The sequence below is a fragment of the Pseudomonas sp. GW-45 genome, from assembly GCF_056896675.1.
Genome location: NZ_CM167674.1, coordinates 803979 through 917939, shown reverse-complemented (window position 1 = coordinate 917939; position 113961 = coordinate 803979). Strand labels below are relative to the sequence as shown.

The 113961-nt window shown below is 55.8% G+C and carries 113 protein-coding genes (2 of these 113 running past the window's edge); 43 read left to right on the top strand and 70 right to left on the bottom strand.

What is annotated here, in order from left to right; translation table 11 throughout:
* Positions 1-752 carry the 5' portion of a formyltetrahydrofolate deformylase gene (gene purU, locus AC1XYH_RS04155; RefSeq protein WP_483325405.1) on the bottom strand. It extends 100 nt beyond the left edge of the window, so the window shows 752 of its 852 coding nt (coding positions 1-752); the start codon lies at positions 750-752; the stop codon falls past the left edge of the window.
* A 343-nt stretch (positions 753-1095) separates the two neighbouring features.
* On the opposite strand from purU, the gene mvaT reads away from it, so the two are divergent.
* On the top strand, positions 1096-1464 hold the full coding sequence (gene mvaT, locus AC1XYH_RS04150; protein ID WP_483325404.1) for a histone-like nucleoid-structuring protein MvaT: 369 nt from the start codon (positions 1096-1098) through the stop codon (positions 1462-1464).
* 71 nt (positions 1465-1535) lie between these two features.
* Here mvaT and sbcB read toward each other — a convergent pair whose 3' ends face one another.
* From sbcB to AC1XYH_RS04130, 4 genes are all read right to left on the bottom strand, one after another.
* A complete protein-coding gene (sbcB, locus tag AC1XYH_RS04145) occupies positions 1536-2984 on the bottom strand; it encodes an exodeoxyribonuclease I (protein WP_483325403.1) in 1449 nt (482 codons plus the stop codon).
* Between the two features lie 90 nt (positions 2985-3074).
* Entirely contained in the window at positions 3075-3452 is a 378-nt protein-coding gene (locus AC1XYH_RS04140; protein ID WP_483325402.1) for a PilZ domain-containing protein, read from the bottom strand.
* A gap of 1 nt (position 3453) precedes the next feature.
* Positions 3454-3885 carry a DUF4124 domain-containing protein gene (locus AC1XYH_RS04135; RefSeq protein WP_483325401.1) on the bottom strand — a complete coding sequence of 144 codons (432 nt, stop codon included), beginning with the start codon at positions 3883-3885 and terminating at the stop codon, positions 3454-3456.
* Between the two features lie 87 nt (positions 3886-3972).
* Positions 3973-4347: a tetratricopeptide repeat protein gene (locus tag AC1XYH_RS04130; protein WP_483325400.1), complete on the bottom strand. Its 375-nt coding sequence runs from the start codon at positions 4345-4347 to the stop codon at positions 3973-3975.
* 209 nt (positions 4348-4556) lie between these two features.
* Here AC1XYH_RS04130 and AC1XYH_RS04125 point away from each other — a divergent pair, with 209 nt between their 5' ends.
* Complete coding sequence (locus AC1XYH_RS04125; RefSeq protein ID WP_483325399.1) at positions 4557-5495, top strand: universal stress protein; 939 nt, start codon at positions 4557-4559, stop codon at positions 5493-5495.
* Positions 5496-5504: 9 nt separating this feature from the next.
* Here the strand turns inward: AC1XYH_RS04125 and AC1XYH_RS04120 are convergent, their stop codons facing one another.
* Genes AC1XYH_RS04120 through edd form a run of 3 tightly spaced genes read right to left on the bottom strand, consistent with a single transcriptional unit; the run spans position 5505 to position 8690 of the window.
* The gene (locus AC1XYH_RS04120; protein WP_483325398.1) at positions 5505-6158 is read right to left on the bottom strand and encodes a bifunctional 4-hydroxy-2-oxoglutarate aldolase/2-dehydro-3-deoxy-phosphogluconate aldolase; all 654 of its coding nucleotides are present in this window, start codon (positions 6156-6158) and stop codon (positions 5505-5507) included.
* A gap of 3 nt (positions 6159-6161) precedes the next feature.
* Positions 6162-6875 carry a 6-phosphogluconolactonase gene (gene pgl, locus AC1XYH_RS04115; protein ID WP_483325397.1) on the bottom strand — a complete coding sequence of 238 codons (714 nt, stop codon included), beginning with the start codon at positions 6873-6875 and terminating at the stop codon, positions 6162-6164.
* Positions 6876-8690 carry a phosphogluconate dehydratase gene (gene edd / locus AC1XYH_RS04110; RefSeq protein WP_483325396.1) on the bottom strand — a complete coding sequence of 605 codons (1815 nt, stop codon included), beginning with the start codon at positions 8688-8690 and terminating at the stop codon, positions 6876-6878.
* Positions 8691-8788: 98 nt separating this feature from the next.
* Between edd and pyk the strand changes: the two genes are divergently transcribed.
* Positions 8789-10240: a pyruvate kinase gene (gene pyk / locus AC1XYH_RS04105; protein ID WP_483325395.1), complete on the top strand. Its 1452-nt coding sequence runs from the start codon at positions 8789-8791 to the stop codon at positions 10238-10240.
* Between the two features lie 141 nt (positions 10241-10381).
* On the opposite strand, the gene AC1XYH_RS04100 is transcribed toward pyk, so the two are convergent.
* Positions 10382-11905, bottom strand: coding sequence for a fumarate hydratase (locus AC1XYH_RS04100; protein WP_483325394.1), 1524 nt, complete (start codon positions 11903-11905; stop codon positions 10382-10384).
* Between the two features lie 344 nt (positions 11906-12249).
* Here AC1XYH_RS04100 and AC1XYH_RS04095 point away from each other — a divergent pair, with 344 nt between their 5' ends.
* From AC1XYH_RS04095 to AC1XYH_RS04085, 3 genes are all read left to right on the top strand, one after another.
* Positions 12250-13392 carry a GGDEF domain-containing protein gene (locus AC1XYH_RS04095; RefSeq protein ID WP_483325393.1) on the top strand — a complete coding sequence of 381 codons (1143 nt, stop codon included), beginning with the start codon at positions 12250-12252 and terminating at the stop codon, positions 13390-13392.
* A gap of 8 nt (positions 13393-13400) precedes the next feature.
* Positions 13401-14333, top strand: coding sequence for a 2Fe-2S iron-sulfur cluster-binding protein (locus AC1XYH_RS04090; protein ID WP_483325392.1), 933 nt, complete (start codon positions 13401-13403; stop codon positions 14331-14333).
* A gap of 182 nt (positions 14334-14515) precedes the next feature.
* Entirely contained in the window at positions 14516-15286 is a 771-nt protein-coding gene (locus tag AC1XYH_RS04085; protein ID WP_483325391.1) for an enoyl-CoA hydratase, read from the top strand.
* Positions 15287-15321: 35 nt separating this feature from the next.
* On the opposite strand, the gene AC1XYH_RS04080 is transcribed toward AC1XYH_RS04085, so the two are convergent.
* Positions 15322-16482: a phospholipase D-like domain-containing protein gene (locus AC1XYH_RS04080; protein WP_483325390.1), complete on the bottom strand. Its 1161-nt coding sequence runs from the start codon at positions 16480-16482 to the stop codon at positions 15322-15324.
* Positions 16483-16928: 446 nt separating this feature from the next.
* On the opposite strand from AC1XYH_RS04080, the gene AC1XYH_RS04075 reads away from it, so the two are divergent.
* Entirely contained in the window at positions 16929-17681 is a 753-nt protein-coding gene (locus tag AC1XYH_RS04075; RefSeq protein WP_483325389.1) for a GNAT family N-acetyltransferase, read from the top strand.
* 2 nt (positions 17682-17683) lie between these two features.
* On the top strand, positions 17684-18472 hold the full coding sequence (locus tag AC1XYH_RS04070; RefSeq protein WP_483325388.1) for a lysophospholipid acyltransferase family protein: 789 nt from the start codon (positions 17684-17686) through the stop codon (positions 18470-18472).
* Here the strand turns inward: AC1XYH_RS04070 and AC1XYH_RS04065 are convergent.
* Entirely contained in the window at positions 18406-19041 is a 636-nt protein-coding gene (locus AC1XYH_RS04065) for an acyl carrier protein phosphodiesterase (RefSeq protein ID WP_483325387.1), read from the bottom strand. The two genes, AC1XYH_RS04070 and AC1XYH_RS04065, sit on opposite strands and share 67 nt — an antisense overlap.
* A complete protein-coding gene (locus AC1XYH_RS04060; RefSeq protein WP_483325386.1) occupies positions 19041-19934 on the bottom strand; it encodes a hypothetical protein in 894 nt (297 codons plus the stop codon). The genes AC1XYH_RS04065 and AC1XYH_RS04060 overlap by 1 nt, the downstream gene beginning before the upstream one ends.
* Positions 19935-20155: 221 nt before the next feature.
* Between AC1XYH_RS04060 and AC1XYH_RS04055 the strand changes: the two genes are divergently transcribed.
* The gene (locus AC1XYH_RS04055; RefSeq protein ID WP_483325385.1) at positions 20156-20512 is read left to right on the top strand and encodes a hypothetical protein; all 357 of its coding nucleotides are present in this window, start codon (positions 20156-20158) and stop codon (positions 20510-20512) included.
* Between the two features lie 128 nt (positions 20513-20640).
* Positions 20641-21693, top strand: coding sequence for a saccharopine dehydrogenase family protein (locus AC1XYH_RS04050; RefSeq protein ID WP_483325384.1), 1053 nt, complete (start codon positions 20641-20643; stop codon positions 21691-21693).
* On the opposite strand, the gene AC1XYH_RS04045 is transcribed toward AC1XYH_RS04050, so the two are convergent.
* On the bottom strand, positions 21694-22578 hold the full coding sequence (locus AC1XYH_RS04045; RefSeq protein WP_483325383.1) for a LysR family transcriptional regulator ArgP: 885 nt from the start codon (positions 22576-22578) through the stop codon (positions 21694-21696).
* Between the two features lie 98 nt (positions 22579-22676).
* Between AC1XYH_RS04045 and AC1XYH_RS04040 the strand changes: the two genes are divergently transcribed.
* From AC1XYH_RS04040 to AC1XYH_RS04030, 3 genes are all read left to right on the top strand, one after another.
* Positions 22677-23297, top strand: coding sequence for a LysE/ArgO family amino acid transporter (locus AC1XYH_RS04040; protein WP_483325382.1), 621 nt, complete (start codon positions 22677-22679; stop codon positions 23295-23297).
* A 252-nt stretch (positions 23298-23549) separates the two neighbouring features.
* Positions 23550-24131 (top strand): superoxide dismutase [Fe], encoded by a 582-nt coding sequence (sodB, locus tag AC1XYH_RS04035; protein WP_483325381.1) that lies wholly within the window; start codon positions 23550-23552, stop codon positions 24129-24131.
* A 219-nt stretch (positions 24132-24350) separates the two neighbouring features.
* Entirely contained in the window at positions 24351-26426 is a 2076-nt protein-coding gene (locus AC1XYH_RS04030; protein ID WP_483325380.1) for a putative bifunctional diguanylate cyclase/phosphodiesterase, read from the top strand.
* 30 nt (positions 26427-26456) lie between these two features.
* On the opposite strand, the gene AC1XYH_RS04025 is transcribed toward AC1XYH_RS04030, so the two are convergent.
* The 11 genes from AC1XYH_RS04025 to AC1XYH_RS03975 all read right to left on the bottom strand — a co-directional run bounded on the left by AC1XYH_RS04025 (position 26457) and on the right by AC1XYH_RS03975 (position 36303).
* Positions 26457-27377: a GIDE domain-containing protein gene (locus tag AC1XYH_RS04025; RefSeq protein ID WP_483325379.1), complete on the bottom strand. Its 921-nt coding sequence runs from the start codon at positions 27375-27377 to the stop codon at positions 26457-26459.
* Positions 27374-27946, bottom strand: coding sequence for a LemA family protein (locus AC1XYH_RS04020; RefSeq protein ID WP_483325378.1), 573 nt, complete (start codon positions 27944-27946; stop codon positions 27374-27376). The genes AC1XYH_RS04025 and AC1XYH_RS04020 overlap by 4 nt, the downstream gene beginning before the upstream one ends.
* 215 nt (positions 27947-28161) lie before the next feature.
* The gene (gene rpoS, locus AC1XYH_RS04015) at positions 28162-29070 is read right to left on the bottom strand and encodes an RNA polymerase sigma factor RpoS (protein ID WP_483325377.1); all 909 of its coding nucleotides are present in this window, start codon (positions 29068-29070) and stop codon (positions 28162-28164) included.
* A 275-nt stretch (positions 29071-29345) separates the two neighbouring features.
* Positions 29346-30233, bottom strand: a complete 888-nt coding sequence (locus tag AC1XYH_RS04010; RefSeq protein WP_483325376.1) for a peptidoglycan DD-metalloendopeptidase family protein — start codon at positions 30231-30233, stop codon at positions 29346-29348.
* Between the two features lie 85 nt (positions 30234-30318).
* Positions 30319-31242: a polyprenyl-phosphate transporter gene (locus AC1XYH_RS04005; protein ID WP_483325375.1), complete on the bottom strand. Its 924-nt coding sequence runs from the start codon at positions 31240-31242 to the stop codon at positions 30319-30321.
* A 22-nt stretch (positions 31243-31264) separates the two neighbouring features.
* Positions 31265-31936: a protein-L-isoaspartate(D-aspartate) O-methyltransferase gene (locus AC1XYH_RS04000; protein ID WP_483325374.1), complete on the bottom strand. Its 672-nt coding sequence runs from the start codon at positions 31934-31936 to the stop codon at positions 31265-31267.
* A 2-nt stretch (positions 31937-31938) separates the two neighbouring features.
* Positions 31939-32688, bottom strand: a complete 750-nt coding sequence (gene surE, locus AC1XYH_RS03995; protein WP_483325373.1) for a 5'/3'-nucleotidase SurE — start codon at positions 32686-32688, stop codon at positions 31939-31941.
* Positions 32688-33746: a tRNA pseudouridine(13) synthase TruD gene (gene truD, locus AC1XYH_RS03990; RefSeq protein WP_483325372.1), complete on the bottom strand. Its 1059-nt coding sequence runs from the start codon at positions 33744-33746 to the stop codon at positions 32688-32690. The genes surE and truD overlap by 1 nt, the downstream gene beginning before the upstream one ends.
* On the bottom strand, positions 33739-34215 hold the full coding sequence (gene ispF / locus AC1XYH_RS03985) for a 2-C-methyl-D-erythritol 2,4-cyclodiphosphate synthase (protein ID WP_483325371.1): 477 nt from the start codon (positions 34213-34215) through the stop codon (positions 33739-33741). The genes truD and ispF overlap by 8 nt, the downstream gene beginning before the upstream one ends.
* A 63-nt stretch (positions 34216-34278) precedes the next feature.
* Positions 34279-35133, bottom strand: a complete 855-nt coding sequence (gene fghA / locus AC1XYH_RS03980; RefSeq protein WP_483325370.1) for an S-formylglutathione hydrolase — start codon at positions 35131-35133, stop codon at positions 34279-34281.
* A 57-nt stretch (positions 35134-35190) separates the two neighbouring features.
* Positions 35191-36303, bottom strand: coding sequence for an S-(hydroxymethyl)glutathione dehydrogenase/class III alcohol dehydrogenase (locus tag AC1XYH_RS03975; protein ID WP_483325369.1), 1113 nt, complete (start codon positions 36301-36303; stop codon positions 35191-35193).
* Between the two features lie 106 nt (positions 36304-36409).
* Between AC1XYH_RS03975 and AC1XYH_RS03970 the strand changes: the two genes are divergently transcribed.
* Entirely contained in the window at positions 36410-37315 is a 906-nt protein-coding gene (locus AC1XYH_RS03970) for a LysR substrate-binding domain-containing protein (protein ID WP_483325368.1), read from the top strand.
* 67 nt (positions 37316-37382) lie between these two features.
* Here AC1XYH_RS03970 and AC1XYH_RS03965 read toward each other — a convergent pair whose 3' ends face one another.
* Positions 37383-37775 (bottom strand): DUF4168 domain-containing protein, encoded by a 393-nt coding sequence (locus AC1XYH_RS03965; protein WP_483325367.1) that lies wholly within the window; start codon positions 37773-37775, stop codon positions 37383-37385.
* 165 nt (positions 37776-37940) lie between these two features.
* Between AC1XYH_RS03965 and AC1XYH_RS03960 the strand changes: the two genes are divergently transcribed.
* From AC1XYH_RS03960 to AC1XYH_RS03950, 3 genes are all read left to right on the top strand, one after another.
* On the top strand, positions 37941-39449 hold the full coding sequence (locus AC1XYH_RS03960; RefSeq protein ID WP_483325366.1) for an ATP-binding protein: 1509 nt from the start codon (positions 37941-37943) through the stop codon (positions 39447-39449).
* Complete coding sequence (locus tag AC1XYH_RS03955) at positions 39446-40822, top strand: sigma-54-dependent transcriptional regulator (RefSeq protein ID WP_483325365.1); 1377 nt, start codon at positions 39446-39448, stop codon at positions 40820-40822. Before AC1XYH_RS03960 ends, AC1XYH_RS03955 begins: the two co-directional genes overlap by 4 nt.
* A gap of 75 nt (positions 40823-40897) precedes the next feature.
* On the top strand, positions 40898-41341 hold the full coding sequence (locus AC1XYH_RS03950; protein ID WP_483325364.1) for a hypothetical protein: 444 nt from the start codon (positions 40898-40900) through the stop codon (positions 41339-41341).
* 42 nt (positions 41342-41383) lie between these two features.
* Here AC1XYH_RS03950 and AC1XYH_RS03945 read toward each other — a convergent pair whose 3' ends face one another.
* Complete coding sequence (locus tag AC1XYH_RS03945; protein ID WP_483325363.1) at positions 41384-44260, bottom strand: HD domain-containing phosphohydrolase; 2877 nt, start codon at positions 44258-44260, stop codon at positions 41384-41386.
* A 212-nt stretch (positions 44261-44472) separates the two neighbouring features.
* On the opposite strand from AC1XYH_RS03945, the gene AC1XYH_RS03940 reads away from it, so the two are divergent.
* The 3 genes from AC1XYH_RS03940 to AC1XYH_RS03930 are packed head-to-tail and all read left to right on the top strand — an operon-like array spanning position 44473 to position 46900.
* A complete protein-coding gene (locus AC1XYH_RS03940; protein ID WP_483325362.1) occupies positions 44473-45444 on the top strand; it encodes an alpha/beta fold hydrolase in 972 nt (323 codons plus the stop codon).
* A gap of 29 nt (positions 45445-45473) precedes the next feature.
* Positions 45474-46154, top strand: coding sequence for an SDR family NAD(P)-dependent oxidoreductase (locus tag AC1XYH_RS03935; protein WP_483325361.1), 681 nt, complete (start codon positions 45474-45476; stop codon positions 46152-46154).
* Between the two features lie 26 nt (positions 46155-46180).
* The gene (locus tag AC1XYH_RS03930) at positions 46181-46900 is read left to right on the top strand and encodes a hypothetical protein (RefSeq protein WP_483325360.1); all 720 of its coding nucleotides are present in this window, start codon (positions 46181-46183) and stop codon (positions 46898-46900) included.
* 3 nt (positions 46901-46903) lie between these two features.
* On the opposite strand, the gene speA is transcribed toward AC1XYH_RS03930, so the two are convergent.
* Positions 46904-48823, bottom strand: a complete 1920-nt coding sequence (gene speA, locus AC1XYH_RS03925; protein WP_483325359.1) for an arginine decarboxylase — start codon at positions 48821-48823, stop codon at positions 46904-46906.
* Positions 48824-49080: 257 nt separating this feature from the next.
* Between speA and AC1XYH_RS03920 the strand changes: the two genes are divergently transcribed.
* The 4 genes from AC1XYH_RS03920 to AC1XYH_RS03905 all read left to right on the top strand — a co-directional run bounded on the left by AC1XYH_RS03920 (position 49081) and on the right by AC1XYH_RS03905 (position 52571).
* Entirely contained in the window at positions 49081-49851 is a 771-nt protein-coding gene (locus AC1XYH_RS03920) for an SDR family oxidoreductase (RefSeq protein ID WP_483325358.1), read from the top strand.
* Positions 49852-50280: 429 nt separating this feature from the next.
* Positions 50281-50802 (top strand): diaminobutyrate acetyltransferase, encoded by a 522-nt coding sequence (gene ectA, locus AC1XYH_RS03915; RefSeq protein WP_483325357.1) that lies wholly within the window; start codon positions 50281-50283, stop codon positions 50800-50802.
* Positions 50803-50816: 14 nt separating this feature from the next.
* Positions 50817-52103, top strand: a complete 1287-nt coding sequence (ectB, locus tag AC1XYH_RS03910) for a diaminobutyrate--2-oxoglutarate transaminase (RefSeq protein WP_483325356.1) — start codon at positions 50817-50819, stop codon at positions 52101-52103.
* Between the two features lie 78 nt (positions 52104-52181).
* Complete coding sequence (locus AC1XYH_RS03905) at positions 52182-52571, top strand: ectoine synthase (protein ID WP_483325355.1); 390 nt, start codon at positions 52182-52184, stop codon at positions 52569-52571.
* 82 nt (positions 52572-52653) lie between these two features.
* Here the strand turns inward: AC1XYH_RS03905 and AC1XYH_RS03900 are convergent, their stop codons facing one another.
* Positions 52654-52803 (bottom strand): hypothetical protein, encoded by a 150-nt coding sequence (locus tag AC1XYH_RS03900; protein ID WP_483325354.1) that lies wholly within the window; start codon positions 52801-52803, stop codon positions 52654-52656.
* 57 nt (positions 52804-52860) lie between these two features.
* Between AC1XYH_RS03900 and AC1XYH_RS03895 the strand changes: the two genes are divergently transcribed.
* Positions 52861-54291 (top strand): aspartate kinase, encoded by a 1431-nt coding sequence (locus tag AC1XYH_RS03895; RefSeq protein ID WP_483325353.1) that lies wholly within the window; start codon positions 52861-52863, stop codon positions 54289-54291.
* Between the two features lie 213 nt (positions 54292-54504).
* Positions 54505-56106, top strand: coding sequence for a cation:proton antiporter domain-containing protein (locus AC1XYH_RS03890; protein ID WP_483325352.1), 1602 nt, complete (start codon positions 54505-54507; stop codon positions 56104-56106).
* Here AC1XYH_RS03890 and AC1XYH_RS03885 read toward each other — a convergent pair.
* Complete coding sequence (locus tag AC1XYH_RS03885) at positions 56103-56975, bottom strand: alpha/beta fold hydrolase (RefSeq protein WP_483325351.1); 873 nt, start codon at positions 56973-56975, stop codon at positions 56103-56105. The genes AC1XYH_RS03890 and AC1XYH_RS03885 overlap by 4 nt on opposite strands.
* Positions 56976-57079: 104 nt before the next feature.
* On the opposite strand from AC1XYH_RS03885, the gene AC1XYH_RS03880 reads away from it, so the two are divergent.
* Positions 57080-57844 carry an alpha/beta fold hydrolase gene (locus AC1XYH_RS03880; protein WP_483325350.1) on the top strand — a complete coding sequence of 255 codons (765 nt, stop codon included), beginning with the start codon at positions 57080-57082 and terminating at the stop codon, positions 57842-57844.
* 17 nt (positions 57845-57861) lie between these two features.
* Here AC1XYH_RS03880 and AC1XYH_RS03875 read toward each other — a convergent pair whose 3' ends face one another.
* Positions 57862-58578, bottom strand: a complete 717-nt coding sequence (locus AC1XYH_RS03875; protein WP_483325349.1) for an SIMPL domain-containing protein — start codon at positions 58576-58578, stop codon at positions 57862-57864.
* 156 nt (positions 58579-58734) lie between these two features.
* On the opposite strand from AC1XYH_RS03875, the gene pomA reads away from it, so the two are divergent.
* Positions 58735-59508, top strand: a complete 774-nt coding sequence (pomA, locus tag AC1XYH_RS03870; protein ID WP_483325348.1) for a flagellar motor protein PomA — start codon at positions 58735-58737, stop codon at positions 59506-59508.
* Positions 59508-60419, top strand: coding sequence for a flagellar motor protein MotB (locus AC1XYH_RS03865; RefSeq protein ID WP_483325347.1), 912 nt, complete (start codon positions 59508-59510; stop codon positions 60417-60419). The genes pomA and AC1XYH_RS03865 overlap by 1 nt, the downstream gene beginning before the upstream one ends.
* 7 nt (positions 60420-60426) lie before the next feature.
* On the opposite strand, the gene flhB is transcribed toward AC1XYH_RS03865, so the two are convergent.
* The 31 genes from flhB to AC1XYH_RS03710 form a co-directional block, all read right to left on the bottom strand.
* The gene (gene flhB, locus AC1XYH_RS03860) at positions 60427-61557 is read right to left on the bottom strand and encodes a flagellar biosynthesis protein FlhB (protein WP_483325346.1); all 1131 of its coding nucleotides are present in this window, start codon (positions 61555-61557) and stop codon (positions 60427-60429) included.
* Positions 61557-62333: a flagellar biosynthetic protein FliR gene (gene fliR, locus AC1XYH_RS03855; protein ID WP_483325345.1), complete on the bottom strand. Its 777-nt coding sequence runs from the start codon at positions 62331-62333 to the stop codon at positions 61557-61559. The genes flhB and fliR overlap by 1 nt, the downstream gene beginning before the upstream one ends.
* Positions 62333-62602: a flagellar biosynthesis protein FliQ gene (gene fliQ / locus AC1XYH_RS03850; RefSeq protein ID WP_483325344.1), complete on the bottom strand. Its 270-nt coding sequence runs from the start codon at positions 62600-62602 to the stop codon at positions 62333-62335. Before fliQ ends, fliR begins: the two co-directional genes overlap by 1 nt.
* 13 nt (positions 62603-62615) lie before the next feature.
* Positions 62616-63368 (bottom strand): flagellar type III secretion system pore protein FliP, encoded by a 753-nt coding sequence (fliP, locus tag AC1XYH_RS03845; RefSeq protein ID WP_483325343.1) that lies wholly within the window; start codon positions 63366-63368, stop codon positions 62616-62618.
* A complete protein-coding gene (fliO, locus tag AC1XYH_RS03840; RefSeq protein ID WP_483325342.1) occupies positions 63365-63799 on the bottom strand; it encodes a flagellar biosynthetic protein FliO in 435 nt (144 codons plus the stop codon). The genes fliP and fliO overlap by 4 nt, the downstream gene beginning before the upstream one ends.
* 8 nt (positions 63800-63807) lie before the next feature.
* Positions 63808-64278, bottom strand: coding sequence for a flagellar motor switch protein FliN (gene fliN, locus AC1XYH_RS03835; protein WP_483325341.1), 471 nt, complete (start codon positions 64276-64278; stop codon positions 63808-63810).
* A 56-nt stretch (positions 64279-64334) separates the two neighbouring features.
* A complete protein-coding gene (gene fliM / locus AC1XYH_RS03830; RefSeq protein ID WP_483325340.1) occupies positions 64335-65306 on the bottom strand; it encodes a flagellar motor switch protein FliM in 972 nt (323 codons plus the stop codon).
* Positions 65307-65315: 9 nt separating this feature from the next.
* Positions 65316-65828, bottom strand: a complete 513-nt coding sequence (locus AC1XYH_RS03825; RefSeq protein WP_483325339.1) for a flagellar basal body-associated FliL family protein — start codon at positions 65826-65828, stop codon at positions 65316-65318.
* Positions 65829-66107: 279 nt separating this feature from the next.
* Positions 66108-67547, bottom strand: a complete 1440-nt coding sequence (locus AC1XYH_RS03820; RefSeq protein WP_483325338.1) for a flagellar hook-length control protein FliK — start codon at positions 67545-67547, stop codon at positions 66108-66110.
* A gap of 82 nt (positions 67548-67629) precedes the next feature.
* A complete protein-coding gene (locus AC1XYH_RS03815; protein ID WP_483325337.1) occupies positions 67630-67965 on the bottom strand; it encodes an Hpt domain-containing protein in 336 nt (111 codons plus the stop codon).
* Between the two features lie 110 nt (positions 67966-68075).
* Positions 68076-69716 carry an ATP-binding SpoIIE family protein phosphatase gene (locus tag AC1XYH_RS03810; RefSeq protein ID WP_483325336.1) on the bottom strand — a complete coding sequence of 547 codons (1641 nt, stop codon included), beginning with the start codon at positions 69714-69716 and terminating at the stop codon, positions 68076-68078.
* 123 nt (positions 69717-69839) lie between these two features.
* Positions 69840-70145 (bottom strand): STAS domain-containing protein, encoded by a 306-nt coding sequence (locus AC1XYH_RS03805; protein WP_483325335.1) that lies wholly within the window; start codon positions 70143-70145, stop codon positions 69840-69842.
* Between the two features lie 60 nt (positions 70146-70205).
* A complete protein-coding gene (gene fliJ, locus AC1XYH_RS03800; protein WP_483325334.1) occupies positions 70206-70661 on the bottom strand; it encodes a flagellar export protein FliJ in 456 nt (151 codons plus the stop codon).
* Positions 70654-72006, bottom strand: a complete 1353-nt coding sequence (gene fliI, locus AC1XYH_RS03795; RefSeq protein ID WP_483325333.1) for a flagellar protein export ATPase FliI — start codon at positions 72004-72006, stop codon at positions 70654-70656. The genes fliJ and fliI overlap by 8 nt, the downstream gene beginning before the upstream one ends.
* A complete protein-coding gene (gene fliH, locus AC1XYH_RS03790) occupies positions 71993-72817 on the bottom strand; it encodes a flagellar assembly protein FliH (RefSeq protein ID WP_483325332.1) in 825 nt (274 codons plus the stop codon). The genes fliI and fliH overlap by 14 nt, the downstream gene beginning before the upstream one ends.
* A gap of 125 nt (positions 72818-72942) precedes the next feature.
* Positions 72943-73965: a flagellar motor switch protein FliG gene (gene fliG, locus AC1XYH_RS03785; RefSeq protein WP_483325331.1), complete on the bottom strand. Its 1023-nt coding sequence runs from the start codon at positions 73963-73965 to the stop codon at positions 72943-72945.
* Complete coding sequence (gene fliF, locus AC1XYH_RS03780; RefSeq protein WP_483325330.1) at positions 73958-75673, bottom strand: flagellar basal-body MS-ring/collar protein FliF; 1716 nt, start codon at positions 75671-75673, stop codon at positions 73958-73960. The genes fliG and fliF overlap by 8 nt, the downstream gene beginning before the upstream one ends.
* Before the next feature lie 37 nt (positions 75674-75710).
* Positions 75711-76043 (bottom strand): flagellar hook-basal body complex protein FliE, encoded by a 333-nt coding sequence (gene fliE, locus AC1XYH_RS03775; RefSeq protein WP_483325329.1) that lies wholly within the window; start codon positions 76041-76043, stop codon positions 75711-75713.
* A gap of 938 nt (positions 76044-76981) precedes the next feature.
* On the bottom strand, positions 76982-78409 hold the full coding sequence (locus AC1XYH_RS03770; protein WP_483325328.1) for a sigma-54-dependent transcriptional regulator: 1428 nt from the start codon (positions 78407-78409) through the stop codon (positions 76982-76984).
* Positions 78406-79623 carry a sensor histidine kinase gene (locus AC1XYH_RS03765; protein WP_483325327.1) on the bottom strand — a complete coding sequence of 406 codons (1218 nt, stop codon included), beginning with the start codon at positions 79621-79623 and terminating at the stop codon, positions 78406-78408. The genes AC1XYH_RS03770 and AC1XYH_RS03765 overlap by 4 nt, the downstream gene beginning before the upstream one ends.
* Before the next feature lie 113 nt (positions 79624-79736).
* Complete coding sequence (locus AC1XYH_RS03760; RefSeq protein WP_483325326.1) at positions 79737-81206, bottom strand: sigma-54 dependent transcriptional regulator; 1470 nt, start codon at positions 81204-81206, stop codon at positions 79737-79739.
* A gap of 174 nt (positions 81207-81380) precedes the next feature.
* A complete protein-coding gene (locus AC1XYH_RS03755; RefSeq protein ID WP_483325325.1) occupies positions 81381-81677 on the bottom strand; it encodes a flagellar protein FliT in 297 nt (98 codons plus the stop codon).
* Between the two features lie 11 nt (positions 81678-81688).
* Complete coding sequence (gene fliS, locus AC1XYH_RS03750) at positions 81689-82072, bottom strand: flagellar export chaperone FliS (RefSeq protein WP_483325324.1); 384 nt, start codon at positions 82070-82072, stop codon at positions 81689-81691.
* Positions 82073-82286: 214 nt separating this feature from the next.
* Positions 82287-82655: a flagellar export chaperone FliS gene (gene fliS, locus AC1XYH_RS03745; RefSeq protein ID WP_483325323.1), complete on the bottom strand. Its 369-nt coding sequence runs from the start codon at positions 82653-82655 to the stop codon at positions 82287-82289.
* A 3-nt stretch (positions 82656-82658) separates the two neighbouring features.
* Positions 82659-84113: a flagellar filament capping protein FliD gene (gene fliD, locus AC1XYH_RS03740; RefSeq protein WP_483325322.1), complete on the bottom strand. Its 1455-nt coding sequence runs from the start codon at positions 84111-84113 to the stop codon at positions 82659-82661.
* Positions 84114-84212: 99 nt separating this feature from the next.
* Entirely contained in the window at positions 84213-84617 is a 405-nt protein-coding gene (locus AC1XYH_RS03735; protein WP_483325321.1) for a flagellar protein FlaG, read from the bottom strand.
* Between the two features lie 72 nt (positions 84618-84689).
* Positions 84690-85907, bottom strand: a complete 1218-nt coding sequence (locus AC1XYH_RS03730) for a flagellin (protein ID WP_483325320.1) — start codon at positions 85905-85907, stop codon at positions 84690-84692.
* A gap of 250 nt (positions 85908-86157) precedes the next feature.
* The gene (locus tag AC1XYH_RS03725; protein WP_483325319.1) at positions 86158-90504 is read right to left on the bottom strand and encodes a glycosyltransferase; all 4347 of its coding nucleotides are present in this window, start codon (positions 90502-90504) and stop codon (positions 86158-86160) included.
* A 43-nt stretch (positions 90505-90547) separates the two neighbouring features.
* Complete coding sequence (locus tag AC1XYH_RS03720; RefSeq protein ID WP_483325318.1) at positions 90548-91318, bottom strand: class I SAM-dependent methyltransferase; 771 nt, start codon at positions 91316-91318, stop codon at positions 90548-90550.
* Positions 91315-92325, bottom strand: coding sequence for an ATP-grasp domain-containing protein (locus tag AC1XYH_RS03715; protein ID WP_483325317.1), 1011 nt, complete (start codon positions 92323-92325; stop codon positions 91315-91317). Before AC1XYH_RS03715 ends, AC1XYH_RS03720 begins: the two co-directional genes overlap by 4 nt.
* A 142-nt stretch (positions 92326-92467) precedes the next feature.
* A complete protein-coding gene (locus tag AC1XYH_RS03710; RefSeq protein WP_483325316.1) occupies positions 92468-93583 on the bottom strand; it encodes a DegT/DnrJ/EryC1/StrS family aminotransferase in 1116 nt (371 codons plus the stop codon).
* A gap of 454 nt (positions 93584-94037) precedes the next feature.
* Between AC1XYH_RS03710 and AC1XYH_RS03705 the strand changes: the two genes are divergently transcribed.
* Entirely contained in the window at positions 94038-94913 is an 876-nt protein-coding gene (locus tag AC1XYH_RS03705) for an alpha/beta fold hydrolase (protein WP_483325315.1), read from the top strand.
* Positions 94914-94966: 53 nt separating this feature from the next.
* On the opposite strand, the gene AC1XYH_RS03700 is transcribed toward AC1XYH_RS03705, so the two are convergent.
* Entirely contained in the window at positions 94967-95815 is an 849-nt protein-coding gene (locus tag AC1XYH_RS03700; protein ID WP_483325314.1) for an SDR family NAD(P)-dependent oxidoreductase, read from the bottom strand.
* A 234-nt stretch (positions 95816-96049) separates the two neighbouring features.
* On the opposite strand from AC1XYH_RS03700, the gene AC1XYH_RS03695 reads away from it, so the two are divergent.
* Both AC1XYH_RS03695 and AC1XYH_RS03690 read left to right on the top strand, forming a co-directional pair.
* Complete coding sequence (locus tag AC1XYH_RS03695; RefSeq protein WP_483325313.1) at positions 96050-97300, top strand: transporter substrate-binding domain-containing protein; 1251 nt, start codon at positions 96050-96052, stop codon at positions 97298-97300.
* 5 nt (positions 97301-97305) lie between these two features.
* On the top strand, positions 97306-97743 hold the full coding sequence (locus AC1XYH_RS03690) for a PA0061/PA0062 family lipoprotein (RefSeq protein WP_483325312.1): 438 nt from the start codon (positions 97306-97308) through the stop codon (positions 97741-97743).
* A 212-nt stretch (positions 97744-97955) separates the two neighbouring features.
* Here AC1XYH_RS03690 and AC1XYH_RS03685 read toward each other — a convergent pair whose 3' ends face one another.
* Positions 97956-98738 carry a hydroxypyruvate isomerase family protein gene (locus AC1XYH_RS03685; RefSeq protein WP_483325311.1) on the bottom strand — a complete coding sequence of 261 codons (783 nt, stop codon included), beginning with the start codon at positions 98736-98738 and terminating at the stop codon, positions 97956-97958.
* Between the two features lie 164 nt (positions 98739-98902).
* On the opposite strand from AC1XYH_RS03685, the gene AC1XYH_RS03680 reads away from it, so the two are divergent.
* The 4 genes from AC1XYH_RS03680 to phnE are packed head-to-tail and all read left to right on the top strand — an operon-like array spanning position 98903 to position 102163.
* A complete protein-coding gene (locus AC1XYH_RS03680; RefSeq protein WP_483325310.1) occupies positions 98903-99772 on the top strand; it encodes a putative selenate ABC transporter substrate-binding protein in 870 nt (289 codons plus the stop codon).
* Entirely contained in the window at positions 99769-100575 is an 807-nt protein-coding gene (locus tag AC1XYH_RS03675; RefSeq protein ID WP_483325309.1) for a phosphonate ABC transporter ATP-binding protein, read from the top strand. Before AC1XYH_RS03680 ends, AC1XYH_RS03675 begins: the two co-directional genes overlap by 4 nt.
* Positions 100575-101402, top strand: coding sequence for a PhnE/PtxC family ABC transporter permease (locus tag AC1XYH_RS03670; RefSeq protein ID WP_483325308.1), 828 nt, complete (start codon positions 100575-100577; stop codon positions 101400-101402). The genes AC1XYH_RS03675 and AC1XYH_RS03670 overlap by 1 nt, the downstream gene beginning before the upstream one ends.
* Positions 101399-102163, top strand: a complete 765-nt coding sequence (gene phnE / locus AC1XYH_RS03665; protein ID WP_483325307.1) for a phosphonate ABC transporter, permease protein PhnE — start codon at positions 101399-101401, stop codon at positions 102161-102163. The genes AC1XYH_RS03670 and phnE overlap by 4 nt, the downstream gene beginning before the upstream one ends.
* Positions 102164-102604: 441 nt before the next feature.
* On the opposite strand, the gene AC1XYH_RS03660 is transcribed toward phnE, so the two are convergent.
* Entirely contained in the window at positions 102605-102910 is a 306-nt protein-coding gene (locus tag AC1XYH_RS03660; protein WP_483325306.1) for a DUF2288 domain-containing protein, read from the bottom strand.
* A gap of 299 nt (positions 102911-103209) precedes the next feature.
* Between AC1XYH_RS03660 and AC1XYH_RS03655 the strand changes: the two genes are divergently transcribed.
* The 5 genes from AC1XYH_RS03655 (at position 103210) to AC1XYH_RS03635 (ending at position 108102) form a co-directional block, all read left to right on the top strand.
* Positions 103210-104331, top strand: a complete 1122-nt coding sequence (locus AC1XYH_RS03655; protein WP_483326296.1) for a branched-chain amino acid ABC transporter substrate-binding protein — start codon at positions 103210-103212, stop codon at positions 104329-104331.
* Between the two features lie 109 nt (positions 104332-104440).
* Complete coding sequence (livH, locus tag AC1XYH_RS03650; protein ID WP_483325305.1) at positions 104441-105367, top strand: high-affinity branched-chain amino acid ABC transporter permease LivH; 927 nt, start codon at positions 104441-104443, stop codon at positions 105365-105367.
* Complete coding sequence (locus tag AC1XYH_RS03645) at positions 105364-106623, top strand: high-affinity branched-chain amino acid ABC transporter permease LivM (protein ID WP_483325304.1); 1260 nt, start codon at positions 105364-105366, stop codon at positions 106621-106623. The genes livH and AC1XYH_RS03645 overlap by 4 nt, the downstream gene beginning before the upstream one ends.
* Complete coding sequence (gene livG / locus AC1XYH_RS03640) at positions 106620-107387, top strand: high-affinity branched-chain amino acid ABC transporter ATP-binding protein LivG (protein ID WP_483325303.1); 768 nt, start codon at positions 106620-106622, stop codon at positions 107385-107387. Before AC1XYH_RS03645 ends, livG begins: the two co-directional genes overlap by 4 nt.
* A 13-nt stretch (positions 107388-107400) precedes the next feature.
* Complete coding sequence (locus tag AC1XYH_RS03635; RefSeq protein WP_483325302.1) at positions 107401-108102, top strand: ATP-binding cassette domain-containing protein; 702 nt, start codon at positions 107401-107403, stop codon at positions 108100-108102.
* Positions 108103-108130: 28 nt separating this feature from the next.
* Here the strand turns inward: AC1XYH_RS03635 and AC1XYH_RS03630 are convergent, their stop codons facing one another.
* Complete coding sequence (locus AC1XYH_RS03630; protein ID WP_483325301.1) at positions 108131-108781, bottom strand: hypothetical protein; 651 nt, start codon at positions 108779-108781, stop codon at positions 108131-108133.
* 175 nt (positions 108782-108956) lie between these two features.
* Here AC1XYH_RS03630 and AC1XYH_RS03625 point away from each other — a divergent pair, with 175 nt between their 5' ends.
* On the top strand, positions 108957-109514 hold the full coding sequence (locus tag AC1XYH_RS03625; RefSeq protein WP_483325300.1) for an OmpA family protein: 558 nt from the start codon (positions 108957-108959) through the stop codon (positions 109512-109514).
* A 166-nt stretch (positions 109515-109680) separates the two neighbouring features.
* Entirely contained in the window at positions 109681-111030 is a 1350-nt protein-coding gene (locus AC1XYH_RS03620) for a Na+/H+ antiporter NhaC family protein (protein WP_483325299.1), read from the top strand.
* Between the two features lie 33 nt (positions 111031-111063).
* Here AC1XYH_RS03620 and AC1XYH_RS03615 read toward each other — a convergent pair whose 3' ends face one another.
* The 5 genes in view from AC1XYH_RS03615 to AC1XYH_RS03595 are tightly spaced (at most 9 nt apart) and all read right to left on the bottom strand, a layout consistent with a single transcriptional unit that may run on beyond the window.
* Entirely contained in the window at positions 111064-111402 is a 339-nt protein-coding gene (locus tag AC1XYH_RS03615) for a Na+/H+ antiporter subunit G (protein WP_483325298.1), read from the bottom strand.
* 9 nt (positions 111403-111411) lie between these two features.
* Positions 111412-111681 carry a K+/H+ antiporter subunit F gene (locus AC1XYH_RS03610; RefSeq protein ID WP_483325297.1) on the bottom strand — a complete coding sequence of 90 codons (270 nt, stop codon included), beginning with the start codon at positions 111679-111681 and terminating at the stop codon, positions 111412-111414.
* Positions 111666-112172 (bottom strand): Na+/H+ antiporter subunit E, encoded by a 507-nt coding sequence (locus AC1XYH_RS03605; RefSeq protein WP_483325296.1) that lies wholly within the window; start codon positions 112170-112172, stop codon positions 111666-111668. The genes AC1XYH_RS03610 and AC1XYH_RS03605 overlap by 16 nt, the downstream gene beginning before the upstream one ends.
* Positions 112169-113680 (bottom strand): monovalent cation/H+ antiporter subunit D, encoded by a 1512-nt coding sequence (locus AC1XYH_RS03600; RefSeq protein ID WP_483325295.1) that lies wholly within the window; start codon positions 113678-113680, stop codon positions 112169-112171. Before AC1XYH_RS03600 ends, AC1XYH_RS03605 begins: the two co-directional genes overlap by 4 nt.
* Positions 113680-113961: the 3' portion of a Na+/H+ antiporter subunit C gene (locus AC1XYH_RS03595; protein WP_483325294.1), read on the bottom strand. 45 nt of this gene lie beyond the right edge of the window; 282 of the gene's 327 nt are visible here — the last part of the coding sequence; its start codon lies beyond the right edge, outside the window; its stop codon occupies positions 113680-113682. Before AC1XYH_RS03595 ends, AC1XYH_RS03600 begins: the two co-directional genes overlap by 1 nt.

Below are 113961 nucleotides of genomic sequence, written 5' to 3'. Positions count from 1 at the left end.
AAACGCACCATATCGTCGGCATTATGCCGATGCGTAATACGCACCACATCCTGTTCAATGATGGGGCCAGCATCCAACTCTTCAGTTACATAATGACAGGTTGCGCCAATCAGTTTAACGCCACGCTGTGCCGCCTGATGATAGGGGCGTGCGCCGACGAAGGATGGCAAAAAACTATGATGGATATTAATGATGCGATGAGCATAACGCTCACATAGTTCCGGCGGCAGAATCTGCATATAGCGCGCCAAAACAATACAGTCGGCCTGCTGTTCGGTCACCAGCTCATTTACCTTGGCAAAAGCAGGCGTCTTGTTCTCTGGATCAACAGGCACATGATGAAAGGGAATGCCGTGCCACTCGACCATACTGCGCAAATCATCATGGTTAGAAATAACACTGGTGATATCACAATCGAGCTCGCTGCTATGCCAGCGGTGCAATAAGTCAGCCAAGCAATGCGACTCACGGCTCGCCATCAATACTACTTTCTTGCGCTGTGCGGAATCACTGACCCGCCAATCCATTTTAAACTCATTGCCGATAGGCGCGAATGCGGTTCGCAAACCCTCAACATCAAAAGGTAGAGAGTCCGCACGAATTTCATGACGCATGAAAAACCAACCGGATAAATTATCAGAATGGTGATTGGCCTCGGTAATCCAACCATTATACGCCGCCAACACATTACTCACCTTGGCAACAATACCCACCCGATCAGGACAGGCAATGACCAACCTGAAAGTACGCATTTCCACTCCTCAATCAATTACCATCATAATTGCAAAAATAATGATATATAAACAAAGACAGTATCAAGGCACGCTTGGCCAACGCAGCAATTGAAGTTCTGCTTGAAAAGCCGCAGCGGCGACCCCATCCACTGTGTATCGGCAGGCATTCTAACCGTTACACAAAGCCGGGTGCAGAGAATAATGGTTATTTCCAGCTGATCGACCAGTGGATTAGCGTAATACTTGAAAAAACCTTCACAGTTTGTCGGAGAGAAGTTACAACTTGTTGTAAGCCGCCATCTCATAAACTATCATCACAGCGTTTCCGTCTACCAAACCGTGTTACAAAAGGTAAACTTTCATGTCCATGTTACAAGAATATCGCCAGATTGAAGAAACCATTCGCGAACTTAGTGAGCGTCTGCAGTCATTATCCAATGACGACAAGCTGAAAAAAGAAATTGAATTTGAAGAAAAACTGCGCACCTTGATGGGCCAGTACAACAAATCACTTAAAGATGTTGTCGCCATTATTGATCCTGACAATAAAGCTACCAGTGGCAAAAAGTCCGCTACCGGCGTCAAGCGCGCACGCAAAGTCAAGCAATACAAGAACCCCAACACAGGTGAAGTCATCGAAACCAAAGGTGGCAACCATAAGAACTTGAAAGCCTGGAAAGAGCAATACGGTTCCGAGAAAGTTGAATCATGGATGACCATTCTGGGCTAAGCCAGTCTGCTCTGAACAATAAAAAACCCGATGCCATGCATCGGGTTTTTTATTGTCAATGAATCAAGCAATCAGGCTGGCGTTATTCCCAGCTTTTTGGCGCGCTGCTGAGCCTCTGTCTGCCAAGCCAGCAATAATACTCGCTGCTGCCCTTCCACCTGCGGCAATAATTCTTCAATGCTGCGCATGAACTCAGCAAGTGTTATGGGCGCACCCGGCTCTACACCCATCAAACGTTCCCGGCAAAACCTATCCCACTCTAGCTGTTCTTGTTTATTCAAGGATTCAGGGAAGTTGCGCGCGCGATAGCGAAACAGCATATCGACCAACCGCTGATCACGCAGCGGCCAGCTTGTCGCGGCCAGCGCTTTACCGTCAGCCTCACGAATGGCTGGCAGTAATCGACGGTCTGCGTCACCAATAAAGCTGCCATACAGTTGCAACTCAGGATCCTCTCCGCCCGGCGCATCGGTCACGTCCTGCGCATAAATTTGCGCCAGCAGCGCCTGCGCACCGTTTCGCCAATTGGCCAGTTGCTCCGCCCGTTGCAGCAACAAGGGCATGTCCAGCTGCAAGCGCTCGATATCAGCCGGCAACAACACCTTGGTATCAGCGAGTACCGGACATTTATTGATATGTACCAACTTCAGGCCAGGTCTTGCTTCCCCCTCGGCGAGGTCATCATGTCGGGTGTACAGCAAGCGTCGAATATCATCGGCGTTCTGCTCCATAATCAGCGCGGGGTCAGCGGCTAGGTCATAGACAATCAGCGCGTTGCGGTTAGTTGGGTGCCAGCCGAGAGGCAGCACCAGCCCCAAGCCCTGTCGCTCACGGCCAAAGCGCCCAGACACGTGAACCAATGGCCGCAGTTGCTGCAGATCAACCAGCTCTGTTACCCGATGCTTGCTGCGCAAGTTGAGCAGATAATCGAACAACTTGGGCTGCGCTTGGCGCAGTAAACGCGCCATGGCGATGGTAGCGCGCACATCGGCAAGGGCATCGTGCGCCTGACCGTGATCTATACCGTTGGCGGCAGTCAATAATTCTAGCCGCAAGCTGGTAAAACCGTCTTGCTGGGGCCAGGTAATGCCATCTGGACGCAACGCGTGAGCCGCGCGCAAGGCATCCAGCAGGTCCCAACGACTATTCCCACCCTGCCATTCACGGGTATAAGGATCATGGAAATTGCGATACAAGGTGAAGCGGGTCATCTCATCGTCGAAGCGCAAGCTGTTGTAGCCCACGCTGCAAGTACCTGGCTGCATCATCTGCTCATGCAGTAAGTGAATGAACTCGGGTTCGGCGAGACCAGCCGCCACGCGCTCAGGACCAATACCGGTGACCAGACAGGCCATCGGATGCGGCAGAATGTCGGGCGACAGCCGACAGTCAATACACAGGGGCTCGCCGATTTCTTCCAGCTGCTCGTTGGTGCGCACGCCCGCAACCTGTACCGGACGGTCACGACGCGTATCTATGCCGGTGGATTCAAAGTCGTACCAGAAAAAGCTTTTGCTCATGTCCTGCCCCCTTTGCTCAAGCAGTGCAGGGTAACGCAATGCTGCCAATCAGGCATCCGACGGCTGATCAAGCTATTAGCTAACGCTTTGCTAGCTGAAGCTAAAGTAACGTTGCAAAGCCGCTGCCAGACCAGCAAAGGTATTAGGGTTAGACGCAATACTGAAGCCACAGTCGAAGAAACCCGGGGTTATGTCTTGTCGGCACCAGTGGCTGCGCACACGAAAATGTATCGATTCCTCTTGCTCACCTTCTGTAGCAGGCAGCTTGAGCATGAGTTCGTACTCCTGATCCAGCATCACAGGCAATTCGGTAATCAGCATAATGCCTAAGCGTGAGACGTTGCCCACATAACCAAACGGCCGATCAGTTTGACTGTTATATACACGCAAAAAGGCGCTCAGTTCATGCCGCGGAATCTGTCGCTGTTCCATCGGCCGATCACTGCTGGAAGTGGGTGTAACGTGCATATCAACAACCCTCCCGGAGTTGCTCCAGCAGCGCATTCCGGCTGGACTGAACTTGCTCGTTCGAGACCTCAACACGCTGGCCGCTGGCGTCCTCTTCGTACCAGAAAACGCGCCTTTCATAGAGCGCCAATTGCTTACGCATTTGCGCGCAGCGCTCTACCTGGCGTTGCCGCTGCTGGGAGTTCTGCTCTCGTTGCTGCTCGCGCTCTTGCTCACGAACATCAAACAGGCGTTGCCGGTTCTGCTCACTTTGACGCACATGGTCTTCACGCTCTATTACCTGCGGCCGCACCTCAATCTGCTGCGCGCCCTGACGTGGCTGCTGGTCAAAGTGCACCTGGCCCTGTGCATCAACCCAGCGATAGATCTCGGCTTCGGCAAGCCCAACCCAGGTTGTGGCCAGCAATGGCAGCATTAATAGCAATAGTTTCATGGCGATACCCGGCGAATCCTTGACCAGACAGTCGAGAATAGCCGACTGCCATCACCGATCCAAGCCCCGCCGTCGGCTGCGACTTACTCAGTTTGCCTGGGGCGGAAGCGGATTTGCAGGATCGTAGTGACCTAGTTGATGCAAAGTTTCCAGGCGAGCACCAGCACGGTAGGCGTATTCGTTATGCGGATAATGATCCAGCAGGTAACGATAGGTCTGAGCCGCATCCAGATAGAGCCCCTCGCGCTCCAGGCACTGGCCGCGTAATAAAGAGATTTCCGGCTGCAGGTAAGGCCTTGAACGGCTTAAACGCTCGGTTTGCGAAAGCTGGCTGATGACCTCAGCACAATCACCGTCATCGTAAGCGTTGTAGGCTTTGCTCAAGTGCTTACTGTAAGCGGTTGAAGAGCAACCGGTCAGCACAAGCAGACCAGCGAGCAGAAATGAGAGTTGGTTAGTCATGAGATTCTCTAAAAATGGCGCCGTTAACGGGGTATCGGCGCCTTGCCGGATTTCTTCAATCAAGCAACCCGTTGACGTAGATCAGTGACAGCTAACCGTTTGGGCACTATTTTTAAGTTACGCACTCTGTTTTTATATTTTCACGCTAAATCGCGGCGCAAAAACGCACACCACCTTGCCGTCGAACGCCGCCTGCCGGAGACCGCACCATGAATATTCGTCACATGTTGGTTGTAGTAGACCCTACTACTGAAAACAAGCAACCGTGCCTCGAACGAGCCAAGAACCTGTGCCAGCACTATCCACAAGCACGCCTCACACTGCTGCTTTGCGATTATGTAGCGGCATTGGACGGCGGCACCCTATTCGAAAGTAACAGCCTGGAAAAAGCCCGCGCATCACTGCTGCAGAACCACCTAAAACAGCTCAACGAGTTAGCTGCGCCACTGCGCGAAAAAGGCATTGGGGTAGAAGTGCAAGCAGTCTGGGGCAAACGCCTGGATCGGCACATACTGCAAGCGGCGCAACAGCTGAAACCTGACCTAATCATCAAGACCACACACCATCATAATCCGCTCAAACGGCTATTTTTGACCAATACCGACTGGCAACTCATTCGGCATGCCGAAGTGCCGCTGTGGCTGGTCAAGAAAGGCGAAAAGCCCATCACACAGATTTGCGCTGCGGTTGACCCGCTGCACGTCGACGACAAACCTGCCAGTCTCGACCTAAAGCTCATCACCAGCGCCAAAACCGTGGCTGGAAATACCGGCGCCAGCCTGCATTTGATCCACTGCTATAACCCGCTCCCGCGCACCATGGTGATCGACGCCACTCTGGTGGTGGATTATCAGGGCTATGCAGATGATGTAAAAAAACACCACACTGAGGCCTTCAGCGAGCTACTAAAACGCGCGGATGCTGGCCAAGCACAACAGCATCTGCTGGAAGGTTACCCTGAGGAGGCCATCCCCGCGATGATCGAAAAACTGGGGATCAATCTACTGTTGCTGGGCGCCGTATCGCGCTCGCGGCTACAGAGCGCGTTGATAGGCCATACCGCCGAACGACTATTAGATGAAGTGCCCTGTGACCTGCTGATCATCAAGCCTGATGATTTCAGCGACCCGAGCAAGCCTTCAGCGTAACCAAGGCCGTCAGCGTTGGCCAGCCAACGCAGTAGCGGCAAGGCTGAGCCGAGTGATCTCGGCCCAGTCCGCTGCGGCGATACTGGTCTTGGGCGCCACCCAGCTACCACCCACCGCCATCACATTATCCAACGCCAGATAGTCACTGATGCTTTGCTGGCCTATGCCACCCGTCGGGCAGAAGCGAACATCCTGGAAAGGCCCAGCGAAAGCCTTAAGCAGCGCGGGACCACCCAGCACATGCGCCGGGAATACCTTAAAACGGCGATAGCCCAAACGGTAACCAGCAAGAATTTCGGAGGCGCTCGCAATACCTGGCAGCAACGGAATACGGCTATTCAAGCCCAGTTGCAATAACTCCTCGGTAATCCCCGGTGTTACCGCAAAATGCGCGCCCGCCTGTTCCACGGCAGCAAACTGAGCCGCATCGGTAACCGTGCCCGCGCCAATGCACAGCTGTGGCCGTTCACGGCGCAACAGCGCGATGGCCGACAAGCCCAGTGGCGTCCGCAAGGTAATTTCCAGCGTGGTAATACCACCTGCGGCTAGCGCGTCGGCCAGTGGCAAGATATCGGCTTCACGCTCGATATTGATAACCGGCAACAGAGTCACCTCTGCGAACAACGCATCCAGAGTTTCAATCATGTCCATTTTTTGCGTCATTTTTTAACCGCCATCAGGGCTATATACAATTTCCAGCGGCGACCGCAGAAAGGCACTGATTGGCCATTCCGGGTGCTGACCCACCAACGCGGTCGCCAGCGTCGCGGCTTTATCTTCGCCCCGGAGAGCGAGTATCTGCAAGCGCGCGGAGTTTAACGCAGCGCCGCTGAGGGTCAACCTCTGCGCACCCTCGGCCGATAGGGCGGGCATACAGAGCGCAGGAGCATCGGATGCCAACAACTGAGGCAGATCGAGAGCGCCAGGAAATATTGATGCGGTGTGGCCATCAGTGCCCATACCCAGCACCACCACATCCAAAGGCATTAACGCGGCCAGCGCAGCACTACTGCATTCGGCATCTTGCTCTGGGCTGAGTCCGTAGTAGAGCGGCGTCCAATCCACCCTAGGCATGACTGCAGGCAGGTGCCGCCAAAGCAAGCCTGCGTTACTGTCGGCGTGCTCCAATGGCACCCAACGTTCATCCACCAGCGTCAGGCTCACCTGCTCCCACGCTAAATCGGCGGCGTTCAGCGCGCCTAAAAACGGCACTGGGCTACGACCGCCCGAGAGCGCAAGACTGGCCCGCCCACGCTGGTTTAGCGCAGACTGCAATTGCTTGGTTACTCTCTCGGCCAAGCATTGTGCTTGCGCTTGCGCCGAGGCGACCAGCTGGATAGGCAGTCCGCGCTGTGCGGCCAAGGCTATTAACTCATTCATCTACTGATCCGCTTGCTGCAGGCTAGCGGTAAACACGCTACCGCCCTGCTCCGCCGGACTGGCCTCGGCACGCATAAAGGCAAACAGCTCGCGGCCCCAACCACGGCGAACCGGCTGTTGATGCGGCACAGCGACGCGGTTTTGCCACTCATGCTCATCAATGACCAGTTGCAGATCACCGCGCCCTGCGTCCAGCTGAATCAGGTCGCCATCACGCAACCGCGCCAACGCACCGCCATCGGCCGCCTCCGGACAAATATGAATCGCTGCCGGCACCTTGCCAGAAGCGCCGGACATGCGCCCGTCAGTCACCAGAGCAACTTTGTACCCGCGGTCCTGTAACACGCCGAGATAGGGTAACAACTTGTGCAGCTCAGGCATCCCGTTAGCCCGCGGCCCCTGAAAACGCAGCACGGCAACGCAATCACAATCCAGCTCACCGGCTTTAAATGCAGCAACAAAATCATTTTGGTCATCAAATACCCGACAGGGCGCGCTCACCTGCCAATGCTCCTGGGCAACAGCAGATACTTTGAGCACGCCGCGACCCAAATTCCCTTCCAGCAAACGCAGGCCGCCGTCAGGTAGAAACGGTAATGCGAGAGGGCGCAAAATGCTGTCATCCAGGCTATCGGCTGCTCCATCGCGCCAGTGCAGCTTGCCTTCCAACAGGACCGGCTCCTGGCAGTAGCGCGCCAAGCCAAAGCCGGCAACCGTGTGCACCTGCTCGTGCAACAAACCACCTTCCAGCAATTGGCGGAACAGCCAGGCGGTGCCTCCGGCGGCCTGAAACTGATTAATGTCGGCCTTGCCGCTGGGGTAAATGTGCGCCAGCGTGGGTACCACTTCAGATAGTTTCGCCATGTCTTCCCAGCGCACCTGCAGTCCGGCCGCCTGGCCAATGGCGACCAAGTGGATGGTCAAATTGGTAGAGCCGCCAGTGGCCAGCAGCATCACCAGCGCATTGATCAGCGCGCGTTCATCCAGAATATCCGCAAGCCGCACCTCTCCCGCCCGCGCCAGCCGCACCAGCTGCTCAGCCGCATGTTGAGTCAGTGCGTCGCGCAACGGCGTGCCCGGATGCACAAAGGAAGCGCCGGGCAATTGCAGGCCCATGGCCTCAAGCAGCATTTGATTGGTGTTGGCGGTGCCGTAGAAAGTGCAGGTGCCAGCGCTATGGTAAGAGGCGCTTTCCGCAGCCAGCAGCTCTTCGCGGCCGACTTTACCTTCAGCAAAAAGCTCACGCACGCGCGCCTTCTCACTATTAGGCAAACCGCTGGGCATCGGACCTGCCGGCACGAACATAACCGGCAGATGACCGAAGCGCAGCGCACCCATCAACATGCCCGGTACGATCTTGTCGCAAATACCCAAACACATCGCGCCATTGAACATGTTGTGCGACAAGGCAATCGCGGTACCCATGGCAATCACATCACGACTAGCCAGCGACAGTTCCATGCCGGGCTCACCTTGCGTCACGCCATCACACATTGCCGGCACGCCCCCCGCGACCTGCCCAGTCGCACCTATGCTGCGCAAGATCTGGCGAATTTGCGCCGGGTAGCTTTCATACGGCTGATGCGCCGAAAGCATATCGTTGTAAGCCGTGACCAAGCCAATATTGACCTCATCCATCATGCGGATGCGGTCCTTGTCTTGCGGCGAGCAGGCCGCCATGCCATGCGCCAAATTGCCACAGGACAACCCGCGACGTCCTTCAGGCGCTTCCTGCATCTGCGCCAGATAAGACGCGCGCGAGGCTTTGCTGCGCTCGCGAAGCGCTGCCGTGACGGCTTCAACTTGTGGGTGCATGCATCTCTCCTGTGCCAACCAACCTACCCGCAAAGGGCAATTATGTTCTATTGTAGAACCCATTCCCAACCGCCCGCCCGATAGATAAGGACTTGAGCATGTCGCTGCGCCGCACCAAGATCGTCGCCACCCTAGGGCCTGCCACCAGCAGCCCCGAGAAAATTGCCGAGCTGATTGCCGCCGGCATGAATGTAGCCCGCCTCAACTTTTCCCATGGCAGTGCTGATGAGCATCGCCGCCGGGCCCGTTTGGTACGAGAAATTGCCGAAGAAAATGGCCAGCATGTCGCTTTACTGGGCGACCTACAGGGCCCGAAGATCCGTATCGGCCGCTTCACTGAAGGACGTATTGAACTCGATGTAGGCGACAAATTCCGACTGTCTACCGTACACGATCTGGAACAAGGCAATAGTGACATCGTCGGCCTTGATTACCCCGATCTTGTGGCCGACTGCCGTGCGGGTGATGAGCTGCTGCTCGACGACGGCCGCGTCGTCTTACAAGTTGAAAGCGTTGGCCGCGACGAAGTCCGCTGTCGTGTCACCGTTGGCGGTCCATTGTCCAACAACAAGGGTATCAACCGCCGTGGCGGTGGCTTGTCTGCGGCGGCGCTGACCGACAAGGACCGCAACGACATCAACCTCGCCGCCGAATTGAATATGGAATATGTTGCGGTTTCTTTCCCGCGCGACGCCGCAGACATGCACCTAGCCCGCAAACTACTACGCGATGCCGAGTCAGAAGCGTGGCTGATTGCCAAGATCGAGCGCGCCGAAGCCGTTGCCGACGATGCAGTGCTCGACGGTCTGATTCAGGCCAGCGACGCGGTCATGGTGGCACGCGGCGATCTGGGCGTAGAGATCGGTGACGCCGAATTGGTCGGCATCCAGAAGCACATCATTAGCCGCGCTCGTAAACAGAATAAGCTTGTGATTACCGCTACGCAGATGATGGAGTCGATGATCTCTAGCCCGATGCCCACCCGCGCTGAAGTATCCGACGTAGCTAACGCTGCCTTGGATTACACCGATGCGGTCATGCTATCGGCCGAGACTGCCGCCGGCGACTATCCGGTAGAAGCGGTGCGCGCCATGGACCGGGTTTGCCGCGGCGCGGAAAAACACCCGACCAGCCAGAAGTCCGGGCATCGGCTGTATCAAAAGTTCGAGCGTTGCGATGAAACCATCGCATTGGCCGCCATGTACGCCGGCAATCACTTCCCCGGTGTAACCGCTATCATTACGCTGACCGAGAGCGGCTTCACACCGCTGATCATGTCGCGCATTCGCTCGCACCTACCGATTTTCGCGCTCTCACCCAATACCCTCACGTTGGGCCGGGTGGCGCTTTATCGCGGCGTGCAGGCTATTCCGTTCAACCCGGCGGATATGCCCTCGAGTGACATCAACCAACAAGCGGTGAACAAGCTACTGGAAGGCGGTTATGTACAACCCGGTGACTGGGTCATTCTGACCAAAGGTGATGTATACAACTCACGTGGCGGCACCAACTCAATGAAGCTGCTGCATGTGGGTGAGCCACTGGTTTAACCTTGTAGCAAGCCCGCGGTCGACGAGCCTTTTGGGTAGCCAACCACCCAAAAGGCTCGTTACCCTCAACCGCATACAGTACCGACAATGGACCACAAAAAAGGGCCTCGCAAGCGAGACCCTTTTTTAAAACGAGCGAGATTACTGCACTTCGACTGCCAGGCTCTCGGCAATCTTCTTTTGCCAGATAGCAGGGCCAGTGATATGCACGGACTCACCCTTGGTATCGACGGCTACAGTCACCGGCATGTCCTTGACCTCAAACTCGTAGATCGCTTCCATGCCCATTTCCGGGAAAGCCAGCACTTCGGCTTTCTTGATTGCTTGTGCAACCAGATATGCCGCACCGCCAACCGCCATCAGATAAACCGCTTTGTAGTCCTTGATCGCTTCGATCGCAATTGGGCCACGCTCGGATTTACCGATCATGCCCAATAGGCCGGTTTGATCCAGAATCTGGCGAGTGAATTTATCCATGCGCGTTGCGGTAGTCGGACCTGCAGGCCCCACTACTTCGTCACGCACAGGATCAACCGGCCCGACGTAATAAATAAAGCGGCCCTTCAGATCCACCGGCAATTGCTCGCCCTTGTTGAGCATCTCGACCATGCGTTTGTGTGCAGCATCACGGCCGGTAAGCATCTTGCCGGAGAGAAGCACGGTTTCACCGGTCTTCCAGTCCAGCACATCGGTTGGTGTCAGCGTATCGAGATTGACGCGGCGAACACCGTCGCCGACCTCCCAGGTGATGTCTGGGTAGGCGTCCAACGGTGGTGGCGCAAGGACTGCCGGACCGCTGCCGTCGAGCGTGAAGTGCGCGTGACGGGTCGCGGCGCAGTTGGGAATCATGCAGACTGGCAAACTGGCAGCATGGGTTGGGTAATCCTTGATTTTGATATCCAGCACTGTGGTCAGACCGCCAAGACCCTGAGCACCAATACCCAGCGCGTTGACTTTGTCCATAATCTCCAGACGCAGCTCTTCAACGCGGTTCTGCGGGCCACGGGCACGCAGCTCATGAATATCAATGGACTCCATGAGCGATTCTTTCGCCATGACGGCCGCCTTTTCGGCAGTACCGCCAATGCCAATACCGAGCATGCCAGGCGGACACCAGCCGGCGCCCATCGTTGGTACCGTCTTCAGCACCCAGTCGACAATCGAGTCGGAGGGATTGAGCATCGCCATCTTAGACTTGTTCTCGGAGCCGCCGCCCTTGGCCGCAACATCGATTTCAACGGTATCGCCTTGCACCATTTGGTAATGAATGACTGCAGGGGTGTTGTCTTTGGTATTGGTGCGCTTGCCAGCTGGATCAGCCAGAATCGAGGCACGCAGGACGTTTTCAGGCAGATTGTAAGCCTGACGCACGCCTTGGTTGATCATGTCATCCAGGCTCATGGTGGCGCCTTCCCAGCTGACATTCATGCCAATCTTGACGAACACCGTTACGATGCCAGTATCCTGGCAGATAGGCCGATGCCCCGTGGCACACATACGCGAATTGATCAGAATCTGAGCAATGGCATCTTTAGCGGCCTTCGACTCTTCACGCTCATAGGCTTCATGCACTGCTTGAATGAAGTCGACGGGGTGATAATAGGAAATGTACTGCAGCGCATCGGCTACGCTCTGGATCAGATCATCTTGTTTGATAACGGCCATGCTCAGACAGGCTCCTCTCATTAGGCGGCTGACACGGAATACGCTATGTCAGACCAGGCTCACGGAATCGGACAGGCTTGGGTGGTTAAGATCACACCCTTGGAAAATCAGTCGCCAAGTATACCCGAGCTGATCGTATGGCAAAGCGTCGTAACATTATTGTCTGACGAAATACGCCCCACAGCGCGTTCCACACGCTATCTATGCATGCCGCAGATAGCGAATTGCGCTATTGCCAAGCGGATCTCAGTCACGGAGATGGAAAGCGAAATAAAATGCTTTCCAAAACAAGGTTTAGACGATAACTTGACGTCATAATGCCATCATACAAAAACAGGCCTATCGTGAGCGAATTGCAGGACGCAAACAGCGATAAATTCCAGGCACTGAGGCTGCAGCGCTTCTACCTGGCACAGATCAATTATCTGATTACCTATGTAGTGATCGGTGTCGCGTGGGTGACAGAGCAATACGACGCTTCGGCCTGGATGGCGATTACCCATGTGCTGCTTGGGTTGGCGACCCAAAGCGTTTTCCTGTTGCTGTTCAAATTCGGGATAAATTTACGTTTCAGGGAGCCCAGCCTGACCAACGCGCAAATTATCGTTGCCATCTTGCTCACTACGTATTTTTTAGCCTTTGCTGGCATTCTACGCGGCAGCCTGGTCATGGTTTACGCCAACATACTGGTATTCGGCATATTCCAGTTATCGCGCCGTGACCTGTTGTTGCAGGCGGGCTTGGCACTGGTCTCTTTTGGCAGCCTGATTGCCATCGAATCCTATTACTCCCCTACCGCGCCAAACATCACCCTTAGCCTGGTGCAATGGTTCATCCTGGCTTGCTTTCTGGGTTGCCTGACCATGACCGGCAGCTATATCCGCGTATTACGCGAACGCCTCCAGCAACGGCACAGCACGCTACAAGCCCACCAAGAGACGCTGCGCGGTATGATGGGGCAGCTGCAGAACCTGGCCACCACCGACGGTCTTACCGGCCTGGCCAACCGCCGCTACTTCATTGATGAAACTCGCCGCCGCATGACCCTGATGCGCCCCGGCCAGTTGCTAGGCGTAGCGCTGATTGATTTGGACCACTTCAAACGTATCAACGATCTTTACGGACATGCTGCCGGTGATGAGGTGTTGCAAGGCTTTGCTTCGTTAGCCCGCGAAAGCCTGCGCGACGGTGATCTGGTTGCACGTTTTGGCGGCGAAGAATTTGTGATACTGCTGAGCAATACCGATCTGGGTGCGCTACACCAATGCCTGGATCGCATCCGCGATAACTTTGCCAATACCCAGTTCACCAGTTTGCCTGAAGGCGTACACTGCACTTTGTCGGCTGGTTTAAGCTTGATCCAGCAGGAAGACGATTTGGAGGTCTGCCTGAACAATGCTGACCAGGCTCTCTATCTGGCCAAAAACAGTGGCCGTAACCGCTGTGAACATCACCAGCGTGATAATGAGCGCATCAAACCCAGCTGAGTTTTTACATGCCTGAATTGACGGTACAAGGCCACCATCTGCAAGTGGATCAAGGCGACAATTTGCTGTCTGCCCTACAGGTAGCAAACTTGCCAATCAATTGGTCCTGCCGAGCTGGGCAATGTCATAGCTGCCTGGTGCAAGCTCCCAAGCAACCCATCCCCGCGGCGGCACAACAAGGCTTGAGCCCAGAACAACAAGCCGATGGCTGGTTGCTCGCCTGCCAGTGCACCGTCGAGAGCGATATGCAGCTCACACTGCATGATCCGGCTAACGATGGCCTGCCTGCTCTGATCGAAACCATGGAAAAGCTGCCCGGCGACGTTCTGCTGCTGCGTCTGCGCCCGCAACGGCCGCTGCGCTATCGAGCCGGTCAGCATCTAATGATCTGGTTATCACCGCAGCTAGGCCGCAGTTACTCACTGGCCAGCCTGCCCGGAGAGGCCTTGTTGGAGTTTCATATCCAGTTGCGTGAAGGCGGCCTGTTCTCCAGTCAGTTATTGCATGGCCGACCGGGGCAAACGCTTTACCTGGGCGCCGCCAGCGGCCATTTGGCCTACGACCCCGCTTGGCATGACCGCCCGCTGCTGCTACTTGCCAGCGGAACTGGACTGGCACCCTTGCAAGCACTGGCACGTGATGCTTTACAGAACGAGCACAGCGCCACGATCACGCTATGGCACTGGTCATCGCACGCACAGGGCTGCTACCTGCAAGAGCGCTTGAACGCTCTTGTTGAAACAGAGCAACAGCTGCAACTGCATTTGCGCGCGCGCTCAGAGCTAGCAACAGACCTGCGCGCGCTGCGCATCCGCTCGCGCTCTACCCTGGCCTTGGTATGTGGCAGCGCCAGCTTTGTCGAGCAGCTAAGGCGCCCGCTGTTTATGGCCGGCCTGGCCGGACCGCAGATTATCGACGAAGCCTTTCTGCCCCGCCGCTAGCGAGCCGACGCGAGCCAAGTTTACCCTCCGCAAAAAAATTAAGGCGCCGCTATATAGCACGGTCGGCAATCCGCCCCCGTTATAGAGCCTCATTCGGCACTCAGCGAGTTACTGGGGCACCTATTCAAATCGTGCGACCATGATCCACAGATACTAATTCATCGTCAGACTCTGGAGATAACGTGAGCGAACATGTACTGATTGAGCGCAACGGCGGCGTACTGACGCTGACCATGAACCGTCCCGACAAAAAGAATGCCCTGACGCAAAACATGTACGGCAGCATGGCAGACGCCATTGTCGCCGCACAACAGGATCCAGCCATTCGCGCTGTCGTGATTCAGGGCAGTAACAGCTGTTTCACCAGCGGCAACGATGTGGGCGATTTTGTAAACTCACCGCGTAGCGACACCAAAACCCCGGTTTATCACTTCCTGCGCGCTATTTGTAACGCCGAGAAGCCGCTGATCGCAGCCGTCAACGGCCCGGCAGTCGGCGTCGGCACAACCATGCTGCTGCATTGCGACTTGGTTTTCGTCGCGAACGACGCGCGCTTGAAGATGCCTTTCGTGAATCTCGGGCTTTGCCCGGAGGCGGGCTCCAGCTACCTGTTGCCGCGTTTATTGGGGCATCTGCGTGCTGCCGAATTATTATTGCTGGGCGATGAAATTTCCGGCCAACGTGCCACTGAGATAGGCTTGGCCAATCGTGCGTTACCAGCGGGTGAGGCCGTTTTGGAAGCTGCCCAACAAGCCGCTCAGCGCATCGCAGAACAGCCACCGGCATCGGTCAAGCTAACCAAGCAGCTGATCAAACAAGGTGTCGCGCAAATCGCTGAGCAGACTATGGATGCCGAAGGCACGCACTTCACCGAATTACTTGCTAGCGCAGACGCGCGCGAGGCACTGACGGCCTTCATCGAGAAGCGCAAACCCGTGTTTGCCAACCAATAAGGCCCTGCCGCTCCACGCGCTGACGTGGAGCGGTTTCAACCTCGAATACCAAAAATCCGCATCACCCAACGGTTAATCTGCCCCCACACGCGAATTTTCAGGCGGTGCTTCCAGGACAGGTTGTGCCAGCGCTCCATAGTCCACTCATAACTTTCGGAAAAATCCTTCTCAAAGCTCTCAGTCACCGCTTTAGCCAGACCCGGATCAACCGCTTGCTGGTTGGCTTCCAGATTCCAGTGCAAGGTCCAATGATCAAAGTTACACGAGCCCAGTGATACCCAGTTGTCAACCATCGCGGTTTTCAGGTGAGTAAAGCGTGGCTGAAACTCGTAAATTCGGATACCCGCTTTCAGCAAACGTCGGTAATAACGTTGGCCGGCGTAGAGTACCGCCTCGTGATCAATACTGGTACCGCACAACAATAAACGCACGTCCACACCGCGCCGAGCAGCACGCATGAGCGAACGACGGATACGCCAGGATGGCAAAAAGTAAGGCGTTGCCAGCCAGGCCCGCTCCTCACCGTGTGCCAGCGCTGCCAGCAATGAAGCAACCACTTCCTTTTGTTCGCGCGCGCCAATGTAGGACACCCGGCCATGGCCACTCCCGGTTTGCGGCCGTGGCGGAATCTTGACCCTACGCACCGGAGACAATCCGCGACGCTGATATTTACTGACACGCGCCCACTCGACCTCAAACAAATCCAGCCAGTCCGCTACCACGGGCCCCTGAACTTCCAGCATCTGCTCATGCCAGCGTGGGCACTGCCCGTTCTCTTCTTTCTGGCAGAACTCGTCAGTAAAGCCAGTGCCGCCAACGAAGGTAATTTTCTGATCAACAATGATCAGCTTACGGTGGTCACGGTGGAACATTCGGGTGCCGTGATACCAGGACGCCGGATTATAAATTCGCGTTTCCACACCGCCGTCGGTGAGGCGATCACGATCGGGCTGCTTGAATTTCTCACTGCCAATAGCGTCGAACATGAACCTTACGGTAACTCCGCGCTCTACCGCCTTGAGCAAGGAATCTACAACCTGCTCGCTGCTGGTACCCGAGCTCACCAGATACATTTCAATATCGATGCTGGACTCTGCCTGGTCAAAGGCCTCCAGCAAGCGCGGGAAGTAGCGGTGACCATCCACTCGCAGTGTGAATTCGTTGTCTTGATGCCACTCATAAACGCGCGACGACATAAATCTCCTTGTAGCAAATACGAATCAGGGTATGCGGTAGTCATCCTGGGTGAGCAGATCCATTCCGCATTCGAGCTGGCTGATCCAATCCAGAAAGGTGTTGATCATAGCAGGCCCAACGAAGGGCCGTTGAAAGCCCTACGTGCTGGATTTGTGAGTAGCAAAGTCGGTAACTGGTTCCGCATCATTCAGCATAGAAGCGCCATATCGCCGCACAACAGAACTCCGCTGACCGCCTCAAAAAACTGCAGCTTACCGACCGAGTATAAAAAGCGCGCTGGCCCCGTCAAAAAATGGGTCTTGCCTGGCGGCATATAGGTCAGGTCACCGCCTCGATCAAGATGTGCCCGGTAACACGAACGTAACCAAGCATTCACAATCCTGACACCCGAGCGCCATAGGCTCAGTTTGTACATCAAATAACAGATGCCCGGATGGAGGTGTCCATGTCACAAGCAGCGCTCGCCCTCGAAGAATCCAACAGCCGCCAGTTGCTCGCCGAGCTGGTTACCGATGCACGCAACCTAAGAGCTGCACAAGCGCTTAGATACCAGGTATTTGCCGAAGAATGCGGCGCCGTGCTGCATACTGCCGAAGCCGGCCTGGACCAGGATCACTACGACCTGCACTGCGAACATCTGATCGTGCGCGATCAGAACAATGGCCGTGTGGTCGCTACCACACGCATTCTCGATAGTCGCCGCGCGCCCGCTGCCGGCGGTTTTTATAGCGAGAGCGAGTTCCAGCTGGTTGGTTTGAAGGATCTACGCGGTGACATCATGGAGATTGGCCGCACCTGCGTGCATGCCGACTACCGCAACGGCGCCACTATTTCAGTGCTCTGGGCAGGCTTAGCGCAACTAATGAACGAGCGTCACTACGAGTACCTGATGGGCTGCGCCAGTATCGATATGGGAGATGGCGGCTTACAGGCACACGCCATCATGCAACGTCTGCGCGGGCGTTACCTGAGTCGCGAATACCTCAATGCCATCCCGCGACTGCCGATTCCCGAACGCGACTTGCCGGCGAATCTTACCGCTCAGCTACCCCCGCTGCTCAAGGCCTATATGCGCCTGGGCGCCAAGGTCTGCGGCGAGCCTTGCTGGGATCCGGAGTTCAACGTCGCCGACGTGTTTATCCTGCTACGACGCGAGCAACTTTGCCCACGCTACGCCCGTCACTTCAAGGCTGTCTGAAGATGACGGCGCGCAAGGCACTGCGCTTATGCGGCGTGATCGGCTGGATTTTGTGCGGCCTGCTGCTTGCCACCTGGGTAGCAATGCTGCAGCTGTTCAAACCGGCCTTTCTGAATGCACAGCGCCAACGCCTGATGCGCTGGTGGCTACGCAACCTGATCCGGCTGCTGCCATTGCGACTCCACGTGCACGGTCAGCCCACAAGCGAAACGGCGCTCTGGGTCAGCAACCATGTATCTTGGCTGGATATCGTCGTGCTCGGCGCTCAGGCACCGGTGCATTTTCTGTCCAAGGCGGAGGTCCGACACTGGCCAGTCATCGGCTGGCTCGCTGCTGCCGCAGGCACCTGCTTCATTCAGCGTGGACGGGGAATATCTCAATCTTTGCAGGACCAACTCACCGAGGTGCTGAACCAGGGCCGTAGTTTGGTGATTTTTGCGGAAGGCACTACCACTGCCGGTGACCGAGTCAGAACCTTTCATGGCCGTTTATTGGGCAGTGCTATTGACGCCACAGTACCCGTGCAGCCGGTTGCCGTGGCCTATCGACTGAATGGCGAGATTGATAGTGTCGCGCCTTTTATCGATGACGACGAATTCTCACAGCATCTGCTGCGTTTACTCGGCGCCGACACCATAGATGTGCACTTGCACTTTCTGCCTCCACTCAACAGCCGCGAGCATAACCGCAACCAGCTGGCCCGCCATGCACAATCTGCGGTGAGTCAGGCGCTCGGCTTGCCCGACGGCACAATCAAATCAAGCCCGGTAGAACTCAAAAGCGCGGCCTGATCGGTCGCGAAAGCTTGAACCTGGGGCATAAAGCGGAAAAAATCATCTTCAAAAGCGGCGTAATCCGCCTCCAGTTCAGCCACCGCACCCGGTAGTGAATTATCAGGGCGCAATCGCCTGGACATATTGTCCAGCGCACGATGCAGATGCGGCAACTGCGCATAACTGGTGAGCCAGTCGTGCTCACTCATGTGCTGAATCACCGGCCAGGCGTTCTCCGGTATTAACTCTGGCTGTTGTAGCAAGTTCCGATAAGCCTGCTGGGTAAACTCAACCAAAGACTGCTCGGCGAAGTGTTGCCAATGACGCGCCAAGAGATGGTCGTAAAACATATCCACCATGATGCCGGCATAGCGCCGACGCGCTGGGCTGATCCGTGCCTTGCTTTGCAGCACCAGCGGGTGGCTGTCGGTAAAAACGTCAATGCGTCTGTGCAGCCAGATACCGCCACGCACATCATCGGGCAACGCAATCTTCTGCACTGGCCCTTTGACGAAATCACCTAATAAGCTACCCAACGCCTGCTGCGGGGTTTGTGAACCCATCAACAGGTGGGCAAGAAAGTTCATCAGTTGCCCTGGACTTGCGAATACAGGCTGGCCAATTGACTCTTCAAGGTGTCAATACTGCGATTGGTTTGCAGACGGAAGCTGTTGATTGCGTCCAGCGCCTGATCGGTCGCGGCCGCGCGCTGATCCAGCTCTGTACGCATGATCAGCAGGCTTTGCTGCACATCACCGCCGCCTTTCTGCTGTAGCGCTTGCAAGGCTTGCTTCTGGCTAGTCAGCTGGGTGGATTGCTCGGCTAACTGCTGCTGCAGTGCGTCCAGCCCCGCTAGCTGCCTCTGTAGTTCGCTCAATTGCTTGGCCGCGGCCTCACCCTGCTCCGCCAGGCTATCCAATCGCTGCGCCTGATCGACCAAACGTTTTTCAGCAGCGGCGTTACTGGCCGTTAAAGCGGCTAGTTCGGTCTGTTGGCTCTGCATGCGTTTGGCCAGATCGGCACTGCCGGCATTTGCGCTACTCAAGCGACCGTCGTGCTCGCCGAGCGCTGCTTTCAACTCCGAGAATTGGCTTTCCAGTTTGCCGATACGGGCATTACGGGCCTGCTCTGCGTCACTCAGACTGGATTCCGTTGCACTTACTTTGCCGGTGATGTCCTGAATGCGGCCGGATGCTTCCTCGCTGATGCGCGCGAAACTGGTCTGAGTTGCTACCAACTGCTGCTTGAGCAGGCTCTGTTGCTGGTAGGTCCAGTACCCCAATGCAATAAGGGCTAGCGACAAAGCAGCGCACAGCGCCCACAACGGGCCATTGCTGCGTGACACCGGCTGGGCCGGCGGGTCAGCTCGCAACCCTACGTTTGCACCGCCGCGGCGCGGCTCCGGGTTGACCGGTTTAAGGTTATCATCGCGGCTCGCCCGCAAGCTCGGCAAATCATCATCTAAGTCACGCTCTTTCATACTTCCCCCAACCTGAATATCAGCAAAAAGCCCGCGCCAGAGCGGTGCAAGATCGCACCAATGAATAGCAAGTTACCGCTATCTAACAACATCAAGATAGTACGGACCCTTGCCAGACAGCCTATATCCTGCGCTTTTGCGTATTGGTACACATTCTGCTTGCAGTTAACGGTCTTGGCTACCGCACCTTGCGCAGCCAATCATTATTCGGGGGTAAAAGCATGATTGCAGAAGCGCAGTTCAACCGAGCGACCCTTGACTGTATGACCACCTTACGCCGCCATATCAAACGCTCCCTGGGGGTCACCATTCGCCTAAGCGAGCCGGATGCGGTGGAAAACATGATTGGGTTAAGCCGAGATTGCCACTTCGCTGATATTCGTGAACTCGGTATGCGGTTGGCCGAAATGGTTTCTCCGCCAACGCCAGAGCCGGAGGAACGCATGGTCGCCCAAGGCGCCGTTGCGGCACGTCAATACCAGGCCAGCGCACAGCGCAGAGCTGCAATACAAGACGAGCCAGCACCGGCAACACCGAGCGCAAGCATACGAATCTACCGTGGTCAGGTGGTTCGTTAGCTAACCGGGACAACTCGCCAGCCCGCCAAGTATATTTGCGCACTGCTGCTCAGCGGCGCGCTAAAGCCGCTGGCGCATCCGCAGCGCAGACATTACTCTGAGCCATCTTAGGGTTGAGGAGCTACGGCATGTCTGAATGGATGATTTACGGTGCAAACGGTTATACCGGTGAATTACTGGCGAGAGCCGCCGTCAACCGTGGCCTGTCTCCAATACTAGCGGGACGTAACCGACACGCCGTTGAGGCACTCGCCAACGAGCTTGGTCTACCGGCACGCAATTTCAGTCTTGATGATGCCGACGCAACCAACACGGGGCTGCAAGGCGTAAACGTGGTTGTGCACTGTGCCGGCCCTTTCTCCGCTACCAGTCAGCCGATGATCGATGCCTGCCTGCACAACCATTGCCATTATTTAGACATAACCGGTGAGATTGACGTCTTCGTCGCGGCTCAGAGCCGTCACAATGATGCCGCGCAGGCCAATATCGTCATCTGCTCCGGCGTCGGCTTCGACGTGATTCCAACCGATTGCATCGCCGCGCGCTTGAAAGAAGCCTTGCCGGATGCCGACCGCTTGGCTCTCGGCTTTGACTCGCGTAGCGGTTTCTCTCCAGGCACCGCAAAAACCTCGGTGGAGGGTTTGAAGTACGGCGGCCGTATTCGCAAAAACGACAAGATCCAAACCGTGCCGTTAGCCTACCAAAGCCGCGACATCGACTTTGGCAACGGCACCAAACACGCAGTCACTATCCCGTGGGGCGATATAGCAACGGCCTGGTTCTCAACCGGCATCGATGACATTGAAGTCTTTATTCCGATGGCCCCAAGCGCAGCCACTCGGTTGCGTCGCTTGGACCGCTTACGGCCGTTACTTGGCCTGCGGCCCGTGCAAGCGCTCCTCAAATACCTGGTTGGCCGCCGTATTCTTGGGCCCGGCAGCGATCAACGGCAGAACGCGCGTTCCTTCGTATGGGGCGAGGCACAAAATCGCGCAGGGAAAAAAATCACAGCGCGTATTGAAACGGCCAACGGTTACGACGTGACCGTAGAAGGCGCACTTTTTGCCGTCAACTTTCTACAACAGAACGAGCCCGCTCCCGGCTATTACACACCATCGCGCCTGCTTGGCTCTGACTGCATTGAGAAACTGGCCGGCTCAGGTGACATGCACCTGGATTAATCAGCCCAGCAGGGCTGGCACGCGACGTGCCAGCTCCTTGGTTAAACCTTCCAATAGCTGCCCTCCATTGCGCCAATAATGCCAATATAAATTCACCGACTGCGCTTTACCCGGCACCAACTCGCACAACGCGCCGCTGCGCAGCTCCGCCGCTACTTGCATAGCTGGCACCATTCCCCAGCCAACCCCCGCACTGAGCATTCGCACAAATCCTTCAGAGGAAGGGCACAAGTGATACTCAAATTCACCCGGCACGCCTAACTGATGCAGGAAGCGGTGCTGCAACTGATCATCCGGGCCAAATACAATTGCCGGTATCTGCGGCAGCCGCGCCGTCTCAACCCCATCAGGAAAGTGCCGCTCGATAAACTCGCGACTGGCAACCGCCAGATAGGGCATCCGCCCCAGCAACAAGCTGCGTGCGCCTGCTACCGGCTGCTCGGTAGCACAAACGCAAGCGGCAACCTCGCCATTGCGCATGCGCCGCAAGCCCACATCCTGATCTTCTACCTGCATATCCAACAATACCCGCTCAGCGCCGCACCAGCTGCTGATTGCTTGCGCCCACCACGTTGCCAAGCTATCGGCGTTAAGCGCGATACGCAAACGGCTCATGCCCGACTGCGTATCTATCTCGGGCAAGTCGCTGCGTAAATCCCGTTCAAGTAAGCGCACTTGCTGCACATGGTTAAGCAACCGCTGCCCCGCCGCAGTCGCTTTCGGTGGCGACACGCGCACTAGCACCGGAGAGCCCAGCCGCGATTCAAGCAACTTGATGCGCTGCGATACAGCAGATTGAGACAAGCCCAAGCTCACAGCCGCGCGCTCAAAACCGCCCTGTTCTATGACCGCCGTCAAGGCGGCCAGTAACTTGTAATCGAGCATTATTAAATTCTCTAATGAGTCATCAGCATTATTGACTTTTCTAATGAACATAGCCACGCCAGAATCGACTGCCTACCCTCACCTGAAAGGCGTTTTTCATGCCCTCCATCTGGCACAGTTATATCAACGGGCTCTTGGTCTCAGCCGGCCTGATCATGGCGATCGGCGCGCAGAACGCCTTTATTTTGGCGCAGGGCCTGCGTCGCGAGCACCATATTAGCGCCGCACTCATATGTATGAGCTGCGATGCCATCTTGATTATGGCCGGTACTTTCGGTCTAGCAGCTTTATTGCAAAGCCATCCTCTAGCCATGGAAATTACGCGCTGGGCAGGTGTCGGCTTTCTCTCTCTGTATGCATTGCAGGCGCTGCGTCGGGCACTCTCACCGCAGGTGATGAGTGCCGGCGAACAACCAAAACGCTCACACCGAGCAGTGTTGCTGAGTACGTTGGCGGTTACATTGCTGAATCCGCACGTCTATCTCGACACCATGGTGCTGATCGGCTCGGTTGGGGCGCAGAACCCGCTACCGCTCATATTCGCGCTTGGCGCCGCCAGCGCTTCGATTCTCTGGTTTAGTCTATTGGCCCTGGGGTCGGCCAAGCTTGCGCCGATGTTAAGCCGCCCAGTTACATGGCGCTGTATTGATTTAGCGGTCGCTGCGATGATGCTAGCCGTTGCCTGGTCACTGGCCAGGCCTGCATTGCAGACCGCCTGAGTGGCTATAACCTCATACTTGGTACGTGGATAGCCGCGCTTTCAGGTGCTATCATCGAATCTTCCCGATCGTAAGACGGGCAGCGCCCTACCGAGCTTGTATCAGCCGCGGTAAAAAGAGGCGTAGCAGATTGTCCACTCTGCCCACGCGGCAACCGTGGTCAACGTAATCGAACTGCAGGCATACACACATGTCCTACAGTAGAGCAGCATTCCGTTTCTGGACCCTGATACCTGAAGATGGAGAGTAACCATGGCTTTTGAATTACCAGCACTCCCTTACGAGAAGAATGCACTGGAACCGCACATCTCTGCGGAAACTCTGGAATACCATTACGGCAAGCATCACAACACCTATGTTGTGAACCTGAACAACATGGTTCCGGGCACCGAATACGAAGGTAAGAGCCTGGAAGAGATCATCAAGACCTCCAGCGGCGGCGTATTCAACAATGCAGCGCAAATCTGGAACCACACGTTCTACTGGAACTGCCTGAGCCCGAACGGCGGTGGCGAACCTACTGGCGCGCTGGCCGAGGCTATCAACAAGGCGTTCGGTTCATTCGCGGCGTTTAAAGAAGAGTTCAGCAAAACATCAATCGGTACTTTCGGTTCCGGTTGGGGCTGGTTGGTTAAGAAGGCTGACGGTTCACTGGCATTGGCCAGCACCATCGGCGCCGGCAACCCTATCACCTCCGGTGACACCCCGCTGCTGACTTGCGATGTGTGGGAACACGCCTACTACATCGATTACCGCAATGCCCGTCCAAAGTACGTTGAGGCATTCTGGAACCTGGTTAACTGGGACTTTGTAGCGAAAAACCTCGCTGCCTGATCGCAGGAACAGGACTACCACAACACCTCGCTCCGGCGGGGTGTTGTGCGTTTAGAGTCGTAAAAAGTGATTTCACTTTGACGTCACTGTTGAGTTTGTCGATACTCAACAGAACGCCACATAGAAAAATAACAAATAATGCAGGTATTGCGCTGCCCAGCCCGATCCTTGCATGATGATCCTACCGCTCATCTCACATACGATAGGAATAACAAGACCTTGAAGCTCGAGCGCAGGCACAGTCTTTCCATCAAATTGCTTCGTCTGGTGTTGCTTTGGGCACTGGCAGTGGGCGTTGTATTAAGCATGGGTCAAATCGCATACGATCTGCGCAAAGAAAGCCATATGATCGACAGCAATGCTGAGCAGATTCTGGCCATGTCACAGGATCCAGCCACCCAAGCGGTTTACAGTCTGGATCGCGAGATGGCAATGCAGGTGATCGGCGGCCTGTTTGAACATGAAGCCGTTCGCTATGCGGCTATCGGCCACCCCGATGAAACCCAACTAGCCAGCCGCGAGCGACCGCTGAAAAGCGCGCCCTACCGTAAGATTACTGACTGGTTGTTTGGCGTTGAACAGCAATACAGCGTCGGACTCTATGGTCGCGCGCCCTACAAAGAATACTATGGTGATCTGCGCATTACGCTAGACACCGCGCCCTACGGCGAAGACTTTCTGCAGAGCTCACTGATCATCCTCCTGTCCGGCGTGCTGCGCGCCATGGCGATGGCTTTTGTACTTTATCTGCTCTATCACATACTGCTGACCAGGCCGCTGGCCGGCATCATAGACCGTATCGCCAACATCAACCCGGACCAGCCCGGTAAAATGCACATCCCCATGTTGCCCGGTCAGGAAAAGAACGAACTCGGGCTGTGGATAAGCAAAGCCAACGAGCTGCTGGAATCGATTGAGCGCAACAGCAGTCGACGCCGTGAGGCCGAAGCTAACTTGCTGCACATGGCGCAACATGACCACCTCACCGGCCTACCCAACCGCAGCATGCTGCAAGAGCAGCTCAGTCGCATCCTCGCCGATGCCGGGCGACGTCAACGCGGTGTAGCGGTGCTGTGTTGCGGTCTGGATGACTTCAAAGAAATTAACGAACAGTTTAGTTATCAATCCGGCGACAGTTTGCTGGTCACCGTCGCTGACCGCCTGCGCGCCAATAGCGGTCGGCTTGGCAGTCTCGCGCGCTTGGGCGGCGACCAGTTTGCATTGGTACAGACCGGCGTTGGTGAGCCCTATGAAGCGGCCGAACTGGCACAAACCATTTTGGACGACCTGAGTCGACCGTTCGAGGTTGGCGAGCACACCGTAAGCTTACGCGCCACCATCGGGATCACCCTATTCCCGGATGACGGCGACGACGCTGAGAAACTACTACAGAAGGCCGAGCAAACCATGATGCTGGCCAAGGCCCGCTCACGGAACCGCTATCAGTTCTACATCGCCAGCCTGGATAGCGAGATGCGCGTACGTCGCGAGCTCGACAAAGAGCTACGCGGCGCCCTGGAGCGCAATGAATTCCACCTGACTTATCAGCCGCAGGTCAGCTATGCCACCCACGAAGTCGTCGGCGTAGAGGCGCTGCTGCGCTGGCAGCACCCGGAACGTGGTCTGGTGCCACCCGATTTATTCATCCCATTGGCAGAGCAGAACGGCATCATCATCAGCATTGGCGAGTGGGTACTCGACCAAGCCTGTAAACAGCTGCGCGTTTGGCATGATCAAGGCTTCAGCGAATTACGCATGGCCGTCAACCTGTCTACCGTGCAGCTGCACCACAGCGAGCTTTCACGTGTGGTGACCAACCTAATGCAACGCTACAAGTTGCCGGCGCATTGCCTTGAGATGGAAGTGACCGAAACCGGCTTGATGGAAGATATCGCAGCGGCGGCCAGCCACCTCAATAGCCTGAAAAAAGCCGGCGTATTGATCGCCATCGATGACTTCGGTACCGGCTATTCATCGCTCAGCTATTTGCGCGGCTTACCGCTGGATAAGATCAAGATCGACAAGAGCTTTGTACAGGATGTGCTGGTGGATGAGGACGACGCGACTATCGTGCGTGCCATCATACAGTTGGGTCGCAGTCTGAATATGGAAGTCATCGCCGAGGGCGTAGAGTCTGCCGAGCAAGAGGCGTATGTGATAGCCCAAGGCTGCAATGAAGGCCAGGGCTACTATTACAGCAGACCGCTGTCACCAGAGGCTTTTGAGGTTTGGATTCGTCAGTACCAGGCAAAGGCCAAAACCGCGCTCAACAGCTCTGAAAACAGTTCCAGCTAACGCCGCTACCCATTAAGAAAGCCTAGCGCTTCAAGCCAACCATAACCAACAGGCCAATAGGCTGCTGGAAACCAGCCCTAATAGGCTCCACCAGCTACTGTGGCGTAAACGCCGACTGAGATCATCCTGGTGATGATCCGACAGTACAAAGGGCAACCCGCGGCGCGCAGGCTTACTCAGGGCATGTACGACCGGTGCCTGCCCTGCAATGCTGGCTTGCTGCTCAGCTGTCTGATTAGCCGCCCGCCGCACTCGCTCCCATTCCTGCATATCAATCTTGCCATCACCGTTATGATCAAAGCGCGCCAGAAGGCTCGGATAGTCCGCCTTCCAATTGCTGATAACCTGGCGTGAAATCGCATTTAGGTCAACTGCCTCACGCCCACCGCCACGGCTCTCAAACCAGCCAATCGCATAAAGGGGTTCCTCGGCCAAAAACCATTCCTCAGTGTAGCGGTAACGCTTGCGCAACAGGCTACCGAGCAGCCCTTTGGATACCGAAGCCGTTGCTGGCCAACGTTGAGTACCTTCCCAACGCCGTCGATACTTTGGGTGCACTTGCGCACCCAGCGGGTTGATCCAGCAGGCACCAGTGGGGTCGCGAAGCAGAAAAGGGCGCTCAGAAACACCCTGCTCTACCGTGCGCCATTGATTGTCCCTATCAGAACGACCGCGATGCTCTTCCACGCGAAACCGATACCACAGACAAGGCTTTTTCCCCAGCGGCGAGAGCAAAGGCTCGTGACCACCCGCATCCAGCATACCGTTGAGTTCAACCAACCCCTGGGCTGCTGAGCGAACACGCGAGGTGGGGGTATCTTCAATCCAGCGTGCGCGCTGCAAACGCGTCAGCATGAAATAGAGGCAAGCCAGTGCGGCGAGGGTCGCCAGACCGGAGAAAAGATAATAATGCGGGTAAGACAACCACATAACCCCATGTACATCGATCATGAAAACAGGGCTCGCATGTTTACGTCAGCTGTCTCCTGCGCAGTAAATTGCAGTAAATCAGCCGATTTGAACGCAAACAGCCGCGCCAGCAACACTTCAGGGAACTGTTCTATACGCACGTTATTGATATTAACTGCAGCGTTGTAAAGCTCGCGACGATCAGCTATGCCGTTCTCCAGACCGGTGATACGTTGCTGCAGGTGCTGAAAGGACTCGCTAGCCTTGAGCTCAGGATAACTCTCCGCCAAAGCAAAAAGCTGACCTAATCCGCTACGCAAAGCGGTTTCCGCAACGCCCACAGCCTTCACGTCACTCTGCTGACGGGCGCTGGCGACGGCGCTGCGAGCCGTTATCACTCGCTCAAGCGTCTCGCCTTCGTACTGCATATAACGTCGACAAGCCTCAACCAGTTTGGGAAGCTCGTCGTGGCGCTGACGCAAGAGCACATCAATATTGGACCAGGCTTGGCTGACGGCGTGCTTCACGCTCACCAGCTGGTTGTAAAGCATGATGGCGTAAATCAGCGTTACCGCCAGAATCACAAGAAAAAGCAGGGTTATCAATTCCATTGAGTCAAATCCTCTCGAGTTACACCAACGCAGATAAATCATAGCGCCCTGGGGGTTCACCAAACAGCGGCAGGGTGCCGTTACTATAACGGCAGAAAGCACGAACAGGCATGGCCTTTTCGCCTAAGGGGAAAGCAGAATATGCGGTAAACGGCGAGCAAGGAATGCTCGACGCGCCACCGCCGAAAGGCGGTGGGGTCTTGGGCTGGTTCAACTTACTGAAAAAGCGACTCGCTGGACAGGCCGTGCTGCTCGAGGATGTCGCGTAACCGCTTCAACGCCTCGACCTGAATCTGCCTCACGCGCTCTCGGGTGAGGCCAATCTCACGGCCAACCTCCTCCAAGGTACTGCTCTCATGCCCGCGCAGACCAAAACGGCGAGTGACTACTTCACGCTGTTTCTCGGTAAGCTCTGAAAGCCAGCTGTCGATACTGGTATTCAGGTCGTCGTGTTGTAGCTGATCACAGGGGTCGCTGCCTTGCTCATCGGTCAAGGTATCGAGCAACGTCTTATCCGAATCCGGCCCCAGCGACATATCAACCGAGGCAACCCGCTCGTTCAAACCCAGCATGCGCTTAACATCTGCTACTGGCTTGTCGAGCAACAGTGCGATCTCTTCTGGAGAAGGCTCATGATCCAATTTTTGCGTTAACTCGCGCGCCGCACGCAGATAAATATTGAGTTCTTTCACCACATGAATCGGCAGACGAATAGTGCGCGTCTGGTTCATGATTGCGCGCTCAATAGTTTGCCTGATCCACCAGGTAGCGTAAGTCGAAAAGCGGAAGCCACGCTCTGGATCGAACTTCTCTACCGCACGAATCAAACCGAGATTGCCCTCCTCGATCAGGTCGAGCAGCGTCAAACCACGGTTAACGTAACGTCGAGCAATTTTCACTACCAAGCGCAGATTACTTTCGATCATGCGCTTACGACCCGCCGGGTCACCCTTCTGCGCGAGACGCGCAAAATGGACTTCTTCTTCGGGTGTTAACAGAGGAGAAAAACCGATTTCGTTGAGATACAGCTGAGTTGCATCCAGCTGTTTGGTGAACTCGAACGCATTTTCGCGCTTGTGGTTACGCGGCGTCGCTCTTTTTACGGCAGTGATCGATGCAGGCATTGCACTCTCCTCATCATCCTTGACACCACGCTCAGCAAGCGTGGGCTGATCTAACATGGTCTGCCCTGACTGTTTCTTATTTTTAACTGCCATATACACGCCCCATTTCCAGTCAAAACGCGGTATGAACACTACTTCAGCAGCGGCCTACCACCAATCGACATGCAGGCATCGATCGGGCCGCCCAACATCCATACCTGTGCAAACATCTCTGCTTGTGCAGGCAGCGTGCCTGTAAGGCATGACAATTATGTGTCCGCCCCAACACCTTAGCATCAAGATTTAGGCAAATACGCCAACGGGTCTACAGGTTGGCCTTTTCGTCTGATCTCGAAATGCAATTTCACCCGATCAGTGCCGCTGCTGCCCATCTCTGCGATGGTCTGCCCTACCTTGACCTGATCACCCTCTTTAACCAACAAGCGACTGTTGTGCGCATAGGCACTCAAGTAAGTCTCATCGTGTTTGATGATGATCATCTCGCCATAGCCAATCAACCCACGACCCGCATATACCACCGCGCCGTTGGCTGCCGCTTTCACAGGCTCGCCCAATTGCCCGGCAATATCAATCCCTTTATTCAAACTGCCGTTTGACTGAAAACGTGCCAGCAAAGTGCCACGTGCGGGCCAGTTCCAACCCGCGACAGTAGCAGGAAGTGCGGGCTGTGAAGCAGGCGTAGCGGCCGGAGACGCAGGCGCAGCAGGTGGTCGGGTAGTGGTGGTCGTGAGGCCAGGCTTGGGTGCAGTGGTGGGTCTGGACACCACAGGCGTGCGCACCGTGGCCGGAATAGGTGTGGCACTGCGTGGCGCATTAGACGAAGGTCTAGCGGCGGGAGCGCGTGATGCAGTCCCGGAATTCAGATTAATGCGTTGCCCAGGATAGATGGTATAGGGCGCGGGCATGCGATTGTTGCGGGCAAGCGCTTTCCAGTCCCAACCATAACGGAAGGCAATTTGATAAAGCGTTTCGCCACGCTGAACTGTGTGGTAACCAGATGTAACCGTGTCAGCCCGCTGCCCACCACGTCCACGTCCACGTTCATCAATGGGGACTGTACCGGACGGCCCTGCGCAGGCAACCAGCAGCGTAGCCAATAAAAACACACCAAGCTGTTTGATTTTCACACCCGCCTGTAGCCTGTAACGCATACACCAACCCATTCCCAGGTTGGCTCCAGTTCTTTCTCTACCAAGCCGTAGAAAACGCTCTCCTCAACAGCCTGTTACTGCAAATACCATTCTGGATTCAGGCCGCTGAACGCCGTCCCCACCAATCCAATAACAACACTAATACCACGGCCAAGGCCATCAATGCCAACCCGCTTTGCCAGAGTGAAGGCTCACCGCTGATGCTCTGATACTGCGCTGGCAGCAGGTTATTCTGCAACACGGGCACATGTTCGCCGTGGCTATTGGTACGCCAGCTGAGGGTTTCCTTCCAGGGCCAAACCTTATTCAGCGAGCCAATCAACAACCCGGTAAGAAAGGCCAACGTGATATTGCGGGCATGCCCCAGCAGCCACGACAACAACCGCGAGAAACTAAGGATACCGATCACGCAGCCCAACATAAAACAGCCCAACAACACCAGATCGAAGGTCTTCACGGCGTGTAGAACTCCGCTGTAGAGCCCCAACAGCAGCAGTATAAAGCTGCCAGATATGCCCGGCAGTATCATCGCGCAAATGGCGATACTGCCGCCGAAAAATAGCGTGAGCGGCGTCACACTCAATGTCATGGGTGACGCCACCGTGATCAGATAAGCAAAACCACAGCCGGCGATCGCTGCCAGAATTGTCCAGGGGCTCCAACGCTCAATCTCGCGGCCAACCAAATAGACCGAGATCAGAATAAGGCCGAAGAAGAAGGACCACACCAGCAAGCCGTGTTCGGCAAGCAGGTAGCTGATCACACGGGCCAGTGTGGCGATACTACAGAGGATGCCTGCCAATAACGTAAACAGAAAACCACCGTCGATGGCCTTCCAGGTGTCGTTAAAACGACCGCGCGCTAACCACAGCAACTTGTCTGGCGTGCAGGCGGCAATCGACGCCAGCAAACGATCATAAATACCGGAAATAAACGCGATGGTACCGCCGGAAACGCCAGGCACCACGTCAGCTGCACCCATGGCGATGCCACGCAGAAAAATTAGAATGTATTCCCTCAACTGCACTTTCCCTTCGAGTAACTCAGGAGCGGATCGCGCCCGCCAGTAAAGGCACAAAGCGAACCGGTTCTACCTGCTGATAAATGAATTCTTCGCCGTTGCGTACTACCAACATCAAATGCTGATCCTGCTCACCCACGGGTATCACCATACGGCCGCCGTCAGCCAACTGACTGAGCAACTCGCGAGGCACTTCAGCCGGTGCAGCGGTAACCAGAATGGCATCGTAGGGTCCGTATTGCGGCCAGCCCCAGTTGCCATCGGCGTGGCGGAACACCACATTACGGATATTGATGTCTTTTAGTACGACCTTGGCGCGCTCCTGCAGCGGATAGATGCGCTCCACACTAAAAATGCGCTCTACCACCTGCGCCAGAATGGCGGTTTGGTAACCCGAGCCTGTGCCTACTTCCATTACCTTGTCGAGCGGGCCACCACCCAGCAATAGTTCGGTCATGCGCGCGACTATGTATGGCTGGGACAGCGTTTGATTATGCCCGATAGGCAGCGCCGTATCTTCGTAAGCCCGGTGCGCCAGAGCTTCATCCACAAATAGATGCCGGGGTGTACGGCGGATAGCTTCCAGCACGTGCAGATTACGAATCCCTTCCTCGAACAGCCGCTCGAGCAAGCGCTCGCGGGTCCGCTGGGAAGTCATGCCAATACCGTTCTTATAATGTTCGTCGCGCGCCATACTCAACCTAGATTACCCAGCCAGTCCTGCAGGTGATCAAACACCTCGTAATGGGTCTTATCGACCCGCAGTGGTGTGACCGAAACATAGCCCTGCAGCACGGCGTGAAAATCGGTCCCTTCACCGCCGTCTTCGGCATCACCTGCCACTGAGATCCAGTAGCCTTCCTTACCGCGCGGGTCAGTCCACTTGATCGGCTTAGCCGCACGCGACCTATGCCCCAAACGCGTCAAGCGAATTCCTTTGATCTGCGCCATTGGCAGATTGGGAATATTCACACTTAATACCGTGCGCGGTGGCAAATCCAGCTTATCGTGGGCTTCAACCATCTGCCGCGCGATGGCCGCAGCGACCGGTAGATTATCGGTCTGTCGCCCCACCAGCGAGAACGCCATCGCCGGGCGGGCGAGAAAACGACCCTCAAGGGCGGCCGCCACTGTGCCCGAATAGAGCACGTCGTCACCCAGGTTGGCGCCGAGGTTGATGCCGGAAACCACCATATCCACGGTGTCTTCAAAGAACGCGTTCAAGCCCAAATGTACGCAATCGGTCGGCGTGCCATTGAGGCCAATAAATCCGTTCTCGTGTACGAAAGGTCGCAGCGGGCGGTCAAGGCTCAAGGCGCTGCTCGCGCCGCTGCGGTCTTCTTCAGGGGCGACTACAACACAGTCGGCATAATCCGCTAATGCGCCGTGCAGGGCTTTGATCCCTGGCGCCAGCACACCGTCGTCATTGGCAATCAGAATACGCATCAGTTTTCGCTTTCTATCCCACCGCCAGCCTGGCTGACCAGCTCTACCAGCTCGCGCAGAACCGCCGTCGCGAAGCAGCCGGTGGGCAAGGTGAATTCAAGTTCGAGACAATCCGAGGACGGATAATGCCACGTCAGACCGGCAATGGGGAGGCGTAAAATGCGCCGCGCCTGATCCATCCCGGCTTGCGCCAACCACTCTGCCAGATCAGGCTGCTGTGCTGCCACCTTCTGTTCCATTTCCGCCTGCGCGCCACTACTGGCCAGTTCGCCCGCGCCCCACAGCGCGGCAGTAGGATGCAGGTCGAGCTGCGCAACACGCTGATCATCAGCAGCCAGCTCCGAAGCCGGAAATTGGCTGCGACTTTGTGTAAAGGCCAGACAATCTCCGGGCAATACGGAATTCCAGTTACGGGCAGCCACACGCTCGGCTAGCATCTGATTGAACAAATAACTACGCGCCGTAGAGAGTAACCGCGAGCGAGTGCCTCGCGCTGGCGGATAAGCGCAGCGCTGCGCCCAGTTACGGGCATCTTCCAGATTACCGCCCGCATAACCAAAGCGCTGCGGCCCAAAATAATTAGGCACGCCCTGCTCAGCCAGCATCTTGAGACGCGCTTCGAGCGGTGGCTTCTCCGCTTGCAGTTCGGTCAAACGTATCAGAAACCGATTGGCGCTGTGGGCCCCGCGCTGCAGTTTACGCTTGTGCCGCACCTGCTGCAGGCAACTAAGATTGTCACCCCAAAGTGACGAAAAATCGGGGTCTGCTTTCCCCGGAAGCTGAAGGCTAAACCACTGCTGGGTCACCGCCACACGATCCTTGAGACCGGCGTAGCTAATGTCACGCAGTGAGACGCCGCTAGTTCTTGCCAGCTTGCGCGCTACTTCTTCAGTATTCAGGCCGCGCTTTTCGATAAGCAACCAGAGATGCTCGCCCTCACCTGAGAGCTCGATATCCAACACTTCAGTGACGCGGAAATCTTCCGGCGCGGCTTTCAGTACAGCGGCGCCACAGGGCTCACCCCAAGCACGCGGCCCAAGCAACTCAGCCTCAATCATGGGCAATCAACAGGGCAACGGCATGCACCGCAATACCTTCTTCGCGGCCAATAAAGCCCAGTTTTTCAGTGGTGGTGGCTTTAACGTTAACCTGATCGAGTGAGACCTGCAGATCTTCGGCGATCAGCTCCCGCATGCGGGCAATATGCAGCGCCATTTTGGGCGCCTGGGCAACGATGGTGGCATCGACATTACCGACCTTCCAGCCTTTGCCCTGCACTAGGCCTACCACATGACGTAGCAGCACTCGGCTATCTGCACCGGCGTAATTGGCGTCGGTATCGGGAAAGTGCTGGCCGATATCACCCAGCGCAGCAGCGCCAAGTAGCGCGTCGCTCAACGCGTGTAGCACAACATCACCGTCTGAGTGCGCCAACAGGCCAAAACGATGGGGAATCCTGACGCCCCCGAGAGTGACAAAATCACCCTCGGTGAAACGATGAACGTCATAGCCATGACCAATGCGCATGCTGCCACCTTACCCAATCAAATGTGCCAAGGATTCTACCGCCTTGGCACACCAAGGGACAGGCTAGATCAGCCCCAAGGCCTTGCCGTGATGGCGCAGATGATCGTCAATAAAACTAGCGATAAAGAAGTAGCTGTGGTCATAACCCGGCTGACGGCGGAGCGTCAACGGATGCCCAACAGCGTGTGCAGCAGCTTCCAGCGCTTCCGGCTTGAGCTGCTCAACCACAAAGTTATCCGCTTCACCCTGATCAACCAACAGCGGCAAGCGCTCCTTCGCATTGGCAATCAACTCACAAGCATCCCACTGCTTCCAACTTTCACGATCATTGCCAAGATAGCTACCCAACGCTTTGTGCCCCCACGGACAGTCAAGCGGATGAGTGATGGGTGCGAAGGCAGACACCGAGCGATAGCGACCGGGGTTGCGCAATGCACACACCAGCGCGCCATGCCCGCCCATAGAGTGGCCACTGATACTGCGCTGATCACTGACCGGAAAATGCTCTTCTACCAGTGCAGGTAGCTCGTCCACCACATAGTCGTACATGCGGTAATGCTCAGCCCAAGGCTGCTCTGTGGCATTCACATAAAAACCCGCGCCCAGACCGAAATCGTAGGCACCTTCAGCATCGTCCGGCACACCCTCACCACGCGGGCTGGTATCCGGCATCACCAATACCATGCCCAACTCAGCGGCGAGACGCTGGGCGCCGGCCTTCTGGCTGAAGTTCTCATCATTACAGGTAAGCCCGGACAGCCAGTACAACACCGGCAATGGCTTGCCTTGATCCGCTTGGGGCGGCAGATAAATACCAAACACCATGTCACAGCGCAGTGTTTTGGAGTGGTGCTTGTAACGCTTCTGCCAGCCACCGAAGCTCTTGTTGGCAGAAACCAATTCAAGTATCGAATCCATTAAAACCTCTCACGCGGGAAGCCGCTTGGCGTAACGCCTCAGGCTTCCCGCTGTCACTTAAAAATGAATGACGGTACGAATGCTCTTGCCTTCGTGCATCAGATCAAAGGCTTTATTGATATCTTCCAGGCCCATGGTGTGGGTGATAAAGGTATCCAGAGGGATCTCGCCCGTCTGCGCCTTCGCAACATAACCCGGCAGCTCGGTACGGCCTTTTACGCCACCAAAGGCGCTGCCACGCCAGACTCGACCGGTCACCAGCTGAAACGGACGGGTGCTGATTTCCTGGCCGGCACCGGCCACACCGATGATGATGGATTCGCCCCAGCCCTTGTGCGCGCATTCCAGCGCGGCGCGCATCAGCTGCACATTGCCCACGCACTCGAAGGAGAAATCCACACCGCCGTCGGTCATCTCAACAATGACTTCCTGAATCGGCTTATCGTGATCCTTAGGGTTAACAAAGTCGGTAGCGCCCAGTTCCCGGGCGATATCAAACTTGGAAGGATTGATATCAACCGCGATGATGCGGCGGGCCTTGACCATAGTCGCGCCGATGATCGCAGCCAAACCAATGCCGCCCAGGCCAAAGATCGCAACGGTTGAACCTTCGGTCACCTTGGCCGTATTCAGCACTGCACCGATGCCAGTGGTCACGCCGCAACCCAGCAGGCAGACTTTTTCCAGCGGCGCTTCCTTGGGGATTTTGGCCAGCGAGATCTCTGGTACTACGGTGTATTCAGAGAAGGTCGAGGTACCCATGTAGTGATAGATCGGCTCACCTTTGTAAGAAAAGCGCGAGGTGCCGTCGGGCATCACACCTTTACCCTGCGTGCCGCGTACCGCCTGACATAGATTGGTTTTTCCAGAGGTACAGAACTTACAGGTGCGACACTCCGCGGTGTACAGCGGGATCACGTGGTCACCCACTTCCAGCGACGTTACGCCCTCGCCGAGCGCCTCAACAATACCACCACCTTCGTGACCGAGAATGGCCGGAAAAATGCCTTCCGGATCATCGCCAGACAGGGTGAAAGCATCCGTGTGACACACGCCGCTGGCGACGATACGCACCAGCACTTCGCCTTTCTGTGGCGGCGCCACATCTACTTCAACGATTTCCAACGGCTTGCCTGGAGCAAAAGCAACGGCGGCACGGGATTTGATCATGGGAATTCTCCTCAGGGGTGTTTACGATGCCATGCAGTGTAGTAGACCTATGTTTTGTGGATAATAGCCCGCACAGCAAAACATTATTGCCATGCAGGGATAATCAATGAATCAGTGGGAAGGGATTGACGAATTTGTCTGCGTGGCCGAGCTGGGACACTTCAGCGGTGCGGCTACCCGCTTGGGATTATCTTCTTCCCATGTCAGCCGTCAGATCGCGCGTCTTGAGGATCGCCTGCAGACGCGCCTGTTCTATCGCAGCACCCGTAAGGTCAGCCTGACCGAAGCCGGCCAAACGTTTCTACAGCATTGCCAGCGCTTGCAAGACGCCCGCGACGAAGCGTTGCAAGCCATCACTGATCTCGGCAGCGAACCCAAGGGCCTGCTGCGCATGACCTGCGCCGTGGCCTATGGCGAGAGCTTTATCATGCCGCTGGTGGACGACTTTATGCAGCGTCACCCGCAGCTACGGGTAGAAATGACGCTGACCAACCAGACGCTTGATCTGCTGCACGGCAGCTACGACCTGGCCATTCGCCTGGGTCGACTGCAAGACTCTAGCATGATCGCCACGCGAATCGCGCCTCGCCACATGTATCTATGCGCAGCACCGACTTACCTCGCACACCATGGCGCCCCGCATAGCCTATCGGAGCTGCCAAGGCATAACTGCCTGATCGGCAGCAGCGATGTATGGAGCTTTCAACAGCGCGGCAAGGAAGTACCGGTGCGCGTGCAGGGTAATTGGCGCTGCAACAGTGGCCAAGCTGTGTTGGAAGCGGCCTTACGCGGCTTCGGCCTGTGTCAGCTGCCGGACTACTATGTGCGCGAGCATCTACGCAGCGGGGCGTTGCGCGCGCTCTTGCCACAACATCAACCACCACACACTGCCGTTTGGGCGCTCTACCCCCAACAACGCCACCTTTCACCTAAAGTCCGACAACTAGTCGACTATCTGAAACTGGGCTTAGCGCAGCGCGCGGAATACAACAGCACCGCACCAGAATCCTGATTGAGCCTATAAGACGCACAGCAAAAAGGGGCCGAAGCCCCTTTTTTCCACCTAAGCAGACTCGCTGTTAATTGAACTGTTGGGCGCGTTCACGCAGCTCCATATCAGTTTGCATACGCGAAGCTATCTCGTTGTAGCGCGGAATATCGAGCTCTTGATCCTGAATGGCCTCAACCATTTCTTTTTGAGCGCCCATTTGCAGTTTCTGTGCCTCTTGCTGGTCACCGGCACTACTCAGCTCTTTGGTCAGATCCTCACGAATCTCGTTCACTTTCTTTTCAGCACCGACGAACTTTTCCAGATCGGTCTCGCTCACGGGTGCAGAAGCCTGGGCCGCACCTTGTGGCTCGCCAAACTGCTGCTGAGTGGCACCGTCCATTGACTGAGCCATGGCAACAGGTACACCGGCGGTCATGGTGGCAATGATCAGAGCAGCACTGAATTTTTTAATGTTCATCATGAGTATCTCCTTCGGTTGAACTCACTAAAGGTATTACACGGAGCGTGCCAACTTTGCCGAAAAATATTCAACTATCTGATTTAAAAAGGAAATAGTATTAAGAAATGGTAAAGCCGCGGGAAATTCGACTTGCAATACCGCCCATTAACTGTATCTTTTTTAAACATGAGCAAAAAATACCCGTTCAGATTTGGCACACTTACTCAGCGTTGGGCTCTTCCTAGCCTCAGCGGCTTGCAACGCACCCTGCTGCTGTTTGTAGTACTGCCATTGCTGTTACTGACTGCACTCGGCATTCGCTTCGGTCTGGAACAAGCTAACCAGTTTCAACAACAACGCCTGAAAAACGACCTGGAGCTGATCGGCCGTGCCATCAGCATTCCGATTGGTACAGCGTTGGGCGAAAATGATCGCCAAGCGATTGAGCTGGCATTAGGCTCCGTCTTTGTACTGGGTGAGGTCTATGGTGCTTCGGTGTTTGACGTCAACGGTGTGCGCTTAGCGTCGGCCGGCGTTACCGAAAGCGACCTAACCCGCACACCCATTCCCGACCTAATTGTGGCCACTGGCGAATCTCAGCAAGGCTTCAGCCAGGTTGGCGGCCGCCACCTGTTCTCGCATTTCATGCCGTTGTTTGATGTAGGCGGCAACATTCAGGGTTTGATTCAAATTACCCGGCGCGCCAGTGACTTTGGTCGGGCACTTGATCAACTCACCATTATTGCCTGGGCGGCTTGGGCGCTGCTGGGGCTGACCATCATCTGCGCGGTCATGCTTGGGCACTACGGCGGCGTTGGTCGCCACGTAGACAAGCTGTTAGCCCACATGCAGCAAGTGGCGCAGGGCGATCACTCCCACCGCGCCGCGCAGGAAGGCCCCTCAGAAGTAGCAGCGCTCGCCGAAGGTCTGAATCATATGCTCGACAGCATCGAACAGGCGCGCAAGGAGGTTGATGGCCACCGTGCAGCCGAGACCGCGCTGCTTGCGCAGCTCAAGGATAACGAGAAAATGGCAGCCATCGGCGGCATGGCACGCGGCGTTGCGCATGAGTTAGGCGCGCCGCTCAGTGTGATCGACGGCCGCGCCCGCCGTCTGCAGCGCAGTAGCGCAGAAGACTCCCCACAACAACGTGAGTTCAGCGCCATACGCGCCCAGGTCGCGCGCTTGACCAGCACAGTAAAACAACTGCTCGACTACAGCCGACCAGCTGCTTCGACGCTGCGCAAAACCGATCCAGTGCAGTTGGTCGACAGCGCACTGGATGCTATCAAGCCCGAGTTCGAGCAAACCCAGATTCAATTAAACAGCCACTACCAAGCGGACTTACCAGCACTATATGGCGCCCCCGCCAGACTCGAGTTGGCCCTGCTCAACTTACTACGCAATGCCCTGCAGGCAGCACACAACCAGGTGGATATAACCCTGAGCTACAACGAACACCATCTGTTAATACGCATCAGTGATGACGGCCCAGGGCTACCGGAAACCAACCGTGCGCAACTCGTAGAACCCTTCTACACCACCAAAGCGCCGGGTGAAGGCACAGGTCTGGGGCTGGCCATCGTGCAAACCATCGTCGAAGAACATGGCGGCGAGCTGTTGCTGAACAACCGACCCGAAGGTGGTTGCCAAGTCTGCATGCAGCTGCCGGCACACAAGGAGACGAACGCATGAGCCACACAGAGCATCTGCTGCTGGTTGAAGATGACAGCGGCCTGCGCGAGTTACTGCAGGAAGAACTGGAAGCCGAGGGTTATCAGGTCACTGCCTGTGCCAGCGCAGAAGACGCCCTGGCACCATTACAACAAGCCGAGATAGATCTGCTGATAAGCGACCTGCGTTTGCCGGGCGCTGACGGCCTCAGCCTGCTGCCGCCGGCGCAGGCTTTGTCCCCCGCACCAGCAGTATTGATCATCACTGCCTTCGGCTCGGTACAGCAGGCCGTCAACGCACTACAGAATGGCGCTGACGACTTCCTTACCAAGCCGCTGGAAATTGACCACTTTCTGCTCACGGTCAAGCGCCTGCTGGAAAATCGACGCTTGCGCCGTGAAGTACAACGCTACCGCTCCATCATGGCGGTTGAGCAGTTTCACGGCATTATCGGCCAGAGCAGCGGCATGCGTAGGCTCTTCCAGCACATTCGCCAGATGGCCAGTGCCGATGGCCCAGTATTGGTGCAGGGTGAAAGCGGCACCGGCAAAGAACTGGTCGCCCGCGCTGTACATGAAGAAAGCGTACGCAGCGGTAAACCTTATATGGTGGTGAACTGTGGCGGCATTCCTGCCGAATTGATGGAAAGCGAATTTTTTGGCCACGCCGCCGGAGCTTATACCGGTGCACGCAAGGCCCGCGCCGGACTATTTCAGCAGGCCGAGGGCGGCACCCTGATGCTGGATGAGATAGGTGAGATGCCATTGGCGTTGCAGGCGAAATTACTTCGTGCACTGCAAGACGGTAACGTGCGCCCCGTCGGCAGCGACCATGAGATCCAGCTCGATGTAAGGGTAATAGCTGCAACTAACCGCAACCTGACCGAGTGCGTCGAGCAAGGCAGCTTCCGAGAGGACCTGTTCTACCGCCTGGAGACCTTTAATCTGCAAGTGCCGCCGCTGCGTGAACGCGCTGACGACATTCGTTATCTAGCCGACTTCTTTCTGGCCCGGTTCAACGCCCGCCAGCAACGTCAGCTCAAGGGCTTCAGCGATGCCGCATTACAAGCCCTGCTGCACTACCCGTTCCCCGGCAACGTGCGCGAATTACAGAATGCAGTCGAGCGCGCCGCTACCTTCTCTGAAGGCGCATTCATCGAATTGCAGAACCTGCCAGAGCGCATGCAGAGCGCTAGCAGTGAAAACGCCAACTCGCCGCTGAGCGACCCGCTAAGCAGTCTCACCGGCACGCCAGTGCTGGAACAATTACCCAGCCTGGAAAATGTGCAACGCCGTTATATTCATCAGGTGCTAGAGGCCGCCGGCGGTAACAAGCGCAAAGCCGCCGACATTCTCGGCATTACTCGGCGCACGCTATACCGTTGGATTGAGTAAGACGACGCATGCACGGCCAGTCAGCTGTGCGGTAAGCTAGTCATTACCCCAGCCAAACCCGACCAGGAGAAACCAGTGTCACGCGTGTTACGGCTCAATACTTTGCTCGACCGCACCTTTCAGCCCGGCGACCGCTGCCTGGAGGCGATCTGCGCCGAACTGGACGTGCTCAATGGACTATGTAAAACGCTGGGAGTAACGGCGCTAAGCCATTTCATCGATGCAACAGCAGTAGAACTGCAACAGGCGGTCACGCTCATCGATGACGATGCCGTCCCCGCCGCAGAGCCCGCAAGCGATCCAGAGACCGGACTAGCCTACGGTATCGAGGATATGAGTTGGCAGCCTATTGCCGCGGGCATGAGCACCCTGGAAGCACTGGAACAGCATCTGCAGCGCGAGTTCGGCAACAGCGCAGAGCAAGCCAGCCTGTTAAACGAGCTGCAGTATTGCAATCAGGCTCTTGCTCCCCTTGAGACAGAAGGCGCCCAGTTTCATCTAGCACTGACGCCTGACTGAGCATCACCTGCTTCGCCCGGTTCTACCCTGGGCGCAGCGATCCTAGCCAGTCAGCAAACCCCACTGTCGCAACTGCGCAATACTGCCCTCAACATCAACCTCATCCAACTGCTCAGTAGCCAGAAAGCGCTTAGCGTACTCCCGGTGCACACCGGTGCGCAGAAACAGCGCCAGCAAGTTCGCATCCAAGTGTTCATCACGCGCCATGAACAGCATGATCTTCACCGACTCCGACAAGGTCTTAGCCTGTTTGTAAGGCCGATCCGCAGCCGTGAGCGCTTCAAATATGTCAGCTATGGCCAGCACCCGATCTTCCACCGTCAGCTGCTCAGCCGTTAACCGACGCGGATAGCCGCTGCCGTCGAGTTTTTCATGATGGGTGGCCGCCAGCAGGGGAACCTGAGCCAACGACTTGGGAAACGGCAAAGTGGAGAGCATGATCAAGGTTTGCACTATGTGCTCATTGATCTTGAAGCGCTCCTCCGTAGTGAGGGTGCCGCGTGCGATGCGCAGGTTATACAGCTCGCCCATATTATTACTGTATTCTGGCAGCTCCATATCAAAGCCCCAGCGATTCGCCGGATCGTCTCGCGCCACCGGCGGCTTGCGCTCTCCCCAGGCAAATAGATGCTCGGGGCGATCTGCCAATAGCCGCTCCTCGACCGGGGGCGCTACTTCCGGCACATCGGTCAGTTGTCGTTGCTCATCGCCGGACAAGCCCAAGCGGTTATCAAAATGCCGCAGCCAGGTTTGCTCGGCGATAGCCTCCAGCCGTTTGACATCTTCGTCAGCCATAAACTCACCACCGGTATTGGCCTGGGCCACCAGGGCGAATTCGTCACGCAACCGGTTTTGTTCCGCTTGGCGATGGCGCATTAGCTCATCAGCCTCCTCACCTGCTGCCAGCCCCTGCCAGTAACGCACATCAGCATCGCGCCAAAGCACTTCAAAACGGGTACGTATCTCGTGAATTCGGTTGTATAAAGTCTCCAACTTAGTGGCTTTATCAACGATATATTCAGGGCTGGTTATCTTGCCGCAATCATGCAACCAGGCGGCAATTCGGAAGGCGTAGCGCTCTTCATCGGTTAACTGGAAATCCGCCAGCGGCCCCTGCTCTGTGGCCTGCGCCTGTTCCAAGAGCATTTCTGCCAATTGTGGCACCCGATCACAGTGGCCACCGGTATAGGGTGATTTGGCATCAATAGCCGCCGCCAGCAGGCGAATGATGGATTCCAGCAACACCTGCTGATCGGCAAACAGCTGACGCGTTTCAATGGCCACCGCAAGGGTGCCTGCCAGACTGCCCAAAAAGCGACGCAGGCTGCGCACCGATTCATTCGGCAACAACGGCGACACCTCCACTGCCAGCACGCCCAACAAGACCTCCTGACGATCACGCAAAGCCAGCGTCAAATAGCGATGCTCATCATCCAGCAAGGCTGCCAGACTGCGCGCCGGCGCTTCACGCAAATCATCGGTCAGCGGCATATTCTCTGGATAATGTTCCGAGTGGGAAACACCAGCACGGCGCAAGATGCCTGCATCTTCGTCACACAGATAAACCGCGCCACCACGACCGCCCGCTATCTTGATCAACTGCTCAAGCACCACATCCAGCATGCGTTCCAGCTGTCTTTCCTGACTCAGCGTAATAGTGATGGTTTGGAAGTTACCAATGGCTTTGGCCATACGGGCCACTACCTTACTCAGGTCATTGACCTCAGAAATACGCGAGTGCACGCCGATTGGCGTCGTAAAGTCGAAGCTCGCCAACTGTTCTACCTGATCGGCCAACAGTTTCAAGGGCCGCCCAAGACGCTGCCCTAGTGCCCAGCCAATCAGCAATAAAACTGCCGTGAGTACAAGCACCCAGCGCGTTTGCTTACGCAGAGTATCCCGCACACCGGCCAGCAATTCGGTAGCTGGCATGGCGATCAGAATATAGCCCTCGCTTTCGCCGATTTTCCCAAGTGACAGGTTCAACACATACCAATCTTCGCCTTGGTAACTAAGCAGTTGTGGCTTACGCGGCGGCTCGGGTAGCTTCCTTACTTGCTCCAAGATCGGCACATCCAGCTCGCCCAGGCTAGCCAGACGTACGCCATCTACGTCACGGCGAAAAACTTTTTGCAGATCGGTGTAGGCGATCACTTCGTCCTTGCCACTCAGCAGGGCGATTTCCGTCCCCGGCGTGAGCCGCAGATCACTCACTTCACCACCCAGGTCATTCACCGAAGCGTCAAGGCCTATCACGCCCCCCTGCGCGCCGTGGGTAGCCATGCTGATACCCACCTCGTTAGTGGTAAAGAACACGTAAGGGTCGGTGAGAATAAGCCCCGGCCTGGCAATCGCATCCTGATACCAGGGCCGCGTACGCGGATTGAATTGATAGTCGGGCTGTGGCCAATTCTCCAGTTGCTTGCCTTCGGCGTCATAAATCAGCCAGCGCCCCGCGACTTCGCCCTCTGCCACCCCCTGCTCCACCGACTGCACCAGAAACGCCGCGGCCTCCGGCATTACCCGTTCACCTAGTTGCGCCCCCTTACGCGTGCGGCGCAACAAAAAGAAGTCGCCATTGGCATAGCCTGCGTAAACAGCGCTTAGCGTACGGTTACTGCGCAGCGTCTCCGTCATCACCGGCAAGCGCTCCAGACGTTGCTCCAGCGTCTGCGCTTGCACCAGCGGGTCAAAGCTCAGTATCCGCAGTGCGCCCTCTGCAGGGTCAAGCAGACGCTCGGCCCTTTCATTTAAAAGCACACCCAACTGCTGCGCAGAGTCATTGGCTGCGGCTATCAACAGGGCGCTCGAGCTACGATAACCCTGCCATACAGTGATACTCATCATCACCAAAAGGCACAACATGATCGAACTCGCCACCAACCATTGCAAGCCGACCCCAGCCCTCGTTTTCTTCATGCTGCCTTGCACTCCGTGTCGTAGCACTCATGTTATTGATATTGAGAGTAGTTGAGCTTTCCGATACAGACGGGATACCCGCGAAAAATAGGCCCGGCACATCCACTACACGGATAGCGCTAACTTCGCCTGATGAATAGGCTAAGCAAGGCGCGGGCCAATTGCGCGCGCTTTTGCCATAGTGTCGGTAGCACACAAATAGGGAGCACCCCATGGATCAGTTTGAACACCAACTGGTACCCACCAATAACATCGAACTAAGCCTCTACACCGCTGGCCCCAAGAGCGGCAGGCCGGTATGGCTACTGCATGGATTTCCTGAATGCTGGCATTCCTGGCGGCATCAGATCAAAGCGCTGGCAGCACAGGGTTACCGCGTGCATGCGCCGGAGATGCGCGGTTACGGCGCCAGCAGCGCCCCAAAAGATGTCGAAGCCTACGATCTAATCACCATCTGCGCTGACATACAGGGAGCCATGAACCATCTGGGCCATGAGCAGGTTGCGATGATTGGTCACGATTGGGGCGCCCCCATCGCCTGGCATCTAGCGATGCTGGAGCCAGCGCGGGTGAAAGCAGTGTGTGGCATGTCCGTGCCATTCGGCGGCCGGCCGCGTCAGCCGGCGATCAACATGATGCGTGAGGCCTACAAAGACCGTTTTCACTACATCGTCTACTTTCAAAAACCGGGTCTTGCTGAGGCCGAGATGGCCGCCGACATTCCGCGCACTATGCGCTTGATGATGCACGGACTCTCCAGCAGCGAAGGTGGCAACTCGCTAGTGCAGGACAAGCCCGCCGACGCCGCTTGGCTGGAGGACTACACCGACCCGGGTAGCCCGCCGTCATGGTGCTCGGACGAGGCATTTGCGGTTTACGTAAAAACTTTTGAGCAGAGCGGCTTCCACGGACCGATCAATTGGTATCGCAATTTTGAGCGCAACTGGGAGCGCACCGAGACGCTCGCCGGTAAACAGATCGAACAGCCCGCGCTCTTCCTGATCGGTGATCGCGATCCGGTCGGCACGCTGGAGGCCTACACCATCAAAAAAATGCCTACTGTTATCCCCAAGGTCGAACAGCACGTAATAGCCGATTGTGGACACTGGATTCAGGCTGAGAAACCGGATGAAGTGAATGCCCAATTACTCCCTTTTCTGGCCACCCACTTCCCAGCTCACTGAGCATCAGTAACTGAAATAGGAGACGCGCCATGGCACTCTGCGACCTTAGCGGCAAACGTATTCTCTTGACTCAGGCCAACGCTTTTATGGGCCCATCCTTGCAGAGCATGTTACAGGCCTGCGGCGCCGAAGTGATCGCCGATAATAGGGACTTCCTTGATCCCAGGGCACCCGGCCAACTGATCAAAGAAGCGGGTGAAATAGACGTGTTGTTGCTCAACCTCGGGATACCCGCACCCAGCACCCCCGCCAGCGAGGTAGAGGACGATGAATGGGGGCTGCTATTTCGTCACATGGTCGACCCGCTACCGCGCTTCGCGCGCGCACTGCTGCCCGGCATGATTGAACGTCAGCGCGGCAAGATTTTGCTGATGGGCAGCGCATCTGCGCTGCGCGGTATGAAGCGCGCCTCCAGCTACAGCGCTGCCCGCGGTGCGCAACTGGCTTGGGTGCAGGCAGTAGGCGCAGAAATGGCGAACAAAGGCATTCAAGTGAACGCCATAGCGCAAAACTTCGTCGACAACCCGACTTATTTCCCCACCGACATCCAGGCTAACCCGGCGTTTCAGGCCCGCCTCCAACGTGAAGTCCCGCTAGGGCGACTGGTTTCCGCCGAAGAAGACGCCAGTTTTGCGGCTTATCTATGCAGCGACGCGGCCAACTGTTTTGTCGGTCAGATATTCCCAGTATGCGGTGGCTGGAGCCACTGAGACTCAATCCATTCAGGAACCAACGAATGCAGCATAAAGAACAGCTCATCACCATCAACTCACGCTTTTGCGGGCCACCTAACAGCGGCAATGGCGGATACGTTTGCGGCCTGCTGGCCAACGCGCTGGGCGCGCCCGCTCAGGTCACCCTGCACGCGCCGCCGCCGCTGGATACGCCACTGCAACTGATCGTCAACGACGATGGCGCGCAATTGCGCTTGGGCGAGCAACTGCTCGGCAGCGCCAAACCCTACAGCTTTGAGCTTGGTGTGCCAGACGCTATCACCCCAGCAAATGCCGCACAGGCACAAGAACGCTTTAAAGGATTTGAGCAGCACAACCTGCCCTGCTGTTTTGTCTGCGGCACGAACCGCGAACCACTGGACGGCTTGCGTATTTTTGCCGGCCCCACAGAGCAGATGGAGGAACAGGTAGCCGCACTCTGGACCCCGGACGAAACCCTAACCGGCGAAGATGGCTTGGTTGCTAGTGAGTATCTTTGGGCCGCGTTGGACTGCCCGGGTTATTTCGCAGTACGCGATCAGGCGGGCGTGGCGTTACTCGGCCGCTTTGCTGCGCATATCGAACAGCCCGTACGCGCTGGAGAACAGCTGGTGGTGGCCGGCTGGGCGTTGCGCCACGAAGGACGCAAACACTTTACCGGCACCGCACTCTACAATCAGCAAGGCCAAGCAGTAGCCTGGGCCGAAGCAACCTGGATCAGTCTCCAGGTCGCCGCAGCCTGAGGTTTATTCCGCGTTAAGGTAGGAAGATCGAGTCAGCCCCAAGCGCAGCGCATCCACAAAACGGGTGCGCTCTGCAGGGCTCAACTTGGCACCCGCCACCTTGTCACGGTAGCGAGTGACTAGCTCATCGGGCGCAAAGTGCACGTAGCGCAGCATGTCTTCGATGGTGTCGTGGGTTTCGATACCGCCGTGCACCACCTTGCCATCGGGGCGCAGATAGACGTTAACCGAATCGGTATCACCAAAAAGGTTGTGCATATCGCCAAGAATTTCTTGATACGCGCCAACCAGGAAAATACCCAGCAGATAATCTTCACCTTCGCGCAGTTCATGTACCGGCAGGCTGTTTTCAATGCTCTGCTCATCTACGTAGTGGCGAATCTTGCCGTCTGAGTCACAGGTCAGATCCTGCAGCACGGCGCGGCGCAAGGGCTCTTCTTCAAGACGATCCAGCGGCACAATCGGCAACACCTGATCTATCGCCCAGGTGTCCGGCAGGCTCTGGAATACCGAAAAATTACAGATGTACTTGTCGGCCATCTTGTCGTTCAGCTCATCCAGCACCTGACGGTGCGAACGCTGGCGCGCTTTAAGCTGGGTATGCAGGCGATTACAAAGCGCAAAGTAGCATTGCTCGGCCAAGGCCTTCTGCGACAGCGTCAGCTTGCCCTCAGCGTACTGTGCAGCCACATCAGCCATGTAGTGCGTTGCGCGCCAATAGGTTTCGGTGACCATCTCGATATCATGCTGATCCTGCAGGCCAACCAAGTTGCGCACTACCTGCGGCAACTCATCAAGGTTATCGATTTCCGGCAGAACGTCGTTATAACGCTCGACGTCTGTCACTTGCACAACCAAGACCGCATGGTGAGCAGTCATCGCACGACCGCTCTCGGAAAAAATATGCGGATGCGGTAAATCTTGCTCTTCGCAGAAATCCTTGAGCATGCCGACGATCGTCTGCGCATACTCATTTACGTCGTAGTTAATAGAGCTAGCGTTGCGCGAGTGGGTGCCGTCGTAATCCACGCCCAGACCGCCGCCCACATCAATATGATCGACCGGCAAGCCCAGCGCACGTAGCTCGCCGAAATAGCGAATAGCCTCTCGGAAGCCGTGCTGATAATCAGCCAGGTTGGCGATCTGCGAGCCCATGTGGAAGTGCAGCAAGCGCACACCCTCTTGCAGACCAGCGGCAGTAAAAGCGTCGACCACCCGCAGTAACTGCGCCGCCGACAAACCGAATTTAGACTTTTCACCGCCCGTATCAGCCCATTTACTGGAAGCCAATGAAGACAGCCGCACACGCAGACCCACCTGCGGCGTCACACCAAGCTTTTCCGCCTCTTCAATCACGAGGCGAACCTCGGATTCTTTCTCAATGACGATAAAGACCTTGTGTCCCAGTTTCTGGCCAATCAACGCCAGATGAATGAATTCACGATCTTTATAGCCATTACAGACGATGGTGCCGCCTTTTGGCGCCAGCGCCAGTACCGCCATCAACTCGGGCTTGGAGCCCGCTTCAAGCCCGATAGAGACGTTTTCTGTGGCGATAATATTCTCAACCACGGTTTCCTGCTGGTTCACCTTAATCGGATAAAGCGCGGTGTAGCCGCTTTGATAATCCAGCGCTGCGATGCTTTGATCAAAAGCGCCGGTGAGCTGCTTGACCCGCGATTGCAAAATATCCGGGAAACGCACCAGCAGAGGTAAGTCCAGGCCGCTGTCACGCAGCTGGCCAACCAGCTCATGCAAATCAATACTGCCCGCATCAGCGCCGCGCGGCATGACTTCAACATGCCCAGCATCACTGACGTTGAAATAGCCTGCGCCCCAATGCCGGATACCGTAGACGCTGCGGCTGTCTGCCACCGTCCAGGCTGATGCATCTTCCTTGCGTGAACGCCTTACTGGGCCCATGACCACCTCGCTTACAAAATGATTGTGCTGCCACTGAGATACACCGCCGGGCAAACAGTTCATTCACCGGGCGTCGTAGTGGCTTGATGACAATAGGATAAAGCAAAAGCGCCAGCTACGCCCGGTCACGCGCTGCGCATAGTCCAGCATTTGCACTCTGGATAAACCTCCGCTTTGCTTGGGGGCAGCCGTTGCGCATATTAAGGTAGGGGCAACAGCCGAAGCGGCTTTTCATACCAACAACAAGGAGTTTTCACATGCAGCACTACTTCAGCCTCGCCGGCCGCACCGCACTGGTTACCGGCGGCAGCCGCGGCATCGGCCGCATGATTGCACAGGGTTATCTGGAAGCCGGCGCCAAGGTCATCATTTGCTGCCGCAAGTTGGCCGAAGGTAAGCAAACAGCAGAAGAGCTTAGCCAGTACGGCGAGTGCATTGCCATAGGCGCAGACCTCTCCACCGAGGCTGGCGCCAAGCAGTTGGCCGCCGACGTAGCACAACACACCGACCATCTCGACATTCTGGTAAATAACGCTGGCACTAGCTGGGGCGCCCCATTAGAAGACTTCCCGGTGTCCGGCTGGGAGAAGGTTATGCAGCTCAATGTCGTTTCCGTGTTCAGCTGCATTCAGCAACTGCTGCCCATGCTGCGCAAGAACGCCAGCGCCGAGAACCCTACTCGCGTGATCAACATTGGCTCGGTTGCTGGTATCAGCTCGTTCGGCGAAGAAGCTTATTCTTACGGCCCCAGTAAAGCGGCCGTGCACCAACTGTCGCGCAACCTGGCCCGCGAGCTGGTCAGTGATCACATCAACGTTAACGTGATCGCCCCAGGCCGTTTCCCCAGCAAGATGACCCAGCACATCCATAGCGATGCTGAGGCCATGGCTGAAGACTGCCAGCACATCCCAATGAAGCGCTGGGGCCGTGAAGAAGAAATGTCTGCACTGGCAATCATGCTGGCGAGTGCCGGCGGCGCTTACATGACCGGCAACATTATCCCGATTGATGGCGGCTTCACTCTGTAGGCCACCCATTCACTTTTGCTCGGCGCCGCCTCAGGCGCCGACCCCCTTCTAACCAGCGGCATCTGCTCACAACACTCAACGTCCTTTTTTGGTGCAACCCCAGACTGCACCACGCACAACTCTGACGCTTGAAAATAATTTAGCACCAGAAAACAGCAGGGAAATGCGCTTTTTTGTAGCCCTTTTCGCACACCCAAAGCCACCCTAATCGCCTATCACCTGCATTCATGCCAGCCCTTTAACAGCAAGGGCTAGACGTTGTATCAACAAATAAATCGCCTTAAATATGGCAGAGATATTTAACAGCTATAAATATTTGATGGACAAAAAAACCAGCCTGTAAGCTGCATTAACAGCGGGTTGAGATAATTTTCTAGATATGTTTATTATGGAAAAAGAATTCAAGCATAAACATTCAGGTACTTAATTTTGCCTTCTAAAAACGCAACACTCCGCAAGCCTACAGGCACGGATGGCTTTGCGCTGAATCAACTAGTCGCACGCTGTCAGCCACTGGACACCAATTCGGTGTACTGCAATTTGCTGCAATGTGAAGACTTTGCCGATACGGCGATTGCCGCCGAGACAGAAGACGGCGATTTGGTCGGATTCATTTCCGGCTATCGCCCGCCGGCCCGCCCCGACACCTTGTTTGTTTGGCAGGTCGCAGTAGACAGCCGCATGCGCGGCCAGGGTTTAGCGCTAAAGATGCTGCTCGCGTTAGTTGAGCGTACTCGCGCTGCTGGCGTCACCCGATTGGAGACGACCATTTCCCCTGGCAACGACGCATCCGAGGCGCTGTTTAAAAAAGCCTTCCGCCTGCTGGGCGCCGAATACACCACTGAAGTGCTGTTCTCTCGCGAGAAGCATTTCAACGGACAGCACGACGATGAAGTCATCTACCGTGCTGGACCCTTTACTCAATCAGTTTCTCAATCAGCTAACGCTTGAGACCAGGAGATATCATGAACAATTTTGAACAGTTCGAAAAAAACGAATCCGACATTCGCAGCTATTGCCGCTCGTTCCCGGTCATGTTTAATCAAGCTCAGGGTGCCGAATTGGTTACCACTGAAGGCAAGCGCTACATCGACTTCCTCGCCGGTGCTGGCACGCTGAACTACGGTCACAACCACCCAGTACTGAAAAAAGCACTGATTCAGTATCTGGAGGAAGACGGTATCACCCACGGCCTGGACATGTACTCAGCCGCTAAAGAACGCTTTCTGGAAACCTTTAACCGGGTAATCCTGGAGCCACGCGGCTTCTCAGACTACAAAATCCAGTTCAGCGGCCCTACCGGCGCCAACTCAGTTGAGGCCGCACTCAAGCTGGCCCGCAAAATTACCGGTCGCAGCAACGTAATCAGTTTCACCAACGGCTTCCATGGTTGCACCATCGGTGCGTTGGCAGTAACTGGCAATGGCCACCATCGAGGCGCTGCAGGCGTACCTCTGACCGACGTCAGCCGTATGCCCTATGCCAACTACTTTGGCGACAAGGTAAATACCATCTCTATGATGGACAAGCTGTTGAGCGACCCTAGCAGCGGTATCGATAAGCCAGCAGCCGTTATTGTCGAAGTCGTTCAAGGTGAAGGTGGCCTGAACACTGCTTCTGCTGACTGGATGCGTAAGCTGGAAAAACTTTGCCGCAAGCACGAAATGCTGCTGATTGCCGACGATATCCAAGCTGGCTGTGGGCGCACAGGTACCTTCTTTAGCTTTGAAGAGATGGGCATCAAGCCAGACATCATCACCATGTCGAAGTCACTGAGCGGTTACGGCTTACCCTTCGCTATCGTGATTATGCGCAACGAGCTGGACCAGTGGGAGCCAGGCGAGCACAACGGTACATTCCGTGGCAACAATCACGCGTTCGTAACGGCCGCTGCCGCGTTGGAACACTTCTGGACCACCGATGAGTTTGCTAAAAGTGTGCAGGCCAAAGGTAAGGTCATCAAAGATCGTATGCAGAAGATTGTCAGCAAGCACGGTCCAGACTCTTTGTTCGTCAAAGGTCGCGGCATGATGATCGGCATCAGCTGCCCGGATGGCGAAATTGCATCAGCCATCTGTAAAGAGTCTTTCGCCAATGGCTTGGTCATCGAAACCAGCGGTAATCACAACCAGGTAGTCAAATGCCTGTGCCCGCTGACCATCACTGACGAACAGATCGATAAAGCGCTGACTATTCTAGACGCTGCGTTTGCCAAGGTAATAAGCGAACAGGTCGCCAATCAGGCATCTTGATCGCACAGCCAGCCGTGTCTACGCCGCTATCGCCTTGATAGCGGCCACCCGAATTGAGAATAAACAGGAAACCTGAATATGATCGTACGCACATTGGAAGAATGCGAAAACTCAGAACGCCGCGTCACCACTGAGACCTGGGAAAGCACCCGGATGCTGCTCAAAGATGACAAGATGGGTTTCTCGTTTCACATCACTACCATTTACGCCAATAAAGAAACGCACATCCACTACAAGAACCATCTTGAGTCTGTGTATTGCATGAGCGGCAATGGCTCGATCGAAACCCTGTCGGACGGCAAGGTCTATCAGATCCGCCCCGGCACTCTGTACATTCTCGATCAGCACGATGACCACATGCTGCGAGGCGGCAGCGAGGACATGAAAATGGCCTGCGTATTCAATCCGCCCATCAGCGGTCGTGAAGTGCACGACAAAGACGGCGTATACCCTGCAGACAGCGATTAAATAATGTCGCTCGGACGGCACACCAAGTAGGCACCCGTAAGCCAATAGCCTCTCTGGTGCAGCCGACGCGGTTTGTTTTCAATCAGCAAGCCGCGTAAGCAATACCCGCACGTAATAGCACCATTTTTATTGCAGCAAACCACCAACAGATGCCAGCACCAGCAAGAGTAACGGCATTAGCAAACACCCAGCGGTAGAGTCGCGCCGCAGCAATATCGACAAACGAGGGCATGAGGCCCTCGACCTGCTGGTGGCAGGACAAGATTCACCGACGACAGAAACCAGGACTATGCATACAGTAGAAAAAATCGGCGGCACATCAATGAGTCGCTTTGAGGAAGTACTGAACAACATTTTCATTGGCCAACGTCAGGGTGCAGACCTGTACCAGCGTGTATTCGTTGTCTCTGCCTACAGCGGCATGACCAACATGCTGCTCGAACACAAAAAAACCGGTGAGCCCGGTGTGTACGAGCGCTTTGCTGACGCCCACAGCGAGGATGCCTGGCTGGACGCGCTGGACGTAGTACAAGGCGCCATGGTCAGCAAGAATGCCGAGCTGTTCCAGGGCGAGTACGAGCGCTTGGCGGCTGACCGCTTTATTGAAGGCCGCATCAGTGACGTACGTGACTGCATGGTGAGCTTGCAGCAATTGTGTACCTACGGTCACTTTCAGCTCACTGAGCACCTGATGAAAGTACGCGAGATGCTGGCCTCTTTAGGCGAAGCCCATAGTGCTTTCAATACCGTTCTAGCACTTAAGAAAAGTGGCCTGAACGCCCGCCTGGTCGACTTGACCGGCTGGAATCAAAGTGAGCCAAAGGCCTTTCAAGATATGGTCAAGGACAGCTTTGACGGTATCGACTTAAGCAAAGAGCTAGTCGTAGCTACCGGTTACACCCACTGCAGCGAAGGTTTGATGAACACCTTCGACCGCGGCTACAGCGAAATCACCTTTGCGCAAATTGCCGCCAGCACGGGTGCCCGTGAGGCGATCATTCACAAGGAATATCACCTCTCCAGCGCAGATCCGAATCTAGTCGGCATGGACAAGGTGGTGACTATTGGCCGGACCAACTACGACGTAGCCGACCAGTTGTCTAACCTGGGCATGGAAGCGATTCACCCTAAAGCTGCCCGCACCCTGCGCCGCGCCGGTATCCACTTGCGCATCAAGAATGCTTTTGAGCCGGATCACGGCGGCACCTTGATCAGCCAGGATTACTGTAGTGAGAAGCCTTGCGTTGAAATCATCGCCGGTCGTAAGGATGTCTTCGGTCTTGAGGTGTTTGACCAAGAGATGCTTGGCGATGTGGGCTACGACCTTGAGATCAGCAAGCTGCTGAAAAAGCTCAAGCTGTACGTGGTCAACAAAGATTCAGACGCCAACAGCATCACTTACTACGTTTCAGGTTCGCGCAAGATGATCAATCGTGCGTCACGCCTGATCGAGGAGCAGTACCCGATGGCAGAGGTGAATGTGCACAACATCGCCATTGTCTCGGCCATTGGCTCCGACCTCAAGGTTAAAGGCATTCTGGCCAAGACTGTTGCTGCGTTGGCTGCGGCCGACATTAGTATCCAGGCGATTCACCAGTCGATTCGTCAGGTCGAAATGCAGTGCATCATCAAGGAAGAGAATTACGATGCAGCAGTAGCGGCGCTGCACCAGGCGTTGATTGAGCCAGAGAACCACGGCGACGTGATTGTCGCCGCCTGATTCTCGCTGGCAGCACCTAGCAAGCGGCCCGGCAGGCAACTGTCGGGCCGCTTGCGTTTTAAGCACTTTATTCTCAGCCCTACCGTCTCGGCCCGCGACCTCAGCAGAGCGCATAAAACTTCGTTATAGTCTGCCCAGACTGCCGGCCAATGCCTCACTACAAACAAAGAAGCGCCGGACTACCCAGCACTTTTATGATGACGGGATATACGCGTGATTGAAGCAGTATGGATTGCCTTTGCCTTCATGATGGGTCTTGCCGTGCGCCAGATTGGCCTGCCACCCCTGATCGGCTACCTTGGCGCCGGGTTTGCGTTGTCAGCGCTCGGCTCCCGCGTGGGAATCGGTCCTGAGGACAGCGAGATACTCTCGCATATCGCGCACCTTGGGGTGCTGCTGCTGCTGTTCAGCGTCGGCCTGAAGTTGAAGGTCAAGAATCTTGCTCGCCCCGAGGTGATCGGTGGCAGCCTGCTGCACTTTGGATTATCCACCGCCGTGCTGCTGGCCGGCTTGATGTATGTTCTTGAGTTGCCTTTGGGCGAAGCGCTGCTGCTGTCCATGGCGCTTTCCTTCTCTAGCACCGTGCTCGCCGCCAAGGTGCTGGAAAGCAAGCGCGAGATGCGCGCTTTCCATGGCCGCATCGCTATCGGCGTGCTGATCATGCAAGACCTGATCGCGCTGGTTGCAATCAGCATCGCCAGCGGAAAAAGCCCTTCTGCCTGGGCGCTGATGGTGCTCATCCTGCCGCTGAGTAAACCAATACTGTACAAGCTGCTGGATCTCAGTGGCCACGAAGAATTGATGGTACTGCTCGGTCTGCTGTTGGCGCTGGTGGTCGGCGGCACAGGCTTTGAAGCGCTGGGGCTCAGCTCCGAACTAGGCGCGCTGGCCTTTGGCGCTTTACTGGCGGGCCACAAGCGCGCCGGCGAGCTATCGCAGTCTTTATGGAGCTTGAAGGAAATCTTTCTGGTCGGCTTCTTCCTGCAGATTGGTCTAGGTGGCCTGCCTGACATGCACGCGCTGATCTTCGCGCTGGTACTCACGCTGCTGTTGCCACTCAAGGCCATGCTGTTCTTCTTTCTGTTCGTCGGCTTCAAACTGCGCGCACGCAGCGCCTTCCTTAGTAGCCTGACGCTGACTCAATACAGCGAGTTCGGACTGATTATGGCCAGCCTGGTGCTGCCACAGTGGCTGATTCCGTTGGCGCTGACTGTGGCTTTCTCCTTCCTGCTGTCTGCGCCACTGAATCGCATAGTGCACCCATTCTATGAGCGCCTATCGCCCTATCTGCTGCGGTTTGAGCGCAATATTCGCCATCCGGATGAACAGCCAATCACTCTAGGCGACGCGCAGATACTGGTTATGGGTCTTGGCCGCACCGGCCGGGCGGCCTATGACAACCTGTTTGAAAAAGGCTTCAACGTGATAGCGCTGGATTCCGACCCTGTTGCGGTCGATGCCAGCCTGCAAGCCGGGCGGCGTGCACTTTTCGCTGACGCAGAGGATCAGGTGTTCTGGCAGAACCTCGATATGCCCAATATTAATTCGGTGATACTCGCCATGAATGACGCTGAGGCAAAGACCATCGCGGTGCAGAAACTGCGTTCACGCGGTTTTGATGGCCTGATAGTCTCGCATGCCATGTATGAAGACATCGCCCAACGCATCATTCAGGCCGGTGCCGATCACACTTACCTGACCATGAGCGAAGCCGGCACCGGTCTGGCAGAGCATGTTGCGCGCAGTGTTCGCGAGCGCAGCATGCTGCTCAGCGAAGCGCCTGAACCGGAACCGGATACCGGCATCAAAAGCTAAACCAGCAACGAGCTAAGAACTTGCTGCGCGGTTGCCTTGGGGTGCTCTAACATGAAGCAATGCCCACCCGCCGTCTTGTGCGCGCTATAAGCATTACCGCTGGCAGCCAAACGCCGTGCACTCGTCCCTACGAAGGGGTAGGTGCGATCACCATAGATTATATGCGTGGGTGTTTTGACGCGTCGCAGCGAGCGCCACAGGCCGCGCGGCATAGTCAAAAACACCTCAGCCTCGCGACTTGGACGGCAGCATAACTCTACGCCGCGCTCTGGGTGGTCGCGCAACGCATGGGCTATGTGCGCGGCAAAAGCGCTCTCGTCCCAGCCGCGAAACATGCCGCGATTATGCAAACTGGCATGTGCCCCGGCGCGATCAGGCCAACTGTCTCGACGTAATCTCGCCCGCTGGGCCACCGGATTCCTCTGTATCCCAAACAAGCCAAGGCCGCGTCGTAGGGTAATCAGACCGGGCGGGAAGAACACCGGGTCGAGCAACACAGCGCGGGCGAACAGCTCCGGGCGGGCGGCCAAAATCAAACCGGTTAGCACACCGCCAAAACTATGCCCGCAGGCAAAATAGGCTACATCGCCAAAAACAGCCCGCCCTGCTTCAAAGGCTTCCATCGCCAGTTCGGCGTTGCGGTTCCAGCCAACGAATTTGTCGCCATGATCGCTCTGACCATGGCCCTGCAAATCACACAACCAGAGATCAAAGTCCTTCGCCAGCAGTGCCAACAAGGGCTCATAACTACGCGTACAAAAGCCGTTGCCATGCAAAAAATGCAACACCGGTTTGCCACTCGGCGGGCTATGCCAGCCGCGCAACGTAAAGCCGGCGCTGGTGTCATGCGCCCAGGGTAACAACTCCATACACTCAACCCCTGAAAAAGCAGCCAGTTTAAACGGCGTCGGCGAGACTGTCAGTGCTATTAGCACCTGTTAAACTGCCACATCTATTTTGGGAATGGCGGCTTATGCTTCAGGTCAAATTATCCGGCAGCGGCTCGGCGCTGGTCTGGGGGCATGGCTTGCTGGGCAGCATGGCGCAAGAAGAGGCTACTAGCTGGTTTTATCGCGCAGGTATGCCCCTGCGGATGGTTCGCTACGACGCTTGCGGCCATGGCCGGTCAGAGCGGCCCCTGGATGCCGTGCGCTACCGCTGGCCGGCTCTGGCTGCGGACATGTTGGCTGTTGCACGCCAGCACGCCGGCAATCGCTTTGCATTGGGTGGTCAATCTATGGGGTGCGCCAGCGCGCTTATCGCGGCGCTACACGCACCCACTGGCGTCACCAAGCTGGTATTGGCAACGCCACCCACCTTCTGGTCGACTCGCGCAGCTCAGGTCGAGCGTTATCAACAAATGATTCGACTACTGCGCGCACGCGGTATGCCGTCTTTTATTCAGCTGTCGCGCCAACACCCTGCCCTGCCTGAATGGTTGCAGCAGGCGCGTCTGGAAGATGCATTGCCGCAATTGGAAAGCTTGGGCGGTTTCTCCCGCGAACTGCTGACTGCGGTGATTCAGGGCGCAATCGCCTCAGACCTGCCAGCTCCAGAGCAACTGCACAGACTTCAGCAACCTGCACTGATCCTGGCCTGGCGCGATGATCCCATCCATCCGCTAAGCAGCGCAGAACAATTGGCCAGTCATTTGCCCAACGCTGAACTCAGGGTCATCAACAAGATCAGCGAGCTAGCTGACTGGCCGCAGCAGATCGCTGATTTCATCAATAGCTAAGCAGTGGCAGAACCCCTTTAATCCAAACTGTAATCAATATTGGTTACCACCCGTACCCGCTTGGTTTCCGGGGTGAAAGGGTCCACATCCTCAATTGAGAAATAGCCTTGCGAAGCACGGCGAATGCTACCCACCTCAGCCCCCGCATCACGCGCAAACTGGTCCGCAGCCGCACGCGCATCCCGGGTGGCGTCTGCAATCATGTCTGGTTTAATGCTGTCCAGTTGGGTGAATAGAAAACTGGGTTGAAACTCGTAACTCTGGGTCAAGGCCACCCCTGATTTGACCAACTCACCTACTGACTGCATACCTTGTTTGACGCTATCTACATCCTCGGTACGCACCAATACGGTGACTTCTGCCCGGTAGCGATCCGGCGGCAAGTTATTACCGTAAGCATTGGCATGTTGATCGGCAATCTTGGGCACCGACAACTGAATCTCGGGCTCTTTGAACCCTTTCAGCAGCAGAAAAGAGCGGACCAACCCCTGCTGGGTGTCTATATCATTCTGTAACTGGTCTAAACTGTTTCCGGTAACGGTGAAGTTAACCGGCCAAAGCGCCAGATCTGCTGCGACTTCACGCTCAGCCAGGCCTTTAACGCTGACGACTCGATCGGCACCACGAAATTGCAGCAGACCGGTTTTCAGGCTAACAGCCATGAATGCCAGCGCAATAGCGATCAATGCAGCAGCCACTATCGAACCCCAGGCAACACGAGAAACAGACGACATAGATATCTCCAATCAAAGAACTCAAATCAAGCATGAGAAAGCCAGAACCTACGTGTAGCATTTGACATGCGGGCATTCGATCATAGAATAGCGTCCCCCTGTCATCACCCCTAACTTTCTTTGCCGTACTCCATCGCAAAAAATCAAGGAGCACTAGTGGATCTCGCGACACTTATTGGCCTGATCGGCGCTATCGGCATCATTGCCGCATCCATCTTGCTAGGCAGTGGGGCACAGGTATTCTTCAACGTGCCTTCGCTGTTGATTGTGATTGGCGGTAGTCTTTTTGTGGTGCTGGCGAAGTTCAACGTCAGCCAGTTCATCGGCGCCATCAAAGTGGCTGGCCGCGCCTTCCGCTTCAAATTGCCGGACGTAGAAGAAAGCATCACTGAGCTGGTAGAGCTGGCAACAGTGGCACGCAAACAAGGTTTATTAGCGCTGGAAGATAAGGAGATCTCGGCAGATTTCCTGAAAAGCGGCATTCAGCTTTTGATCGATGGCCATCCGCAAGAAACGGTAAAGGCTATTCTCGATAAAGAGCGCCTGCTCACCTTGGATCGAAATCGTTGGGGCGCCAAGGTATTTACCGCTCTGGGTGACGTCGGTCCAGCCATGGGTATGATTGGCACGCTGATTGGCCTGGTGCAGATGCTCTCGAACATGGAAGATCCTAAGTCCATTGGCCCAGCCATGGCCGTGGCGCTCCTCACCACACTGTACGGTGCCATGCTGGCGACCATGATCTGCATCCCGATTGCCGATAAGCTTGCGCTACGCATGACCGAAGAGGCGCGTATGCAGGAGCTTTGGATAGACGCAATACTGGCGATCCAGGAAGGAACCAACCCGCGGGTTATTGAACAATTACTGGCTAGTTACATGCCCCGCGGTAAAGCCGCTAAACCCACCGGCGAAGCGGAAGACGCTTGATGGAAGGCGATGACGACAAGCCGAGCATACCCGCGTGGGTCATGACCTTCGCCGATCTGATGTCGCTGCTGATGTGCTTCTTCGTGTTGCTACTGTCGTTTTCCGAGATAGACGCACAGAAGTTCAAGCAGATCGCCGGCGAGATGTCTAAAGCATTCGGCGTGCAACGCGAAATACCAGCACTGGATATTCCCATGGGAACCAGCCCGATCTTCGACAAGTTCTCGCCAGGTAAGCCCGAACCAACGCCAGTAGACAGCGTACGCCAGCAAACCACCGAGCAATCCCCTCAGCTGGAAACGCTGAGCGCCGAGCTGGAAAGCCAGTTACAACAGCAAGTGCAAGACACCACCCAACAGCAGGTAGCGACCAGCGTAGAAGCGCTGCGTGATGTGCTGGAAAACGAACTGCAAGAGGGTCGCATCCAGCTCGAACATGACCGCAAACGGGTGATTATTCGCGTCGAAGAGAAAGGTTCATTCCCATCTGGCTCGGCTGACATGACCGCGGATTTTGAAGACATGCTGGATAAGGTTGCCGAGGTAATTGCGCGTTTACCAGGCGAAATCACCATTGAAGGTCACACCGACAACATACCGATTAACACAAGCCGCTTTCAGTCTAACTGGGACCTTTCCGCCGCTCGCGCATCGTCCGTTGCCAATGCGCTGCTTATCGGCGACGCCGTTCAGCCAGAACGTCTCAAGGTGCAGGGCTACGCCGAAACGCGTCCGCGTGCCAGCAATGAATGGCCAGAAACCCGGTCGCTGAATCGCCGAGTAGAAATAATCATTGATCTATCAGGTTCGATTGAAGAGTACGAAGCGCAACTACGCCAATTGATGGAGCAAGACCTAGGCGATTTGGTCAAAGATCTAGAGCTGCACGACAGCCCAGCCCCTTCGCCCTGAAGCGGTCCTACTTTTTCAGATCGTCCGGAATCGGCGGTTCCGGCATTGGCCCTGGCCGCTTGCCCTGCCCCGCCCGGTGCTGACGTAACTGGAATACGTACGCAAGCACTTGCGCTACTGCCAGGTAGAGCCCAGCCGGGATTTCCTGATCCAGTTCGGTGCTGTAATACACTGCCCGCGCCAGCGGCGGTGACTCCAACACCACGATCTCATTCTCGTTGGCTACCTCGCGAATTTTCTGCGCCATAAAGTCCGCGCCCTTAGCCAACACCACGGGTGCGCCGCCGTTCAAGGGGTCGTATTTCAGCGCTACCGCAAAGTGCGTAGGGTTGGTGATGACAACATCTGCTTGCGGTACCTTCTCCATCATCCTGCGTTCGGCCATCTCACGCTGCATCTGCCGAATTTTCGCTTTAACCTCGGGCTTACCTTCGGAGTCCTTAAACTCGTCACGGATCTCCTGTTTGGTCATCATCAGCTTCTGCTTGTTGTCCCACAGCTGAAAGGGCACATCCACTGCAGCGATCAAGATCAGCGAAGCCGCCAGTATCAACAAGGCCGTGGCCAGCGCCCAAGCGCAATGCACTATGGCTTGTTCCAGAGGCTCCTGGCCCAGCGAAAGAAAGTCGTTAGTGCGTAAATGGAGTACCAGCAACGCCGTGCTCAAAACGACCAAAAACTTAGCCAGCGCCTTGAATAATTCGACCAGCGCCTTTAAAGAAAACATGCGCTTAATGCCCGCCAGAGGGTTCATACGCTCAAACTTGGGCGCCAGCGACTTGGCACTGAACAGCCAGCCGCCCAGCATAATAGGCCCGACAATGGAGGCTACCAGCAGCATCGCGAATAGGGGCGCGAGCACCATCAAGCCTTCCTGAACCGATTCAAAGAGATGCAACGCCATGGTGTCGGTATTGAATAGCGCTTCGCGTTCGAAGGAGAAGTTGAAGATCATAATGTTCATCAACTTACGCGCCATTTCAGGCCCGACCATCAACAGCGCCACCGCAGCCACCATGACCACCGCCAGCGTGTTCAACTCCTTGGAGCGCGCAACCTGGCCTTTGTCGCGCGACTCTTTGAGGCGTTTTGCCGTGGGGTCTTCTGTTTTTTCCTGACCGCTTTCGGATTCAGACATCAGTTAGCCCTCACCAGTGCACGCAGCCAGATCAAAGCGTTGGAGGCCAATTCCTGATACTGAGCTGTCACGTTATTCAGCAAGACCCAAAGAATAAATAGACCGAATATCAGCGTCATCGGAAAGCCGATGGAAAAAATATTCAGCTGCGGCGCGGCGCGCATCATCACACCGAAAGACATGTTAACAATCAACAACGCCGCAATCGCTGGCAACCCAATCAGAATCGCGGAGGCCATAACCCATGAAAAACGATACACCAGCGCCTCAAAATCAGTGACCGCCAAGGTTTCGCCGATAGGCAGGGTATTGAAGCTTTCAACCAAAACTTCAATCACTACCAAGTGCCCATTCATGGCGAGAAACAACAAAGTCACCAGCATGGTGAATACCTGCGCTACCACCGCAACAGAAATACCCATACTGGGGTCGTTCATGGAGGCAAAACCCAGACCCATCTGCATGGCAATAATCTGCCCGGCCAACACATGGATCTGAAACAGCAACTGCATTGAAAAGCCCATCGCAGCGCCAATCAGTATCTGCTCAGCAATGATGGTCCAGGTGCTCAACGAGAGCGCATCAAGGGTAGGTACTTCAGGTATTTGCGGGGCGACCAGCAAGGTGAGCGCCAACGCAAAATAAAGACGAATACGAGCCGGTATCAGCTGAGTGCCAAACACCGGCATGGTCATCAGCACACTGGCGATACGAAAAAACACCCAGAGATAGCTTGAGACCCAGCGGCTGAGATCCGCGCTGGATAACTCCAGCATTAGCCGATCAACCCTGGAATCTGTCGATACAGGGTATCGGTGAACTCGATCAGCTGGGTCGTCAGCCATGGGCCTAATACGATCAAGGTAATAAAGGTCACTAACAAGCGCGGCAAAAAGCTGAGGGTTTGCTCGTTGATCTGCGTTGCCGCCTGAAACACGGCCACCAGCAAGCCAACCAACAAGCCAGGCATCACTACGATGCCGACCATCACAGTGGTCAACCAGAGCGCCTGACGGAACAGGTCAACAGCTACTTCGGGCGTCATTGGCAGGTCTCCCCTATCTCACCGCAAAGCTGGCAGCCAGGGTGCCGATAATCAGCGCCCAACCATCCACCAATACGAAAAGCATGATTTTGAATGGCAACGAGATGATCAGCGGCGACAACATCATCATACCCATCGCCATGAGCACGCTGGCCACCACCAGATCAATCACCAGAAAAGGAATGAAGATCATAAAACCAATCTGGAAAGCCGTTTTCAGCTCAGAGGTGACAAAGGCCGGCACCAGAATATGAAAAGGGACTTCGTCCGGCCCAGCCAGATCAGTGCGTTTAGCTAGTCGCACAAAGAGTTCAAGGTCCGTTTCACGGGTCTGCGCCAGCATAAACTCACGCATCGGTCCACTGGCAACCTCGATGGCCTCCTGCGCCTGCATCTCTTCGTTAATGTAGGGCTGCAATGCGGATTCGTTGATCTCGTCGAACACCGGTGCCATGATAAACAGCGTCAAAAAAAGCGCCAAACCCACCATGATTTGGCTCGATGGGGTCTGCTGCAAACCTAACGCCTGACGCAAAATCGCGAATACGATAATAATGCGAGTGAAGCTCGTCATCATCATCACGAAGGCCGGGATGAAGGTCAGCGCCGACATCAGCGCAAGCACTTGCAGGCTAACCGAATAGGTCTGTCCGCCGTCAGCGTCTGTGCTCAAGGTTACCGCCGGCAAGCTAAGCGGATCTGCTGCGGTTTGCGCCCATACGGAGGGCGCTGCCAGCATTAACAACAGCCATATCCAGCGCATCATGAATCAGCCCCCCGCTTCAACATGGCCTGCAACTTGCGCGCGAAATCACCATTACCACTCGCGGCGGCAGTTAAATCTGCGACCGGCTGCTCAAACACGTGCAGCGTGTTGATGCGGCCTGGCGAGGTGCCTAACAACATCTGGGTGCCGCCAACGTCGACCAGCAACAGCCGATCGCGCGGCCCCAGTGGCAGACTACTGACCAGCTTGATGTGCTGGCCACCCTGCGGCGCCAACGGACCCACACGGCGCATCAAGTAACCCAGCAGGAAGATCAGGCCCACCACTACCGCCAGCCCTAGCCCCAACTGCAGCAACTGACCAGCCAACGAGCCACCTGACGCACCCACTGCGGCAACCGCAGGCTCCTCCGCAGCCCAGCTTGCACCCGAAGCAAGTGCAACAGATAAAAGCAGCAGAAAACGGGGCATAAGCATGCTCAACGCAGTTTCTTGATACGTTCGGTGGGGCTGATCACGTCCGTCAGACGGATGCCGAACTTTTCATTCACTACCACCACCTCACCGTGCGCAATCAGCGTGCCATTTACCTTGACGTCAAGCGGCTCGCCGGCCAAACGATCCAGCTCAACAACTGATCCTTGGTTGAGTTGCAGCAAGTTGCGGATAGTTATGTCGGTGTTGCCCACTTCCATGGAAATGGTCACCGAGATATCCAGGATCACATCCAGGTTAGGGCTGTCACTCGGATCAAATCCGTCCTCCAGCATTTTTGCCGGTGCATTAAACTCTTCCATCGGCATGCGCGGCTGAGCATCGTTCTGCGCCAGCATGGCATCTATATCATCCTGACTGGCATCATCACCCGCCTCGTCCAGTGCTGCCGCCCATTCGTCGGCCAGCGCCTGCTCCTCTGGAGTGACCTCATCCGGGTTTTTGTCATCAGCCATCGTGCAATTCCTCTGTTATTAATACTTGTTAGGTCGCTGATTGCAGCCTGCTCAACTCAACGCGGCCGTATCAGCGGGCCCAGAATTTGCAAAGCCAGATTGCCTTTCACTGACCCCAGCTTGGCTTTAAAGGTAGGCACGCCATTGGCGCACAAGACCATGTGATCGGGTAGCTCTACCGGAATCACATCACCCGGCTGCATAGTCAGCAGGTCATTAAGCTTCAACTGGGTTTTCACCACAGTCGCGCTCAGCGGCACTTTCACGCAGGTAATCTCTTCACGCAGAGCACGTACCCAGCGTTCATCATGCTCATCCACGTCGGACTGCACACCCGAATCCAGCACTTCACGCAGCGGTTCAATCATCGAATAGGGAAAGGTCACGTGCAGATCACCGCCGCCACCATCCAATTCGATATGGAAAGTAGAGACCACCACTACTTCGCTGGGACTAACGATGTTCGCCAGAGCAGGATTAACTTCCGAGTTAACGTACTCGAACGTCACATCATGTACGGCTTGCCAGGCTTCCTTCAGATCGATAAACGCCTGATCAAGCACCATACGCACTACCCGCAACTCGGTAGGCGTAAACTCACGGCCCTCGATCTTGGCGTGGCGTCCATCACCACCGAAGAAATTGTCGACCAGCTTAAACACCAGCTTGGCATCAAGAATGAACAAAGCCGTGCCGCGGAGCGGCTTCATCTTCACCAGATTAAGGCTAGTTGGCACATAGAGTGAGTGGACGTATTCGCCGAACTTCATCACCTGCACGCCACCTACAGCCACATCCGCAGAACGGCGCATAAGGTTGAACATGCTGATGCGGGTGTAGCGCGCAAAGCGCTCGTTGATCATTTCCAGGGTGGGCATCCGCCCGCGTACAATGCGATCCTGGCTGGTCAGATCGTAACTCTTGATCGACCCCGGTTCGCTTTCCAGGTCGGTATCAATGGCACCGTCATCGACCCCATGCAACAGGGCATCGATTTCATCCTGGGATAGCAGATCCTGTACGGCCATGAACGCTTCCTATTGCAAAACCATATTGGTAAAAAGTACCGACTCGATGACCGGGTCGCCCACTTCCTTTTCCAGCAATGCCTTGACGGCTAGACCGGCTCTCTCGCGCAGCGCTTCCTTGCCTTCAGGGCTCAGCAGCGCGGCAAACTCTTCGCTGCCAAACAGCAAAACCAGCTGATTACGAATCAGTGGCAGATGTTGGTTAAGCTTAGCCATGCCTTCAGCACTGCGGCCCATGAGCACCACACTCACCTGCATGTAACGTTGCCGGCCATTGTCGCTGTAATTGACGACAAACGGCGGCTCGAGCGCCTGATACAACGCCATCTGTTTGACCGGTTCAGCAGGCGCCTGCGCCACCTCTTCCTGATCATCGCCAGACAGCAAGAAGTAAGCAACGCCACCGGCCGACAACAACAGCGCCAGCAGGCCAACACCGATCAGAATGAAAAGTTTTTTGCGGCTATTGGACGGTTTTTCCTGCACTTCTTCCGTCACTTCGTTATTTTCTTGTTTCGCCATGACAATATTCCGTCACTCCAGCGGGATTTTCCCTGTTTTTGAGGGTGATGCATTGAGCGTGCCAGCCCATGCATTTGCATACCGGATGATCGCAGAATAGCTCAGGGTTAGCGTCTACGCTCAGTCAAAGAGCCGGATCGACATAGGATAAAGGGAAAGCGGAGAAATGTCTTTGTCAGCCCACCGACGCCGGCAAGCTGACAACAACAATTAAGACAACAGCGCGAAAGGCGCCTAACAAGAAGAGGATTACGCAGGCGCGCTGGTAGAGCTCAGTAATCAGGCGTAGTAATCAACTAACCGGCTATTGGCGACCATACTCTGCGCTGCTGCTATCGGCAGTTCGTCTTCGCTGCCAACCTGCGAGGTGCCAGCCACCGCCGAGCCACCCGCTCGACCACCGCCTGACTCCCCGCCGGCAAAATTACCACGCGCCTCACTGCCCGATTGCTGGCCACTGCTGCCATCGGATACCGAAACATCCAGTTGATCCACGCCCTGCTGAGCAAAGAGCTCGCGTAGGCGGTGCATCTGCGCTTCCAGCGCATCGCGAACCGCTGGATTTTGGCTAACAAACTGTACTTGGTGCTCCAGCCCACGCGCCTGAATCTTGATTTCAAGCGGACCCAGCTCAGCCGGATCCAACTGAATCTCAACACTTCTCAAGTTCTGGCTGGACATCCACATGACCTTGTTAACTACCGATTCACTCCAGCCAGCTTGCCCGAATGGCACGGCTGCCGGCTGCGCAGCGGATGCGACGGGCCGTTGAGTCAACGCGTTCTGCGCCGCACTAACAGTAGTTGCGGCTTTATTCTCCAGAGCATCAACTGCCGAACTCTCTAACTTGGCCGAATCACCACCCTTGTGTTCTGCCAACTTGGCCGCGAACAGACCTTGAGAGTCTGCAGTGGCAGCCAGGTTGGCTACTCGCTGACTCTGTTGTGGCTGGTCTGCCGGATTGGCTTGTCTGTTGCCCGCCATAAGTCTGTCGTCTGCGTCGCCCTGCTGCACCTTACCTTTGGCCGCAGATTCATCGCCTGCTGTCGTTTTGTTGGTGGCAGCATCCGCATCAGTTGATGCCGACCCCGACATCACCGCACGTAATTGCGCAAGCATCTCCGGCAAGCTCATCGCACCTTGCGCGCCCGGTAGCACCTTGTCTCCGGGCAAACCTGCGCTGAGTTCAGCACCGATGATCTGTTTCAACGCTTTGTCGGCATCAGCTGTGTTGATTGCCGCTGAAGCTGCTGTTGGCGCGGAAGCACCACTCGCCAATCCTGCAGTCTCTGGCAGTTGCGCCATCCATTGTTGCCACTGGCTGCTGAGCCCTGCCAACAAGCCCATTGCTTCCTGCGCGTCAACATCGCTGGATTCTGTTGATTCGATAGAACCTGCGGCGCCTGCAGAGGTGTCCTGCAGCGGAGATTCCAACATGGCCAGCTTTTGCAGCCATTCCTTAATCTCAACCGGCAAGCTATTGCCGTCAGCGGCAAAGCTAGACAGTTCCTCGTTGCTCTCGGCGGTTTGACCTTGCACCTGGCTCAACTGACCCAAAAAAGCTTTCAGCTCAGCTGGCTGTTGCGCAGCCAGAATCGAAGAGAAGCCACCTAGCCCCTCTATACCAGCGCTATCGGCTTTTACAGAGGTAAGCCCGGCGAACCTGTCTCGCGGCATTTCGGCGCTCATCAGCGCCTGCAGATTTTGCCCAATTGGCATGCTTGAATCTCCACCCCGGTCTGCAAGAATCCTTGCGTTTGCAAGCAACCTGCAATGCATGGGCCAACCAGGATGAACAGTATTAGAAAAGTTGCGCTTGCAGACGAATAAAGCGCTCACGAATGCGCGAGTAGCTGTTTGACGCAGCACTGGTATCGCCTTCGAGTGCTGCGCGCTCGGCGATCAAGCAGGCTTGTTCCAGCGCTAGCGCACCCATATTGCCGCAGCTGCCTTTAAAACTGTGGGCAGCTTGGCGAAACGCTTCAAGATCCTCACTCACCAGCGCTTCACGCAACTGAGTCAAACGCAGTTTGGCGTCGGCCAGAAAGGTCTCTAGCAATAACGGATAATCGTCTTCCATCAACTCGCGCAGCGCGTCCAGCGCAGCGGGATCGACGTCCGGTAATTGATCTGACATACGCAAAAAACCTTGTATCCATTCTCGGGGGCTATCGCCGTTTCATAACGCTCGCGCAAAGATAACCCCGATCCTATGGGTTGCGCGGAGTGGCCAGCAGTATGCCCAAGCTACCAACTGAAGACCACCCTCACCCGGCTACCAACACCGTCCACCTCCACCTCCTGAGCCAGGGCCGCAACCAACGCCAAACCCCGCCCCGCGTAGTCCGCAGAGGCGCAGGCTGGATCAAAGCCACTACCACTGTCTTCACACTCGATCTGCAGCATGCCGCCGTCAGGTGTAGGGCTGTGGTTCAAGCTAATAGTAATCCAGCCACTAACCAGATGACGCAAGCGCTCGCCACGCTCGTGGTAATAGAGTGCAAAACCATCAGAGTCGCGCTTCCAAGCTGAGTCGAGTTGCAACAAACCGTGCTCAAGGGCGTTGCTGTATAGCTCACTGAGTACCGTAAACAAGGCGCCAGCCTGCGGCCGCAGGCCGGGAATTTCCAGCAACCGCGTAAGTAAAAATGGTAGGGGGTTTTGCTCACGAATAGAAACAGCGCGATAGGTGTAGCTCAACGCCCAATCCTGAGCGCGCGTCGGCGGCGCCGTAGCGCGCGGCGCTGGTTGACGCTCGGTTGGCCCAGGCATGACTACCTGCAGCAGGCTAACGTCGTCTTCGGGACTACCGTGGAAGCGCTCTAACGAGTCAAGCAAACCATCGAACACCCGACCCGGATGGCCAATGTAGGCGTCCAACACTTCATGCACGCCCGCGTCGCCAAACAATTCGCCAGCGTGATTACGACTCTCAATCACGCCATCTGTCCAGCACAGCAGTCGCTCGCCCGGGCGCATCACCATCACCACCGGATCGGGGTTAAAACGCTGTTTGTTAGCAACGCCCAGCGGCAAATGGGTGGAAGGAATGCTGCGCATCAATTCCGCCGTCTGACCGAGAATGATCACTTCCGGCAAGCCGCCGTTCCAGACTTCCACCAAACCCTTGCCTGGATTGATCTCAATCAGCACTGCGCAGCAGAAAATACCCACCGGTAATATCATTGCCAGCTTGTCGTTCAGCTCAATCAGAATATCCCGCAGACTGAAACCCTTGGCGGTCATAGCGTAGAAAACTTCTGCTAGCGGCATCGCCCCGATGGCCGCCGAAAGGCCGTGCCCGGTAAAGTCACCCAGCAGTAGGTGCATCTCACCGGAAGGGCGATTGGCGGCGAGCAGAATATCGCCGTTAAACATCGCGTAGGCGGATTGCAAATAGCGCAGGCTGCTGTGACTCAGCGCTCCGGTGTGCGCCACACGGTCAAAGATAATCTTCGCCAATTCCTGATCCTGCACCAAACTGGCGTGCTGCGCTGCAATCACGTCTCGCTGAGCCTGCAGGGTCTGATGCATCTCACGCATACGCCGAAAAGCACTGATCTTGGCGTCAAGGATTACCGGGTTGTAAGGTTTGGTCAGAAAGTCGTCACCGCCGGCTTCAAGACACTGCACCAGCGCGTCGGTTTCGGTCAGACTAGTAAGAAAGATAATCGGTACCAGGTCTTCGCCGGCCTGCTGCTTGATCAACCGCGCAGCTGCAAAGCCATCCATCACCGGCATCAGCGCATCCAGCAGCACTATGTCAGGTCGGCGCTCCGCAAACTGCTCTACCGCCAGCCGGCCGTTCTCGACGAGATACACCTGGTGGCCAAGACGCTCAACCAAGCGACCAAGAATCATTCGATCCGCCGGATTGTCGTCCGCCACCAGTACTGTCAGACGGACGGAATTAGGTCGAGCCGCGCTAGGTCGGGCCGCGTCAGGTCGGGCCGCGCTCGGTCGAGCTAGGCTCTTACTCCCGGGTGCCGAAATCGGGCCAGTAACCACAACTTACTTGATGCTGAACAGTTGTTCGAAATTAGAAATACTCAGCACTTTGCGCACATCTGGATTGCAATGCACGATGCTGATTTGCGCAGTGTCGCCACCGGCGTGATCACGCAGCAGCAGCAGCATGCCCAACGCGGAACTGTCTATGTAATCGGTTTCATGCAGATCTACCACGTAGCGTTGCGGAGTCAGGCCACTGCGCTCGTAAGCATTACGAAAATCCTGATGGGCGCCAAAATCAAAACGTCCTTTGACGCTGATGGTGAGTACTTGGCTGTCCGCCGATAAAGTTGCCTGAATCGACATGATTTCTCCCTGGCAGTGTGTGAGGTGTTCCAATTCTTTTAGCACAGGGAACCGGGACTGTCAGGAATTATTTCCACGTTGTGCGTGCGCACGCTGGGATAATTCATCCAGCAGCTTCTGCTCTTGCCGGTCAGCTCTGGCTTGCGCTTCCTGCCGATATTTTTCAATCAATTTGCGCAACGCCTCAAGCCGCTGGTAGCGTTCGCGCCAACTCTCCCGGGCTTTATCGATGCTCTGGCTGTGCCAACTGACAGTCTGACGCTGCTGCTCTAGTGCCACCTCCATCTGCGCCATAAAGCGCTGATAATTCATCAGCCACTCGCGCCCGACTCCCTGCTCACCACGTTGCGTCCAGCCTTTGGCATATTCGCCGCAGTAGTACTCCAGATCGCGCAGGCGACCTTGCGCATCGTCCAGCTGCTTCTGGCATTGCCCCAGCAGCGTGGCCGCTTTGCGCTCGTCATCCAAGGCCATATCCAGCACTGGCGAGAGCCGGCGAATGCGCTCCTCACTCATCGCTGATGGTCTGTTGCAACGCCGCCTGGCTGTCGCTCAAATTGACGCTAACATGCAGACCCTGACGCAAAAAGGCCTGCATGGACGGCATTTTTTCCAATGCCTTGTCAGTCAAAGGATCGGAGCCAGCGGAGTAGGCACCGACACTGATCAGATCTCGACTCTGCTGATAGCGTGCGTAGAGCTGCTTGAACAACTGGGCCTGTTGCAGCTGCTCAGGCGAGACGATCTGCGGCATGGCACGGCTAATAGAAGCTTCAATATCGATTGCCGGATAGTGGCCCTCTTCGGCTAATCGGCGCGATAACACCACGTGGCCATCCAGAATGGCGCGCGAAGCATCAGCAATGGGATCTTGCTGGTCGTCACCTTCAGATAAAACGGTATAGAAGGCGGTGATCGAACCGCCGCCCTCCTCGGCATTACCGGCACGTTCAACCAGCTGTGGCAACTTGGCAAACACCGAAGGCGGATAGCCCTTGGTCGCAGGCGGCTCACCAATCGCCAAGGCAATCTCCCGCTGAGCCTGGGCAAAGCGCGTCAATGAATCCATTAACAGCAGCACATTTTTGCCTTGATCGCGAAAGTACTCGGCAATGCGTGTGCAATACATAGCAGCGCGCAGACGCATAAGCGGTGCGTCGTCAGCAGGCGAAGCCACCACTACTGAGCGCGCCATGCCTTTCTCACCGAGAATCTGCTCGATGAATTCCTTTACTTCTCGGCCCCGTTCACCGACCAGGCCAACAATGGTGATATCAGCATCGGTAAAGCGCGTCATCATGCCCAGCAACATACTCTTGCCCACGCCGCTGCCGGCAAACAAGCCCAAGCGCTGACCACGACCGACCGTCAATAAACTGTTGATCGAGCGAATACCCACGTCTAGCGGCTCTTCAATCGGGTGGCGCTTGAGGGGGTTAATGACCGGACCATTGAGATCAACCCAGTCTTCGGCCTTGAAACTACCCTTGCCGTCCAAAGGACGGCCAATCCCATCAACGACGCGGCCAAGCATGGCCGAGCCCATCGGCAGCTTGCCGCCGCCACTGGAAGGCACAACCCGCGCGCCAGGCTGCAAACCTTCGAGTCGATCCACTGGCATCAGATAAATCTTGTTGCCGGAGAAGCCCATGACCTCAGCTTCGATACTGCTCTGGCCACTGGGAGTGTCGCTGATAACCTGGCAGCGGCTGCCAACCGGCGCCTTGCAACCTTCGGCTTCAAGCGTCAGGCCGACCATGCGGATCAGCCTTCCCTCGACTACCGGATTGGCCGGCAGCGTGATCGCCGCCTGATAGCGCGACAACCGACGAGCAAAGCTGATGCGTTCACGCTGGCTCATTATCGCTGCCGTCATTGTCATCGTTAGCGCGGGTTGGCGTGGTGATCGGCGGCGTAATACTGAGATCAGCTTCAGGCGGGTGGGCGCGCTGCTCGCGACGCTCTTCGTACAATTGGGCAATCAGCTGCTGCAAGCGGGTTTCCAGCGTGGCATCGACTTGACTGTGCTCGGTCTCAATGCGGCAACCGCCAGCCATCAAGCTATCGTCTTCCAGCAGGCGCCAACTCTCTTCATGGCGCTCACGCAAGGCCTTGACCGCCTCGAAATCGTTCGGATTCAGATAGATGCGAATGTTGCCTGCGCCCACCGGCAACGCTTTGAGTGCGCCACGCAGCACCTGCAAAATCTGGGTTTTATCTTCGCGCATTTCGCGCTGCAGCACTTCGCGCAGCATGGCTTCGAGCATGTGCAGCAGCATGTCTTCAATCTGTTCATCCTGCGTCTGCAGGGGCATCATCAGTTGATTCATCAGGGTTTCCAGCTCGGCAAGGCGGGCATCCAAAACCGTGCGCGCCTCCTGCTGCCCTTTCAACTGGCCGGCATGAAAGCCGTCTTTTTCGCCGGTGGAAAAGCCGTCGTTGTAAGCCTCCTGGCGAATCTGCTCGAGCTCTTCGACAGTAAAAGGCTTAACCACCTCCAGCTCTTCTTCGGCCTCGCCAAGCGCATCGTCAAGCTGTTCTTCAGGTTCTGGCACATCGCGTTCCAGCTCCACCTTATGCGGTGCGCTGTCAAAGCTCGGCAGATCCCAGAGGCTAAAGGCTTCTACCTGACCACCGCGCAGCAATTCAGAATCGGATTTGTTTGACGCCATGGGCTAACTACCCTGCAGCTGATTGAATGACTGCGCCAGAATAACACCGCATCGTAGTAGACGCGTTCCGACTGTTAACAGGCCGTTGAAAACCTAGTCTAAGTAGATAGCTTTTCAACAACCGGTTAAATCATTTCCTCGCCACCTTTGCCACCTAGAACGATCTCGCCGGCATCAGCCATGCGTCTGGCAATGGTGAGAATCTCTTTCTGCGCCGCTTCCACTTCGCTGATACGTACTGGACCTTTGGCTTCCAGATCGTCTTGCAGCAGTTCGGATGCGCGCTTGGACATATTGCGGAAGATCTTGTCTTTGATATCTTCGTCTGCGCCCTTGAGCGCGATGATCAACACCTCGGAGGAAACCTCGCGTAGCAATGCTTGAATGCCACGATCATCGACCTCGGATAGATTGTCGAATACAAACATTAGATCCTCAATCTTCGACGACAGGTCTTCGTCCATCTCGCGGATGGCTTCAATTAGCTGCGACTCGGTGCTCGATTCGAGGAAGTTCATAATGTCTGCGGTGCGCTTAATACCCCCCATGGTGGCGCGGGTAGTATTCGAGTTACCGGCAAACTGCTTCTCCAGAATCTCGTTTAGCTCTTTCAGGGCTGAGGGCTGCACGGTGTTCAATGAGGCAACGCGCAACAATACGTCGAGGCGCACTTTGTGATCAAAATAGCCGACCACTTCAGCAGCCATGTCCGGGTCTAGATACGCCACCACAATGGCCTGAATTTGCGGATGCTCAAATCGAATCACGTCAGCAACGGCGCGTGGCTCCATCCACTTCAAGCTATCCAGTCCGGACGTGCTGCCGCCAAGTAATATGCGATCAACCAGGCTATTCGCTTTATCTTCGCCCAACGCCTGCGTGAGCATAGTGCGGATATAACCGTCGGCGCCGACGCCAAGCCCCGTTTGGTCACCTACTGTTTCAATAAAGTCACCCATGACCTCCTGCACATGCTCCCGATTCACGGTACGCAGGCCCGCCATGGCGCTACCCACGCGCTGCACTTCTTTAGGGCCCATGTGTTTAAGCACTGCGGCTGCATCGGACTCACCTAGACTGAGCAGTAAAATCGCTGCTTTATCCAGCCGTGACAGTTTCTGTGGGCGTTTGCTGGCTTCTTCACTCATCGGCGTTAATCCATTCTTTGACTACCTGAGCCACTCGGCCAGGATCTTCAGCCAGCAAGCCCTTGATGGCATTCAGTTGCTGCTCATAGCCGGCGCCTGGCGGCGGCAGTAATACGGGTCCGGAACTAGGGCCTGAAAGACTTACCTGATCGGGGCGTAGATCATCGTCCAAGCCGCCTCCGCCGGGCAAAGAGGATGGATAACCGCCCTCACCGCTACCACTACGACTAGAAACCGTCAGGTTCTTCAACGCCGGGCGCAATACCGCGAAAACCAGAATAAGTACAAAGAGAATACCCAGAATCTGCTTAGCTACATCCCAGAACCAGGGTTGTTCCCAAAAAGGAATTGAAGGAAGAGGTTCGATCGCCGCTTGGGCAACAAAGGCACTATTGATCACGCTGACGCTGTCGCCACGACTGGCATCAAAACCAACCGCGTCCTGCACCAGCCGAGTTAGGCGGGCTATCTCTGCTTCGGCCAATGGCGTGTGAGTCACTTCACCGGTCTCGGCATTTACGCTGGATGGATCGTCCACCACTACCGCAACAGAAAGGCGAAGCAAACGCCCTTGCTGCTGGCGGGTGTGGCTGATTTGACGATCCAGTTCATAGTTACGGGTAGCTTGTTCGCGGGTGTCTTTTGGTGCCACCGCAGCAGCGGTAGGCTCCCCCGTAGCAGGGTCGATAACCTGCTCAGGCGCCTGACCGGCTACCGGCGGCTGATTCGACAAGGCGCCTGGAATGCCAACAGGGCCCGTTGTACCGCTACGCTGCTCGCTAACGACCTGTTCACTGCGCAGCGCGGACTCGGGGCTGTACATTTCAGCGGTAGACTCTACTGCACTGAAATCCACGTCTGCCGAAACTTCTGCCTTATAGCGGCCTTCGCCGAGTACTGGCTGCAAAATGTTGTGAACTCGTCGAGCGTAGGTATCTTCCAGGCGGCGAGCGTAATCGAACTGCCGACCAGCAACGGTAAGCTCGTTCAACTCGTTCTGGTTGGACAGCAGGTTGCCTTTCTGGTCGACCACAGTCACTTGATCTTTATCCAGCTCAGGCACACTCGTCGCCACTAGATTGACGATCGCCATAACCTGCGCTGGCTCCATACCGCGACCGGCGTACATTTCCAGCAGCACTGACGCGCTAGGCTTGCGCTCATCACGGACAAAAACCGTGGAGCGCGGAATGGCGATGTGCACACGCGCATTCTTGACGTTGTAGAGGCTGGCAATGGTACGCGCCATTTCCCCTTCGAGCCCACGGCGATAACGCGTGGTCTCCATAAACTGGCTGGTGCCGAGGCCCTGCTCGCGATCGAGAATTTCAAAGCCCAAGTTGCCGTCGGTGGGCGCAATACCAGCACCGGCCAATCGCATGCGCGCATCAGCCAGATCTTCAGTTCTGACCAGCAGAGCGCCGCTGCTAGGTTCAACTTTGTAATCGATGCGGCTCTGCTGCAGCATGTCGACCACTTGCGCGGCGTCAAAGCCCTCCATGCTGTTATACAGCGGCCGGTACTCAGCCTCCTGCGACCACAGCACCACGGCAAAACCAATGGCTACGCTGGCAGCCAGCCCGACCAGCAAACCAAACTGTCGCAGCATCGGTAGCTGCGACAGATTATCCAGAAAATTCAAGCCCATCAGAGGCTTGCGCTCAGCGTTGAGCTGGTTCTGGGTAGCAGGTGTGTTGGCGGATTCCATGGGTCTTCCTCAGACTGTCAGCAACAAATAATACAGGCTAGATGGGCATCTTCATGATGTCTTCGTAGGCGCTCACCATCTTGTTGCGCACCTGAGTAATCGCCTGGAAGGCAACTGACGACTTCTGCGAGGCAATCATCACCTCGGTCAGATCAATACCTTGATCCCCGCGCTCGTAACCGGTCTGCAAATTACTAGTAGTTTGCTGCAGCTCGTTAACGCGATCAACGGCCTGTTTGAGCATGTCATCAAATGCCGGGGCGTTGACGTTTTTCTCTACCTGAGCCGCTGGCTGAGGTTTGCCCATGGCTTCCATTTGCATGGTGCGCATCTGCAACATCAAACGATTGAATTCAACACCTTGGGTCATACCTGCCTCCGGGCCGTAAATTTTTTGACGGCGATTGTCGCTGTACAGGTACTTTAGCAAGATTGGTGCCAAGGTGTGATTTGGATCACAGGGAGCGGTGAATAGGCGGGGATTTCTCGCGTGTTACCAAGCTTGCACGCGGCGGGAGAAAAAACTGACTCGTTACTTGGAAAATGGGCACTAACTTCTGAGCAGGATAGATGAAAACAACTGCGACTAAAAATACAAAACGGCATTGAAAATAGGCTAGCTAGCGATGACTTTACCATCATCGCTTTTCGCCTTTTTGGCGAGCTAAAGGGGGAATGCTTGCCCATTCCCCCTTAGCGATCCCCCAGGGCACCCAGCTGCGCGGCCCTGCGGGTTCGCTGCGTTGCTCAAGCTGCCGGGGGCCCGCCTAGCCGGCCGCTCACAAACTCGGCGCTGCGCGCCTCAGACACCGCGAGGACCTTTATCCCGGCAGCTCTGCGCTACTCGCCCGCTCAGATGGGAGTTTTAATCCGTGCAGCTGCGGATTTTTATGTGCAAAGTTTAGCCAAACAACCAAACCTGGAAAACACGCAAATCTCAGGTCGTACGTCCCCGTTCCAAGCTGTCGAGTAACGCAGGGGTTGAGCGATTGAGCCGAGGAATGTTGGGGGCGCCTAGCCTGAGCGAAGCGAGTTCCGCAGGCGCGTTCAACACCGAGTAACGCAGAGAAGCCGAAGGCCAGCTTGGTGGTCCAAGCTGGTCGCGTGAATTTCTTTTGGTTATCTTTTCTTTGGCCATTCAAAGAAAAGTAACTCGCCGGCAAAGGCGAAAAGCGTGCGCAAAAAAAACTAAAGCAATGATCCTGATATCTAAGTTCCCACCTCACTCCGGTTTACGTCCGGGAGACGTAGAGCGCCTGAGAGATGGAGCGCCCGCAGCAGCAAATACACTCAGCCCTCAGCCAAATATCAAACGCCCGCAAACAAACTCGCTTCCACATCCAACCCAGCATCACGCATCTGCGCCAACTTATACCGCAGCGTCCGCGGGCTAATGCCGAGGCGGTCGGCAGCTTCTTTGCGCTTGCCGTGCTCTGAGCGCAGCACGTCAATAATCATTTGATACTCGCGTTGCTTGACGCCGGCGCCCAAGACGCCTGCACTCGTGTGCTGGGGGGCGGCAGCTGCAGGCTGCTCCGGTATTGGGTCCAAAGGTCTAACCGCACTCGCCGTGACTGCGGCGCCAGGCGCCACAGTTAAACACAGGTCATGCGGCTGGATTGTGCCACCCTGATGTAGCACCAGTGCACGCTGGATCGCGTTATCCAGTTCGCGTACGTTGCCCGGCCAGGCATGCACTTGCAAAGCTTGCACTGCGGCGCTGGCAAAGCGCACGGCGCTCATGTTCATTTTGCGGCTATGCTTGGCCAGCAAACGCTCGGCGATCGGCAAAATGTCGCCGGGGCGCTCGCGCAGTGCTTGCCACTGCAACGGGAAAACACCTAAGCGATAGTAAAGATCCTCGCGAAAACGCCCCGCCGCCACATCTGCAGGCAGGTCGCGGTTGGTGGTCGCGATAATGCGGATATCCAGCTGTATCAGCTTGCGCCCGCCGACCCGTTCAACTTCCCGTTCCTGCAGCACGCGCAATAACTTGGCCTGCAGGCTTAGCGGCATTTCAGATATTTCATCCAACAGCAAAGTGCCGCCATTGGCCTGCTCAAATTTACCGGCCTGGGCCGCAATCGCGCCCGTGAATGCGCCTTTCTCGTGCCCAAAAAGCGTGGCCTCCAGCATATTTTCCGGAATAGCCGCACAGTTGATGGCGATAAATGGCTGAGCGGCGCGCGGTGAATTCTGATGAATATAACGCGCCAACACTTCCTTACCCGTGCCGGATTCACCCGATACAAGGACCGTAGAATCGCTGGCCGCAACCCGTCGTGCCAGATCCAACAATTGCAAACTGGCGGGCTCAACGGCCACCGGACCTTCGCCCGGTAACGATTGCAACTTACCCTGAGCATGCTGAGCAACCAAATCCAGCAAGGCTTTAGGCGCAAAGGGCTTAACCAGATAATCCACCGCGCCGTCACGAATGGCGGTGACCGCCTGCTGTACAGTGCCATAGGCGGTCATCAGCAAGACGGGGAGATGCGGATAATTGCTGCGTAAGTTGCGCAGCAATGCGTGACCGTCCATGCCCGGCATGTTGACGTCACTGATAACCATGCTGACATTTTCCTGACGCAATAAGCTCAGTGCCGTTTCGGCGTCCGGCGCCTGTACGTAGTCGTAACCGCCGATCATCAAGGTGTCAGCCAAGGCTTCACGCAAAGAATGATCGTCTTCAACTAGCAATACGCGAGTCGCTTGCTGGGTGGCATGATTGCTCATACGCCCTCCTGGTCCATAACCAACAATGGACGGACCGGCAAGAGTATTTCAGCACAGGTGCCCCAGCCCACTTTGCTGCGCAGCGCAAACTGACCGCCGTGCGCCTGTACCACTGATTTGACCACCGCAACGCCCAGGCCAGTGCCTTGTGCTCGCGTGGTGTGGAACGGCTCGCCAATACGCGCCAGTAGTGCGGGTGACATACCGCTGCCGGTATCAACCACGCTAATGCTCAATTGGTCTTCAATTAACCGCAGGCTAACCTTGAGGCTGGGGTTCGGAGTGCCTGCCTGCAGCGCATTATCAATTAGATTGGTCACCGCGCCAGTCAAGGTGTCGCGGTTACAGCGCAGCATCACGTCGTCGGGCAAAAGATAATCCCAACGGCAGCGCCCGCTCTTCTCTTCTATCAAACTGTCAGCTTGGTTCTGCAGCCATTCGAAAAAGATCGACGCGGGCAATCTGTCTTCGATTGGCAGGTCGCCTTTGGCAAACTGCAGCATGTCGCGAATCTGATGTTCAATACTGTGCAAACGCCCCTGTAGACGTTCGGCGAAACGCACACGGTGCGCCGGTGCCAGCTCTTGATTATTGAGGTGCTCAGCGTAGAGCAAGGCAGCTGAAAGCGGCGTGCGAATCTGATGAGCCAACGAGGCAACCATGTGGCCCAAAGCAGACAAACGCTCGTTGCGCGCGAGCTGACTTTGCAGTTGACGGGTTTCGGTCAGGTCGTTGAGCAAAATCAGCTGGCCAGGTTCGCCGACGAGAGAGCGTGTCGCCAGGGAAACGCGACGGCCGCTGCGCAACGACACCTCATGGTAGTCGTCTTCACGTGGGGCAAAACGGTCGCGAATCAGATCGCGCCAAAGCTGGCCTTCCAGCGGCTCACCAAGCAAATCACGCGCCGCCGGGTTGGCTTCGCGCACCACACCCCGGCCATCCAGCACCACTACGCCACCGGGCAGCAAGTCCAATACATTCTGCAAACGCCCAGCCAATCGCGCTTTTTCCGTCAGCTCATGTGTGCGCTGCTCTTCGGCATCGGCCAACTGGCGCTTAAGCATGGAAACCTGCTGCGTCAGCAGCGCGTGCGACTGCTCCAACTGCTCAGAGACCTCACTAAAACGCTCATAAGCATCCGCCAGCGGCTCAGCCTGAGAAGCTGAATCAACTTGCGCTGTAACGTGCGGAATGGGTTTTGCGGATACGGCCATTGGGATTCCCCTGGGTACTGAAACCTGTCGTCAGGGGAGATAAAGCAAAGGCTATGCCACTAAATAAAAAACATTAAATAACATAGACTTGTAAATAAAAAATAAAATTCGCGTCAGTCTTCTGACACGTCGGAACCTCGATTAAGACCGTACTTACGCATCTTTTCAACCAAGGTAGTGCGACGTATTTTCAACCGCTCAGCCGCGCGTGCCACCACGCTATTGCACTCGTCCAGGGCCTGCTGAATGAGCGTCTGCTCCAGCCCCGCAAGGTACTCTTTCAGGTCCAGGCCCTCGGGCGGCAAGAAGGCCGGGCTATCGAGACCAACCAAGCCGCTGAACGCCTCGCTGCGCTCATCTTCGTCTTCGCGCAGTTGCCGCAGGTCATCCTGATCGTCTTCGACATAACGGAATTTACGGGGTAGCTCACCTACACCGATAACCCCATGCGGATGCATGATAGCCATGCGCTCTACCAAGTTGGCGAGCTCGCGCACGTTGCCCGGCCACTCATGTTGGCACAGCGACATGATGGCAGAGGTGCTGAAACGAATGGAACCGCGCTTCTCTTTTTCCAGACGGGTAATCAGCTCATTGAGTAACAGCGGTAGGTCTTCAATACGCTCGCGCATAGCGGGCATATCAATAGGGAATACGTTGAGACGGTAGTACAGGTCTTCGCGGAAGCTGCCCTGCTCTATCATTGTCTCAAGGTTTTTATGTGTTGCAGCGATAACGCGCACATCCGCAGTCTGGACTTTATTACTGCCCACACGCTCAAAAGTGCGCTCCTGCAGCACGCGCAGCAACTTAACCTGCATCGGCAGCGGCATATCGCCAATTTCATCAAGAAATAAGGTACCGCCTTGCGCCAATTCAAAACGACCTGCGCGGCTGGTAATCGCACCCGTAAAGGCGCCCTTCTCATGGCCAAACAGCTCGCTTTCCAGCAGCTCAGCAGGAATAGCACCGCAATTGATAGGGACGAAGGGCGCCTCGTTCCGGCGGGAGTGATAATGCAGGTTGCGCGCGACCACCTCCTTACCCGTGCCAGACTCCCCAAGGATCAACACAGTCGCCTCAGTGTCCGCTACCTGCTGCATCATCTGACGTACAGAATGTATTGAACGACTAGTGCCCACTAAGCTACGAAACAGATTGGGTTCACGCTGGTGCTGCCGATTGGCGTTTTCTTCAAAAACTTCGCGATACACCTGCGCACGGTGCAGAGCATCAAGCAGATGGTTATAGCTTAGTGGAGGCTCTAGCACTGCCAACAAACGCTGTTTGAGATGGTCAGGCCATTTACTCGATTGCTCGGGGTCAATCAGGATAATAGGTAGATTCTCATCCCATTTATCGAGTTGGCCCAAAAGCGCGGGCAAGCCTTGCTCGTGTTCACAACGACCAAGAATCACGCATTTAACTGCACCCGGCGATTTAACCTGCTCGCCAGCCGCTGCCAACCAGTTTTGCGAGTCACTGATGATCGCCTCCTCGCCCAGAAAGCCGAGAATAACAGCCAGGTCGTGGCGGTTTTGGGAGGAGTCGTCGATCAGCAAAATGTGACTGTTGGGCAGCATAGTCAGAGGGGGCATTCCTGTGGGCAGGCTAGACTGGTCGCGGAGCATGATGGCGCCGCGCCATACCTTTTGTGTTGAGCTTAAATGTAGTCAGAAATGGAGTCGCAGTCAAATAGTTGGCGCAACAAAGTTGGCTAATAATCGAAAGTCAAAAGCGCTGTAGTCAGAAGCCCTTCAGGTAAACATCTGGTAAACCTTGGCGCCCTGACGACTCTTCTGCAAGTCTTGCAGCTCTTCAGCCAGCTTTCCTTGCACTGCTTGGCACAAAGCTACAACTTCGCGGTAGGTGCCGCTCAAGCCTTCCAGTACCTCGGCGATCTGCTGATCGTCACGCTGCGGATCTTGCATTGCTTGCTGCACCTGAGTGCGGCACAAGCGGTCCAGCTCGCCGACTTGCTGCCAATCACCTGCCTGCACGGCAGCGATCAGGAATTCGTGGGTGTTTTGAATTTGCTCAACGGCATTGGCCATCGGAATACTCCTCAAGATTGGCGAATGCCGTCCCAGCCAGCTTTCACTTCACGCAGCAATGCGGTTACTTCATCCAGCAATGCCGCATCATTACGTAGGTTAGCCTGACTAAGACGCTGCTGCATAAAAGCGTAAAGGCTATCTAGGTTACCTGCCACTTCTCCACCTTGCTTCTGGTCCAGCGCTTCACGCAAACCACCGATGATGGCGATCGCTTTACCAATCTGTTCGCCCTTAAGCGGTACGTTACCATGTTGCATCGCACCCTTAGCCTGCGCAACCCGCTGCAAACCGCCTTCCATCAACATCTGAATCAAACGATGTGGATCGGCTTCGCTGATCTGTGCGTTAACGTTGACGGTTTGGTATTGCTTCATAGCGGCGTAAGCATTCATGGGGCATATCCTGGAGATAGATGGCACATGATGTTTATATCGGCAGCGCGGGGGAAACTTGAGGCGAATTTGCTAAAAAGAACAACATATATAACAGCCTAGCGAAGATAGCCGTCCCATTAAGCGCAGCCTACTTGCGCATGCAGGTGCAGATGCGGTGCATACCCAAATAAGCAGCTTAAGCGGGGAAGCTCTGTATGTAAGGAACTATCAATCAAGCAGGTTCAATGGCATCCCAAGCTTCTTTGATCTCACTTAACAACTGCTGAACCTCATCGAGAGAGCGCGGCGTGTCATCCAAGGCGACACCTGCTAGCTTTCGGGTCATATAATCGTAGAGTGCATCAAGATTTTCGGCGATCTCGCCGCCCATATCTTTATCCAACGACGCCTGAAGTGCCCCGATGATGCTGATGGTGCTGCTCACCGCAACGCCTCTGCGCTCAGGATTGCCTGTTGTCTGAGCATGGCGCGCCAGCTTGACTCGCTCAATGGCACCATCTAGAAGCAGCTGTACCGCACGATACTGAGATACTTCCTGGGAAATCTTAACTTGCTTGTATGTATCGATTGGGCTGGCCATGTATTAATCCTGTTTTACGACACCAGGCAGGTTTGCCAGCTGTCCGGTTAGATAATCACTGGTGCTGGAAAGGCCTGCAACCAGGGTATCCATAGCGTTGAATTGGGCAAGCAGACGGGCTTCCAATTTATCAAGACGCAAGGTCAGCGTCTCGCGTTGATCATCAATATTGGATAACGTGTTCTGCAGAGATGTGGTTCGTCCATCAAGGATACCGCCACTCTTGGTATAGGGTTCAATTTTCGCATCCAGACGACTCATCAACCCATTATCACCTGCCAAAAACGTGCTCAAGCTATCGAAGTTATTTTCCAGTGCGTCGTCGAGCTTTCCAGCGTCGAGAGCCAAAGTACCATCGCGATTGGTAGTAATGCCAAGATCAGCCAGAATCCGGATATCCCCATTACCGGCGGACCCAAGCTCACCACGCACAGATGACAACAGCGAGCGGACGGAAGAATCACCCACCAGGGCTGCGGATAACGGTTCACCTTCGTCGCCACCCACTGGAGTGACAGCGGTCAACGTTCCAATAGTTTTCATCATCGCGTTATAGCCATCAACAAATGACTGCAATGAAGCCTTAACCCCTGCTTTATCTTCTGCCACCTTAAGACTGATGCTCGTGCCAGCAGCAATCGCTTCCTGGGATTGCGCCGCCTTAAGGGTAATGCTGACCCCCTCAATAGCATCACTGATAGTGTTGCTAGCGCTACTAATCGCCAAGCCATCAATAGCCAAGTTGGCATCACGCGCGTAAGAGATGACACGTGGCTCGCGGGGATTTTGAGTATCTGCCGGTGTGGGTGTGAAATCAGTAGTTGCAGGAGGCGCATATGCCAAGTCAGCTAGATTACCCGTGTCAGAGGCATCAGTCGCAACGCTGACCGATATATCATTGCCGGTACCTGCTTTGCTGGAACTAATAACCAGGCGAGAACCACCGACGCCGCTAGGGTCAGTCACGATAGTAGCGCTGATACCGTCATCTTCACCTGCTGCGTTAATCGCATCACGAATACCACTAAGAGTGCTGTTCGCATCTGTGATATCGATATCCAGCGTGGTATCGCCCGCGGCTATCGTCATAGTACCGGTGCCGACCGCAGCGGTAGCATTGTCTTGGCCGCGCAAAGCAATTTTGCTCGTTTGAGCCAAGTTAAATACTTGCACATCGTATGTACCACTGGCAGCTGTGCTGGCCGCAGTCACACTGAAATTGCTAGTACTTCCGGAAGTCGCAGTTCGTTTTTCGTAGACCTCTGCACTATTTAGCTTGTCTAGTACCGACTGAAAACTAGACATCGCGCTGCGGAAAGATCCCAACGCAGTAAACTTTGCGGTGGTCGCACTCTCGAGTCGCGAGAGCTGCGCTGTTTTAGGCGCACCATCAGCGTTCACAAGGGCAGTTACGATGCCGCTGATGTCTAGGCCTGAACCAATACCTGTAATAGCCATATAGCTTACCTCGCGACCGTTTTTTGACGGAGCGCATACCGAAAAATGAGTCCCGGTCTAAATAGGCAAGTTGCGTGCCAGTAAAACCGGCCAGCAGAGTTAAGCCTCTGCTTCGAACAGCACACTACGAATTTCCGACAGATTCTCCGCCAAACGCAGTGCTTCTTCCGAGGGTATCTGGCGAATAACATCGCCACTAGTTGCCTCGGTTACATTAATAACCATTCGGCCGCTTTCATCATCAAGGTTGAAATTGATGTCTCGACGTACCGACTGGACAAAATTCTGAATATCAGAAACCGCTGTTTGCAATTGATCACGCTCAACCGCGGGGCTTTGCTCTACTGCCTCACGTGATTGTGTCGATATCGGTTGCGGTACTGACCTTGCCTGTGCAGCATCCATCTGCCTAGTTGCCTGGCTTTTGCCGGCACCCGCTTCCACCGCGACAGCGCTGGACGCTGAACGGGTTACTTCAAACGGTTTGATAACACCCATATCCATGGTGCTTACCTCGCAACGGAAAAAGCGGGGGGAAGGCTAGCCTTCCCCCCGCATATTACCCCGGTTCCGATCTTAGCCCAAGAGGCTAAGTACGGCCTGTGGTAGCTGGTTGGCCTGGGCCAGGATTGCAGTGCCTGCCTGTTGCAGGATCTGGTTCTTGGTCAGGTTTGCAGTTTCAGCAGCGTAGTCGGTGTCTTGAATACGGCCACGAGCAGCTGAAGCGTTTTCAGACACGTTCTGCAAGTTGCTGATAGTCGAGTCAAAGCGGTTCTGAGCAGCACCCAGACTCGCACGCTGGCTATCGATCGACTGGAGTGCTGCGTCAATGATGTAAACCGCTTTCTGAGCGCCTTCTGCAGATGTAATGTCGATATCGCGAACTTCAGCATCGGTCGCGGCTACTGCAGCGAAGACGACATCAGTACCGCCAGCTTCTGCAGCAGTGGTTGCTGCCGCAGCCGTCGCGCCGGAGGCAAAGGAAACTGACAACTCACCATCAGCAGTACCCAGATCCGAATTGGTAAGCACGTTAATGGCGCCGGAGTCATCGATAAAGGCACCAACACCAATGTTCGCGTCGTTGATAGCGGTAGCCAAATTCTGAACCTGCTCTACCTGGGTTGCGCCAGAAGCGAAGTCAGAACTCACTGTGAACACGCGATCAGTACCGTCAGCACTACCACCTACGATAGTGAAAGATACAGCTACTGAACCCGAAGCCGGAGCCGCACCAGCAGCTACGCTCGCAGCTGTGATTGTGCCGCTACTGATAGCATCGCTACGCAATGATTTTGTGCTAGTTTCATCTAACTTCAAGCTGATAGCTTCGTTAGCTGCACTACCCACCTGGAATGTTTCAGTACCGAAGCTACCATCGAACAACTTCTTGCCACCAAATGCTGTGGTATTAGAGATGCGATCCAGTTCTTTCTTAAGCTCAGTTACTTCCGAGTTCAAAGCATCACGTTCGGTGTCACCATTTGAGCCGTTAGCGGCCTGCAGTGACAGATCACGCATACGCTGAAGGATATTGGTGGATTCCTGCAGGGCGCCTTCAGCGGTCTGGGCAATCGAGATGCCGTTGTTCGCGTTCTTGGTAGCTACGCCAAGACCATTAATCTGACTGGTCAAGCGGTTGGAAATTTGCAAGCCAGCGGCGTCGTCTTTCGCGCTGTTAATCTGCGAGCCAGAAGACAGACGCTCCAGAGAAGTCTGCAGATTGTTAGACGACGAACCCAAGTTACGCTGGGCATTGAGTGAAGCTACGTTAGTGTTGACTGTAAGAGCCATGGTAAGTACCTCGTAAACTTGGTTATGTTTGCCTGAGCGGCGACCTCAGGGCCGGACCTGCCCAGGCACCCATTGAGTTCGCATTCAGTTACTGTATCGACCCTTTGCCAGAAAGCTTTAGGATGAATTTCACATTTTTCTTGCTAAGTTCATCGCTTCAGCCAGGGTACTGCTGGCAAACACGCCAGCCATGATTCTTTATCGACCAGTCGCAACATTCCTTTAGTTGCCGTTCATCGCCCTCCCAAGGTCAAGGTAACCAGGCCTTCTGCCAAGCCTCAAGACCGGCCCAGCTCAGCATCCAGTCTGTTTTAACTGCTTCATAAAGCGCTTTGCCCTGCGCCTGCGATGCAGGCGGATCGCATAGGTGCATGCGAATAGCATCAACCCAGTCGCGATAGCGGTTCTTCACTCGAGTGGCAGGCAAGTCGCCTGCGTAGCAGCGCACATCGGAACAGACTACCGGATAGCCACAAGCGCCGTACTCCAGGAGGCGCAGATTACTTTTGCACTCATTGAACAAATTCTCTTCAACCGGAGCCAGAGCGAGATCGAGATTCAGCGAAGCAAGCTTGAGCGGATATTGATCTATCGAAACTCCCTGATGAAACTCATGCACATACGGACGAAGCTTGTCGGGGCACATACCAAAAAATATCCACTCCACCTCTTCAGCCAGCTCGCGTACCACATCAAAAATAAGGTCCAGATCGCCGGTATGGCTGGCGCCGCCAGCCCAACCCACCCGGGGCTTTCCAGATTCGCCGCGGATGGGCGCTGGAAGGGCGTCCCACCAGAGTGGATCTAGACGGTTCGCCACCACCCGAATATCCGGATGGTAACCGGCGAAGGCTTCAGCCAAGGGCTCGGTCGATACCACAAAACGATCGACCATGGCGATGCCACGCTTGAGAGACTTGAGGATATCCTTCGGCATTGCATGGCGATGCGCGCTCTTCATAGGCAGGTTGGGCAGGTAGTCGTCCAGCTCATAGACCTTGAAAGCATTGGAAAATACTTTCATACGCTGCATGGCATCCAGGCGCTCATCGCCTATCTGCCGCTGCAATATGATCGTATCTGGCGCGTAACGCTCCAGATCAGCGACATGCATCAGTCCCTGCGATAGTGCTCCGTCCACCATGCCCGCCTCGCGCAGGGCGCTGAAGGGCTGAATGATGCGGTAGTGACCACAGCCAAACAGGTCAGCAGGGTGCGCCAGCACGACCGGCACAGGCCGCCATATATCCAAAGGTCGCCAGGAAATTTGCGGATCGGTCAATTGGAACCCACCCGACTTGACCAGGGATAAGTTGGCGTTATACGCAGGATCGCGAGCCAGACGTGGTAACCACCTCGCGTACAACTGATCATGTGTGGCCAGTGTGCCCTTGCGCACTTCGGCGCCATGCAACAAGGTCGCTCGTGGCGTCCACACCAGCATATGGCCGCTGTCGGTCACTCGCAAACACAGATCGAGGGCTGCACCCTCATCGGCAAAGGTGGCCGCGTCCATGCCGCCCACGTCGACATACACCGATTTGCGCACCAGCATGCAGCTGTCCGATACCGCGCTTACGTTACGATCCACCTGAAGCCGCTGCATATAGCCCGCAGTATCCAGCGGCTCGCCAACAAATACGCTGCCCGCAGGGCCGCGCAGCCCCAGTACCAGGCCCGCGTGAGTGATCTTACCCTCGGCATCAACAGTACGCGCTCCCACCAAACCGACTTCCGGACGCTGCGCATGGTTCATGAGCTCGCTTAGCCAGAGCTCGTCAAGCACTGCGACATCGGGGCGCAACAGTAGTAGGTAATCGCCGGTGGCGTTAAGCGCCGCTTGGTTATTCGCCTCGCTCCTACTCAGCGTCTCGGTAGAGCGCAGCACCTGCAAACGCGAGCTCCCCATCTGCTCCAGTGCCGTCAACCAGTCCCGCACTGCGGCGCCCTGGCTATTGTTATCGATCAACAGTATTTCGTAGCTGGCATAGAGGGTGGTTTCCAGCACGCTCATCACGCAGCGCTGTGTGGCAGCCAACTCGTCACACATGACCACAACAATGGATACCAACGGCTGACCTAGGTGAGCGTAATCAATCTGGTACTGCCCAGGCAGCACGCTTTTCACGGTAGCGTCGGGGTAGCCTCTGTGCTGCAAATGCTTCAGGATTGCCACCCGCTCCAGCGTGGAATCGCGCAGCACCGGCGCCGGGCTAATCACCAGTGGTTCGGCAATATGCCCCAGGCCTATCGCGCCCTCTTCATTGACCAGCCGCAAGATAAAGTCCAGCTCCATAGCCTCGCCACACTGCGCATTGAAGCCGCCCAAGCTCATTAGGTGAGCGCGATCATATAGCCAGTGTGTTGCCATACCACGCGGAAAGCTCAATAGGTAATCAAGGCTGAAATCCGGCCGCAAGGCGACACCAAAATCGCTATCGCCCTGACGATATAGCTCATCGCAGAAGATCGCCCTGCACTCGGGGCTTGCCTGTAGCTCCAAAGCTGCCATCTGCAGCCCGCTCGCAGCGAACTCTTCGCCCGCCTGCAACAGCACAACCCAGTCCGTACTGGAATTCGCCATCTGCTGGTTCAGGTCGTCGACCCAGCTTTGCTCGCTGGTCTGACACCATTGGCCTTTATAGTTGGCAGGTGGCGCTGCAGTGCTCATCACAAGCGCTGCGACATTGGCAACTACGGCCCCCAGTTGCATCGATTCAAGCGTACTCGCAAGCGCCTCAGCATCGGCGTTGAGGTCGAGGATCACCGCACAGAGTTGCGCAGCGGTTGCGCTCTGGCGGTGAACGTAATCTTCCGCCAGGCGGCGCTGAACAGGTGACAGAGTGCGGGCGGCCAACCAGGTCCGCACAGGAGTAGGATCGCCCTTCGCCACCACACCCAAAGCCCGTAGCTGGGTCGCACGCCCCTTTCGCACGCGTTCGCTGGCGAGGTCGGAGTGACGACGATAGATTTCCTGATAGAGCTCCGCAAACTTGCCGCGTTCACGGCTAAGCATATGATCGCCATCCTCACCACCTTCCTGCCTGTTACGCACCTCAGCAGTAACCACAGGTACATGGACTAACAGGTGGCGCGCGGCCATGCGCAACAGCATGTCCCAGTCTTCAAAGGCGCTCAACGAGGTATCAAACTCACCTACCTCGTCAATGATCCAGCGCGGGTGCGCCCAGGTATTGACCGGAATGTAGTTGTGGATGAAAAGACGCTCTTTATCGAATCGTTCATGCTTGAAGGGCTGTGTGCGCTCCAGCACCTTGCGTTGGCCGTCCTCCAGCTGCTCGCTAGCATATTCGACCGCCGAATACACCACGGCAGCAGGGTGCTCTTCGAACGCCCTGGCCAGTTCCTGGAGGTGTTCGGGTCGGTAGAAGTCATCATCATCCAGATAGCAGATGTACTGACCGCGAGCGACCGCCAGTGCCGTATTTCGCGCGGCGGAGAGCCCTTCATTAAACCCTTTGCGGATATAGGTAAGGGGAAAGTCGAATTCGGCCAACAGATCTTCCACCGGATCACCGTGGTCGTTGACCAAGACCACTTCAAAATCACGCAACTTTTGTGCAGAGACGCTGCGCAAAGCATCCAGCAACATAGCGGGACGGTTGTACGTGGTCAGGACGATAGAGAAGAGGCAATCTGTCTGGCGCTGTTTCGCATTGGTGGGCAACACTGTGCAGAGCAGTTCATGAAAACGGCGAGCCAGAGGTGAATCGGGCTCAAAGCAAGCCTCGTAACGAGAACAAAAATCGGACCATGCCCCGCTGTCGCCGGTTATTCGATGGTGCTGTGTGAGTAACGCCATCTTGCGTAGCAGCGCTTCTCTGCTCAATTGAATGCCGCGCGCCGACAAATCATCATTGGTGATGAAGTGGCAATGAATGTCCATCAATTGCCGGAGATTCTCTTCGTAGCTATCGCCAGCGGTCATACTGTTGCCATGACGGCGATAGGAAGAAATCACTTCATCCAGGCAATAGACCGTACCTTTGTCGGCGGCCAGAGTGTTCGCTACGTAGTCGCCATAGCGCACCTGACTTCGCCATTCAGGTAATTGTTTGAGGATTTCGGCGCGATATACCGAGGTACAAGCCGGTATGAGATTCGCGTCTACCATCTCTTCCAGCACGTCGCCAGAAAAGCAGCGCTGCTCCACCGGAATAACACCCAATACCGTCCGCGATTCGTCTATCACGCGGGCGCGCCCGTAGGCCAGCATGCAATCGGGATGTTCTTCCAGCCATTGCACCTGTCTCTGCAACCTAGTGCGGCCCACCATGAAGTCATCGCCTTCCAGGCGAGCCAGATATTTACCTCTGCAAGCAGCCAGAACCTGACGGCTGTTCTCTGCGGCACCCTGATTTTCGGCTTGACGTATATAGCGCACAATATCCGGATAAAGCTGCGCATACTTATCGCAGACAGCTTGCGTTTCATCTGAAGAAGCATCGTCGCCGATAACCAGTTCATAGGTGTAACTGATCTTCTGCGCCACTACACTCTGTATCGCCTCTTCAATAAACTTGCCGTGGTTATAAGCAAGCATGTAAACGCTGAGCGTTGGTGTGATATCTGCCATGAACTCCCTTCCTCTTTGCCGCCAGCCTATCTGATACCAGGCTCTATAAATGGCGCGATGTCATGATGATCAATGGGCGATTCAGAAACTCGCCCAAGCTATCGTCGCGCAGCATATTGCTTGCGTCGCGGGGCCTATAAACCACTTCGCCCATATTACGTTCGGCAATTCCCACCTGCTCAATGCGCCAGTCTGCTGCGGTGCCATGATCTAGAAATGCGAGCAGCTCAGACTTGGTTCCGTTCTCGAACAATCCGAGCCCGGCGTTGCCTTTCCAGCAGAAACCAAGCTGCAGCACTAACGTCCGGGCATGGCGGGACATGCGATTCATGGCTGCAAGCATCTCAGATCGAGCTTGCTCCATGGACAAGGCAGAAGAACCGAAATCATCGCCTAAATGATGGAGCACATTCAGCAGGAGGCAGATATCCCAAACACCTTCAGGGCGCTGGAAGTCGAAATATTGATCGTGAACCTCCACCCTATCGTCGATTCCCAAGACCTCGGAAGCTGCTTTTACGAAACGAGCGTGCGGAGCCCAGCCCTCATAAACAGTGACGCCCGAAGCCCCCCTCTCTATTGCCTCGAAACTGAAATATCCCGAGTTGGCGCCAATATCCAACACCCGCTTGCCCGTGAAGTCGAGGTGCCCGGCAATATAGGCCATACGTGCTTCTTCATGTCGAGACTGCACCCGACCGGGCTCCAGCATAAGCAGAGGCTCAAGCATCCTTGGCAGCTGCTGATATCCGGTATGCTTTCCCAGCGCGTCCAGCAACGCCTGCAGGGAGCCATCGTCCGTTTTCTGAATCACATTACCTCCGAAGCTTTCTTTTTCTGCCTACGAGCGGCAATAGCGGTTTTGATTTCTCTGACAAACAACTTGCGAGTGTCGCTGCGAAGAAACACGTCTCGACACCGCCGGCCCAGCAATTCAGCGGTCAGTAGGCGCGCAGCTTTGGGATAAATTCTTACTTTGCGCCCTCGCATCACTTCCGATACAAGCCCACCAAACCAGGTATAGCCAAATCGGGTCACCGTTTCTGCCAGCGGTAGCGTTGAAGCTTGAATATCCAGACCTTCGACCAGCGCCGACGCCACGACGGTCCTGCACGCCAGATCAAAGGGGCCCCAGAGTCTAGGATTCGCCTCAATGACGTAAAAGTGGTCCTCGGCATACATGACCTCCACCATCACGAAGCCGCTGTAATTCACGGACCGCAAAGCCGCTACCAGGCTGTCACCCAAAACTTCATCCGGACAGTCGCACAGTCTGGCAGCAAGCATGGATTTGCCGTTAGCCTGTTGCAGCAGGTTCTGCTGATAGGCAATCAGATGAGTGCCGTCTGTCGAGAGATGCATCAAATAATAGTAACTGTCACCGGTAAGATACCGCTGATAGAAATAGTCCTCGGCTCGCGTTGTCTTTACAAAGCGATCGAAATGGGCTTCCGAAAAAATCAGTTCCGGGTAACATTTCGCGCCGTCGACGCGAGAAAACTCTGCGAAAGGCTTAGCCACAATAGGCAAGCCAGCGGCAGCAGGGTTTAGGACTTCAGGCGGTGCAGACATCCCGAAAGAGGTAATCAACTGGATGAACTTTGCTTTGTCGGACACTTGGCTGTAGATAGCTTCCGACACCATATCCACGGTCAGCCCCGCCAGTTCGAACTCGGCTCTATTGGCCAGTATCAGACGATTCACCGATTCTACAGTGGGGAGCAGCACCAAGCGCGCGGCGCTAGCGCCCGCTGCGTGTCGCACGGAATTCAACAAGTCCGCCACATCCAGCTGATCATGCTCCCGAGACGCAAGGACCAAATGAGCATAATCCGTATGCCAAACAGGATCCTGGTCGGAACGGGCAATGATTATGGGCGGCAGATCAAGCGGACAGAGAAACCTGCAAACGGCAATAACAGCGCGTTCGTTAGCTCCGGAGAAAATCACATATCGCCGCAAATCAACCTACCTGATCGATAGCGGACAGAAAGGTTGCGACAACTTTCTCACGCTCTTCCCGCTGCAAACTCGGAAAGTTGGGCAAACAGAGTACCGATCCAGCAGCAGCACGCGCATTCGTCAAACCATGTTGCTGACAATCCTGGTACATCGGAAATGAACTGATCAGCGGATAAAAATAGCGTCGTACCAGAACGTCGTTCTCGCGCATATATTCAAAGACGCGTTGTCGCCCTCCGGCAATCTTCTCAGGGTCAATTCGCAAGGCAAAGTAAGCATAGTTCCAACGCAAGTCGTCAGGGATTTCAAGCAGGCGTACCCCGTCTAAACCCGCAAGTTTATGGCGGTAGAACTCGTCCACCTCCCGACGCGCATCGATGGCTGCATCCACATGCTTAAGCTGCAGCAACCCCATAGCTGCCTGGATCTCGTTCATCTTGGCATTGAAGCCAGGTGCAGTAACGGTGACATCATCAGCCAGACCGAAATTCTTGAGCAGATCAACTCGCTCTTTGGTTTCCCTATCGGGTGAAATCACGGCTCCACCCTCAAAGGTGTTGAATACTTTGGTGGCATGAAAACTGAGAATGGAAAGTTCACCGGCCGTAAGAATGGACTTACCTTGCCGAGTAACACCAAATGCATGCGCCGCGTCATAAATAACCTTCAAACCATGACGGTCTGCAATATCCTGAATGGCATCGATTTCACAGGGAATGCCGTAGCAATGTACGGCGAGAATAGCGCTGGTTTTAGGAGTGATGGCACGTTCGATCTGCTCCGGGTCCATATTGAACGTACTCGGATCGATATCGACAAATACCGGGGTCAAGCCATTCCACAACAAGGCGTGAGAGGTGGCAACATAAGAATAGGGCGTGGTAATCACCTCACCCTCCAGACCGGCGGCCTTTAGTGCGGTAATCAGCGCTAAGGTGCCATTAGCAAACAGGCTTATATGCCCTACCCCCAGATGCTCGCAAAGCTCCTGCTCAAGCTGCGTGTGCATTTGCCCCCCATTGGTTAGCTGACAACTGGACCAGATTTGCTCCAGATACGGAACAAACTCCTCCAGCGGGGGCAGCAAGGGTCGGGTAACCGGAATGTTCTTATTCATTTTTTTCCTAAGCCGTTGATCGATGAAACCTGACTCCAGGCAACTACCAAGCGTCAAAAATAAGTGCTAGCACTTTGCTCAAGCAAGGAATAAGCCAAACATCAGATTGCCGCATCAAGCCGTTGCTAAACCATGTACATCATCAAGCCAAAACCGAAACAGGAAACTCCATCTTCTTTCAACGTGCCTGCAGTGCTCGCTTGAAGATATAAGAGCGACGCTGCAACCATTTGCCCTCATCGCAGATAACCCCCTAAGCAGTATCGACCAGCGAGCGGCATAGTGCCAATAGCCGCGGCAAAGCACCCAATACTTGATCCTTTATTACATGCGCATGAACATTGGATGCACATTTACTCCATGCAACACCCCTGTAACCTCCCTCCGGTTAGCTGGTGTCATTTCCAAACCCGTGCGCTTAAACGCACGCCAACAGACTGACACCGAGGTGCTCATGTACGCTGAGAAAGCTGTTATTCGCGTGCACCGCGATTTGCAGGTGCACACCTGGTTTTACCCTAACCCTACGGCTGAATCGACGATCATTTTGGTCAACGGCTCGCTGGCCACCAGCGCCTCTTTTGGGCAGACGCTGCGGTACTTGCAGCCGCTGTTTAACGTGGTGCTGTTTGATCAGCCTTACAGCGGCCACTCGCGGGCCCACAACAGCAATCAGCTGCTGATTGGCAAAGAAGATGAGGCGCTGATTTTGTTAGACCTGATTGAGCATTTCCGTGCCGACCAGGTACTGTCTTTCTCGTGGGGCGGAGTGGCGACTATGCTGGCATTGGCCCAGCGACCTGATCGCATCAAGCGGGCGGTGATCACCTCTTTCTCGCCGATCATTAACCCGGCGATGCAAGACTACCTGTCACGCGGCAAGGCCTATCTTGCAGCGTGCGACCGTCAGCAGATCGGAAGCCTGATCAATGAGACCATCGGCGAGCACCTGCCGCCGCTATTTAAACGTTGTAACTTCCGTCATGTGAGCAGTTTGGATGAGCACGAGTACGCACAAATGTTGCTGCATATTCGTCAGGTACTGGAACTGGATAGCGGCCAGTACATGAATTGCGTCAGCAATATTGATATTCCGTTGCTGTTCGTCAACGGCACCTGGGACAAGTACACCAGCGCGGAAGATGCCCTGCGTTTCGGCGATCTGGCGCCACGGGCGGAGTTTGCCCGTATTGCTCACACCGGACATTTTCTGGATCTGGAGCACAAGACGGCTTGGCAGGACGCCAGGGCGGCGATTGAGCCGTTTGTATTGGGGGAGATTCAGCCGGTAGTACAAAAACGACACCATCGTCTGGCGATGGTTGGTTAAGCCAGCCACCTGCCGCTATTGATACGCATCAGAAGCGGCAGGTGGCAGCACAATCAAGGATTCATTGAATCAAACACGGTAGCTTCAGCGCTGGCCGCTTCGGCACGCAAGCCAATCAGCTGCTTGATCTTGCGGTGCGGGAACACATAGAACTGGTTGTTCTCAACCGCCTTGAGGGTTTGTTCGGCGATATCCGGCGCCTGAATCTTGCCCTTCTGAACCGCGGCTTTGGTCATTTCCGCGCGCTTGAGCATCATCTCGCTAGGCTTGATGGTATCCGCCATGTCAGCCGGACGGTTACGCTCGGAATCAGAGATGCCCGTTGGAAAAAACGCTGGGCAAAGGCAGGTTACGCCTACGTTCGCCTCAATATCACGCAGGTCAAGCGCCAGGGTTTCTGACAGGGCAACGACCGAATGCTTGGTGACGTTGTAAATCGACATGCTCGGACCATTCAACCAGCCAGCGGCAGAGGCGGTGTTAATGATGTGGCCTTCACCCTGCTCGATAAACATCGGGGTAAAGACTTTAACGCCCCACACCACGCCATACAGGTTGACGCCCATCACCCATTCCCAATCGGCAACGGTGTTTTCCCACGCTGGGCCGCCCACGCTTACGCCGGCGTTGTTGAAGATCAGATGCGCGGCGCCAAACTCGCTTTTGCATAGATCGGCGAAAGCCTGCACTTGCTCCAGCTTGGATACGTCGAGCCGCATGGTTGCTGCAGCGGTACCGGGATGTGCAGCTTCCACCACGCGCAGAGTTTCCTGCATGCCTGCCTCATCTACATCGCCCAGCACCAGCTTCATGCCGCGCGCAGCGCAGCACAGCGCAAACTCGCGACCCAAACCACTGCCGCCGCCGGTAATAGCCGCAACTTTGCCCTGTAAATCCTGCATGCCCTGCTCCTTTGAACCTGCGCTCAGCTTATGCGAGCGACAATGAATTATAACTAGGATGAATAGCATGCCTCGTTCACCCCACCCTAGACCAGTGCTATCGGTCGGGTTGATCTAGCCCAAGCAGTGCAATTTATAACGCTCGTCACATATTGAGATGAAGCTTGGCAAAACACCTTCTGTTCTGTTGGTTATGTCCTATAGTCAGCACATCAAAGCTGCTGGACAACAATCATGTTAGGACGTCTGTGGTTAGCATTTGCTTTCGCCCTACCTTTGACCGCTCACACTGCGCCACTGCGTTTGAATACGGATATTTTACCGCCATACCAAGTGCAGGAAGGCGACCGCCTGACGGGCAGCTCTATCAATGCATTAGCCTGTATATTTGAAGCATCAGATCGGGACTACGAGATCAGAGTGCTGCCTTGGCAACGCGCTGTACGTGAGGTGAGCCAGGGTAAGGCCGAGGGCTTTTTCTCAGCTACAAGAATGAACAATGCCAGTGATTTTGCCACCCTCTCGGCACCGTTGGCACTGGAGAAGTGGTACTGGTACAGCAACAGCACAGAGCGGCCTCCAGCTTTCGGTGCCGCTAACAGCCTGCGTATCGGCGGAGTCCGTGGCAGTAACCAAGTGGATTGGTTATTGCAGCATGGCTACTCGGTCGACCCGCTGGTGACCAATACTGCGCAGTTGCTGCAGTTGCTTAAGCGCGGCCGCATAGATGCCTTTCTTGCGGACCAGCAAACGCTACGCATAGAGATGACACAGCAACCCCTCGATTCACGCCCGCTCAATGCCCATTTTCAGCAGTACACCACATTGGGTGTCTACTTCTCCAATTCGCTGCTAATCCGCGAACCCGCTTTTCTTGAGCAATTTAACCGGCAGGTTTTTCAGTGCATTCCGGAAATAGGCGTACTACAGGTCGAGGAGCGCGCGCGCCTGCAGCACCTGTACGACACACTTTTCGATAACTGGCGCCGTGAGCCAATGTTGATACAGGCAGTACTGCAACAAAACAAAGCCCACACCGGCATATCTTTAAGTCGCATCCATGCACTCGACAATCAATGGCAGCAAGAACAGCAGCAAACCGAGCAGCCACTGATAAACAGCGTGCACAGTAATGCTTTATCGCCCTGGCTCACGCAGCAACAAGCCATCTACAAAGGCCTAGTTAGCGAGATAATAGTGACTGATCAACATGGCTTAAACATCGCCACCAGCGAAACCACTACCGACTACTGGCAAGGTGACGAGGCCAAGTTTGCCGAGCCTTTCTTCGCAAGCGAAGATAAGCCTTATATGGGCCCTTTGAGTTACGATCAGTCAACCCAGCGCTATCAGGTGCATATCAGCAACACCGTGCGCAATCCCAGCAACGGCGAAGTGATTGGCGTGCTTATTCTGGGCATTGATATAGAACGTGCTTTAAAGATGGAAGACAGTCTTTTTACTAAAGAAGCGATTAAACAATGAGCCACATGAGTTACCTTCTAAACGCCAGCTTAATAGCACTCGCGCTGGCGACCAGTGCCTGCTCCCCGGTGCCGCAAAAGCCGCTGGAAAGCGGCATGGTGCGCGTCAATTTGGCTGCCGATGTGGGCAACGATGTTAAGGCCTACCGTGTGGATGGCGAGCTCATCCAAAGCATTCGCTTCGGCGACATCAGCCCTGGCACACACAATCTTCAGGTACGTTATCACTTCGAGGTGCCGGGCGGCGCCGGCAGCGGCGGCCTGTTTGATGCCAACTTTCGCACGTGCGTGATGGAGGTGGATTACGACAACTTCACCGCCGGCATGCAGTATTTATTCAAACTAGAGCGACGTGGCTGGCGAAGCGCCGGTGGTTTGTACGATCAACAGACTCAAGAGAAGGTTGCTACAGCTGAAGAGGTGCGATGTGGGCCGGGCATGTAGCTGGGCGGTATAGAATCCAGCCCTCCAGGTAACGCGTTGTGTTTTTTAGAAGGTCGAGCTCCATCTCGACCAGCGTGGTACCCGACGACGACGCTGGCCGGGATAGGTTCCAGCTTTCCACCACAGCGTGTGGGTTAAGCGATACCGCGCTAACCCACAGAGTTCGGCGTAAAAATCCAGCGACTATTAGCCACTTTTCAGCGCCCCGCAACCTAACCAGCTTCACGCCAGTCGGCCATCCACGCCAAATCATCATCCGTCTCGGCACGATACTCCGCAGCCAACCACCCCTCATATCCTGCCTTTTCAAGCGCCATCAAGGCAGCAGCAAAATCCATCTCACCTGAGCCGGGTGCGCCGCGTCCGGGGCAATCAGCGAACTGCACGTGACCAATACGACCGGACAGCCGTTGCACGCTATGCGTCAAATCTTCATCCATCCGCGCCATGTGATAAAAATCCAGCTGCGCCGATAGGTTGGGATGGTCGACCCGCGCAAGCATCTCAGCGAGCTCCGCCGAACCGGCAAGCAAAAAGTCCGGCATATCCAATCGGTTGATAGCTTCACACACCACGCCAATACCCAGGGGAGCAAAGGCCTCCGCCGCCATGTTCAGGTTAGTAGCCAGTGTCGCTAATGCAGCTTCTCGCTCGACGCCCGCAGCCAACTTACCCGGCAACACGTTTACCTTTTCCGGCCGCAACACCTGCGCGTACTCCACGGCCAATTGCAGGGCGCTAGCAAACTCCGTCTCGCGGCCTGCAACGCCGGCCAACCCTGGCCCGCCCGTCATCAAATCCCCGGCGGGCAAGTTGAACAGCACCAGCGGCATGGCGTGACGCTCCAACTCGGCGCGCAACTGGATAGCCGGCAACGCATAGGGAAACTGCAACTCCACACCATCGAATCCTGCCTTGGCAGAAGCGCCAACCCGCTCAATCAGCGGTAATTGAGCAAATAGTAGCGACAGGTTAGCGGCCAATTTCCAGCGCATGGATGAAGCTCCTCAAGGTAAACCAACGAGTGTAATCCAGCTTGCGACAAGGCTAAACGTTTCAGGGCTTCGCCTGTGCGCGCTTTTTCTTTACACTTGCCGCCACGCACCGCTCGGCCACGACAGCCGACTGGTAGTCTTCCGCTATTGAACCGGAGTAATACATGTCGACGATCAAACGCCCCTTGGCTGTGCTGGCGGGCCTGTGCCTGTCTGTTGCCACCCTTTTCTCCACCGCCGCTATGGCCGAAACCACCGAGCTGCGCGTCTCCGCTATCCCTGACGAAGCACCCACAGAGCTGATGCGTAAATTCGAGCCGCTAGGCAAGTATCTCGAAGAGCAAATTGGCATACCTGTGACCTTCCAACCGGTTTCCGATTACGCCGGCGTGGTTGAAGCCCTCGGCGCCAAGCGTCTGGACATGGCCTGGTTGGGTGGTTTCACTTATGTGCAGGCAAAACTGCGCACCGGCGATGCTATCCCGCTGGTTCAGCGCGAGCAGGACGAAGTATTCACCAGCACGTTCATCACCGCCGACCCTGAGGTGAAAACCCACGCTGACCTTAAAGGCAAAAGCTTCGCCTTCGGTTCAGTGTCCTCTACTTCTGGCCACCTGATGCCGCGCTACTTTCTGCAGCAAGACGGCATTGATGCTGACACCTTCTTCAGCCGTGTGGGCTTCTCTGGCGCACATGACGCGACCGTAGCCTGGGTTGAATCCGGCAAGGTTGACGCTGGCGTGCTCAACTCCTCGGTATGGGAAAAGCTAATCGAGGAAGATAAGGTTAATACCGACAAGGTACGCGTTTGCGCTGTAACCCCTACCTACTACGACTACAACTGGACCGTACGCGGTGGTCTGGAGCCTGAACTGGTCGAAAAGATCAAAGCAGCCTTCCTGGCACTTGATCCTGCCAACCCAGAGCACAAGGCGATCCTGGATTTGCAACGCGCTTCACGCTTTGTACCCACCAGTGCCGAGAACTACCAAGGCATCGAAGAAGCCGCGCGTGCTGCTGGCCTGCTTGAGTGAGCATCAACCTGAACGGGGTGGGTTATATCCACCCCAACGGGATGCGCGCGCTAAAGGATATCAATCTCAGTATTGCTGCTGACGAGCAAGTCGCCATCATCGGCTCCTCCGGCGCGGGTAAAACCACGCTGCTGAAGTTGCTGGCGACTAGCTTGCTGGCTTCCTCCGGCGACATTCAGTTACTACAGCACAACCCTGCGCAACTGCGTGCGAGCACCTTACGACGCCTACGCAGCCGTATTGGCCTGATCCATCAAAGCCCTCCCCTGCCACCTCGCCAACGCGTGGTAACTGCCGTACTGGCTGGCCGACTGGGACAATGGACGCTGGGCCGCGCGTGCTTGTCGTTGTGTTATCCGAGCGATATCGAAGGCGCGCGCGCCGAACTGTCTCAACTGGATCTGGCAGACAAGCTGTTCGCCCGCTGCGATCAATTATCCGGTGGTCAGCAGCAACGGATCGGCATCGCCCGCGTGCTCTACCAACAGCCCGACCTGATGCTTGCAGACGAACCTGTCTCCGCGATGGACCCGGTACTGGCAGAGCACACGCTCAGCGTGCTCGGGAGTATTGCCCGCGAGCGCGGTGTGCCGCTGATAGCCAGCTTGCACGCGGTCGAATTGGCGCTGCGGCATTTCCCAAGAGTGATTGGTTTGCGCGCTGGCGAGGTGTTGTTCGACAAAGCTGCCGATGCAGTCAGCCAACAGGATCTGGATGCGCTCTATGTGAACATCGGCCTCAGCGACACAGCGCAGCAACCCGCCGCAGCCATTGCCAACAGCCTACCCAACCGATGTCTGTGATGAGCTCCCGCGCGCGTTGGCAAGATCCCGCCGCCACACCTCGCGCATTATTAACCCTAGCGCTGCTGATATTGCTCTGGCCCGGTCTGCAACTGACCGAGTTTCGGCCACAGATTCTGTTCAACGCGCAAAACCGTGAGGTCATGGGCCGTTTTCTGGCTGGCTTTTGGCCGCCGGAAACCAGCGCCGACTTTTTGCTCTTGCTTGGCCGCGCCACGCTCGAAACGCTCGCAATGGCGACCGCAGGTTTGGTACTGGCGCTGCTTTTGGCCATCCCACTTAGCCTGATCGCCACGCGCGCGCTATCCATTTCCAAGTTACTGAGCGGCACACCCAGTTGGGCTGGTCGGTTTTTGCGCTACCCCGTACGCCTGGTGCTGGTGGTGCTACGCAGCATTCCGGAGATTGTCTGGGCGCTACTATTCGTGCGCGCCGTAGGCTTGGGCCCGACGGCGGGCGTGCTGGCTATCGCCATCACCTACAGCGGCATGCTCGGCAAGGTTTACGCCGAGATTTATGAATCCGTCGACCCGCAACCCACCCGCGCGCTGCTGCAAAGTGGCAGCTCTCGGCTAGCTGCGTTCCTGTACGGCGTGCTACCTAATGCCGCACAGGAATTGACGTCCTACACCCTGTATCGTTGGGAATGCGCGGTGCGTGCCTCAGTGATCATGGGGTTCGTCGGTGCTGGCGGGCTGGGCCAGATGATTGATCTGTCGATTCGTATGTTCGCCGGTGGCGAAGTGGTGAGCATACTGCTGACCTTCCTGCTGCTGGTGCTGGTAGCAGACCAAATCAGCCTGCAATTGCGCCGGAGACTGGCATGAGACCGACACTCAGCGCAGCGTTCTGGTTGCTGGCTATCATCGCTTCGGTCGTGGCTTCCTTTGCATACCTGCAGCTAGATTTCGTCAGCCTGTTCAGCAGCGACAGCCGCGTACAGATGCTCGATTACGCCACCTCCTTCTTCCCACCCAACACCTCACCCGCCTGGCTGAGCAAGCTATGGCAAGGCTCGTTGGAAACCTTGGCAATATCCGCCATTGGCACTTTGCTGGCAGCGCTCTTTGGCGCAGCATTCAGCCTTCTAGCGGCAGGCCGTTTGGGCGGCGTGGCCAAAGCCATCTGCCGGCTGCTGCTCAATGCTCTGCGTTCTGTACCTGAACTAGTCTGGGCGGCTCTGATGGTTTTGGCTGCCGGGCTCGGCCCCTTCGCCGGCACCCTAGCCATTGCCCTGCACACCACAGGTGTACTCGGCCGGCTCTTTGCCGAAGCGCTGGAAAACACCCCACCCGAACCCGCCAACGCCTTGCGCGCAGCAGGCGCCTCTGCCACCACCGCCTTCCTATACGGCACCCTGCCCGGGGTGATCCCGCAGTGGCTTGCATACACGCTGTATCGCTGGGAAAACAACATTCGCATGGCGGCGGTGTTGGGCTTTGTTGGTGCTGGCGGTTTAGGCCAAATGCTCCACGTCACGCTCAGTCTGTTTCAGCAGTCCAAGGCGATGAGTGTGATTTTGGCTATGTTGGTGATGGTGTTGGTGGTGGATGCGTTGAGTGGGTGGTTGAGGGCGAGGTTGGGTTAGGCCTGGGGCACAAACAAGGGTAGGCAGCGCGCACCACTGGACGCGGAGCGTACAAAGCGGCATTCCCACGCTGGAGCGTGGGAACGATCGCAATCACAGTTTTCTTTTTCGTTTCGGCCACTTCACGACAATGCTACGCGGACCATCCAGTCCCATCTGAGCGGGCGAGTAGCGCAGAGCTGTCGGGAGAAAGACGTGTGCGGTGTCTGAGCGAAGCGAGTTTGCGCGCGTCCCCGGCAGCTTGAGCAACGCAGCGAACCCAAAGGGCCGCGCAGCTGGGTGCCCTGGGGGATCGCTAAGGGGGCATGGGCAAGCATGCCCCCTTAGCTCGCCTAGTGGCGAAACCGGTCCCAAACCAGATATCAGTGTCTGAGTGACCAACAGTCAAAAAGCTAGCCGAATAAAGCTATCTTTAAAACATACTTGCGGGCAAAAAATGGGTCAACTTTTATTCCGCTCCTGCACCAAAACCCAAGGCCGAATCACCACCGCCCACAAGTTACGGGGCTCCCGCTCCGCCCAATCCCCTGCCTGCGCATCAGTCGCCAATTGCAGCTGTTTGGCATCCATCCAGCCTTTAATCTGCTCACCGTTGTCTTCCATCATGGCCGCAGCCGCCTGCACCAAATCCAACTCAGGCGCGACCACCAGCAAATCGCCACGGGCAAAGTGGGGTTCAAGGGTTTTCCATTCAATATTACCGGTGGCACCAAGGATGGCCGCGTAAGCTTCTTCAGACAGGGGCATCGGAGTAAGTCCTTTCATCTATCAAAGGCTTGCATGGTAGCGAGCTGTAGCTGACATGCAAGAAATCGTCGGCAATGTCGCCAAAAACAGCCTACTCTGTCATTTGGTATGTCGCCATACAGACACAATGTTGCAGTTAACGGACATTGACTGACAAATCGACAACGGTCGATTCCCTGTACCGATGGGGGTTGCTAAACTGCGCCGGTACAGTTCCGATCAGGCTGTGAATCCATAATAAACCGGAACGAGCCAAGACTACTTCGGCATAACAACACAAGTGAGCAGATGATATGAAAATGGCACATAAGAAAGCACTTTCCCAGATTATCACCGCTGCGGCGCTGGTCGGCTTCAGCGGCTATTCGCTAGCCGCCGACACCATCAAAATCGCGCTGGCCGGCCCGGTCACTGGCCCAGTCGCGCAATACGGTGATATGCAGTTCATTGGTGCCAAAATGGCCATTGAGCAGATCAACCAAGCTGGCGGCGTCAACGGCAGCCAACTTGAGGGCGTCGTTTTTGATGATGCCTGCGATCCTAAACAAGCCGTTGCGGTTGCCAACCGCATCGTCAACGATGACATTCGATTCGTCGTTGGTCACCTCTGCTCCAGCTCTACCCAGCCTGCTTCCGACATTTATGAAGATGAAGGCATCCTGATGGTCACTGCGGCCTCTACTAGCCCGGAAATCACCGAGCGCGGCTATAAGTTGCTGTTCCGCACTATCGGTCTGGACAGCCTGCAAGGCCCGACTGCTGGCAAATACATCGCCGAACAGATCAAGCCGAAGAAAGTGGCGGTCATCCACGACAAGCAGCAGTACGGTGAAGGCATCGCGACTGCAGTACGCGACGTACTGACCGAAGCTGGCATCGACGTGCCTCTGTTTGAAGGCGTCACCGCCGGTGACAAAGACTTCTCCGCGCTGATCGCCAAGCTTCGCCAAGCCAACGTCGACTTCGTTTATTACGGCGGCTACCACCCGGAGCTAGGTCTGATTCTGCGTCAATCATCCGAACAAGGCCTGGACGTGCGCTTCATGGGGCCTGAAGGCGTAGGCAACACGGATATTTCTGCGATTGCTGGCGAAGCTTCCGAAGGTCTGCTGGTCACCTTGCCCAAGGCCTTTGATGAAGATCCCAAGAACGCCGATCTGGTAGAAGCCTTCAAAGCCAAAAACGAGGACCCGTCCGGCCCGTTCGTCTTCCCTGCCTATGCAGCGGTTCAAGTCATTGCCGATGGCATCAAGCTAGCTGGCAGCGCTGATACCGAGGCGGTTGCTGAGGCATTGCGCAGCAATAGCTTCGACACGCCCACCGGCACCCTCGCTTTCGACGAAAAAGGCGACCTGAAAGACTTCAACTTCGTTGTCTATGAATGGCACGCTGACGCTAGCAAAACCGCACTAACTGAGTAAGTGAACTGACTCCGGGCCTGTCCAACCTAGTTGGCAGGCCCGGTCTTTTTTGTTGATGCCAGTCTTTGCGGACCTGCATTGCTCCTCTTGTATTTTCGGTGTCGTGGCTATGCCAGAGTCCCTCTATTATTTTCTTCAACAGTTGCTGAACGGCCTTACCGTCGGCAGCACCTATGCCCTGATCGCCATTGGCTACACCATGGTTTATGGCATCATCGGTATGATCAACTTCGCCCACGGCGAAATTTATATGATCGGTAGCTATATCGCCTTTATCGTCATTGCCGCACTGGCAATGTTCGGAATTGAGTCGGTACCGCTGCTGATTTTTGCTGCCTTCGCGATCAGCATGCTGGTCACGAGTGCCTACGGCTACAGTATCGAGCGTGTCGCCTACCGCCCGCTGCGTGGCGGCAACCGCCTGATCCCGCTCATTTCAGCGATCGGCATGTCTATCTTTCTACAAAACCTGGTGCGCATCGCCCAAGGCTCGCGTGATATCGCCATGCCCACCCTGGTAACCGGCGGTATTGATATCGGTCCGCAGGATGCCTTTCATGCCAGCTTGTCTTATATGCAAATGATCATTTTTGCAGTGACGCTGATCAGCATGGTTTTGCTTACCCTGTTCATCTCTCGCTCGCGTATGGGCCGCGCCTGCCGCGCCTGTGCTGAAGACTTGAAGATGACCAACCTATTAGGCATCAATACCAACGGCATCATCGCGCTGACCTTCGTCATCGGCGCAGCGTTGGCAGCCATTGCTGGTGTGTTGCTAGGCATGTACTACGGCGTAATTAATCCATACATCGGCTTCATGGCCGGCCTCAAAGCCTTCACCGCTGCGGTACTTGGCGGTATTGGCAGCATTCCCGGCGCGGTACTGGGTGGCCTGCTACTCGGCGTTACCGAGGCCATTACCGCCGGCTACTTCAGTACTGAATACAAAGACGTCGTCTCCTTCGGCCTGCTGATTCTTATTCTCCTGTTCCGCCCCAGTGGCATTCTTGGCCGCCCGGAGGTGGAAAAAGTATGATTCGTACCAATCTAAAACCGGCGGTAATTTCCGCCGTTGTGGTGGTGGTCCTATCCGGCCTGTTGATGGGGGTTCGGCTAAATCAGGACGGCACCAACCTGACGCTAGTCGGCGCTGGCCCTGATGTGTATTGGAAAATCGCCATCGCCGCCGCTTTCATATTCTTCTACAACCTGTTCCGCGACCATCTGGCAGCCCTGTGGAAAGCCATGCCTGGCATGCCAAAGACCCCAACCCATCTGATTGAGGCAAGCAAAAAGCCCATTCTTCGGCGGCTGTTCTGGTGCTTTTTGATTGCCCTGGCGATTCTCTGGCCGTTTATTTCAAACCGTGGCGGTACCGATCTGGCGACCCTGGTGTTGATTTACGTGATGCTCGGCTTGGGCTTGAACATCGTGGTCGGCCTGGCCGGCCTGCTGGATTTGGGTTACGTCGGTTTCTACGCGGTCGGCGCCTATGGTTACGCGCTGCTGGCGATGTATTTCGATGTTGGCTTCTGGACCGGCCTGATTTCTGCCGGCTGCCTGGCAGCGTTGTTCGGCTTTCTGCTGGGCTTTCCGGTGCTGCGCTTGCGCGGCGACTATCTGGCCATCGTGACGCTAGGCTTTGGCGAAATCATCCGCATCCTGCTCAACAACATGACTTGGCTAACCAACGGCCCGAATGGCATTGGCGGCATTCCCAAGCCAACTTTGTTCGGCTTGGAATTCAGCCGTAAGGCCAGTGAGGGTATGCAGACGTTTCATGAGTTTGTGGGGATTGACTACAGCTCCGAGCACCGGGTGATGTTCCTGTATCTGCTCGCACTACTGCTGGTGTTGATCACCCTATTTGTGATCAACCGCCTACTGCGCATGCCCATTGGCCGCGCGTGGGAAGCCCTGCGTGAAGATGAAATTGCTTGCCGTGCGCTAGGTATCAACCCAACTTCAGTGAAACTTGGCGCTTTCACCATTGGTGCCAGCTTCGCCGGTTTTGCTGGCTGCTTCTTTGCCGCGCGACAGGGCTTCATCAGTCCGGAATCCTTCACCTTTATCGAGTCTGCCATCATCCTCGCCATCGTGGTGTTGGGCGGTATGGGCTCGCAGATTGGCATCATTTTGGCCGCCATCATTATGACCATCTTGCCGGAGCTGGCCCGCGAATTTAACGAGTACCGCATGTTGCTGTTTGGGTTGATGATGGTCTTGATGATGATCTGGCGCCCGCAGGGACTGCTACCCATGAACCGCCCGCACCTGGAGTTGCGCACATGAGCCGCCCGTTATTAGAAGTATCCGGGCTGACCATGCGCTTTGGCGGCCTGCTAGCCGTCGACGGGGTGCAACTCAGCGTACAGCCTGGCCAGATCGTTTCGATGATTGGCCCTAACGGCGCCGGCAAAACCACGGTATTCAATTGCCTGACCGGTTTCTACAAGCCCAGTGGCGGCAAAATCATTTTCGATGGTCGTGAAATACAAGGCTTACCCGGCTTCAAGGTGGCGCGCCGCGGTATGATCCGCACCTTCCAGCATGTTCGTCTGTTCAGCGAGATGACCGTCGTCGAAAATTTGTTGGTGGCCCAGCATCAACACATGAATACCAGCATGCTGGCTGGCCTGTTCAAGACGCCGAGTTACCGCCGTAGCGAACGCGAGGCGATGGAGCGCGCTGCGTATTGGTTGGAGCGAACCAACCTGCACGAGTTCGCCAATCGGCCCGCTAATACTATGTCTTATGGCCAACAACGCCGTCTGGAAATCGCCCGCTGCATGGTCACTCAGCCCAAACTACTGATGCTGGACGAGCCCGCCGCCGGCCTCAACCCACGGGAAACCGATGACCTCAAAGCACTGATTGCCGAGCTGCGCGATAACCATGAGTTAACCGTGTTGCTGATCGAGCACGACATGAAGCTGGTGATGAGCATTTCCGATCAGATCGTAGTGATCAACCAGGGACGCCCGCTGGCCGCTGGCACGCCGGACCAGATCAAGCAAAATCCAGACGTTATCAAAGCCTACCTGGGTGAAACCTGAGGAATTGCCAGCCATGCTGTACATGAAAAACGTATCGACCCACTACGGCAAGATCCAGGCGCTGCATGAAGTAAACCTGGAGGTTCAACGCGGCGAAATCGTTACTTTGATCGGTGCCAACGGCGCTGGCAAAACCACCCTGCTGATGACTCTCTGTGGTGATCCGCGCGCCACCACCGGCAGCATTCGTTATGAAGGTGATGAGCTGACCGGACTGACTACCGCTGAAATCATGCGCAAGGATATCGCCATTGTGCCGGAAGGCCGACGCGTATTCTCACGCCTCACGGTAGAAGAAAACCTCAGCATGGGTGCTTTTTTCACCAAGAAGGAAGAGCAGCAGGAACAGCTGGACACCACCCTGACGCTGTTTCCACGCTTGAAAGAACGCTACCAGCAACGCGCGGGCACCATGTCCGGTGGCGAGCAGCAAATGCTGGCGATTGGTCGCGCACTGATGAGCAAGCCACGTCTGCTGTTATTGGACGAACCTTCGCTCGGCTTGGCGCCGATCATTATCCAGCAGATTTTCGACATCATCGAGCAGCTACGCCAACAGGGCGTGACCGTCTTCCTGGTAGAACAAAATGCCAATCAGGCGCTCAAGCTAGCAGATCGTGGCTATGTAATGGAGCATGGGCACATCGTTCTGCAGGACAGCGGCGACGCGCTACTGGCCAATGAAGATGTGCGCAAAGCCTATCTCGGCGGCTAACAATTGGGCTTGAAAGGCCTACAGGTTATCAAGGCGCCGTCTGGCGCCCTTGATAAGCACAGCCTGTGAAACGCTCACCATCGACCAACAAAGTGGCGCTCATATGAAAGTAGTCACCTGTAACCAGGTCCTGGCAGGCTTGCGGATACAACCATAATTCCAGTTCATCACCCTGCAGACTCCGCGCGTTTAGCGAACCATCAGCTGACTGTTCCGTTACTACCGGTTGCGCAGGATATCCCCGCTCTGCGTCACTGCGTGTCAAACCATTGGCGGCCAGAGCAACGCGCCAAGCGGGCTTGTATTGCAGCGCAATCCACTGCGCGCCATCACCGCTGTGGTCGCTACAGCCGCGCCCCTGGGACTGCATGCGCAATACCTCACCGGAGGTAATTCGCTCGGAACGATCAACCTGCCCAAGCATGTCGACAAAGATAACCCGTTGCCCCGGCTGGGCGGCCTTTGCAAACACCTCATTCAATGAATTACTGGCGTTTACCGGTTGAGCGTGATCACTCCCACACTGAGTCAATACAAAAGCGTCGCCTCTGTGCTCCAGCAAACCACTCAGGCGTTGCTGAGGACCACTCCAGGTATCGCGCAAAAGGCTACAGCCGGAGACCAGCAACACTATTGCAATCAGGGGGATGCGCGTGGTATTTAGTGTAAAAGGTCTCAATTTGTGAACTCCATTGCGTAAATGAGGGTGAAGCCGCCAAAATCATGACGTACGGCTGATCACAAATGCGATTTGCGGTGGTACTCTATGCCACATTCACCCGCATGCGATTCATTTTGGCGGGTTTGGTTCCCAAACGTTGTCTGGTTAGAAAAACTATGTTGGAAGCACAATAATGAAGATGATTTCTGCCGCACTACTCAGCACCGTAGCACTCACCATTACGGCCTGCTCATCCAACAAGCCCGCTCCACCGCCGCCGCCGCCAGAAGCAACGCCATGGGCTCAATCGCATATGGCAGAGCTGACCGCCATCGCGCTAGAGGAACGCTACGAGATTCATAATACCGGTGAAGAGATTCTTCTGGTGATCCCGGTACGAGACAACTTCCACCCCAAGCGCACGCTGCTGCTGCCATCAGGCTTGGTTCCGCTGTCACGCGTTGCCAAGGTGCTGCGTACAGCAACCGACAGCAATATCGCGGTAACAGGCTTCAGTGACAGCGTAGGCGCGGACGATACCAACCAGCAATTGAGCATGGAGCGCGCCCAAGCGGTTGCCAGTGTGCTGCAACTTGGTGGGGTACGCCGTCACAACATGCAGTTGAAGAGTCTCGGCGAAGAGCAACCCCGCGCTGATAATAATACCGAAGCAGGCCGCGATCTGAATCGCCGTATAGAAATCGCGATCACACCACGTCAGTCAGTTTCCAGTCTCGCGCTAGCTCCCTGATTCAACGCGTTCTTACAGCCTCCTGAGCGATTCATCGCCCAGGAGGTTATTCCTCTGCTTGCTACCCGCGCCCTGCGGGCATCTCCGCCATCCGGCTGCTAGAATAGCGACTAATTCCGTCATGCGTGGCTGACGGTTACCCGTATTCAACCAAAAGCGATTTCCCATGGCCCCTATTCCGCAGGCACCCAGAGCTGTCGCTCTGTTGCCGCTCCTGCTGTTTTTGCTCATTTTTCTCGGCAGTGGCATCTATTACACCCTACAGGGTACCGAGTTTGCCTTTTATCAAATTAAGGCGCCGGTAGCTATTCTGCCGGGAATCATCCTGGCCATGCTGCTGACCCAACGTAGCTATCGCGAGAGCCTGACAACCTTTATCGACGGTATTGGCGATCGCAACATCATTACCATGGCACTGGTTTTTCTGTTGGCTGGTGCCTTCTCCAGCGTCGCTAAAGCGATTGGTGGGGTGGATGCTACCGTCAACCTGGGCTTGAGCATTCTCCCGCCCAGCATGGTACTGCCGGGGTTATTTGTGATCGCCGTATTCATTTCGACCGCCATGGGCACTTCTATGGGCACCATAGGCGCGCTGATCCCCATTGCGTTGGGTTTTGCCGAGGCTACGGGGCTGTCGATTCCGCTGGCGGCTGGTGCGGTTATCGGTGGCGCCATGGCCGGCGACAACCTATCGATCATCTCGGATACCACCATTGCCGCAACCCGCACCCAAGGTGTAGCAATGCGCGACAAGTTCAAACTCAATTTAATGATTGCCCTGCCCGCCATGCTACTGACCCTAGTGGTGCTGTTTGTCCTGGGCGACAGCAGCAACGCCGCGCCAGCCGGAGATTACAACGCCTGGCTGGTACTGCCTTACCTAGTGGTGTTAGCGCTGGCCTTAAGCGGGCTGGATGTGATGATCGTGCTGATGGCGGGCATCGTTCTTTCTGGCATCACCGGGCTGCTAATCAAACCGGATTACGCGCTGGCGACCTACGGTAATGATATTTATCAGGGCTTTGCCGGAATGCTGGAAATCATGGTCCTGTCGATGCTGATTGGTGGTTTATCAGCCATCATGAAGCAGGAAGGTGGGCTGGACTGGCTGCGCTTGCGCATTCAGGCATTGACCTCCCGCACCAGCAAACCCGGTCGGCGCAGCGGGGAGACCGGCATCGCCGGGCTGGTCGGTCTGACTAACCTGTTTGTCGCCAACAACACTGTCGCTATCATCATCAGCGGCAGCGTTGCCAAGGATTTGGCCGAGCACTATGCGGTTGATCCACGGCGCAGTGCCAGCCTACTGGATATTTTTTCCTGCGTGGTGCAAGGCCTCATCCCGTATGGAGCGCAGATACTCTTGGCCGGCTCTTTGGCCGCGTTATCTCCGCTAGCACTGATCAGCCAGGTTCATTATTGCTGGTTATTGGGCTTGATGGCCGTACTGGCCATTGTATTTGGCTTTCCGCGGATCAAACCGAGCGCGCCAGCGCCAGAGCAGGAAGCCCTGTAACAGGGGCGACGACGCTACCGGTTAGCTTCTTGATTACTGATCCCAGGGCTCGCCACGGGTTCTGGGTTCACGGCGTAGCTTTTCATGCATGGCCGCTTTGGCCAGCATGTGCGCACTGACTGGCGCGGTAAGAAACAGGAACAAGGTAATCAGCAGTTCGTGCAAGCTGGGCTCACCGGACTTTTGCGAGAAATACAGCATGGAGCCCACTACCAGCGCGCCCACGCCCAGAGTGGTAGCCTTGGTCGGCCCATGCAAGCGCATAAAGAAATCGGGTAGCTTCACCAGCCCAATAGAACCGATCAGGGCAAACAGGCTGCCAATCAGTAACAGCGCCGCGATAACCCACTCGACCCAACTTGATTCACTCATAACGACCTCTTACTCAATGATGTTGCCGCGCATCAGGTGCTTGGCAATCGCAACAGTGCTCACGAACCCCATCACCGCAATCAATAGCGCCGCTTCAAAAAATAGATTCGAATCCAGATAGAGCCCAAACAACATAATCACGGCTATGCCGTTGATGTAGAGCGTATCCATGGCCAGTATCCGATCCGGCAAATCTGGCCCTTTGATCAGCCGCACAAACGTCAGAATCAACGCCACGCTCATAATCCCAAGGCAAAAAATAATCACCGTTTGGAGCATTCGAACACCTCCTTAAGCGGCTGCTCATAGCGACGGCGGATGTGCTCAATCAAAGCCTGCTCATCATCCACGTCCAGCCCATGAATCAGCAGTGTTTTGCGATCTGCACTGATATCAGCTGAGACCGTGCCTGGTGTCAGCGAAATAGTGCTCGCCAGTACACTGATGGAAAATTCGTGCTCCAGAGTCAGCGGAAACAAAACAAAGGCAGGCCGAAGCTCACGGCGTGGGCCGAGAATTAACTTGGCGACCTGCAAATTGGCCACCACTATGTCGATTAACACCCGACAGACAAACAGAAACAAACGATCTACTCGACAAGCACGTGGCGGGTTAGGCCAAAAGACGTTGGTCATCCACGGTATCAGACAGGCCAATATGGCGCCCATGATGAGACTGCCTGCTGACACCTGGTTCATCAGCAACTGCCAGCCAATAAGCATAGAGAGGCTCAACCACGGGTGCGGCAACACGCGCTTCAGCAGGCTCATGGGCTTGCCTCCGTTGCAGTGGGAAACACCGCATCTATATAGTTTTGCGGCTGGAGTAGCTGGTCTGCAGTGGCGGCCAGATAGGTGAGCACCGGCTCGGCAAATACCACTAGCAGAGGACTGGCCAGTAGCAACAGCAGCACCGCGGTCATACGCAGAGCATCAAGCGGCTCAGCCGACGCACTGACCTCGGTTTGACGCCAAAACAGCGTGGTTCCAGCCCGGCTAAGCGCAATGAGGGCCAGCAGACCGCTACCCAGTACGACTGGATACAACCAGGCGGCCAGATGGCCCGTACCCGCCGCGCTGAGTAACAGCAGCTTGCCGATGAAGCCCGACAGCGGCGGCATACCGACAATCGACATCGCCGCTAGAAAGAAGATACCGCCCAGTAACATCGGGTACGGCAGCGCCGGACCAGCAACCAGCCGAGCGGCAAAGCGTGGCCCGCGCACGCGCTGCAGTACGCCAGAAAACAAAAACAGCGCGCCGGTTATCCAGGTCGAATGCATTAGATAGAACAAGGTCGCGCGCAATGCCTCGGGAGTACCAATCGCCAGCCCCGCTAACATGGTGCCTACCGACAGCACTACCAGGTAAGCCACCAGGCCAGTCAGGGTGGCTGCGGCTAGCGAGCCGATGGCACCCAGCGCCAAGGTCATCAACGCCAAAGGCCAGAGCCAATCATTAACCATGTGCGCTAAGGTATTGGCCTGCTCACCAAAGATCAGCGTGTACACACGCAATATTGAATACAGCCCTACCTTGGTCATGATGGCGAACAGCGCTGCCACGGGCGCGCTGGCAGAGGAATAGGCTCGCGGCAGCCAGAAGTACAGCGGAAATATGGCTGTTTTCAAACCAAACACCACCAGCAGTAGCATCCCAGCAGCGCCTACCAAGGGCTGATCTTCAGCCGACAACTGACCGACCCGCACGGCCAGATCGGCCATGTTTAGGGTGCCCAACACCCCATACAGAGTGCCTACCGCAATCAGGAATAACGCCGACCCAGTCAGGTTAAGCAGGACGTAATGTAGTCCCGCGCGAACCCGCGCCGAACCGGCCCCATGCAACAGCAATGCATAGGAAGAAATCAGCAAAATCTCAAAGAAAACAAATAGGTTAAATAAGTCACCGGTAAGGAAGGCGCCGGTAATGCCCATCAGCTGAAACTGAAACAGCGGATGAAAGTTGCGTCCAGCTGCATCGTCTCCGCGTATGGCATACAGCAATGCGCAGAATGCCAGTACCGCCGTGATCAGCAGCATCAAGGCGCTGAGCCGGTCCACTACCAACACGATACCGAACGGCGGCATCCAGTTTCCCAGCGCATAAACCAAGGTCCCTTCGCTTGCACGCAGCAACAACAATATTGACAAAGGGATCTGCAGGAAGGTCGCAATTAGCCCGACTCCCCGCTTGAAGTCCATGCTACCGCGCAGCAACAACAGCACTGCGCCCACAATCATGGGTAACAGTACCGGCAGGATTGGCAGATGACTCATCAACGGTCTCCCTTGCCATCAACGTGGTCACTGTCCAACTCACCTTGGGCGCGCAGCGATAGCACCAACGCAAAAGCGGTCATCGCAAAGCCGATTACGATGGCGGTGAGCACCAGCGCTTGCGGTAGCGGGTCTGCGTAATCGACATGCTCTCCAAGCACCGCTGGCACTGCCTCGTCGATACGCCCCATGGAAAACAGAAACAAGTTAACCGCATAACCGATCAACGTAAGCCCTACCACCACAGGGAAGGTGCGGGCGCGCAGCAGCAGGAATACCCC

Coding starts and splice junctions, on each gene's coding strand:
- AC1XYH_RS03620 (WP_483325299.1), top strand. CDS start 109,681: ATGGCCCCTATTCCGCAGGCACCCAGAGCTGTCGCTCTGTTGCCGCTC.
- AC1XYH_RS04000 (WP_483325374.1), bottom strand. CDS start 31,936: ATGGCGCGCGACGAACATTATAAGAACGGTATTGGCATGACTTCCCAG.
- AC1XYH_RS03760 (WP_483325326.1), bottom strand. CDS start 81,206: ATGCTGCCCAACAGTCACATTTTGCTGATCGACGACTCCTCCCAAAAC.
- AC1XYH_RS03695 (WP_483325313.1), top strand. CDS start 96,050: ATGTTAGGACGTCTGTGGTTAGCATTTGCTTTCGCCCTACCTTTGACC.
- AC1XYH_RS04130 (WP_483325400.1), bottom strand. CDS start 4,347: ATGACTAACCAACTCTCATTTCTGCTCGCTGGTCTGCTTGTGCTGACC.
- fliE (WP_483325329.1), bottom strand. CDS start 76,043: ATGACCCAAGGTGTTGAATTCAATCGTTTGATGTTGCAGATGCGCACC.
- AC1XYH_RS04060 (WP_483325386.1), bottom strand. CDS start 19,934: ATGAAAGAGCGTGACTTAGATGATGATTTGCCGAGCTTGCGGGCGAGC.
- fliD (WP_483325322.1), bottom strand. CDS start 84,113: ATGGCTATTACAGGTATTGGTTCAGGCCTAGACATCAGCGGCATCGTA.
- AC1XYH_RS03705 (WP_483325315.1), top strand. CDS start 94,038: ATGTACGCTGAGAAAGCTGTTATTCGCGTGCACCGCGATTTGCAGGTG.
- mvaT (WP_483325404.1), top strand. CDS start 1,096: ATGTCCATGTTACAAGAATATCGCCAGATTGAAGAAACCATTCGCGAA.
- AC1XYH_RS03725 (WP_483325319.1), bottom strand. CDS start 90,504: ATGGCAGATATCACACCAACGCTCAGCGTTTACATGCTTGCTTATAAC.
- AC1XYH_RS03625 (WP_483325300.1), top strand. CDS start 108,957: ATGAAGATGATTTCTGCCGCACTACTCAGCACCGTAGCACTCACCATT.
- AC1XYH_RS03700 (WP_483325314.1), bottom strand. CDS start 95,815: ATGCAGGATTTACAGGGCAAAGTTGCGGCTATTACCGGCGGCGGCAGT.
- AC1XYH_RS03710 (WP_483325316.1), bottom strand. CDS start 93,583: ATGAATAAGAACATTCCGGTTACCCGACCCTTGCTGCCCCCGCTGGAG.
- fliI (WP_483325333.1), bottom strand. CDS start 72,006: ATGAGCCAGCGTGAACGCATCAGCTTTGCTCGTCGGTTGTCGCGCTAT.
- pyk (WP_483325395.1), top strand. CDS start 8,789: ATGTCGCTGCGCCGCACCAAGATCGTCGCCACCCTAGGGCCTGCCACC.
- AC1XYH_RS04080 (WP_483325390.1), bottom strand. CDS start 16,482: ATGTCGTCGCGCGTTTATGAGTGGCATCAAGACAACGAATTCACACTG.
- AC1XYH_RS04050 (WP_483325384.1), top strand. CDS start 20,641: ATGTCTGAATGGATGATTTACGGTGCAAACGGTTATACCGGTGAATTA.
- speA (WP_483325359.1), bottom strand. CDS start 48,823: ATGGGCCCAGTAAGGCGTTCACGCAAGGAAGATGCATCAGCCTGGACG.
- AC1XYH_RS03645 (WP_483325304.1), top strand. CDS start 105,364: ATGATTCGTACCAATCTAAAACCGGCGGTAATTTCCGCCGTTGTGGTG.
- fghA (WP_483325370.1), bottom strand. CDS start 35,133: ATGGATTCGATACTTGAATTGGTTTCTGCCAACAAGAGCTTCGGTGGC.
- rpoS (WP_483325377.1), bottom strand. CDS start 29,070: ATGCCTGCATCGATCACTGCCGTAAAAAGAGCGACGCCGCGTAACCAC.
- fliM (WP_483325340.1), bottom strand. CDS start 65,306: ATGGCCGTACAGGATCTGCTATCCCAGGATGAAATCGATGCCCTGTTG.
- AC1XYH_RS03680 (WP_483325310.1), top strand. CDS start 98,903: ATGTCGACGATCAAACGCCCCTTGGCTGTGCTGGCGGGCCTGTGCCTG.
- AC1XYH_RS04065 (WP_483325387.1), bottom strand. CDS start 19,041: ATGAACTTTCTTGCCCACCTGTTGATGGGTTCACAAACCCCGCAGCAG.
- AC1XYH_RS03940 (WP_483325362.1), top strand. CDS start 44,473: ATGGATCAGTTTGAACACCAACTGGTACCCACCAATAACATCGAACTA.
- surE (WP_483325373.1), bottom strand. CDS start 32,688: ATGCGTATTCTGATTGCCAATGACGACGGTGTGCTGGCGCCAGGGATC.
- ectB (WP_483325356.1), top strand. CDS start 50,817: ATGAACAATTTTGAACAGTTCGAAAAAAACGAATCCGACATTCGCAGC.
- fliQ (WP_483325344.1), bottom strand. CDS start 62,602: ATGACGCCCGAAGTAGCTGTTGACCTGTTCCGTCAGGCGCTCTGGTTG.
- fliH (WP_483325332.1), bottom strand. CDS start 72,817: ATGGCGTCAAACAAATCCGATTCTGAATTGCTGCGCGGTGGTCAGGTA.
- fliO (WP_483325342.1), bottom strand. CDS start 63,799: ATGCCCCGTTTTCTGCTGCTTTTATCTGTTGCACTTGCTTCGGGTGCA.
- fliJ (WP_483325334.1), bottom strand. CDS start 70,661: ATGAGTGAGGAGCGCATTCGCCGGCTCTCGCCAGTGCTGGATATGGCC.
- livG (WP_483325303.1), top strand. CDS start 106,620: ATGAGCCGCCCGTTATTAGAAGTATCCGGGCTGACCATGCGCTTTGGC.
- AC1XYH_RS03885 (WP_483325351.1), bottom strand. CDS start 56,975: ATGGAGTTGTTACCCTGGGCGCATGACACCAGCGCCGGCTTTACGTTG.
- fliG (WP_483325331.1), bottom strand. CDS start 73,965: ATGAGTGAAGAAGCCAGCAAACGCCCACAGAAACTGTCACGGCTGGAT.
- AC1XYH_RS03920 (WP_483325358.1), top strand. CDS start 49,081: ATGCAGCACTACTTCAGCCTCGCCGGCCGCACCGCACTGGTTACCGGC.
- fliS (WP_483325323.1), bottom strand. CDS start 82,655: ATGGCCAGCCCAATCGATACATACAAGCAAGTTAAGATTTCCCAGGAA.
- AC1XYH_RS04010 (WP_483325376.1), bottom strand. CDS start 30,233: ATGGGTTGGTGTATGCGTTACAGGCTACAGGCGGGTGTGAAAATCAAA.
- AC1XYH_RS03935 (WP_483325361.1), top strand. CDS start 45,474: ATGGCACTCTGCGACCTTAGCGGCAAACGTATTCTCTTGACTCAGGCC.
- AC1XYH_RS03735 (WP_483325321.1), bottom strand. CDS start 84,617: ATGGATATGGGTGTTATCAAACCGTTTGAAGTAACCCGTTCAGCGTCC.
- AC1XYH_RS03655 (WP_483326296.1), top strand. CDS start 103,210: ATGGCACATAAGAAAGCACTTTCCCAGATTATCACCGCTGCGGCGCTG.
- AC1XYH_RS04020 (WP_483325378.1), bottom strand. CDS start 27,946: ATGGAATTGATAACCCTGCTTTTTCTTGTGATTCTGGCGGTAACGCTG.
- AC1XYH_RS04120 (WP_483325398.1), bottom strand. CDS start 6,158: ATGACGCAAAAAATGGACATGATTGAAACTCTGGATGCGTTGTTCGCA.
- AC1XYH_RS03875 (WP_483325349.1), bottom strand. CDS start 58,578: ATGTCGTCTGTTTCTCGTGTTGCCTGGGGTTCGATAGTGGCTGCTGCA.
- AC1XYH_RS04045 (WP_483325383.1), bottom strand. CDS start 22,578: ATGCTCGATTACAAGTTACTGGCCGCCTTGACGGCGGTCATAGAACAG.
- AC1XYH_RS04090 (WP_483325392.1), top strand. CDS start 13,401: ATGCCTGAATTGACGGTACAAGGCCACCATCTGCAAGTGGATCAAGGC.
- AC1XYH_RS03605 (WP_483325296.1), bottom strand. CDS start 112,172: ATGAGCCTGCTGAAGCGCGTGTTGCCGCACCCGTGGTTGAGCCTCTCT.
- AC1XYH_RS03615 (WP_483325298.1), bottom strand. CDS start 111,402: ATGAGTGAATCAAGTTGGGTCGAGTGGGTTATCGCGGCGCTGTTACTG.
- fliS (WP_483325324.1), bottom strand. CDS start 82,072: ATGAATGCTTACGCCGCTATGAAGCAATACCAAACCGTCAACGTTAAC.
- AC1XYH_RS04025 (WP_483325379.1), bottom strand. CDS start 27,377: ATGATCGATGTACATGGGGTTATGTGGTTGTCTTACCCGCATTATTAT.
- edd (WP_483325396.1), bottom strand. CDS start 8,690: ATGCACCCACAAGTTGAAGCCGTCACGGCAGCGCTTCGCGAGCGCAGC.
- flhB (WP_483325346.1), bottom strand. CDS start 61,557: ATGTCTGAATCCGAAAGCGGTCAGGAAAAAACAGAAGACCCCACGGCA.
- AC1XYH_RS03895 (WP_483325353.1), top strand. CDS start 52,861: ATGCATACAGTAGAAAAAATCGGCGGCACATCAATGAGTCGCTTTGAG.
- AC1XYH_RS03955 (WP_483325365.1), top strand. CDS start 39,446: ATGAGCCACACAGAGCATCTGCTGCTGGTTGAAGATGACAGCGGCCTG.
- fliR (WP_483325345.1), bottom strand. CDS start 62,333: ATGCTGGAGTTATCCAGCGCGGATCTCAGCCGCTGGGTCTCAAGCTAT.
- AC1XYH_RS03730 (WP_483325320.1), bottom strand. CDS start 85,907: ATGGCTCTTACAGTCAACACTAACGTAGCTTCACTCAATGCCCAGCGT.
- AC1XYH_RS03900 (WP_483325354.1), bottom strand. CDS start 52,803: ATGCCCTCGTTTGTCGATATTGCTGCGGCGCGACTCTACCGCTGGGTG.
- phnE (WP_483325307.1), top strand. CDS start 101,399: ATGAGACCGACACTCAGCGCAGCGTTCTGGTTGCTGGCTATCATCGCT.
- AC1XYH_RS03685 (WP_483325311.1), bottom strand. CDS start 98,738: ATGCGCTGGAAATTGGCCGCTAACCTGTCGCTACTATTTGCTCAATTA.
- livH (WP_483325305.1), top strand. CDS start 104,441: ATGCCAGAGTCCCTCTATTATTTTCTTCAACAGTTGCTGAACGGCCTT.
- AC1XYH_RS04135 (WP_483325401.1), bottom strand. CDS start 3,885: ATGAAACTATTGCTATTAATGCTGCCATTGCTGGCCACAACCTGGGTT.
- AC1XYH_RS04055 (WP_483325385.1), top strand. CDS start 20,156: ATGATTGCAGAAGCGCAGTTCAACCGAGCGACCCTTGACTGTATGACC.
- AC1XYH_RS03805 (WP_483325335.1), bottom strand. CDS start 70,145: ATGTCGATTCAGGCAACTTTATCGGCGGACAGCCAAGTACTCACCATC.
- AC1XYH_RS04140 (WP_483325402.1), bottom strand. CDS start 3,452: ATGCACGTTACACCCACTTCCAGCAGTGATCGGCCGATGGAACAGCGA.
- AC1XYH_RS03965 (WP_483325367.1), bottom strand. CDS start 37,775: ATGATGAACATTAAAAAATTCAGTGCTGCTCTGATCATTGCCACCATG.
- fliN (WP_483325341.1), bottom strand. CDS start 64,278: ATGGCTGATGACAAAAACCCGGATGAGGTCACTCCAGAGGAGCAGGCG.
- AC1XYH_RS03690 (WP_483325312.1), top strand. CDS start 97,306: ATGAGTTACCTTCTAAACGCCAGCTTAATAGCACTCGCGCTGGCGACC.
- AC1XYH_RS03770 (WP_483325328.1), bottom strand. CDS start 78,409: ATGAGCAATCATGCCACCCAGCAAGCGACTCGCGTATTGCTAGTTGAA.
- pgl (WP_483325397.1), bottom strand. CDS start 6,875: ATGAATGAGTTAATAGCCTTGGCCGCACAGCGCGGACTGCCTATCCAG.
- AC1XYH_RS03975 (WP_483325369.1), bottom strand. CDS start 36,303: ATGATCAAATCCCGTGCCGCCGTTGCTTTTGCTCCAGGCAAGCCGTTG.
- sodB (WP_483325381.1), top strand. CDS start 23,550: ATGGCTTTTGAATTACCAGCACTCCCTTACGAGAAGAATGCACTGGAA.
- AC1XYH_RS03945 (WP_483325363.1), bottom strand. CDS start 44,260: ATGAAGAAAACGAGGGCTGGGGTCGGCTTGCAATGGTTGGTGGCGAGT.
- AC1XYH_RS03610 (WP_483325297.1), bottom strand. CDS start 111,681: ATGCTCCAAACGGTGATTATTTTTTGCCTTGGGATTATGAGCGTGGCG.
- truD (WP_483325372.1), bottom strand. CDS start 33,746: ATGATTGAGGCTGAGTTGCTTGGGCCGCGTGCTTGGGGTGAGCCCTGT.
- AC1XYH_RS03930 (WP_483325360.1), top strand. CDS start 46,181: ATGCAGCATAAAGAACAGCTCATCACCATCAACTCACGCTTTTGCGGG.
- AC1XYH_RS04040 (WP_483325382.1), top strand. CDS start 22,677: ATGCCCTCCATCTGGCACAGTTATATCAACGGGCTCTTGGTCTCAGCC.
- ispF (WP_483325371.1), bottom strand. CDS start 34,215: ATGCGCATTGGTCATGGCTATGACGTTCATCGTTTCACCGAGGGTGAT.
- AC1XYH_RS03635 (WP_483325302.1), top strand. CDS start 107,401: ATGCTGTACATGAAAAACGTATCGACCCACTACGGCAAGATCCAGGCG.
- AC1XYH_RS04075 (WP_483325389.1), top strand. CDS start 16,929: ATGTCACAAGCAGCGCTCGCCCTCGAAGAATCCAACAGCCGCCAGTTG.
- AC1XYH_RS03660 (WP_483325306.1), bottom strand. CDS start 102,910: ATGCCCCTGTCTGAAGAAGCTTACGCGGCCATCCTTGGTGCCACCGGT.
- AC1XYH_RS03815 (WP_483325337.1), bottom strand. CDS start 67,965: ATGTCAGATCAATTACCGGACGTCGATCCCGCTGCGCTGGACGCGCTG.
- AC1XYH_RS04125 (WP_483325399.1), top strand. CDS start 4,557: ATGAATATTCGTCACATGTTGGTTGTAGTAGACCCTACTACTGAAAAC.
- sbcB (WP_483325403.1), bottom strand. CDS start 2,984: ATGAGCAAAAGCTTTTTCTGGTACGACTTTGAATCCACCGGCATAGAT.
- AC1XYH_RS03970 (WP_483325368.1), top strand. CDS start 36,410: ATGAATCAGTGGGAAGGGATTGACGAATTTGTCTGCGTGGCCGAGCTG.
- AC1XYH_RS03755 (WP_483325325.1), bottom strand. CDS start 81,677: ATGGCCAATGCCGTTGAGCAAATTCAAAACACCCACGAATTCCTGATC.
- AC1XYH_RS03600 (WP_483325295.1), bottom strand. CDS start 113,680: ATGAGTCATCTGCCAATCCTGCCGGTACTGTTACCCATGATTGTGGGC.
- AC1XYH_RS03905 (WP_483325355.1), top strand. CDS start 52,182: ATGATCGTACGCACATTGGAAGAATGCGAAAACTCAGAACGCCGCGTC.
- fliF (WP_483325330.1), bottom strand. CDS start 75,673: ATGGAATCCGCCAACACACCTGCTACCCAGAACCAGCTCAACGCTGAG.
- fliP (WP_483325343.1), bottom strand. CDS start 63,368: ATGATGCGCTGGATATGGCTGTTGTTAATGCTGGCAGCGCCCTCCGTA.
- AC1XYH_RS03670 (WP_483325308.1), top strand. CDS start 100,575: ATGAGCTCCCGCGCGCGTTGGCAAGATCCCGCCGCCACACCTCGCGCA.
- AC1XYH_RS04070 (WP_483325388.1), top strand. CDS start 17,684: ATGACGGCGCGCAAGGCACTGCGCTTATGCGGCGTGATCGGCTGGATT.
- AC1XYH_RS03765 (WP_483325327.1), bottom strand. CDS start 79,623: ATGGCCGTATCCGCAAAACCCATTCCGCACGTTACAGCGCAAGTTGAT.
- AC1XYH_RS03880 (WP_483325350.1), top strand. CDS start 57,080: ATGCTTCAGGTCAAATTATCCGGCAGCGGCTCGGCGCTGGTCTGGGGG.
- AC1XYH_RS03825 (WP_483325339.1), bottom strand. CDS start 65,828: ATGGCGAAACAAGAAAATAACGAAGTGACGGAAGAAGTGCAGGAAAAA.
- AC1XYH_RS04100 (WP_483325394.1), bottom strand. CDS start 11,905: ATGGCCGTTATCAAACAAGATGATCTGATCCAGAGCGTAGCCGATGCG.
- AC1XYH_RS03820 (WP_483325338.1), bottom strand. CDS start 67,547: ATGCCAATTGGGCAAAATCTGCAGGCGCTGATGAGCGCCGAAATGCCG.
- AC1XYH_RS03960 (WP_483325366.1), top strand. CDS start 37,941: ATGAGCAAAAAATACCCGTTCAGATTTGGCACACTTACTCAGCGTTGG.
- AC1XYH_RS03865 (WP_483325347.1), top strand. CDS start 59,508: ATGGAAGGCGATGACGACAAGCCGAGCATACCCGCGTGGGTCATGACC.